The organism is Pantoea sp. SJZ147, from assembly GCF_007828605.1.
Taxonomy (GTDB): domain Bacteria; phylum Pseudomonadota; class Gammaproteobacteria; order Enterobacterales; family Enterobacteriaceae; genus Pantoea; species Pantoea allii.
Genome location: NZ_VIVB01000002.1, coordinates 1 through 115343 on the forward strand (window position 1 = coordinate 1; position 115343 = coordinate 115343).

Below are 115343 nucleotides of genomic sequence, written 5' to 3' on the forward strand. Positions count from 1 at the left end.
GACAGCTCAACGAAAGGCCGAGAAAAACGCTAGACTATGAATCACCCGCAGAGCGGTTTAGCCAGTGTGTTGCATCCATCGGTTGAACTCACAGCTCATAGCGGACCTTCAGCTCAGTCAGCCTGTCCGCTTAGCGCCACAAGCGGACATTGCTAATTTCAAACTGTGTATGATGCGTGGAAAGCAGATTGAAATGCTTTTTATCAAAAGCAGCCGGAAATAATTTACCCGCGCTTTTGGGCCGTATGCAGGGCTGCATTAATTTTACGGCGCAGCAACGACACGTCATCCCTTAAGTAAGCAAGGGCTTCATAAGACATACCAATGTCCTTTATGACTGCTCCGGATATCCCGCTGGCCTGTTTTCTGAAATCGTCTCCCTGACTGGTCAGCGTGATGATGACCCGCCTTTCATCTTTTTCAGCATCCCGCCGGCGGACAATAAAACCAGCCTGCTCCAGGCGCCTGAGAAGCTGACTGAGCGTGCCGGAGTCGAGCTGTACGCGCTGAGCCACCTCTGAAACGGTAATCCCGTCCTTTTCCCAAAGTGCAAGCATCACCAGATATTGCGGATAGGTCAGCCCGAGCTGCCTTAGTAGGGGTTGATAAAGCCGCGTCATGGCAAGAGACGTTGCATAGAGTTCAAAACACAACTGCTCATCAAGCAGTACCACACCACCGGGACTCTCTGAATCGAGCGCTGAATTTTCCATGATTTTTCCTGCCGTTACCTCATTCCGGATGCCCGTTAACGTGTTCCGTCATGGATACCCGTACTGTCTTACATGACAGTATACCTGCCTGCACAACAGGAGGATAAGGGGGGGTTGCTTTTTAAATTGGCAATTAAGTAGTGCACTATATATATCTGTGTAATTTTTTTGCAAACAACCTAATGAACTGGAAAGGCTGTGCCGATAGTTAGACGACATAACATCACATCAGGAAATCATAAAAATGAAAATATCCGTCAGGCTGGCCACCGGTTTTGGGCTGTTGATTCTGTTATTTGTCCTCTGCACTGCCATCTCTCTCCACGCCCTGCACAGCGCCCGTGACGGGATGGAGGATGCGCTTAACGTCAAAATGAAGAAATACCAGCTGATACTTGACATGCGCGGCAACGTGCGGGACATGGCTATCGCAGCGCGTAACCTCGCCCTCCTGAATGAAACAAAGGCGATGGAGCCTGAGTGGAGGCGGCTGGAGACACAAAAAAACCAGTACATGAGTAACCGGGAAGCCCTTGCCACTATGATGCGGCAGGATTCAACGCCGGCGGGCAGGGTTGTTTTTGAGAAAATAACCGCTAACGATGAACAGGTGATGGCAGGTCTTGAGACAGCCGGACAGTTTGGCCTGAACAATCAGCCGGAGCAGGCAACCTCCTACCTGATGAACACGGTGCGCCCCATCCAGCGAAGCCTTCTGGACAGCCTTAACGAAATGACCGTTATTCAGATGAACAACACCCGCCAGGTCGTTCAGCAAAACAGCGAAAACACAGACCGGGCCTCCTTTATTCTGGTCGTTCTTGCCACGCTTTCTGTCGTGTTTTCCGTCGCTACCGGTTTTATTATTACCCGCATTCTGATGAGACAGTTGGGTGGCGAACCCGCGCAGGCTCAGGTACTGGCGGCCGCCATAGCGGCGGGTGACCTCACCTCTGAGGTGAGGTTACGCAGCAATGACAGGAACAGCCTGCTGGCGTCCTTAGGCGAGATGCAGTCGAAATTACGGCAGCTGGTTACTGAGATTAAAAACTCCTCCGGAAGCGTAGCGCTGGCCGCCGACGAGATTGCACAGGGCAATACTGAGCTGTCTTCCCGTACCGAACAGCAGGCAGCGGCGCTTCAGGAAACCGCAGCCAGCATGGAGCAACTCACCGCCACCGTAAAAAGCAATACCGCCGGAGCGCAGCAGACAGCCTACTCAGCCAGGGAAACTGCGAGTCTGGCACGCACCGGTGAGACTGACGTCAGGATGATGTCCGAGACCATGAATGAAATTTCTGTAAGTGCTTCCAAAATCGGTGATATTACCGGCGTCATCGAGGGTATTGCGTTTCAGACCAATATTCTTGCCCTGAACGCAGCTGTAGAGGCGGCACGGGCAGGCGAGCAGGGTCGGGGCTTCGCCGTAGTGGCCGGAGAAGTTCGCATCCTGGCTCAGCGCAGTGCGACGGCGGCGAAAGAGATTAAAACACTTATTGCGCAGGCTGTGGAGCAGGTCGGAAAAGGCGTCACCGTTGCCGGCGGCACGGGTGAAAGCATTCTTAAAATCGTCGCCATGGTTGGCGAACTGGCTGGCGCCATGGATGAAATAGCGCTGGCATCGTCGGAGCAGATGCAGGGAATATCTCAGGTCAGTATTGCGGTCAGCCAGATGGACGGCGTGACACAGAATAACGCCGCACTGGTTGAAGAGTCCTCCTCCGCGTCTCAGTCTCTTTCTGAGCAGGCTCATTCGCTTCGTGCACTGGTTGAGGCATTCAGGGTATGAGTGACATCATAAAGAGCATTCCTGTCAGTTCAGCGCTTCCCCGCTGCGGGAAGCACGACCCAGCCTCGGGTCGCTGAAACTCTGAGTTCCGTCTTTACTGATCTATGTACGAGTAATCACCTGAGTGCTGGCCGCCGGCGCTCAGGGAGCATGTCAGTCATACACTTCACGTTGTTCGCTCTTTAAGTCCGTTCACTTACGTTAAGATTCTTTGCATGAGCGCCCTCACTGCTGAAATATGTACGGGAAAGTCAGCGCTCGTGGGAGAGTTGGGCCTATGCAGATGTCCGGAGCAAGTCATTCACAGGATGAATGACAAAAACTGAGGGCTGTGCAGGTCATTCATGGCTTTCGCAGGCCCTGATGCAGGTGAAAAAGAAAAGTACTTTCAGGATAAAAAAAGGGGCCAGGGGGCCCCGTAAAATCAGAATGAATTTGCTTTGTTATTTTAAGACCGACCTTCTCATTTTCCATGGTGCTGGCTTGTTTTAATTTATCGGCAGAGGCCCCCCGTTCTTTAATGCATTGAATCACGGCGGCACCTTTTGAATCAGCGTATGCATTCATGCTGCCGTTTTCACAGGTAAAGGCCTTTTTCCAAAGCCGTCGGAACATGCGTCAGTCAAAAGATGGACCTGATTACTGTTACTTGCCCGCCATGCGGGTTTTTTTTGAGAGTTTCACAGAGGCAGCAGAGTCTTGCGCTGACTGATTAATCAACCAGAAAACGAGACAAGTTGGGAATTAATCACCTTTTATTTCAGTGATATGTCACTTTTTAGTTTTACTGGCTAATTTATGCTGCTTTCCTGCCGATATTTGTTCTGACAGTTTGCTTTAACTTCATTCCTTATTAACCTGTAAGATGCCATCTGTGGCAGGAAACTCCAATGACGATTACACAGCGCTTGTTGCTTACCTTTTCCCTCCTTTCTGCCGCTCTGTGCGCGATGGTCATCGTGGCTGTTATGGTGGCCAACGGGTTTCAGTCCCGCTTCCAGTATGTTCAGGAAAACACGCTCCCCTCCGTGCTTGATATCGGCAGAATGGTTGACGGAAGCAATTCGCTCATCATATGGCTCTACCGGCACCAGAGCGCAACAGACCCGCGCCGACAGGCTGAAGTGGAAAAGGAAATTGATGGTGTTATCGGACAAATTAAAACCCTCAACCAGTATTACCTGAACAACGACGTCTCAGATGAGCAGGATCGGCAGATGACGGATGCCGCGTTTGCCACCATTAAAAAAATTGACGCCACTCTTCCTGCTTTTCTGGCAGGGTCACGCGCACAGAATGACGCCGTGTCTCTCGGTGCACTTCAGGGAAATGACGGCATCGGCGCGGCGGCCCGTGAGCTGATCGCCGGCTATCAGAAACAACTGAAGCTGAATGTGGATATCGGTAGCGCGCTGCGTAAAGAGAATGATCGCACGTACAGGACCACCCTGTGGGGACTGACAGGGGGCTCTGCACTGGCCATAATTATCCTCGGCTTTTTTACACTGAAAACGATTTTTGCCATCCGTCGACAGCTGAACGGCATGCGCAAGACCATGGAAACCGCCAGCGAACGGCTTGACCTGACGCTGAGGGTGGACGCATCGCGCCGGGATGAAATCGGCATGACAGCGAAAGCCTTTAACCATCTGATTGAAAATGTCTCTGCCTCCCTGACAAAGGTTGAAGCCTCTGCACAGTCAGTCAGCTCAGCATCAGCTCAGATTTCAGCCGGAAATGAGGACCTGTCCTCTCGGACGGAAGAACAGGCAGCCTCGCTGGAGCAGACAGCAGCCAGCATGTCGGAACTCAGTGAGACAGTGCGTCAGACCGCAGAAAACACGCGGCTGGCCAGCCAGCTGGCTAAGAACGCACAGGAAATTTCAGAAGACAGTGCCGGCCGTGTCCGCCGGCTGCTGGCCACCATGGGCGATATCAGGGGAAGCTCCGCAAAAATAACGGATATTATTGCGCTTATCGAAGGAATTGCGTTTCAGACCAATATCCTTGCCCTTAACGCCGCTGTTGAGGCCGCACGAGCCGGCGAGCAGGGCCGTGGCTTTGCCGTGGTCGCCGGCGAGGTCCGTAACCTCGCCCAGCGTTCATCGTCTTCTGCCCGTGAAATCAAGACGCTGATTGAATCGTCTATGGGATTTGTTGAAGCCGGCTCTGACCAGGCAGAAGGTGTGGGTAACAATATGACGCGCATGAACGATGCCGTTAGGCAGGTTACCGATCTGGTCGATGAAATTTCTGTAGCTGCCAGCGAACAGTCACAGGGTATCGGGCAGGTTCACCAGGCCGTTAATCAGATGGACGACGTTACACAACAGAACGCCGCGCTGGTTGAGCAGGCCTCCGCGGCGTCACGCTCGCTTATGGAGCAGGCCGCTTCCCTGAACGAGCTGGTGAATACCTTTACGCTGGTTTCCACGCCAGCCACTGCGACACCCACCCATGCTCAGATGAAGAGTCCGTTAAAAGCCTTACGCCCTGCGATGTCTGGTGCGACACAGGGGGATCACAACTGGCAAAGTTTCTGACATTTAATTTTGTCGGATGACTGCGGTAACTTCAGAGCGGCCGGGCTCAGTGACTTCCCCTCTGACGGCATACCTTATCCGTATTGAGGGGTATGCTGCATTTACTGAGCGTTTAAAAGACAAAACTGTCTGGTTACTCACGAAACCCCAGGGGCAGTGTCTGATTTGTGCAGGATGCGGCCCCTTACCATTTTTCCTGAATCCGGACCTGATACTCAAAAAAATATATAAATTCTGCAAAAATGATGCGAGATGCCTACTTATCATCCAGCCCTTTAAGATTAAAATGCGGGTGCTTACCAGCCAGTAACAGAAGAAGTTCATATTCTCCCTGGCTCAGCGATGCCGGTTTTTTTGGCCTCCTTCAACGGCCAGACGCGCAGACTGATCTCAAATCGCTCTGCGGCGAATGCCTGCGCCATTCCCGCACTGATTCTCAGCTCACGAACATCATTTTTGACGGTTACAGGACTTCTCAGGAGTTTCTTTAGCAAAACAGTTCCCCTTAATATTGGTATGGAAGGGCCACAGGAACCTGTCGACCTGCCCTGTAAATATAATTCCCTTCTCATTAGCTGGCAGATTATCCACTAAAAAGACGGGAAGAGGTGAGTATGTGAAGAGAAAAGCGACCATTTCAGTCATCTAATTGGCGAGTTGAACGCACTACTGACTGGTATATTTTGAAAATATATACAGTCAGGATTATTGCCATGTTTCAAAAAAAAATTCACCTCAGGATGCTGCTGACATCACTTACTGCAGGAGGCATTATCTTCACGTGCTTCCTGCTTATGGGGGCACTCTTTCTTTTCCAGAAAAACAGCATTGAAGAAAGCCTGATTGAGAGCAACATTGCTTACGCTCAAAAGCTTGCTGACACAACCGACCGCTACCTCAGGACTGCCCAGCAGGAGCTGGCCTGGAGCGCGTCTCAGATAAAGACGCTGAATGATGTTGTCCACCTGGCGGGTGAAAGCGACAGACTCAGACTTCAGTCCGGCTTTTTTAATACAGTAGTTGTGGTAAACCGGGACGCTGTTATTGCCGCCACGTCACCCGAAAGCATGAAACTTGTGGGTGTCAAGCTGAAATCGGTTGCCAGCCGTAAGTCTATTGATACCAGGAAGCCCTTCATATCGCCACCTTTCACCTCGGCAACAGGCAATTACGTTATTTTCATCTCTCATCCACTTTTTGGCCCGGAGGGCAGTTATCTCGGTTATATCGGGGGAACAATTTATCTTAAAAAGCAGAGCATGCTGAGCGATATTCTGAGTCAGCATTTCCTGGGCAGAGATGCGGTGGTCAGTGTTGTCAGCAACGAAGGGCTGATTATTTTCAACCACGACCCGTCAAAAACCGGCGAGAAAATGGTTCTCCCCGCCGCAGTGCAAAAACGCCTGGCAGAGACGCAAAACGGGCGGTTCAGTACAGAGAGCGATGGCCGTAAGCTACTTGTAGGCTATGCCAATCTTCGCTCAACCGGCTGGAATATTTTCATGGCAGGAACCTCTGAGACGGTCAGTGCCATTCTTATGCAATCCGTACGTAATACCGTCTGGTTCATTATTGGTATCATCGCACTGACCTCGGGTGTCATGGCACTGCTTGCCGGACGTATTGCGTTGCCTCTGGAAAGACTCGCAGCAATCGTGCGTGAAGGGGGCAGTAACGCTACCGCCGAGTCGGTACGCGGTGTAAAGGCATGGTATTACGAAGCGGACTGCCTGACGGAAGCCGTGCGGGATCACCGGACGGCTGTCTCAGGGCAGATGGCCGTCATCAGTGATGAAGCGATGACCGACCCTCTCACGGGCTTATATAACCGCCGTGGCTTTAATGTAATGGCTGAAAGAGTAAAGGACGGCACGACACACTGCGTCATCGTGATTGATATCGACCATTTTAAAAACATCAACGACGCATTCGGTCATGACGCAGGTGATGTTGCTTTGGTCAGTCTGGCCGCATTACTCAGACAGGCCTGCAGGCCTGCTGACATGGTCAGCCGGTTTGGAGGGGAAGAGTTCATTCTGCTTCTGCCGCAGACGTCTCTTTCGGACGGTGTAGCGACGGCCGAGCGTATAAGGATGACAGTCAGCACCGCTCACTTCACAGGCGTGGGTACAATGACCATTTCAGCAGGTGTTGCCGTTTACCAAGGCCCGGATGGCGCGCGAGAGGCTGGCCTGCGCCATGCTGATGAGGCACTGTACGAGGCCAAACGTGACGGGCGAAACCGCGTCGCGGCTAATAACGCAGGAGCAGTTATCGTACCTTTCACTATACAGGGATAGGTTGTCGTCCGGTTTAAGCGGCTATATTCGTACTTAACCGGACCTTTACTGAATGAAGACATACCGGTTTACGCTCACAGCCGGTATGGTGTTCAGACTGCCGCAAACGTGTTTTTGTCTGGCGAAGCGGCGGCTGACCTTAAGTGATATTACCTCTCAACTGCGCCGCGCAGCCTCCAGGTCAGCCACTGCTCAAGCTCGGGTTCGGCAAGAGGCCGTGAATAAAAGAACCCCTGAGCCTGATCGCAACCGTACAGGGTCAGAGCCGCGACAGTTTCCTCGTTCTCAACCCCTTCAGCCAGCACCTCATAATTCAGTTCCTTGAGCATGCTGATGATGCTGCGTGTAATAATGCGTGACGCTGTGTCAGAAGAAAGCCCGGTAATGAGTGAGCGGTCGAGCTTGATAACGTCCAGCGGAATACGCCGGAGGTAGTTAATATTGCTGTGACCGGTGCCAAAATCATCCAGTGAAATGACGAAACCTTTTAGCCTGAGCGCCTCAAGTGCCTTTATCGCAGCGTGATTTTCGACTATCTGTTCGGTCTCCAGACATTCAATTCCCAGCAGTGCGGCAGGAAGTTCTTCCCGCGTCATTTTTTCTGCCAGATCACGGGCAAAATACGGGCGAGCCAGGTCCTGACCGCTCACGTTAAACGAGACAGGCAGCTGGACGGGACTGTTACGCAACCGCACGAGGCGCATAATCACCCGATCGACCACCCAGTCGGTGAGGACGCTGAGTAAATCAGTCTGCTCAGCAAGGGGAAGGAACTCTGCCTGTGAGAGCGCGCCGAACGTAGGATGATGCCAGCGTATGAGTGCCTCAAGCCCGACAGGGATGCCGCGTTTAAGGCAGATTTTAGGCTGATAGACAAGATAAAGCCCCCGGTTATTACGCAGCGCTGAGGCAAGATCGTTCAGCAGTGTAAAATCACGTGTGCGGCGCCCGTCAGACGCTTCACTGAAGCGCCTCCAGGCAATATTGTCTCCGACAGCCTCATGCAGTGCGCTGAAAGACCGTCGAAGCACTTCCTGCGAAGGCAATTCATCCGCCAAAAAATCCACCTCACCGGCGCGAATGGTCAGTGCTATGCTCAGTCCCTCACCGATATCAGCATGAACGCCCTCCAGTCTGTCCACTACCCAGGACGCACTCAGTATGCTGTCGGCACGGGTAAGGAGAGCGAACCGCCCCGTGGCCACCGTGTAAATCGTATCCGTGGGTGCCGGCCTCAGCCGCAGTGGCAGGAGCGTGGCTACGTCTTTAAGCAGGCTTTCCACTGGCTCCATGCCCATTGAACGAGCCAGCTCGTAAGCATGTGACAAGTCGATGCAGTCAATCAGTATAAGACGTCGTGGTGTTCTGTCCTCCGAGGCTTTCAGGTACTGAAGGTCACGCATGAGGCGCTGGCGGTTTGGCAGGGAGGTAACAGGATCGGCGAAGCTTGCAGCATGCCAGGCCTCCAGAAACGACATAACCAGCGCAGCCAGGAGCCTGAGCATGGTGACCTGCTCACCACCAAAATCATGTGGTGCAGTATCGGTCACGCAGAGGGTCCCCAGGATAATGCCCTCACTGTTCTTTAATGGCGTGCCCGCATAAAAACGAATGTATGGGGCACCTGTGATGAGGGGATGGGTTCTGAACCGTTCATCGTTAAGCGTGTCAGGAACAACCATTGCCGTATCGCCGTCGACAACATGACGACAAAGCGAGTCAGCACGTGAGGATTCTTTAAGGTTAAAATTTCGTGCTGCACTGACGTACTGTTTCTCATCATCCAGAACGGAAATAAAACTGCCCGGTATACCGAGTGCCTGACTGGCCAGCCGCACAAATTTTTGCAGAACATCATCCCGGCTTTCATCAGGCCTGCGCAGGATCGCGATCGCGTGGTGACGGCGTTCTTCGTCGGCGCTGAGGTTGGTAAGCATGTGTGACAGTCCCCCGCACCGCCCTGGAGCAGGCGCGAAAAAAGAAATTGAAAAGATGCAAAAGCATCTTCCTCAAAAAATAAACTTATATGATAAATACTGTTTTCTCGCACTTAAGCGCCATTAATATTTTAAATTAATTTCAAGTGTCGCTTAAGAAAACATACCAGCCGACAATAAATTTATAGTATATAAACCATAATTCCACTAATTAATCTATAAATCAGATTTAATATTTGTGTTAATTCTCAGCATTGAGTATATCGTAAATAACAGTTACCCTTTCCCACATATTTCTTCAGTCAGGGCTTTAAGCACTTAAAGAACGGCACGTGCTCAACGCCTCTCGAACCCTCCGACGTTCAGTGTAAAGATAACAGCCTCAGAGTACCCGCCATTCAGTGTCCGGTCTTGTGTATCACCGTTCAGGTGCATATCTGAAACCGGTGACTTTATTCAGTCAGGATTGCCTGTACAAAGCCCATGAATCTGCACAGAAGCGCGCATCAGGCACGCTCATTCGGGTCGCCTCACTCCGGATGCTATAATTAAAAAACATTTGCTTCCCGGAGGCGTCATGGGTTCCGAAGAGGATACCAGTAAAAAAGCGCTTGAACTGATTGGCTGTATTGTTCCCAGACTTCTCAGTAAAAAATCGGGCGCGCCAAAAGAAGATGTCATACGTGCGCTGCGACGGATCGGCCAGAAAACCTGTGACTGGCGTGTCCGTGAAGGCTGCAAAAAGGCAGTACAGATGCTGAACAAAAGAGTGCACTGAGGATGAGCTGCAGAATACGGAGGCACACGAACCTGTGCTGTACACAGTGTATCAGTACCCGATGCTATTCCAGGTCAGAACCAATGAGGAAGAGCGATGTTCTTTTTCGCTGCCACTGCCGCCATCCGCCTTAGCCCGGTCTGCCAGAGGATCAGGCTGTCTGGCGACGCGCCTTTCAGACCCGCCAGCGCGGCGAAAAAATCGTTTCCGCGCTGATACCATCATCAAGCCGCGATATTCACATTTCATTTCTTACAGTCAGCAGTCAGACTTCCTTTTTTTGTTTCTTAACGGCCCCGGCCCTGCGCGCGCTTGCTTTTGCTCTGGCGTATTTAATGACTGTTACCCATCTGATATCACTACAACCGTTTAAATGTGACTGAAGAGATAAACGCAGCTGGCCCCAGTTAAGTATTTGTAAATCAGGTTTTGTACGGTTGATATGCCCCAACGCGTTTAGGGCGAGAGTGACCCTGCACTTTGCTGCACTCAGGTCTCCGTCAGACTGACAGACGCCAGCTATCCGCCTGATTTCTTTTGCGCAATTTTCGACTGCTTCATTGAGGTTCAAAAAAACTTCTCCGGGTTGACTATCCTTGTGCACAGGGCAGGAGGCCTGACAGGCCCATTTCTGGGTTCTCTCCCCGAAGACAGGCTGCTGCGACAAGAGCCGATGACGCTGGGAAAAGGGCGTAAACAGGCTGAACTGATATCTGGATCAGATTTGTTTAGTCCTGATAATCACACTGCGTAACTGTGCTTTCGTACTGATAATGACCCGGCCAAAAATTTACACGGTTACCTGACTACTCATTTCTGAAACTGTCTCCGTTTTACTGCCGTCCAGATCGCTATCGTGAATAAACGCAGTGCCTCAATTTCTCACGATATAAAGAAGAACGGGTCATTTTGGCCATCTAAAAATTGAAAAAATTTTATAACCTCAATCTTCGGGACGCAATATTATGTTATTTGCTTCATTCACAGGCCTATGCTCCCCCCCATACCCGGATCTTCACGCGTTTGACTCAGTAAGCGGGCATATCTTTGCCAGCCTGCTTTGTTTGTCTTCGTTCAGGTCAACTGACTTCACCTGCAATCCTGCGAACCCTTTTGTTCACCGGCGCGGGCCGCCCCCACTGCAGGATTAAGCACAAATGAGTAACATACTCATCACTCCTCCCTGTATGAGGAAATATTGCATGCGGGCTGCTCATTACCGTTATCAAATTTTACCCTGAAAACTCTCAGGATAAGTCTGTTTTTATATATTCAGCCGGACCTGTAGCTATACTCAAAAATTGGACAAAACAGACTGGCGGCACGAAGCGACAGCATCAGTCGGTCCGACGGACCTTTTACAGCCAGGTAATGAGGAACATAATATGTTGAGACATAACGCGAAAGGGATAGACATTATCACCGGTGAAGCCCTGCTGTCCCTTCTGAGGGAGGAGGCGCCGGTCAGCAACGAATCACTGGCAGCACGCCTGCAACTTTTTCTGTGTAATGAAGAAGATGCTCACAGGAAACAGGCAATACTCGATGCACTCAGGACACTGAGCACTTTGTCGGGTTATCATCACTCGTCTGATAAAGATGCTGATATTACTAATAAACAGGAACTGATTTTCCACTTCTCTGGCATGAGGCATTAATATCAGCCCGGTAAAACCGCCTGTGTGGCGGTTTTACCGGGCTGATAAAGGCCAGTGCGCAAATTTTTTGCATCCTTTATACTCTGCCAGCTAACCATTGTGGGCTTAACAGATGTACTATGCTCACATTCTCCCAAACTTACCCTCAAACATGAGAACAAATGCGCGGTCATTTATCCAAGCGAGATCCCCTGAGTTCAATTGCGCATCTTCTGGATGCTGAAGTAGACCCCTCATATCAAAGAGTGTTAGGTCAAATAGTCAGTGAAATTCTCAGATCAGGTAACAAAATAAATAAAACAACAATTTGCATTAAAATAGTGCAAAAATCGGAGCTTGCAGCCGATGATGATGATGAGAAGCAACAGTGTTACCGTGAGATTTTAAAATTGCTTTTTATTCCCGCAAAGTCTGATCAGGATGGATGATCCCCATTCTGAATCATCTACATACAATGACCCACCTCCTCCCGGGCGTGGTAAGCAAAGTATACACGGTGGTTATTGTTATCTGATATTAAACATTTCATTCACCCCGGGCAGCTTTTGGGACATGCTGGCATTGGCGCCAGCAAATAGCATTACAGAGATGACAGTCGGCTTCTGAATAAGTGCCGCACCGCCATTGTCAAACAGCACTCCCATCGCTGAGCAAGACTTCACAAACACGGCCGGAATAACACTGACCTGCTCCCAATTGATTCACACCGAATGATGTTATCAATATCCGCAGCTCGCTTATAGCGGGGGGGCGGGAGCCAGGAGATGTCAGGGGAAAACAGGATGACGTGCAGACGCAGAAGCGAAAATATTCTGACGTGGCACTAATGTCCGGAAAAACAGGGCCGATAATCCAGTTATCCCCACACCAGGGACACCTGAGAGAGCCACCGCATTGCTCTGCCCCGTTTTACGGGGCTTTTTTTTGCTCTTTGTGAGTTTTCTGGCCAAGCTTAAGGTGTGCCGTTCCTGCTGGTTCCGGCACATAATTTAGAAATAATTATGAACGTGACCCGATTGTTCAGCCCGCCCAGAAAGATGGCGGGTTTTTTCATGGCATGCGTGGCCTGGGTTGTTATGTTTAATTTGGCAAAATTTGCCTGCCTCATCATTTCGACGTCCGCTTTTCGCTGTGAGTTCAATGGGTCGATGCAACGCTATCCTTAATCAAGGGGAACGTTGTCATGAAACGAAGAACTCGGATTAACTACACGCCAGAGCAGAAGGCAATTATCTGGGACAGATACAAGCAAGGTGATTCTCTACATGATATCGCCAGAATGTTCGACAGATATCATTCTTCCATTATGCCCACTATCCACCAGACAGGCGGCTAACGTCCTCCCGTGCGAAAACGGCACCGGTTAGCGCTTTCGCCTGATGAAAGAGAGGAGATATCCAGAGTACTGGTAGCAAAACTCAGCATCAGGGACATCGCCGCCAAATTATCAAGAGCGCCCTCAACGATTAGCCGCGAGGTCAGGAGGCACGGTGGTGCAAAATAATACCGTGCAGCAAAAGCCGATGCGACTGCGTGGGAAAATGCGCTGAGACCAAAACCTTGCAAGCTAACTGAAAGCCCCGCATTGTGTAAAATCATTGCAGAGAAGATGCATCAGGACTGGGCGCCGGAACAGATCGCCGGCTCGCTGAAACGCTGTTATCCGGATAATCAGGAAATGCATGTGTCACACGAAACGATTTATAAAACGCTTTTTATACAAACCCGGGGAGCATTAAAAAAAGAGCTGCAGCAATGCCTCAGAAGCGGAAGAGCAGTGCGTAGATCCAGAACGTCATCGCTTAAAGGGAAAGGATTAGGGTCAATCCCGAACACGATACCTGTCAGCGAAAGGCCACCAGAGGCGGCTGACAGAGCCATTCCTGGTCACTGGGAAGGTGACCTGATTCAGGGCTCGAAAAACTCCTGTATCATCACCCTCGTAGAACGCCATTCCCGTTTTGTTATGCTGGCGAAGATCAGAGACAACAGGACCATAACGGTTATATCTGCACTCATCAGACAAGCCCGGGAATTACCTGCTGAGCTTTATAAAACATTAACTTGGGATCGTGGCGCTGAAATGACCAGCCACACACGATTTACTATAGCGACAGACATTCAGATTTACTTCTGCGAGCCTCAATCTCCCTGGCAACGTGGCTCAAATGAAAATACGAACAGATTGCTCAGACAATATTTTCCAAAAGGAACTGACTTATCGGTTCACAGCCAGCAAAGACTAAACAGTGTTGCCAGACAGCTCAACGAAAGGCCGAGAAAAACGCCAGACTATGAATCACCCGCAGAACGTTTCAATAAGTGTGTTGCGTCCATCAGTTGAACTCACAGCTCATAGCGGACCTTCAGCTCAGTCAGCCTGTCCGCTTTGTGCCAGAAGCGGACGTCATGAACGTTATAATGTGTTAACAATCAGTTTTTGCGCTCAGGCTACAGTAATCTGTTATTCCGTAATGATTATCTTTTCAGGTAATACTCACCCGCAAGATATCCCGTTACCGCTATAAAAGTTACTGCAGCTCCGAGTAATGTACTGCCGGGCGGTAATTCACTAAAGAAGATCCAAACCCATAGCGGTCCCAGCACTATGTCAGTCTGTGCAATCAGGCTTGCCTCAGCGGGGTCAACATACCGGCTTCCTGCCATGAAAAGCAGATAGCTCATACTCTGAGTGGCCAGCGCAAAAGCAAGCAACCACAGCAGGTCATGTAAACCAGGAAACGGAAGGTCTGGCGGCATCATTGCAAAACAGAAGACACCACAGATGGCGCATGCAAGAGCTGTGACAGCCGGCAGGTTCATTTCCGGCCACTTCCCCGACAACACTATGCTGGCGGCAAACCCGGCCGTCATCAAGAGAGCCAGTGCGTTGCCTGCCATATTGCCTTTCCCTGAGGCAGAAGCGGCCATGACAATAACTCCCACAAGGCTGACGCCCGCAGAGATAAGGGCGCGCTTTGTTATTTTCTTCTTCTGTATCAGCCAGCTCAGCCCCATAGCAAAAAAAGGAATGGTGGCGTAAACGGTCATCACACCTGCGACGCTGGTGAGTTTAAGTGCCGCTACGTAGCAGAACATGGAAACTGCCATAACAACCGCTGTTATTAAGCCTTTCAAGCCTACATTTCGGCGGAATGAAAAGTGGTGTAAATGCCCGCTCCACGCGAGCAGAACAGTCAGCGACATTAAAGCAAACAGTGAGCGCCATGCGACCATAGCCCATGTGTTCATATCTAGCATTCTCACGAAAAATCCCGCTGAGCTCCACAGGATGGCCGAGAGGCACACCATAATCAGCCCCAGTGTGTGTCTGCTCACTTTCATGAAGTGTGGCATCTTTTGTACCTGCCTATTATAGTCTTATAAAAAAGTAGAACGGTCTAATTATTATGGCTAGAAATGATACACGCAAACGGCTTTTGAATGCTGGTATACGGGTTTTCATGAGAGAGGGTTATGAAGGCGGGGGGATAACAACGATTCTGAGTGAGGCAGGAATGCCTAAAGGTTCTTTTTATAATCTTTTCCCGAGTAAAGAAGAATTTGCTTGTGCAACGCTTGACGCTTATATCGAGACGTTTCAACAACTGCGGAATGATACGCTGCTGAACAATACCCTGATTCCTCGCGTGCGCCTGATGAACTGGCTTAACCGGCACAGGGAATATATTGAGCGTGAACCTGATTCAGCAGGTTGCCTGGCCGGTATTATTGGACAGACGATTTCGGGAAACAGTGGAAAAATCCGGCAAAAAGTGTCGGCATTTTTTTCCTTCTGGGAGAGCGATCTGCTTAACGTATTTAATGACGCTCAGCATGCACAAACCCTTTCGCCGGTAATGTCACCAGAAAGTGCTGCAAAGCTTGTAATCAACAGTTATGAAGGTGTAATGATACGTATACGTGTAGAAGGAAGCACGTATCCTTACGACTTTCTGACGCAGACGTTGCCAGATATGATTTTTTGCAAAACCGCAACCGCTTCTTGATAAACACCATGCAAAGGAAAGTCCGCTTTTCGCTCATAGCGGACCTCCAGCTCAGTCAGCATTTCCGCTTTGTGCCATAAGCAGACAGTGACCGGTCGGGGAAATAACAGGCCTGCAGGACAGCTGGAGAGTGCGGTCGTCAGGGAGGTGGCGTTTCGCCCGGTTCTGGAGGGCAGCACGTTTTTGCAGACGGAGGAGCGCCGCAGGCTTGTCAGAATGCTGGCAGATAACAGTCCGCTTTCACAGTCCGTTACCGGGGCATGGTGGCTGATGCCTGCGCAGGCGATGCTTGAGCGTGTGCAGGACTGCCCGGCCGCATGGAACGGTGTGTATTCGTCACCGGGGGGATTTGGCGACCTCAGTCTTGGCGTGGCAGTCCGGGCGGTCAGGCTCGTCAGGGGAATGATGCTGCCGCCCGGCGCCACACCTGAAGAGCAGTCGGCACAGGCCCCGGGCTGGGTCTGCGCGGTATTCTGGGCAGGCCTGTTTCATCATCTGCCCTGGCTGACGCAGGTGGAAGGCGCGACGCAGTCCGGAAAAATCTGGTACCGGTGACTGACATTGATCCGCTGGCAGCGGGCATGGCCAATATCCAGTTGTCACTCTGCGGCATACCCGGTGAAGTTGTTATCGGGAATGCATTATGTAACGAACGGCGACGGGTTTTGCTGACGCCTGTGCATTACAGGGAAGGATGGTCAGCACGTTTGACCGCTCAGCCCGAAAGCAAGACTGACGCGGCAGCATAAAATGGACTGACTTATATATGAATGACCGAAATCGAAGAAAATGACGATTAATGAACATGGTAGGCTGAGTAACCGGCCTTTTTTATTTTTGCTCCCCCCACGTTTATTAATGTCTGCCATGAGATAGAGTTACCTGACGCTGAAGGCAATACTTTACAAAATTGAGAAATGAGTAATATAAAAATTTACATTCCAAAAATTGTTAAAGAAAGTAACCAGAGTGACGATAACGGTAAAACGTAATGTGCAAGCTTCCACTTCAGGGATTTAGCATGGCCGTTATTAACACGGATATACTGCCACTAGTTACGCAGGTTGACTTGGCAATGTCACAGTCCTCGCGGCGCATGGCTATTAAGTGCCTGTATTTTGGTCTGTACACATTGACGGTGCGGGCGATGAAACCATCCACAACCACCCACCTCCAACCTTGAAGTCCTGATCTTCGCAGCAAGTAACATACATGACGATTCGGGCGCAGAATATCTACGACTCAGCCTCAGGCATCAACTCGATTCAGGCTGAAGTTAACAAGCGCCTGCATGAAACCGACCGCCTGAACTAAAAGACCGATCGGCCTAAGAGCCGCCTAATAGCTGAATGACCGCCGCAGTTGCGGCATCTTTATTTCTAATAACGGAGCTATTTTTCCTATGCTACTGCTTATGAAATTTCTTCATCCTTACCTGTTATTTTGCAATTTGGCCGCTTGGGGGCTTGCACAGAATATTGAGGGCCTTGGGCTATTTAGCTACATAAATGACTTCCCAATGCGTGTCGGAAACCAGGTGATTTATCCTTTAAATTTCGACCCAACACATGGTGTAAATGTGCTATGTGGGGCGCTTTTCTTTATATTGATACCTGTTTCACTGCTGAACATTCGCGCTGGATTTTACCTGAACAGACGGGCGGGCTGGATTAGTTTGTGCATATGGGTAATACCCGGTGTAATAAGTCTGCTTGGCTATGTTCCAGACTTCCATAATTTTGGACCTGATAAATTTGAGTATGGGGCTGGCTTTACTGGCAGTTGGCCATCAGCGGCAGCAAATCTGATCATCTTCCTGATTGCTGGTTGGTCAACCATTATGCTATTTGGTGCATTATGGACGAGAGATAAATTCAAAAATGTCTATGATCATTTTTGGTACGTTTTGGGCTTAATCGCAGCTTTGTATTTCGTTGTTGACAGCGGTTTGCCTTCGTATAAAGAAGACCTTTCAGAATCCAGCGATCGCATAACCTCTATCATGCAATTTTATCGTAATGGTGAGCAGAACCTTGAAGCCCTTTGCAAAGATCCGGCAGTAGTAAATCGGACTCCGGATTTATGCAGTCTTACCTCAGAGATGAAATGGGGATTTCAGGATAGCCTCTTTTCAAAGGAAATAATAAGAGCTAGAGCCGACCTGCCAGACTGGGTCAAAAGCGTTGCAAGTAATCCTTCTCTTAAAAAGCAGATCGATACATTCAACGTCATTGCTTGCTCATCTGGCCAGATTAGGGGTAACTGCCAAGTCATTCCTTTTGAGATGTCGCTTGGCGAGGATGGTTACAGAAATTCTGTTGCTTTTCTCCCTCCACCTTATGCACAGGCACTCCAGCGACTGCATAAATCCATGCAAAAGGCCGACGAACATGTTCAGGAAATCGAAAAGGGTCATAACGCGCGCTATTTCGTGTTCCTTCTGCTGGCATTTACAGCAGGAGGTAAGCTTGCCAACGCCTCAAGATCTATGGTCAAAAATGATACGGTTCGCCCTTCTTCGTGGCTTTTAATAATCATCAGGTTTGTCATTATGAAAGTACTGTGGACCTGCCGGATGCTTGTAATGAAAATTATCAGGCCACTTATTAAACTATTTTTCTGTCTGTTGCACGGCAAAAAGAGAGTAGATAATTAAAAAAACAGGCAGAGGAATCAGCTACTGAACAAGGCTAACAGGGTTAAAGTAAGAATTTTAACCAATAGCTCGACACAAGACCGCTCAGCGGTCTTGTGTTCTTTGTAGTATTGAATCAGTTCCCTGCTTTAAAAGTTTATCATTTATTATTTAGTAAATTAAAAACAGATTTTGCTCCTCTCCCAGCTCTAACAGTTTTCTTTACAGTAGTCCCTCAAAATCAGACACTACGTGCAGATAAGCGCCGCGAAGGCATATAGCTTGCGAATATTCAGGATAATTTAGGGCGGTGAGTCTTGGTGCAGATCACCCAAAGAGGCTTAACGTGCCTCTGCTTAATCAATTCAGCTTTCTCCCGAATCCCATTGAACATTTCTGACGTATCATCTACGTATACACCGTGCGGAATTAGTGTTTCACATTCTAGTGACCTGCTCCCTATAAATGAATACGCGGCTTCACTAGCAAATTTTCATCTCCTGTCGGATAACTGCGAACGTCCGTTCCTCGCTCATAGCAGACCTCGCCATCCACATATTTCCGCTCTGTGCCAAGAGAGGACATGTGCACACCGTGAACCTAAAAAAACGCCTGAAGCAGGCCTTCAGGCGTCAGGTCCTGTCTGGATTTCAGTTGGTGTCTCGATTTGCTTTTATCAGAACTGTTCCCCGTACTGATTCTGCCCAACAGTCGCGGCTGTTTGCGTTTTTTTCATGGCAAGTACAGAAATCACTTCTGGGCGAGTCTGTTTCCGCTTCATAACTGATGGCTTTCCTGAGGCACTATTGACGTAAAAAAAAGGATATTCATAACTTTTTTCAGCATTTGAATATCCTGCCATCTGAATCATGACTTCAGCGACATCTCGGATTCGCCGATTTTAAATGAATCAACGACACGATTCAGATTCACCGTTTCATCCTCAACAAGCGTTACCGCTGATGAGGTCTCTTCAGCCAGCGCCGAGTTTTTTTGAGTGACAGTGTCAAGTTCAGAAATAGCAATATTAATTTGCTCAAGCCCCTTGCTCTGTTCATCCGTGGCGGTTCTGATGTTGTTCATCACTTCATGTATCTCCAGTACTGATTCATAAACGCCGGAAATTGAATCCTGAGCGACATCAGACAGCCTTGCACCTTCTTCAATTTCCGTCACTGAATCGGTAAGAAGAACGCTGATTTCCTTCGCTGATGATGAGCTTTTTTGCGCAAGATTTCTGACTTCTCCGGCAACGACAGCGAATCCTTTTCCGTGCTCGCCCGCTCTGGCTGCCTCAACAGCCGCATTCAGTGCCAGAATATTGGTCTGAAAAGCAATGCTTTCAATAATGCCGGTAATATCGCTAATTTTTGACGATTTTTCCTGCATCGTTTTCAACCGGTCTGACAGTGACAGGACTACTGATTTACCCTGCTCAGACGTTGTTTTGGTGTGGTTAATCAGCTCAGATACATCAGCAGAGTTTTGCGCGTTATTTTTTACCGCCACAGTAATTTCCTCCATACTGGATGCTGTCTGAACAATTGACGCTGCCTGCTGTTCTGTGCGGGCTGAAAGTTCGTTGTTGCCGGTACTTACCTCATTGATACCCTTGACAATATTGATCGCCCCCTCCTTTATCTCGGAAATTACCCTGATAAGGCCTGACTGCATCTCGCTGAGTTTACCGAACAATGCCCCCATTTCAGTTTTGGGGTGGAATTCTGTTTTCACCTCACTGGTGAGGTCGCCTGACTGAATACGTTCCAGTTGCGCATACACTTGTGACAGGGGGTTGATGAGCACGTTTTTAAACACCCTGATGAGTCCGAATATGAAAATGAGATTGAAAATTATCGTTCCATAGAAAAATAAGGTCACGGTAGTATAAGTCTCGCTGCTTTTCGCGGAAATATGGGCGCTGATATCTGCCAGCCTGCTTCGCCATGCATCGTAATCGCTCTGCATTTTTTCCTTATAGGGGCCGGCATTTATTGAGAACATAAGGTTTACGTCCTTCTTATAGCCATTCTTTAACGACTGCTGCAAAATAGATGAATATGCCTCAAAGCTTTCCTGGAGGGATTTTTGTATATCTACTGGCATTCCCTCTAAATCAGCCAGTTGCTGATAGCTGGAAAAATCTTTTCTGGATTGACTCAGGACTTTTTCTCCGTGGGCAATAAAATAATTTACTTTTTCACTGCCCGGACCATCTTTGATTAACCACAGAGCAATACGGTTAGTGTCTGCTCTCACCTCATTTAACTGCGTCCAGATGTCGCTCATAAGCCGTACTTTTTTACCTACCACGTCAGCACTTATGAAATTATCTCTGTCAGACCTCAAATAGTTAAGAAATATCACTCCCACGCAAAGCTGAACAGCAATGATGAATATGCCACTGGCGAGAAACACTCTTGAAAGCTTAACTTTTCTGATGATAGACATTTTAATCTCCTCTGAAAGATTAAATCTCTATCGGCAGTTTTACCGGTAACATTAGTTTTTTAGACGGTATAGATTCGATATCAATTTGAAAAGAGTTTAATTAAAAGACAAAACCTTCCGTTGTAAATTTAAAATTGTTGGTTTTTTGTTGAAAATGCGGAATTATTTGCCATTCAGACAGGATAAAGCTTTAAAAATTTAGGTTTTTACAATAACTCTAGTCTATAAATAATAATAAATTCATTAAAATGTAATGAAAGTTATCATCTGCCATAGATTACTACTTCTCATTTAAGTTGCATTTGGAATTTATTTTTTCAGAATCTATCTTCTACTGACAATCAAAATATGTATTTGCATGTCTGTCTGTAAACAGAGATTTACTCTGGAAAATTAACAGAGTGTATCCGACTGCCCTGGAAGAAATCAGGAACAACTGCGAAAGTCCGTTATCCGCTGTGAGTTCAACCGATGGATGCAACACACAAGCAGAAGCGGACAAAGCCTTACATCGCGATATGGTGGTGTATGTTGAGAAGTAAGCGAAAGTAATGCCCTCAGATAAGAAGGACTGTCATATCGATTTAAATACTGCGCATTTAAAGCTTGAACCCTCGAATGACTCAAACTACAAGGGCCTGAAGGCAATGGAAAACGATTACGGCATAATGCGGTATATCAGCGAAGGTATTCGTCGCGATCCAGCGTTGGAGACAGGATTGCCAAATCATCATGTGCCATTTTCCAGGTAACCGTAGACGGCTCTGGCCACGCGCGAGCCAAGAGCGTCCCGATCCTGTTCGCCGCGTTCTCCGGCAGCGTCCACCATACCTTTGATGATCGCCAACACGTCCTGAGCAGCTAAATCAGGATCAGACTGTTGCGGGAGATCGGTTCGCGCCAGGATGGACAACAGGATCAAGTGCAGCCGACATGTGACACGCCGGGTATCTTCATCGAAGGGCAGTCGTGCCTCTTCCAGATCCAACAGCCGGGCCAGGGCCGGTCGGCGCAGTTGATGGTTCACTGCTGACGCGATCACACCCTGCAATGCCTTTCGACCGTTCGCATCAGCGACTATAGCCTCACACTCGGCGATTAGCTGCGATGTCTCTCGGACGATCAAGGCCCCGATCAGCGACTCCTTACCGGGAAAATACTGATAGAGCGATCCGATGCTGACGCCAGCCAACCCGGCGACTGCATTAGTCGTGAGCGCGCCGAGTCCATCCTGTTCCAGAATGCGAGCCGTTGCCTCAATGATCGCCCGCACCGTCTCGGCGGAACGGCCCTGGCGTGGCATTTTCCGGGGGCGCGCGCGCTGCGAAGTCGTCATCTGTTTCATGTACTGAATGCGAGTAGCCAAATATGAGGTTATGCTCGCATAATATGTCCTGCACATGACTATACAAGGACACATGATGACCCATTCACAATTGCCATTCGAACCGACCGTAACCGTCTTCATGCTGGTCAAAACCTCGCCTGAATGGCTCGGGTTCACCGTCGATCGCCGCTTCAAGCTTCTGGCAGAGCATTTCACTCCGGTTCTCAGGAAGCACGCGGCGAACGTCTCGCTGCGTTTTTTCGACGTGGAGTTCTATTCCACCCGTGTCACCGACATCTGGATGTGGGACGCAGCGGATCATCATTCCTACCAGTTATTGGTGGAAGACCTGCGTGAAACGGCCTTCTGGGATCGCTATTTTGAGATTGTGGAGATTCTGACCGGCGTGGAAAACGCCTATGCCAAAAACTACGATCGTCCGGTTATTACCGTCTGACTGCAAGAGGGGGCGGGGATATCCGGAACAACGATGCGCTGGCAGAGATGCTGGGCCTGACGGGAACGCCGGGCATTATCGTCATGCCGGTGGAAAATGCCACGGAAGCAAACACCACGGGGCTGCCGGGCGTTGTCAGCGAAGCGGTGATGCAGCAGGCCATACAAAAAACCTAAGGGGATTAATTACTTATAGTCCTGACCGTTTGCTTTTCGCTTACCAGCTATCCTCCATAAAATGTCCGCTTTGTGCCAGAAGCGGACGTTGATAAGGTAAATTTTTATACTTAAAGGGGAAAGGCTCCCTTAGTAAAAAGAAAAGGCTAGGCGATGAGGATGAGTTCCTGACTTAAAATTTGAACTAAACCCACACCCTGATCCAGTGCGCATGTCAGCTTTACAAGATTACTGAGCATAACGTCATAAACCGCCTCCCCGATATCTCTCAAAAGTATCAAATTGAACCGATTATTTGCCCGCCCCATACAAAAAGCTCACTTTTTAATCTGAAATGTAATGTGCAATTGATCACATCTGCAAAAATTAGCCAACAAAGCAGTTGGTATTTTGTTGATCTAAAGAACCGTAAGGAGCTAGATTGGTCGCGTTGCATGTTAAAAATCTGTAATAACCATTACCTCGGGTAATCCCTATTTCTTACTCTTCCGGATGCACACCAGATCCGGATATAAACGTAGAGACAGACGATGGTCAACATCACTGAAACCAAAGATAAAGCCGCAGAAAAAGGCACCGAGAATCAACCGGGCTGGGTTAAAACCTGGTGGAAACTCATGGACTTCGATATTGGCATTATTCCTTTGCCTGTCTATATCGTAATGGTCATCCTGATGGTTAGCTTTACCGCGATTAACGGGATTACTAAAGAGTTAGCGATGGTTATCGCTATCGCGGCAACGTTCGCATTCACCCTGGGAGAGATAGGCAACCGCCTGCCTCTGCTGAGAAATATTGGTGGCGGAGCCGTACTGGTTACTTTCGTGCCTTCACTTTTGGGCTTCCTTGGCTGGATTCCTCAGCCAATGACCGATAGCGTCGGTGAGTTCTTCAAAACCAGTAAGATTTTAAACCTCTTTATTGCAGCAGTGATTGTGGGTTCTATCCTCAGCATGGATCGCTCTCTGCTGATTAAAGGGTTCCTTAAAATCTTCGCCCCGCTTGCGGTCGGTTCGATTTGCGCCGGTTTGGTAGGTACGGGCGTGGGCGTTTTGATGGGCATTGATATTCATGAAGCCTTTTTCTATATCGTTGTCCCCATCATGGCAGGTGGCGTAGGTGAAGGTGCGATTCCGCTGACCATCGGTTATTCACAAATTCTCGGACACGAACAGGGTGAAATGCTGGCGAAAGTTATGCCAGCCATTATGGTGGGCAACCTCACGGCGGTGATTCTTGCTGGTTTGCTGGCAAACATGGGAAAACGCCTGCCTCACCTGAGTGGTAACGGCGTATTGCAGCCGGGCGCTGAAGATCTGTTGGGTAATAAACAAAAAACAGAAAAAGCATGTGATATCCGCGCGGTTGCAGCCGCAGGTATCGTCGCTGTTATGCTCTATCTGATCGGCGTGCTAATGCATGACCTGCTGAAATGGCCAGCGCCGGTGGTGATGCTTTTCCTGGCCGTGTTGTTGATGCTGTGTCACCTGATTTCGCCACGTATCCAGGCGGGTTCAGCAGTGGTGTATAAGTTTGCGCTGACTGCAATGGCCTTCCCGATTTTGTTCACCTTCAGCCTGGTATTAACGCCGTGGGAAAGTCTGATTGCAGGCTTCGCACCCGCAAACCTGCTAACCATTGTATCAACCGTTGTGACCATGGTGGCAGGCGGCTTCTTCACCGCTCGCTTCGTTAATCTTTATCCAATCGAAGCCGCGATTGTTACCAGCACTCACAGTGGCATGGGCGGTGCCGGTGATATTGCAATCCTGACGGCAAGTAATCGCATGCGCCTGATGCCCTTTGCTCAGATTGCTACCCGCATCGGTGGCGGCATCACCGTCGCTCTGGCGTTAATTATGATGCACCTGATGTACTGATAAAACGAATTGGCAAAGTAATGATGAAAACCCGGGCTTACCGTCCGGGTTTTTTTATTTAGGCTGTTTCTCGCGGGATGCGTCTGACAGGTGCATACGCATGTAATCTGATGCTGCTTCCTGTGCTCCTTCAAGCAGCAGGCCGATCAGAACAAGGTGCTCCTTACAGCGACGTAGTGCTTGCTCTCGATCTACGGCTTTGGTGTATTCCATTAAACGGCGGATGCGGTTTAAACGGCGCAGGGAATCCAGAATAAACATGTTGCCAGAGCACGCTGCAATCGCTTCATGAAGACGGGTGTTTGCATCAAAAATTTGGGCAGGCGTTACGGAGAAAATTGCCCCATTACACAACCAAAGCTGCTCTTCCTGACATTGGAGAATACTCGCTTCATCAAGTTTGAAAGTGGGTTCGAGGATGCCAGCAGGCTCAATGATTTTCCTGAAACGGTAGCTCTCATTATAAGCCCCGCCAGACGACATTGATTCTGCGAAAATCCAGCCATGCCCGGGCAGGCGCTCAACCCACCCTTCGTGGTGAATGCGCAATAAGATGTCACTCAGCAAACTACGCGTTACGCCGTAGCGGCGCATCATTTCATTCTCAGTGACTTTCTTAGGTAACTCCCCGTTCAGTCTGTCATTCGCAATTCTGAAATAGATCTCATCCGCGTTGCTTTTTACTGGCTCAGTAAACGGCGAACATGACAGCGCGCCTTCTGCAACGACATAGCCACCTTCCGGATGCCGGCTTATCAGCTCTTTATCAGCCATTTTCGCCAAAGCAGTTCTCACCGGTGAACGCGAAACACGCAGGTGCTCTGCCAGCGCGCGTTCCGGCAAACGGGAACCCACCGGCAGTGATTGATTATTAATGTACTGAATAATGCTCTGAACCAATTGCGTTGACAGCGTCTGGGGCATAACCGCTCACCCTTTAAATAACGAATACATCACTTTAACCCGAGTGGATGAAATCAGTAAATTTGTTACAACTGCTCAATTGTGATCGCTATAACAAAAAATTGCCATAACATTTGTTTCACACCTGACTTGTGGTATTTTGACTTAACAAGATACCAAGTAGGGTGAGCCATGTCAGCGCAAAAGTCAGCATCAGATTTGCAGGATAAAATTTATGGTGCCTGCGACTGTCACGTACATCTGTTTATGCCCGACATTTTTTCCTACTCAAATGACCGGCGCTACACACCTGCTTCTGCCACGCTTATTGATCTCGCCGCCCACAATGAAATGCTGGGCGTTACGCACACTGTGCTGGTGCAGCCGAGCTGCTATGGCACAGACAATCGGGCAGTCTGTCACGGCCTCACTGTTTTAGGTGCGGAGCATGCCCGGGGCGTTGTGGTGATCGATGTTGATCACATTACAGATGAAGAGCTTCGTGCACTTCACCTGAAAGGCGTGCGGGGCATTCGTCTTAACCTCTCTGTATCTGGCCAGGGTGATATCGCACGTATCCGTGCAGAGATGAATCGTGCCGCTGAACGCATTGGTCCGATCGGCTGGCATATGCAGATTTTCGCCAGTCCGACGCAGCTGGCCCTGCTTCTACCGCTAATCCGGGACAGCAACGTGCCGATTGTGCTGGATCACTTTGCAGGTGGCGCCGCGCTGGCTCCGCAGATCGCTGAATTACTTGAGCGCCCTGATATATGGATCAAGCTTTCGGCACCGAGTCGTGTGTCTGGCGTTCCAGAGTATGCCGACCTGGCTCCGGTGGTCACCCGATTCGCAGACGTTGCGCCTGACCGCCTGATTTGGGCCTCCGACTGGCCGCATACCGGTGGTCATGGCCGCCGCAGCAGCTCGATTGAAGACATTGAACCTTTTGCTGCCATTGACGATCGGCAGGACCTCCACCGCCTGGCCAAGTGGATCGATAACGGCGAACTATTCCGCCGTATTCTGACTACCAACGCATACACACTCTACGATTTCTGAAACTTAAGAGAAGGCTGAATCATGATTGTTACCGTTAACCCTGCCACGGGTCGCACGATTGCTGAGTACCCGCTTCACTCCTCTGCTGATGTTGAGAAACGAATTGCAGATGCGCATCACGTCCAGAAATCCTGGGGGAAAAAGCCCGTTTCCGAGCGCGCAGCCCTGCTCATTAACGTAGCTGAGGTGCTTCGTCGCAATAAGTCTCGCTATGCAGCCACCATCACAGAAGAGATGGGTAAGCCGATTGCTGAAGCTGAGGCGGAGATTGAGAAGTGTGCTGTCACTTGCGAGTTTTATGCAGAAAGCGCAGGAAAGTATTTAGGCGACACGCACGTAGCGAGCAACGCCACCGATAGCCGCATCGTTTACGATCCACTTGGTGTTGTACTGGCCATCATGCCGTGGAACTACCCGTTCTGGCAGTTCGTTCGCTTCGCTGCACCTGCACTGGCTGCAGGTAACGGCGCATTACTTAAACATGCTAACAACGTCGCAGCCTGTGCTATTCAGCTTGAAGAGCTTTTCCGCGAAGCCGGTACGCCTGAAGGCCTGGTGTCTACGCTGCTGATCAATGCTTCAGATGTTGCAGCTGTTTTAGCAGATGATCGCGTGGCAGCCGTCACGCTCACCGGCTCAACTGAGGTCGGTAAAATTGTGGCGTCACAGGCAGCCAGCCTGATGAAGAAACAGGTTCTGGAGCTGGGCGGCTCCGATCCTTTCCTGGTGCTCGCTGATGCCGATGTTGAACTGGCGGCAAAAATGGCGGTTAAAGCGCGCTTCTCAAATACCGGGCAAAGCTGCATCTCTTCCAAACGCTTCATTGTTGATGCCTCGGTTGCGGACAAATTCGTTGCCTTGTTTGTTGGGGGCGTGAAAAAACTCAAAACCGGTAACCCAACCGACCGCGACAATACGATTGGGCCAATGGCGCGCGCTAATCTGCGCGACGCCCTGCATGCTCAGGTTGAGCGCAGCGTTCAGGAAGGCGCAAAACTGGTTATCGGCGGTCAGGCAGTAGACAGCGATGGCTATTACTACCTGCCGACCGTGCTGGATAACGTCACGCCACAGATGACCGCGGCAATCGAAGAGACATTCGGTCCGGTGGCTGCGGTTATTCGCGTGCAGTCTGAAGACGAAGCCATTGCGGTTGCTAATAACACCGAGTTTGGCCTTGGTGCTGCCGTGTGGACTGGCGATGTAGAGAATGGGTACCGCGTAGCACGCAGCATTGAAGCTGGCGCGGTGTTTGTAAACGGTCTGGTTGCGTCTGATGCCCGCCTGCCATTTGGCGGCATTAAGCAGTCTGGTTATGGACGAGAGCTTGGTGAGCTGGGTATTCGTGAGTTTACCAACGTCAAAACCCTTTGGATCGGCCCAGCGAAGTAAAGAAGGAGTGTAGGCATGATTAAAACCGAATCGAATTCATATCTGCTGCATCCGGTTGATATTAAAAAACACGATCGCGGGGGCGGTGCCAGCACCACACCTCTGGTGACTGCAGGTATGGGGGCCAGCAACTTCATCACTGGCTACACCGAATTTGCGGGTGGCGCAAAAATCCCTTTCCATTTTCACAATTGTGAAGAGAGCGTGTTGCTGATTGAGGGCAATGCCATCTTCGATATTGATGGCAGGGAGTTTCCAATTAAACCACAGGATGTGACCTTCATCCCTGCAGGCGTTCCTCACCGGTTCAGAAATGCCTCTGAAACCGAGCCGATGAAAATCATGTGGGTTTACGGTTCCCGGGATGCTAATCGCACGCTGGTCGAAACCGGCGAAACGCGGCCAATTGCGGCAGAGCACATCAGTTAATTTTTACAGATTAAGTTAAGGAAAAAGTCATGAAATTTCTCGTTCTGCCGGGTGACGGTATTGGTCCTGAAATCATCGAATCAGCCGTCGCTGTTTTGAAGGAAATTGATAAAAAACACGGTCTGGGTATTGAGTACGACTACCAGGATATCGGTTTCGCCAGCCTGGAAAAATATGGCACAACGCTGCGTCCTGAGCTGCTGGAGAGCGCACGTAGTTATGAAGGTATTCTGCTGGGCACTATTTCACACGCTGATTATCCGAAACCAGAGAAAGGCGGAATCAACGTCTCTGGCGCATTCCGTGTAGGCCTGGATCTTTACGCCAACGTGCGCCCGGCCCGCACCCGTCCGTACATCACCAGCAATCTGCGTGAAGGTAAAACGATGGATCTGGTGATCATGCGTGAAGCAACAGAAGGCTTCTACCCGGACCGCAACATGTCTCGCGGCTGGGGCGAAGTGATGCCAAGCCCGGATATGGCCCTATCTACGCGTAAAATTACCCGTCACTGCTCGGAGCGTATCGCCCGTCGTGCATTCGAGCTGGCCGCCAAGCGTCGTAAAAAAGTAACCGCTATTCATAAAGCGAACAGCTTCCACATGACGGATGGCCTGTTCCTTGAAGCCGTTCATACCGTGGCTAAAGAGTTCCCTGACGTTCAGCTCGACGATCTGTTAGTTGATGCCTCTACTGCACACCTGGTACGCAACCCGGAGCGCTTTGATGTAATGGTTGCAGAGAACTTTTATGGCGACATTCTTTCAGACCTCGCGAGTGAGCTGTCAGGAAGTCTGGGCCTGGCCGGCTCAGTGATGGCGGGCGATAACCAGTGCTGCGCACAGGCGCAACACGGTTCAGCACCTGATATTCAGAATCAGGATAAAGCCAACCCAACCTCCATGATTTTGTCCGTCGCCATGCTGCTGGAGTGGATCGGTGAGAAAAAAGAGCTGCCAGTCTGGAGTGAGGCGGGCGCGACTATTCACAACGCCATTGAAAAAGTGCTGGCTGAGCCCGCACACCGCACCGTTGATCTGGGCGGCAGCACCGGTACCAAAGCTTACACCACTGCGGTAATCGAGCAGATCCGCAGCCTGTAACTGAGTGTCAGGATGAGGGCAACGGACAGGGACGTCCATCTATCCAACCCAGACAGATGAGACACTAACATGCCTGAGATTGTGGTTTATGCGGTAGAAGGACGTTCTGCCGAGCAAAAAAGAACGCTGATGGTGAAGATCACTGAAGCCGTGGTTGAATCCTTCGGCGTTGATAAAGACCGCGTAGTGGTCTCTTTGATTGAAACCAAAGCAGCGGATAAAACACGTGGCGGTGTGCTTTACAGCGAACGTAAAAAATAACATTGAAAACGCGGGCATTACGGCCCGCATTTACTGAGGAATTAAAATGATTCATGTTCTGGCCATTATTACGGCGAAACCAGGATTACGCGCTGAAATTATTAAGCATATTCAAGAGAACATTCCGTCTGTTCAGGCTGAAAAGGGATGCATTGAATATCGCCCGGTCACAGATTTATCACCGGATGCCGAAAATGGCTTTGGCCCCGATACCGTGGTAATCGTGGAAAAATGGCAAGATGAAGCCTGCTTCAAAAACCATGCCGCCGCTCCGAATATGAAACGTTATGCGGAAAATGTGAAGGAATTCATCCAGAAGCGCGATGTCCGTATTCTGAAAGATGTCTGATTGGATTTTTAATTAATTCGCAGACCAGTCAGCTTTACTGATGACGGTATGCCTACGCACTTTGAACCTTAAACTCGCTATTATCAGGAGCCTGAAGATGACAACTCTTTCTCGTATAAACCAGCAGTTAGCGAATTATGGTATTACCACCTCTGCTGAGATTATTTATAATCCTGATTACGCCACCCTGTTTACCGAAGAAACGTTGCCTGAATTAACAGGTTTTGAAAAAGGTAGGGTAACCAGCACTGGTGCCGTGGCGGTAGATACCGGGGAGTTCACCGGACGATCGCCTAAAGACAAATATATTGTCAGAGATGACACCACGCGCGACAGCGTCTGGTGGTCCGATCAAGGCAAAGGTAAAAACGATAACCACCCCTTGTCTCAGGAGATCTGGGATCACCTTAAATCCCTGGTTTGCCAGCAGTTGTCCGATAAACGCCTGTTCATTGTAGATGCCTGGTGCGGCGCGAATGCGGATACGCGCCTGGCAGTGCGTTTTGTCACTGAAGTGGCATGGCAGGCTCACTTTGTTAAAAACATGTTCATTGCGCCTGAGGCTGCTGAACTTGAAACCTTTACACCTGACTTCGTGGTAATGAACGGTACTAAGTGCACCAATCCTGACTGGCAGGCCCAGGGACTCAACTCTGAGAACTTTATTGCCTTCAACCTGACGGAAAAAATCCAGCTTATCGGCGGTACCTGGTACGGTGGCGAGATGAAAAAGGGGATGTTCTCAGTGATGAACTACCTGCTGCCACAGCAGGGAATTGCCTCCATGCACTGCTCTGCTAACGTGGGCAAAGAGGGCGATGTTGCGCTGTTCTTTGGTCTTTCTGGCACAGGTAAAACCACGCTTTCAACTGATCCTGTCCGTCAGTTGATCGGTGATGATGAACATGGCTGGGATGACGATGGCGTCTTCAACTTTGAGGGCGGCTGCTACGCTAAAACCATCAATCTCAACCCGCAGGCGGAGCCTGAAATCTTCCAGGCGATACGTCGCGATGCGCTGCTGGAGAATGTGGCAGTAAACGCTGAAGGCGTTATCGATTTCAACGATGCTTCGAAAACAGAGAATACGCGCGTTACCTACCCCATCTGGCACATTGAAAATATCGTTAAGCCGGTTTCGAAAGCAGGCCATGCCAGCAAAGTTATCTTTCTGACTGCTGATGCATATGGCGTGCTGCCTCCGGTCTCTGTACTGACTGACGAACAGGCGCAGTATCACTTCCTTTCAGGATTTACGGCTAAGCTGTCGGGCACCGAGCGTGGTGTAACGGAGCCAACTCCGACTTTCTCCGCCTGTTTCGGCGCAGCATTCCTCAGCCTGCATCCCGTTCGTTATGCCGAAGTGCTGGTTAAGCGTATGCAGGCATCGGGCGCGAAAGCATACCTGGTAAACACTGGCTGGAATGGCCAGGGCAAACGTATCTCTATTAAAGATACCCGTGCCATCATTAACGCCATTCTGCACGACGAGGTTGATCAGGCCGTGACTTTCAACCTGCCGATTTTCAATCTGGCAGTACCGCGTGGCCTGAATGTCATTGAGTACGACATTTTAGATCCGCGCGCATCCTGGGAGAGTGAAGAGCAGTGGCGGGATAAGGCGCTTTTCCTCACAGATAAGTTCACCACCAACTTTGAGAAGTTCACCGATACCGCTGAAGGGCGTGCCCTTGCAGCCATCGGACCTATGAAAAAATAAAAATATAATTTTCTTGCCCTTTACCTACTACGAAGGAGATACACATGTTTTCACGTCGTTCTCTGCTAAAAACGTTGCCGCTGGTCGGTGTGGCTGCCGGCATCAATGCAAAGTTAAGTTGGGCTGCTGCTATCTCATCAGATAACTTTGCGAGCAAGCTGACATTCATTCCACCAAAGGGCAGCTGCGACTGCCATGTACACGTTTTTGATCCTGAGCACTTTCCGTTTGCTGAAGCGCGCGTTTACACGCCCGATCACGCGCCAATCAGTGACCTGCAACGCCATCTGAAAGAGCTGCATATGGATCGGGTGGTACTGATTCAGCCAAGCCCGTACGGCACCGATAACCGCTGCATGCTGAACGCAATTAAGGTGCTTGGTCAGAAGAATGCGCGCGGCGTGGCCGTGGTCGACGATGAAATTACATCTGAAGAGTTGCATAAGCTGGATCAACAGGGCGTGCGTGGACTACGTCTGAATATGGAAGCGCGTGCTGGGGGCAAACTAAGCGCCGAAGAGAGCGGCAACTATCTGAAGAAAATGGCAGATAAAATCAGTGCTCTTAACTGGCACCTGCAGATCTACACCAATCTTCATGAAATTGCCGATTTAAGTAAAATCATCAGCCAGCTTCCGGTGCCTGTTGTCATTGATCACCTGGGTAAACTTAAAGCTGAAGAGGGCATCCAGCAGCCCGGTTTCAATGAACTGCTCACGTTACTCGATTCCGGAAAGGTTTACGTCAAACTGTCAGCGCTCTACCGCGTGACGAAAGATACGACATGGCAAAACGTCCGACCATTTGTTGAGGCGCTGGTCGCCCATAAACCTGAACGTTTGATCTGGGCATCTGACTGGCCGCATACCATGCCCGCACCGGGTAAGAAGCGTACAAAGGAAGGGATAGAGTATTTCTACCCGATCGATGACATTTCAATACTGAATGCGTTTGGCGAATGGCTGCCCACGGAAAAACTACGCACTGAGATATTTGTTAACAACCCAACCCGGCTTTACTGGGCGAAATAGTTTTCACATGGCGGTTTGCCGTAACGCTGTGTATTACGTCACCCGGCATCCGTGATGCCGGTTTTTTAAGGTTCCAGGCATAGTGACAATCGCAAGTCTAACCAGCCATGTGGTACACCAAATTTCCCTGTCTCTTCCGCTGTTCATACTTATCGTTGCAGGTTATGGGCTTGGCCGCTTTTCGGGCTGGCCGGCAACCGTAAACGAGGGGTTAAACCGCTTCTGTTTTAACGTTGTGCTACCGTGCATGCTGTTTAACGTCATGAGCGGTTTTTATAAAACTCCGTCCGTTGATCCCCGGCTGCTGATCGCGTTTTTTGGCAGCTGCTTCGTTGTTTATGCGCTTGGCCGGGTAATCGCCAGGCGTGTATTTAACCTCGACCCGGTATCGTCATCCGTTTTTGCGTTAGGTGGCATCTTTTCAAACAACACCATGCTGGGTATACCGCTGGCCACGATTTTACTGGGGCCAGCCTCACTGCCCTCCGTCGCGCTGGTGTTGATCTTCAACAGTCTGATTTTGTGGACCTTGGTCACGGTATCGGTTGAGTGGGCCCGAAACGGCAATATTTCACCACGTGGAGTGATCAACACGCTGGTCAGCGTTTTTAAAAATCCCATCATTATCGGCATTGTGGCTGGTTCAGCCTGGAGCCTGTTACACCGACCCTTGCCTGAAGCCATTGGTAAGCCGGTTGAAATGGTTTCGGATATGGCCGCACCACTCTCCCTGCTGGCGCTGGGAATGAGCTTATCTCGCTATAGCATTCGCGAAGGGCTGAGAGAAAGCTATGCAATTTGTCTGTTAAAACTTCTTATACAGCCTCTGGTCATTGCCTTGATTGCGTTCGCCACGGGCCTTCCTGCAGCCGAAACAAAAGTCGTGGTATTGCTGGGTTCAATGGCATTAGGGGTGAATGTTTACTTGATGGCGCAAAAATTTGGCGTGATGCAGGGTGCATCGGCAACCAGCACACTCTTCAGTACAGCTATCTCAGCATTCACAACGCCCTTGCTGATGATGTTGATCACCCGATTCTATCCCTGTAACTAACAGCAGAACGAAGCTCAGTATGATGCTGGACTCTGTGAAAATCAGGACGTCATTACGCTTCGCAATACATCATGCAACCTGGAGGTGGCTCAATTAAAGCAAGATACCCGGCAGGCAGATGTCAATATTGCGGTTACCCGGCAAAGTCACAGCCCGAAAGGTTTTGAATGTCTGCTTTTGCTCATAACTGCCCTTGCCTGCGAACAACCTCACTAGCCGCTATGTGCCAGAAGCGGACGTTGCTAATCCCCTGACACATGCCAAACAGTTTGCAGTGCAGCTTATTTCTGTTCCTCATGTAAAAAGAGCATTAACTGAAAGATGTCAATTAACTTCCTCATGTATATCTACATCCACACATAGTCATCAGGAAAAGGGATGAATGAAGATGCTGAGAGGTAAAAGAGCTGTTATTACCGGTGGTGGCGGGGGATTTGGCCAGGCGTTGTGCGTGTGGCTGGCACGAGAGGGCGTCGAGGTGGATTTTTGTGCACGGCGGTCTGAAGATATTCAAAAAACCTGCAGCATCATCACTGCTGAAAGCGGCGTTGCAAAAGGGTATATTTGTGATTTAACCCGGCCTGAATCCCTTTCTCAGTTTTCTTCACAGCTGTTAATTTCAGACAAGCCTATAGACATTTTAATCCTGAATGCTGCTCAGTGGTTGTCAGGGAGATTAGACGATCAGCCCGACACAGAAATTATCAATACCGTTAGTTCAGGTCTGACAGGTTCGATTCTACTGACTCAGGCTCTGCTGCCCGGGTTAAGACGTTCAGACAATGCTGATATCGTCTCAATTATATCTTCATGTGGGATCCCGAATTTTACGGATTCAATTGCGCATCCTGTTTTTTTCGCCAGCAAACATGGGCTTAGCGGGTTTATCACCAAACTGTCACAGCAGTTGTCCGAAGAAAACATACGTGTGACCGGGTTGTATCCACCGGATTTCGAACTTACAGGATTAGATACGCTTGTCGACAGTGAATTCAGAATGGGGGAACGTCTGATGAATGGGCGCTCAGTCTGGGAAACAATTCGTTTTGTGCTGACTCAGCCACGTAGTTGTCATATAAGCAGTATCTACTTTCAAGGTCCAACTCGCGAAGACCTGGGATAAGAGTGGCTAAAAGCCAATAGAGTTAAACAAACATTCATACTTCCGCTCTTCGCTCATAGCGGACTTCAGCTCAGTTAGCTTGTCCGCTTCGTTCCAACAGCGGACATTGCTAATTATTAAGATAATTTTGCATTGTTCCAGACAATTTCTCTGGAAAAAGCAATGAATGCCCTCATGCCGTGACTCATGTAGCGATGCTTTGGATAGTAAAGACAAAGGCCTGGATAAGGAGGCGTCCACTCATGTAACACTTGAACAAGTTGCCCAGAAGCTAGTGATGGTCCTGCGGCCCATTTAGTGACATATCCCAGACCATAACCCCCGATCGCAGCGGTAAGAATAAGACGAGAATTATCCAGGGTAAGACCACCTTTGGTCTCTACTATGATCGATTCCCCACGTAATTCAAACTCCCAACGATAAGGAATCGCAGAGGTAATTCTTAGCTGTATGCATCTGTGTTGGGAGAGGTCTGATGGCGATAAAAGAGGGGGGAACTTTTCCAGATAGCTGGGAGCTCCAACCACTATATGCTGCTGCTCAAGACCAATTGGCACAGATACCATATCAATGGGGACAAGCTCCGCGGTACGTATTCCGCAGTCAAAGCCGCCTTCAGCAATGTCAATAAGCTGCTTCTCACAGACGATCTCTACTTGCATTTCAGGATAGGCGTGCAAGAAGTCCAGCACTAATGGTTTCAAAACCTGTTCTGCAGCGGTGAGATCTGCATTGATTCTCAGCAGCCCTGTCGGGCTAGTGGCAAAGTCACCAATATCTTGAATAGTATCTGCAATACTAAGCAAAACTGGAGAAAGACGACTAAAAAGAATCTGACCGGCATCCGTTAGAGAAACATACCGGGTTGTGCGATGAAATAACTGCACCTTTAAGCGGGTCTCAAGACTTGCTACTGAATGACTGATTGCGGAAGAACTCAATCCGGACTTACGTGCAGCAACACGGAATCCTCCAAACTGAGCCACGGCCAAAAATGCAGCAAGCTCTGCTGGTTGGAGTGCGGATACTGTCCTGAATAACTCACTAATCTGTGCATTTTTATCCATATTTTAAGGACATTAGGTAAATTATATATTGGATGCAAGTAAAATCTACCAGGAGAGAAATAATGTCGATCCGAACACCTTTCACATTTTCTAACAATGCAGCTGAGGTTATTAAAAATGTAGACTTGACCGGTAAAACAATGATTGTTACTGGTGGAGCTAGCGGAATAGGCATAGAAACCGTCCGGGCACTGGCATCGGCCGGTGCCTCGGTCACTATCGCAGCCCGGCGTTATGATGCTGCAGAAAAAGTTGCCAGCATATTACGCCTAGAAACTCGCAACCCCAATATAGATGTTCGTCCACTTGATATAAGTGATTTGTGCTCAATACAGCGGTTTGTCAAAGAATGGAAGTGGCCTGTCCATGCTTTAATTAATAATGCTGGCATCATGGCGTTGCCAGAACTACAACGATCACCGCAACTTTATGAGATGCAATTTGCCACTAATTATCTTGGTCATTTCGCTCTTACATGCGGACTTCATAAACATCTGGCAAAAGCGCAAGGAGCTCGTGTGATAAATGTCAGTTCTGCTGGTAGTCTTTTTGGCCCGGTATTTTGGGACGACCCGCACTTCCGCTTTATACCTTATGACCCTTTACTTGCATATGCCCAATCCAAAACGGCATGTATCCTGATGACCGTTGGCATTGCACAACGATGGACTGATGATGGCATTACTTCTAATGCTCTCAACCCCGGAGCGATAGCCACTAATTTACAACGTCACACTGGTGGACTGAAAACACCTGAAAACCAGCGCAAAACTCCTGCACAGGGTGCATCTACATCAGTTCTTCTCGCAGCTTCGCCCCTGCTTGAGGGGGTAACGGGACGGTACTTTGAGAATTGTAATGAAGCACCATTGCTGACAGAACGTCCGACAGGTATGTTGTATGGTGTGGCTTGCTATGCGTTGGACCAGTCGAATGCAATTCGCTTATGGGCTCTTGCCAAAAATCTGATCGGACCAAATCAAAGTGCTTAGATACCTTTTTTCCAATAACTGAATATCTATAGGTATACCAAGCTTGGTTCTCCGCTTCTCGCTCATAGCGGACATTAAAGCACCAATAATTTCTGTAGATTTTCTGACCTGCCCCCAGAATTAGATACAACCTTCAGTTAGTAATGTCGGTTTGTTTACCTTCACATTCTCCATTTCGCCACCGTGCTGCAAACTCTGATGGCGTCTGATAATTCAGTGCTGAATGTGGACGACACTCGTTATAATCCTGCCGCCAGTCATTAATGATTTTCCGGGCGTGAAGAACATCGCTGAACCAGTGTTCATTCAGACATTCATCGCGAAAGCGTCCGTTAAAACTCTCAATAAATCCGTTCTGTGTCGGCTTGCCGGGCTGGATAAGCCGCAGCTCCACGCCATGCTCAAAGGCCCATTGATCCAGTGCGCGGCAGGTGAACTCCGGCCCCTGGTCAGTTCTTATCGTCGCCGGATAGCCCCGAAACAGTGCAATGCTGTCCAGAATACGCGTGACCTGAACGCCTGAAATCCCGAATGCGATGGTAATTGTCAGACACTCCTTCGTGAAGTCGTCCACACAGGTCAGGCACTTGATCCTGCGACCGGTGGCCAGCGCGTCCATGACGAAATCCATCGACCAGGTCAGGTTGGGCGCCGCCGGGCGGAGCAGCGGCAGACGTTCTGTTGCCAGCCCTTTACGACGACGTCTGCGTTTTACGCTCAGCCCGTTCAGATGATAAAGGCGGTACACGCGCCTGTGATTAACATGAAGGCCTTCACGGCGCAGTAACTGCCAGATGCGACGGTAGCCAAAACGCCTGCGCTCCAGTGCCAGCTCAGTGATGCGCCCTGATAAATGCGCATCAGCCGCCGGGCGCTGAGCCTCATAGCGGCAGGTCGACAGAGACAAACCTGTAAGCCTGCAGGCACGACGTTGCGACAGACCGGTCGCATCACACATAAACTCAACGGCTTCCCGCTTCTGGTCTGTCGTCAGTACTTTCGCCCCAGAGCCACCTGAAGTGCCTCCTTATCCAGCATGGCTTCGGCAAGCAGCTTCCTGAGTCTGGCGTTCTCCTCTTCAAGAGATTTAAGCCGCTTCACCTCAGGAACTTCCATGCCACCAAACTTCTTGCGCCAGGTGTAAAAGGTGGCGTCGGAAATGGCGTGCTTGCGGCAGAGCTCACGGGCAGAAACTCCGGCTTCCGCTTCGCGAAGAATACTGATGATCTGTTCGTCGGAAAAACGCTTCTTCATGGGGATGTCCTCATGTGGCTTATGAAGACATTACTAACATCGCGGTGTGTTAATCAACGGGGAGCAGGTCATGAGACAGAAACCACCTTCCTAGCCCTTAAATGTCACTAAGCTTGAATTGTAATTTCTGTCTTATCCGAAAAAAAAGCCTAGGGAAGATATTTTAGAATCTCGACTTTTTAGAATTAACACATATTTATCATAACCTTAATCAGCTTCACCGCGTGCCGCCGCATGAATCTGACTGAAAAGACGTTTCGTCCAGGCATCAGTGACGTGCTTCGGATCGGATGAAATGTACGTTGATACAACAAAGCTCCCGGCTTTGTTGCCGGTGGCACCCGTGCCTTTGAGCGTCCGGCGAACCTCAATCGTCAGCCTGTCATTTCCCGCCCAGTTTCTGGACATGCGGTAATAGTTGCCGGGCTCTGCCGACCAGCTGGTGCCTTCTGAAATGGCCGAGGCTGACCAGCCCGCATTCCCCTGGCCGCTGTTGTGCGCGGCGGCCACATCCCCGTCAGAAACGAAGCCAAACTTTTTTTTCAGGCGCATCGCCACCGTCTCGGCCGGTATGAGAACCGGACCGTAAGCATCGCTGACCTGATTGCGTTTTTCCGGTGTGGTCTGGTCTTTTACATCTGAAGGCATCTGACGGCCGTCATTCAGCCAGCCAGACTGGCCGATACCGTTTATGAAGCTGCTGCAGCCTGTAAGCGTGGTCGCCAGCACAATGGCAGACAGATTTAAGGCTTTTTTTGACATGCTATTCTCCGGTTAACAGGCGGGCTGTACCCGGCAGCCCACGTTGTTCATCATCAGAAAGTGAAAGAAAGCTGCGCGGCAGCGCCATAGCTGCGGTCTGTGCCGGCCATGCCGGTCAGGTCGAGATGCACGACGTTGAAGGGTGAAATCCCCACACCGGCGGTAAACATGCTGCGATCGCTGTTACGCATGTCTGCGCGGTAACCGGCACGCAGCTGCGCCCAGTTCCAGGCGTTCAGCTCGGCACCCACGCCGGCATAATGTGCTTTTTCATCCGACGCAAAACCGCTGGCCGGTGTCAGGTCAACGTCTGTGGCCAGCGTGACAACACCGTTGCTCCACGCCGTGCCGGCCGTCGCCTGCGGGCGGATCTGGAACGTGTCAGTGATGCCGTTGATTTCACGCGTACTGATGTTACGCGTCACAAGGTTCTGTCCGGTCAGTCCGACGGTCCACTCTGGCGTCAGCTGAGCCGCAAAGCCGACGTCGACGTTTGCGCCGCTTTCGGAACGCTTCCAGTCGCCGCTGCGAAAATCTGACGCGCTGTAGTTACCGACGGAAACGTTGTAGTTCCACGTATCCACGCGCTGGACCTTTGGCGTGATACCGACAGAAACAGGCGTGTCGCCCAGGGTAAACTGATGCGCTGCGGCGATACCGTATTCCGTGACCAGTGCGGCAACGCCCTGCGCCCGTGAAGTCATCTGATCAATGTCCGTCCGGGTCGGCGAGAAAATGCCGCTCTGTGCCGCATCGAGATACGCCAGGTCACGCTGTGTGATATCGGTGTGGACCTTCGCCTGTCCCCAGCCTTTGGCCACAAAGGCGAAAGGGAGGGTGTCTTTGGGAATGGCAATTACAGCAGATAGCCCGGCACTGGCATGCCCGCTGTCGCCGTCCACGTCCTGCAGGGCCTGTTTCAGCGCGGCCGCCTGTCGTGAACTGTTGCCGGTGCCCGCTGAATCGCGGAAGTCGTCAAAGGTGCTTTTTACCCTGTCCAGTCCGTCACGCAGGTTATCCGGATCGCTGATTTGTGCCCCCACGCCCGGCAGAATGAGCCCGACGTCGTCACTGGCATCGTGGCGGGTCATCAGCGCGGGGTTGGCAAGCGCAGCAGCCAGATAACCGGAAGAGGCCACGCCGGTTCCCCCCATGGCGTCGTTACGCGCTTCGGTCCAGGTTGATGCGGCATTCACTGACGGCACGGCTGAAGCCAGTAATGCCAGGATAATGCTGCGGGTTAACAGTTTTGCTTTCATCACTTATTTCCTTATTCTTGTTTTTGGCAAAGGGGTTTCCCAGATGCTGACGCACCAGTTAAATAAGCAGGCCTGGTTTTTGTTATTTAAATACGGTTAACCGAAGCTCATGACTTCTTTCAGATAGTCTTCCCATTCAGGCGTAATATGAAATGCCGGGTTTAGGAAAGATATCCGTTCCTCCTCACTCCACATTAAACTTTGTCCTGTTCTGAGCTTACCCATAATACTTTCATCAGTGACGGATGAGACCGAAAACGGTAACTCAGAGCCCTCTTTCAGACTGTCAAATAACCTGCCCGGTAATTTGCAAAAAGAAATTTGAGCAACCCTTCCTTTTAACCGCAGTAATTCACAGAAAGAGAGAAAAGCGTTTGTTTCTGATTCATTGTTGACCGCAAGAGGGACCACGCCGGTTAAATAATTACTTTCAAGGGACACGCCATTGATATATTTATCCCGTGTCGCTGTGATTACCATCTCGTGGCTGATATTAAAAGCTGGGTGCCCCGTGTCATGCTGACGTCTGTAAAAACGTAAGGAGTTAATCACTGTATCTTTGTGAGGCAGAAGGCATTCAGCTGCCTGCCAGAAGTCACGCAGTTCTATGGTCTGAACCGGAAGAGTGTCTTCTCCGGCGAGCCAGCCGGACTGAACACCGAACCATGACGCAAGCTGTTCCAGCACCGGCAGGGTCAGATGGTCGAGTGTACGCTCCCGGTTCTCCAGCACGCTCATGCCGATGTTCAGCTCAGAGAGCAGTGTGGCCACCTGCGGCACATCAAGGCCGTGGCGGTTCATCAGGTGCCAGAAACGCTCATAAACGCGGTTTACCGTGGCTTTGCGGGGCGCTGTGGTTTCTGTCATGACGCCCTCAACAATCACATTGACCAGCTCTGAAACGGAGATGCCGAGCTTGTGTGATACCTGATTCACAAATTCCCGTGATGCCGGCCGAAAACGAATGGTCACTGGCGGACTTACGGTTTTCTTCCCTTCCGCAAACTGCTCAAGCAACTGCCTCTGCTCATCGGTCTGCTCTAAGGCGACGCGGGACAGGATTTCTGTCAGGTTCATGCGTTTCATAAAGGCCCTGGTGTTGGCTGAATGAGAAAATATTTTGTTAATCTTTTCAGTATTCGGTGTGAATACAGTACCTGGCAAAACCGCGTGTTGTATAACGCGATATTTCGATCGTTCAGATCTAATACATGTGTGTAATCAGTGTGAACATTGCCTTCGTGATTTAACACCCGAAATTATTTTTTCGGTTCAGAAGTTTTTTTCAGCAGCATCACCGGCCACCGGGTCCGGGACGGACAGCGCCAGTGCCACTGCCGGAAGAGAATTTCCAGCTGCATCAGCGCGCGGGCTGAATCCCGGAAAGGGACGCTGGTCAGCCTGCTGCGGTAAGACCAGCCCCGCACCTTCAGGTATGTCCTGAGCCTGGCCGCACGGGCAGGCGTTAACAGATGTGAAGCAACCACAACGGTTTTTCCCCCGGCTAAGGCGGCTTCAGTTGACTCAAACACCCCCGACCAGAACCAGCTCACGCGCTCAGGCGTGAGCCCGACGGTTGGCTGCCAGGGAGACAGATGAACGGTGATGCGTTTTCTGCTGCTCAGCATGCAGGGCTTCCTGAGCAGCTGACGGGTCAGCCAGTCGAGTGGTCTGAGCAGAAACGGAGAGAGTGCCGTAAGCAGCCACATAAAAAAGAATGCGTCACGGCCAGATGAAATAAAAAGGCTGATGCTGCCGGACAGAGTCAGCCACAGCAGAAGGTATAGCGCTACCAGACGTTGCTGCATGAGTGTGTTCAGTTTAATTAAGGGAAGGTTTTGCAAGAAAAGCACGGGACGTTAAAACCGTCCGCCGTGAATCCTGAATCCGTTCCTGAAAATTAACGCAAGCAGAATTTCTCTCTGCGCTGAATCCAGGTTTAACGTTGCAAATGTCGCCCCGTCTCTTAGCGTTACTTCATTTCAGATAAAGAGCGGGTGTCGATGGAACGGGTGATGAAGTGGCTGACGGGGCGGGGAAACAACAGGCATTCAGGGCAGCCGGCGGGTACGGTCGTCAGAGAGGTGGCGTTTCGCCCGGTTATGGAGGGCAGCATGCTCATCCAGACGGAGGAGCGCCGCAGGCTTGTCAGAATGCTGGCGGATAACAGCCCGCTTTCACAGTCCGTTACCGGGGAATGGTGGCTGATGCCTGCGCAGACGATGCTTGAGCGTGTGCAGGATTGCCCGGCCGCATGGAAGGGTGCCTATTCGTCACCGGGGGGATTTGGTGACCTGAGCCTCGGCGTGGCCGTCCGGGCGGTCAGGCTCGTCAGGGGAATGATGCTGCCGCCTGGCGCCAGACCTGAAGAGCAGTCGGCACAGGCACCGGGCTGGGTCTGCGCGGTATTCTGGGCAGGCCTGTTTCATCATCTGCCCTGGCTGACGCAGGTGGAAGGCGCGACGCAGTCCGGAAAAATCTGGTATCCGGGGCTGCACAAGCCGGACAGCCCGTGGCGGGTCCGGCCTGCAAATGCAAAGAATGCCCGGGCTCAGGCCCTGACAGGTCAGTACATGGCGGCAAAGCTGCTGCCGGAGACCGGCATGCTCTGGCTTCACCAGTGGCCGGAAGCGTCACGCTGTCTTCTTCAGTTTCTGTCGGGTCAGCGTGCCGGTGCCGGAGTGCTTTACAGCATCATCATGCAGGCGCGGGAGGGGGCTGCTCTGGAAACAGGTGGTCTTTCAGATATTACTGGCACGCCTTCTGTAAACCAGGCACCGGAAATGCAACATGCTGATAATTCCCCAAAATTAGCAGATAACGCACCTGTCCTTTTGTCGAGTCACATCATTTCAGCAAATGTTTCAGAGCCAATTGAAAGCGAAGCGGCAACGTATACTGCCTCACAGGCAGCCGGAGAGCAGACCGCTCCCGGAACAGAAGAAACTGAGTTACCGGTACTGAGCTCCGCGCTGCAGTCTGCAATCGGCGGGCGCGAAGCGACTGAGTATGGTTCAGACGATGAAAATGAAAAGGAAGATTCAGAAATTAAACAGGGAGTGGATTTACTTTCCTTACTGGACCTGATGGCTAAAGGGGAAGCCCCCGTTTTATCTGCCGGACAAACTGCTGAGTTAACGAAGCAGGAGCAAACGGAAGACGGTAAGCCGGCGGGCGACAGTGAACCCTCTGAGGGCACCGTTTTTCTGGACTGGCTGCGGGAGAGCGTGGAGTCAGGAAAAGTTACCGTTAATGAGTCCGACAGTCTTCTGCATGTACTGTCCGGTTTTATTTTTATGGTATCGCCCGATGTGTTTTTCCGGTTTATTTCCTCGCAGCCAGATAATAAATACGAAAAAAACCAGCTGCAGAAAAACTTTGAATCACTGGGCCTTCATCACTCACGAAATGGTAAGGGTCTTTACTCCTACCATAAATATGACTCGCCTGATAAAAGCGGTCAGTTCACCAAACTGTCGGGCTACATGATTAAGTCTGACATTATTTTAAAGAAAGGAAGCTGTCTTTCAGACAGCAAATGGCTCTTTCCCAAAAAAGAGTAATTACAGGGTTAATAAAATACGAGGTTACCATGTCTGAAAAAACGACCTTCGATGACATTCTGAACGACTATTTTTTCAGTAAGGTTCTCCGTCCAGCCAGTGAATGGAGCTACAGAAAGGTTGTAAAAACTTTCACAGAATTCAGTGAAGGTAAAATATTGCCTGAAAGTATATGTCGCCTTGATGTTCTTAAATGGCGACGTCACGTTTTGAACGAAAAAAACTGCAGTAAACGGACTTGGAATAATAAAGTTGCACATATGAGAGCGCTGTTTAACCACGCTATAACGCACTCTCTCGTTACTGCCCGGGACAATCCGTTCAATGGCGTGGTCGTTAAGCCAGACCGTAAACGAAAGAAAACGCTTACCCGGGAACAAATGAAGAAAATTGATCTCGTAATGCATCGAAAAATTGAACAGGAGCAGATCGGTATTCATGATCCCCGGCCGAACGCGCTTGAACCCGCATGGTTCTGGATGACAGTGATTGAAACGTTAAAGTTTACGGGCATGCGTCAAAACCAGCTGCTGCATATAAGGCTGTGCGATGTGGATCTGAAACAGGGTGTTATTGAGCTGAGACCTGAAGGCTCAAAAAATCATCGTGAACACCGGGTGCCTGTCACGGACAAGCTGAGGCCTCGCCTTGAAGATCTGTACCGTCAGGCTAAACAAATGGGCGCAAGGCCGAAGGATCAACTGTTTAATATCAACCGTTTCAGTCGTTTAAAAAAGAAAACCGTCATAGGCGGTAACATGGATCATCCCCCAATGCGGGCGTTTTTCAGGCGGCTTTCACGCGAGTGTCAATGTGATATCAGCCCGCACCGTTTCAGGCATACCATCGCTACAGACCTGATGAAAACACCGGAACGCAGCCTGAATGACGTGAAAATGTTGCTGGGGCATTCAAGTGTTGCGGTCACTCTGGAATATGTTGAAGCGAATATGGATCATCTTCGAAGAAATCTGGAAAGCGCATTTATGCTCTAAGCCTAAGTCAAATTTCTAACGGCTTGATATCAGAGGAGGAAAAATTAGCGCTGTTTCATTTACAGATCGTTGACACAAACCTTGTGAAAAGGTAAAAACCTGTAATTGAAATACTCGGGATGTGAGAAATCCGGATGATGTTACAGCATCATCCGGATTCTTAATCCCATAATCTTCAAGTGTAGAACGAATGCGACTCATCCTGCACGATGACGAAAAGGGATCTCTGTCTTGCCCGTTAAGGATCTCATCTCTTAACGAACAGGCTCTGAAGAGTGGTGCCCGAACCCGGAATCGAACCAGGGACACGGGGATTTTCAATCCCCTGCTCTACCGACTGAGCTATTCGGGCAACGGGGCGCATTAAACCGTAAAGGCCGCAGGCCGTCAACGGCTTTGATAAAAAAACCACGTAAAACGTGACTGATTGCCTGAATTTCAGTCAAAGACGCAAAAACTCAGGCCAGCGCGCCGTTTTTGCGGCAGAGAGCGATGCTCAATACGTCTTCCGCCAGGCGTTTAGCCACATCAACGTCCTGCACATTACGTTTAACCAGCAGTTTGCTCAGGCAGCCTTCGAGGATCAGCTCCATTTGATCGGCAACCATACTGGGGTTATCCAGGCCAAGCGAGGTTAAGATGCTATGCGTAAATTGCCATGAGGCGCGCTTCTGCTTTTCTGCCAGTTGATGAATGGGCTGGTCGGGCTGAGGATAAAAACTGCAGGCGGCGATAAACAGGCAGCCTGGAAAGCGGCCCTTGCTGACCTGCTCGTTTAATCCTTCATAGCGTGCCATCAGCTTCTGGTCCGGGCGCAGGGCGTCATTCTGCAAAATGTCATGACGCCACTGTGCAATCTGCTGGGCGTGAAACTGCAATGCATCGTAGAGCAGCGCGTCACGATCGGGCCAGAATTGCTCAAGCTGCGTCAGGCTGAGCTGCATATCATCGGCCAGGATTTTCAGCGATGACGTGGCCGCCAGACCATTTTGCTCAAGTACGTTTAATGCATGGTCGAGTATCTGTTCACGTTGCAAATCGTTTTCCTCTGGTATTCAGGCCTGTTTTGATCAACAGACTGGGTCCTGGTTCCAGTTTTGTTTACTCACGCAATTTCTGCAAATGCGCACGAAAATCATCTGCCTTCAGGAAGCCGGTGATACGCGATCCCGGGATCTCTTTTCCTTGCGCATCAAAGAACAGAATCGTGGGTAACCCTAGCACGTTCAGGTGCTGCAACAGCGCATTATCGGTGGTTGTGTTCGCCGTGACGTTAGCCTGCAACAGCTGCACATTGTTCAGACTGTCACGAACCGCGCTGTCGCTAAAGGTGTATTTCTCAAACTCTTTACAGGCCACGCACCAGTCCGCATAGAGATCCACCATGGTGATGCGCCCCTGGGCTTGCTGCAGGGCCTGGTCTACCTGTTCAACGGTTTGAACAGACTGAAAGGGAAGGTGTGCGATGTTTTGCTGCGGCGCGCCGCTGCCGAAAGCCCAGTCCTGCAACGGGCGGGCGCTGATCAGCGCGGCGGCCAGCATAATAATTTGTACCACGCGCCATTTACCGCCGCTGGCGCGTAAGCTGGCACTGAATGCCCACGCAAAGAACGCCACGCCCAGCAGGCTCCACAAACGCATGCCCCACAGATCGCCGAGTATCCGCTCCAACAGGAAGATCGGCAGCGCGAGAATGACAAAGCCAAACCCTTCTTTGATGGTCTGCATCCAGGGGCCGCTTTTGGGGAGGAAGCGATTACCAAACAGCGTCACGGCGATCAGCGGTAATCCCATACCGACAGCATACAGCCACAGGGTGCCAGCACCGGCCAGTAGATTACCGCTCTGGGCGATATACAGCAGAATGGCGCTGAGTGGCGCGGTGGTGCAGGGCGAACAGATTAAGCCTGCCAGCGCGCCCATCAGGAAAACGCCCGGCAGTGAGCCGCCCTGCTGACGGTTGCTCCACAGTGTCAGGCGGGTTTGTACGCTGGCGGGGAGCTGTAGCGAGAAAAGGCCAAACATCGACAGGGCTAACAGAATAAACAGTACCGATAAGCTGATAAGCACATAAGGATGCTGTAAGGCCGCCTGAAAACGCAGGCCAGCCGCCGCCACGATCACACCCAGCACGGTATAAGTGAGTGCCATCCCCTGCACATAGACCATGGCCAGTGCAAACAGCCTGCCCAGCGAATAGTGACGCTTACCGCCAAGGATGATGCCAGAGATCAGTGGATACATCGGCAATACGCACGGCGTAAAGGCAACGCCGATACCAATCAGCAGCGCCCACAGGGGTGAAAAGGGCAAAGGACTACTGGCGCTTACAGACTTAACGGCTGGCGCACTGGCGGTGGCAGCTACCGGCGAAAGGGGAATGCTGCGGGTTTCGGGTGGATAACAGAAGCCTGCGGCGGCACAGCCTTGATAAGTCACGCTGAGGGTCGCCCCTTGCGCCGCCTGCTGCAGCATGACGGGCACGCTCAGATCCTGGGGATAAATCTCGCTTTTGCCAAAAAATTCGTCTTCATGCGGCTGGCCCACGGGCAGGGCTAAGGGCGCAATGCGGGCATCATGGGGGACGACCTTGATTTGCTGGCGATAAAGGTAATAGCCCTCTTTGACTTTCCAGTGCAGATTAAGATGCGAGTCGTGCTGATCGAAATCAAAGGCAAAAGCCTGATCAACGGGCAGAAAGCGGCTGGTGGTTTTTGGGGCAAACAGGTCAGCCTGCGCCTGCAGGCAGATAAACAGCGCCAGGACCAGGGTGATTAAGCGAGAGATGCGTGCAGCCATGACAAGTATTCACTGTCTCCATGTTGAACCGGCAGTACCAGCAGCTCTGGTACATCGTAAGGATGCGCGTGCTTGAGCAGGTCGATCAGGGCCTGCTGATGCGCAGTGTCGCATTTGAGTAACATCTGAACTTCGCTGGTCTGCTCCAGTTGGCCCTGCCAGATGTAACAGGAGGTCGCACCGGGTAAGAGGGTGACACAGGCGGCTAACCTGGCCTGAAGCGCCAGGGTTGCCAACTGTTGCGCACAGGCCTGATCCGGGGCAGTACAGAGGATGACTACGGCGTTCATCATGAGGAATCTCCTGGAAATAACGCCGATAGTAGCACGTTCACCGCGCCGCTGTGATTACAGCAATAGCCCACCAAAGATAAAGCCACACATGACGGACAAGGTGATAGCCAGCACGCCCGGAATAATAAAGGCATGATTGAACACAAACTTACCGATTCGGGTCGAACCGGTATCATCCATCTCGACAGCGGCTAACAGCGTGGGATAGGTGGGTAAGACAAACAGCGCAGAAACGGCGGCAAAAGAGGCGATAGCCGTCAGCGGTGTCACGCCAAGCGCTAACGCGGCGGGCAGCAGGGCTTTTGCGGTGGCCGCCTGCGAATAGAGCAGCATGGAAGAGAAGAACAGCACCAGCGCCAGCATCCATGGGTAGGTTTTTAGCGTGTCGCCCGCCAGCATTTGAATATCTGTCAGATGGGCTTTCACAAAGGTATCGCCCAGCCAGGCTACGCCCATCACACAGATACAGGCACTCATGCCGGACTTGAAGGTGCTGGCGCTGAGGATAGCACCGGTATCAATTTTGCAGGTCAGACTGATCAGCGTAGCAATGGTGAGCATAAACACGACGATCGCCTCATTGCGCGGCAGCGGCGGGTTAGCGATCAGGTGGACGCTTTCGCTGGTGGCGGTGGCGTAAATCACCACGGCGGCAATACCGACCAGAAAGAGCAGGACCGATTTTTTGGCCCCGGGCTTAGCCTGATAAACCGTGGCACCGCGCAGCGTCACTTCGCCTTTAGCCAGTCGCGCCTGATAGACCTCATCATCTTTCAGCTCTTTACCCAGGAAGTTGGTCACCAGGGCGGCAAGAAACAGCCCAACCATGGTGGCCGGAATGGCAATCGCCAGCAGCATGATATAGCTCACCCCGCGCGGTTCCAGCAGCGTGGCAAAGAACACCACCGCAGCGGAAATGGGGGAGGCGGTAATCGCGACCTGAGAGGCGACAACCGCAATTGATAAAGGCCGGGAAGGGCGGACGCCTTGTTCTTTCGCCACTTCGGCAATGACGGGTAAGGTGGAGAATGCAGTGTGACCGGTGCCAGCCAGCAGCGTCATCATATAGGTCACCAGTGGCGCAAGAAAAGTGACATAACGGGGATGACGGCGCAGTAACCGCTCGGCAAGGCTGACCAGATAATCCATCCCGCCCGCCACCTGCATGGCTGCAATCGCGGCGATGACGGCCATGATAATTTCGATCACATCAAAGGGGATAACCCCCGGCTTCATACCAAAACCCAGCGTCAGGATCAGCACGCCCATGCCGCCGGCAAACCCAATGCCGATACCGCCAAGGCGCGCGCCCAGCCAAATCGCCAGCAAGACGATAAACAGCTCAACCAAGAACATGTGCCACTCCCGAAATTGTGATGAGTCGACGAGCAAACTCATCCTTTTAACAAACAAAAAGGCACATCGTTTTGATTACGATGTGCCTTTTACATCAGTAAGTGCAATTAAGCCTTATTGTTCGTTTTCATCGGTATAACGTTTGGCTTTGTAAACCGGATACATCAGGTTCTGCACGGAGAAAATATCGTCCAGCTCGCTTTCGGTAAGCAAGCCGCGCTCCAGAACCACCTCGCGCACGCTTTTACCGGTTTCGGCGCAAATTTTGCCGACGATGTCGCCATTATGGTGACCAATGTACGGGTTCAGGTAGGTGACAATACCAATGGAGTTAAACACGTAGGCTTCACAGACCGCTTTGTTGGCCGTGATGCCGTTGATGCATTTTTCCAGCAGGTTGTAACAGGCGTTGGTCAGGATGCTGACCGATTCAAACAGCGCCTGGCCAATCACCGGCTCCATCACGTTAAGCTGCAGCTGGCCGGCTTCGGAGGCCATCGTGACCGTTGTATCGTTGCCGATCACTTTAAAGCACACCTGGTTCACCACCTCAGGCACGACCGGATTCACTTTGGCAGGCATGATAGAGGAACCGGCCTGCAGCTCCGGGAGGTTGATTTCATTGAGTCCGGCGCGCGGGCCAGAAGAGAGCAGGCGCAGGTCATTACAGATTTTAGAGAGTTTTACCGCCAGGCGCTTCAGGGACGAGTGCACCATAACGTAGGCACCGCAGTCGGAGGTAGCCTCTATCAGATCTTCCGCTGGCACCACCGCCAGGTTACTGACCTCTGCCAGTTTCTGCACGGCTAACTGTTGGTAGCCATCTGGCGTATTCAGGCGTGTACCGATGGCGGTCGCCCCCAGGTTAACCTCCAGAAGCAGCTCGCCGGTACGCAAAATGCTCTTGGTCTCTTCATTGAGCAGCACGCTAAAGGCGTGGAATTCCTGGCCGAGCGTCATAGGAACGGCATCCTGTAACTGCGTTCGGCCCATTTTTAAGATGGTCTGGAATTCGTCAGCTTTACGCTGGAAGCCCTTGGCTAACTGACTGATGCCGTCGAGCAGTTTCAACAGGGAGCTGTAAACCGCGATGCGAAAGCCGGTCGGGTAAGCATCATTGGTAGACTGACATTTATTAACGTGATCGTTTGGATTCAGGTACTGGTATTCGCCTTTCTGATGCCCCATTAGCTCCAGGCCAATATTCGCCAGCACCTCATTGGTATTCATATTCACCGAGGTGCCCGCACCGCCCTGATACACATCGACCGGAAACTGGTCCATGCAGCGACCTTTGTCCAGCACTTCATCGCAGGCCTGAATAATGATGTTGGCGATATCCCGCGGCAGGGTTTGTAGCTCTTTGTTAGCCATTGCCGCCGCTTTTTTCACCATCACCATGCCGCGAACAAACTCAGGAATATCGCTGATTTTGCTGTTGCTGATGTAAAAGTTCTCAATCGCACGCAAAGTATGAACGCCATAATAAGCATCCGCCGGAACTTCGCGCATGCCTAACAGGTCTTCTTCGATACGAATGTTGTTCGCCATGATAACCTTCTTGTTGTCACTGCTAACCATCGCAGATGATGTGTTTGTTTTGTGGGGAAGCGCCAGAACCGCTATTTTATCCGTATTCAGGCGGGTGAGCACGATCCTATTCTGACCCAGCCCAAAAGCGCGAACAGAGATCACCTTACTGGCATCGTTACGTTAACAATATGTGAAATCGCTCACAAATTTAACCCTGAAGCAAAAATTTGCCTGATGTGGTTGAAATGGGCGGCCTTAATGACCATCTCTGTATCTTGTCATCATGAATTTACACGCTGCCGGGCGATCAACCGGGCAGCCTGACTCACAGGAGAATCCGGTGCGCTGGTTACCGTTAGTGATCTTTTTCGTACTGGCCTGGATTGAGATCTCGCTTTTCATTCAGGTTGCACACGTCCTCGGCGTGCTGCTCACTATGCTGCTGGTGGTTTTCACCTCATGCATTGGCGTGTCTTTGGTTAAAAACCAGGGCATGAAAAACTTTATGCTGATGCAGGAGAAGCTGGCGCGTAACGAAAGCCCGGCGCAGGAAATGGTGAAAAGCGTTTCGCTGATCATTGCCGGTTTCCTGCTGCTGCTGCCAGGTTTCTTTACCGACCTGCTGGGCTTGCTGCTGTTACTGCCGCCGGTGCAGAAACACCTGACGTTAAAATTGATGCCGCATCTGCGCGTCTGGCGTGGACCCGGCGCAGGCCCGGACAGTGGTTACACGATGGACGGCGAGTTCGAACGCAAAGACAGCGATCGTCTTGAACATCATGACGATCCTAAAGATCGTTAATCTCTGCCTCTCAGGCGCGACCTCAGGTCGCGCTTTTTGTTTGTCTTTTAGCCAGTTCGCCTGGTTTGTCTAAAAAGTCGCCAGTTGTGCCATCAGACTAAAAAAATTTGTGGGTTGCCCCCTTGAAAGTGTCAGGTCGCGGCCCTATCTCTCTGGTCACGAGGCCGGAAGCCACACAGCCCGGTATTCAACCCAAAAATGAATGATTGGACTTCTCAAAGGAGAGCTATCAAATGAAAATTCGTCCATTACACGATCGTGTCATCGTGAAGCGTAAAGAAGTTGAAGCTAAGTCAGCGGGTGGCATTGTGCTGACCGGTTCTGCAGCAGGCAAATCCACTCGTGGTGAAGTTCTGGCTGTGGGCAAAGGCCGTATCCTTGAAAGTGGCGAAGTGAAGCCGCTGGACGTACAAGTTGGTGACGTAGTGATCTTCAGCGAAGGCTACGGTGCCAAAACTGAAAAAATCGACAACGAAGAAGTCCTGATCATCTCTGAAAGCGACATTCTGGCGATTGTTGAAGCGTAAGTTTTACGCGTAATTCACTGAACGAAACGAATTTAAGGGAAATTTGAAATGGCAGCTAAAGACGTAAAATTCGGTAATGACGCACGCGTAAAAATGTTGCGTGGCGTGAACGTACTGGCAGATGCAGTAAAAGTTACCCTGGGCCCGAAAGGCCGTAACGTGGTTCTGGATAAATCTTTTGGTGCACCGACCATCACTAAAGATGGTGTCTCTGTTGCGCGTGAAATCGAGCTGGAAGACAAGTTCGAAAACATGGGCGCACAGATGGTGAAAGAAGTGGCCTCTAAAGCGAACGACGCTGCGGGCGACGGTACCACCACTGCAACCGTTCTGGCGCAGTCCATCATCACCGAAGGCCTGAAAGCCGTTGCGGCGGGCATGAACCCGATGGATCTGAAGCGCGGTATCGACCAGGCGGTTATCGCTGCGGTTGAAGAACTGAAAAAACTGTCTGTGCCTTGCTCAGACTCTAAAGCCATTGCTCAGGTTGGTACCATCTCTGCGAACTCCGATGAAACCGTGGGTACACTGATTGCTCAGGCAATGGAAAAAGTGGGCAAAGAAGGCGTTATCACCGTTGAAGAAGGCACCGGTCTGCAAGACGAGCTGGACGTGGTTGAAGGTATGCAGTTCGATCGCGGCTACCTGTCTCCTTACTTCATCAACAAGCCAGAGACGGGCGCAATTGAGCTGGAATCACCGTTCATCCTGCTGGCTGACAAGAAAATTTCTAACATCCGTGAAATGCTGCCAGTGCTGGAAGCCGTTGCGAAAGCCGGTAAACCTCTGCTGATCATCGCGGAAGACGTCGAAGGCGAAGCGCTGGCGACCCTGGTGGTTAACACCATGCGCGGTATCGTGAAAGTGGCTGCGGTTAAAGCGCCTGGCTTCGGCGACCGTCGTAAAGCCATGCTGCAGGATATCGCTATCCTGACCGGTGGTACCGTTATCTCTGAAGAGATCGGTATGGAACTGGAGAAAGCAGCCCTGGAAGATCTGGGTCAGGCGAAGCGTGTGGTGATCAACAAAGACACCACCACCATCATTGATGGCGTAGGTGAAGAGGCTACTATTCAGGGCCGCGTAACCCAGATTCGTCAGCAGATCGAAGAAGCCACGTCTGACTACGACAAAGAAAAACTGCAGGAGCGCGTCGCGAAACTGGCAGGCGGTGTTGCCGTACTGAAAGTGGGCGCAGCAACTGAAGTTGAAATGAAAGAGAAAAAAGCCCGCGTTGAAGATGCCCTGCACGCAACCCGTGCTGCGGTAGAAGAAGGTGTGGTTGCGGGTGGTGGTGTGGCGCTGGTTCGCGTTGCAGCACTGCTGACCGAGCTGCGTGGTCAGAACGAAGACCAGAACGTGGGTATCAAAGTTGCGCTGCGCGCAATGGAGTCACCACTGCGTCAAATCGTATCTAACGCCGGCGAAGAGCCTTCTGTTGTAGCAAACAACGTGAAAGCAGGCGACGGTAACTACGGTTATAACGCGCAGACTGAAGAATACGGCAACATGATCGACTTCGGTATTCTGGACCCAACCAAAGTGACTCGCTCTGCTCTGCAGTACGCGGCGTCGGTTGCTGGCCTGATGATCACCACCGAATGTATGGTCACTGACCTGCCGAAAGGCGATGCACCAGACTTAGGTGCAGGCGCTGGCGGTATGGGTGGCATGGGCGGTATGGGCGGCATGATGTAATTGCCCTGACGCTTGCGTCATAAGAACCCCCGATCGGAAACGGTCGGGGGTTTTTCTTTTGCTGAGGAAAAGGTATAAGTAGTGGCGCAACGGTGACGTTGGCACGGATTAGGGCAATGAATGTTCAGAAAAAATGCGTGTTTTTCTGCTACGCTGCCATCCGACACTGATGATAATAAATGGGGATTATAATGCGTATTAACCTCTTGCTCGGTCTTACGGCTGGTGCGTTATTGCTTACAGGCTGCAGCAGCTCTACCGACCTGACTTCTGCTGGTCAGCGCGTCACCTTTACCGACCAGCAACCTGGCAAACAATGTCAGCTTCTGGGTAGCCTGACCGGCTCGCAAAGTAACTGGTTAAGCGGAGCCGGTGGTGAAACCAGCGCACTGCGTGGTGCAGCTAACGACCTGCGTAACCGTGCAGCAGAGATGGGCGGCAATGTCATTTATGGTGCGACCAGCCCGACACAAAATCTGCTGTCAGCCTTTGCGCCACTCGACAGCAAAATGACTGGCCAGGTTTATAAGTGCCCTAACTGATTGTCCGCTGAATAAGCAGAGTTTTTTGAGACGACCGGCCTGCGAGCCGGTCGTTTTTTTATGGCTGATGTGTTGTCGCCGTATTGATGGCCTGTGAGGTGCCAGCGGATGCCGGACGCGTGGTCTGTCCGGGCGGCCATGAGCATGCATGATTGACCGCCCAGGCGACCGCGTTTTTATTCCTGACGAAGCTGTAAATCCAGCGGCGTTTTGCTCGGCTCGCCGCCGATTTCTCGTGCCAGCTTAGGCACCAGATAACCGGAGACTAAGGGCAACAGGCCGCGCATCAGCGCGCGGGCTTCCTCATCGGAAACATAGAAATGTGCCGCGCCCTGCACCTTGTCCAGCACATGCAGGTAGTAGGGCAGAATGCCGGCATTGAACAGCGCATTGCTCAGCGCCGCCAGGGTTTGCGCCTCATCATTCACGCCGCGCAGCAGCACGCTCTGATTAAGCAGCGTAACGCCAGCACCTTTCAGGCGCAGCATGGCATCGCAGAGTGCCTCATCAATCTCACGGGCGTGGTTGATATGGGTTACCATCAATACCTGAAGCCGCGTCTCAGCCAGTATCTGACACAGCGTTGCCGTGATGCGGTCCGGAATCACCACCGGCAGTCGGCTGTGAATACGTAGCCGTTTCAGATGCGGGATAGCGGCCAGCGCGTCAATGAGCCAGGCCAGCTCATGATCTTTTGCCATTAAGGGATCGCCGCCGGAAAAGATAATCTCATCCAGTTCCGGATGAGCGGCAATATAATCCAGCGCGGCCTGCCAGTTACGCTTGTTGCCCTGATTATCCTGGTAAGGAAAATGACGGCGAAAGCAGTAACGGCAGTTCACGGCGCAGCCGCCTTTGACCAACAGCAAGGCACGATTGTTATATTTGTGCAGTAATCCCGGCACCACGCTATTTTGTTCATCGAGTGGATCGGTGCTATAACCTGGCGCGTCGATAAACTCCTGACGGCTGGTCAGTACCTGTAGCAGGAGCGGGTCCCGTGCATCGCCTTTTTTCATCCGCTGGATAAAGGCGCGCGGCACGCGCAGCGCAAAAAGTCGGCGTGCGTCACTGCCAGCAGCCAGATCCAGATGATGGTCGAGCGCTAAAAGTTGCAGTAATTCATGAGGATCAGTGACAACATCAGCAAGTTGCTGCAACCAATCTTCTCTGGAAGGGGAATTTAGGGTTACAATGTGTGCCATTTTTTTGGCTATTACCAGTTAATATCTACAGAGGGCCTTTATGGCGACTTATCTTAGCAACGATTTCCGTCCCGGTCTTAAAATCATGTTCGAAGGCGAACCTTATGCCATCGAATCAAGCGAGTTCGTTAAGCCGGGTAAAGGTCAGGCGTTTGCACGTGTAAAAATGCGTCGTCTGCTGACCGGTTCACGCGTTGAAAAAACCTTCAAATCAACGGATTCTGCCGAAGGCGCAGACGTGAAGGATATGACGCTGCAGTATTCTTACAACGACGGTGATTTCTACTACTTCATGCACCCTGAAAGCTTTGAGCAGTATCAGGTTGAAGCAAAAGTGCTGGACGAAGTACAGAAGTGGTTGCAGGACAACGCGGAGTGTATCGTAACCTTATGGAACGATAAACCGATTGCGGTTCAGCCACCAAACTTTGTTGAGGCAGAAGTCATTGAAACCGACCCAGGCCTGAAAGGTGATACCGCAGGTACTGGCGGCAAGCCAGCGACACTGTCAACGGGTGCAGTCATTAAAGTGCCATTGTTCGTGCAGATTGGTGAGGTGGTGAAAGTTGACACCCGCTCTGGCGAATACGTGTCACGCGTAAAATAAACATGAAAGGCGCATTCTCTGATGCGCCTTTTTCTTGAGTGAGTTCACCATGAAAAAACGGGCAAAACTTATCGCGTTGGCGTTGCTTGTCACTTCTGGACTAAGCGCCTGTAACACCTTCCACGGTTTTGGCGAAGATGTTTCTCACTTGGGCGGCGCTATCTCTCGCGCGGCTAAATAACTTATCCACGTTTCCTTTTTCCGCAGCTCAGGCTCGCGGCGTTGCGTAATCAGTCTATGCTTTAAAAGCTGTACTTATAATGCAATCAAAAAGGATATGGATATGTTAAAGAAAAGTATTGTTGCGATTTTCTCTGTGATGATGTTCTCTGCACTGCTTTCTGGCTGCAACACCACGCGCGGCGTTGGCGAAGACGTTGAAGCGGGCGGCCACGCGATTCAGCGCAGTGCGCAGTAAATAAAAAAACCGGTACGAACCTTTTCGTACCGGCTTTCTTTTATCCCTGCTTAACCCAAATCAACTCATCAACCGGGAAACCGGCCTGGCGTGCCTGCTGCACAAGCTTTTGTTTCACGCCGTCATCCAACTGCGGCATCCGTGACAGAATCCACAGATAGTGGCGGTTAGGGCCGCATACCAGCGCATATCGGTAGTCGGAATCCAGCGCTATCACGTTGTAGCCACCGTAAAATGGACCAAAGAACGACACCTTCAGCGCCGCACGCTGCTTGTCGCCAGTAAAGTAAGCTTTGCCTACGCTTTCCTGCCAACGCTGTTTTTTGACGTTATAGCCGCGATTAACAACTTTCAGACCGCCATCCTCACGCGGGCTGTAATTTGCTGTGACCTGTTCCAGGCCGCGTTCAAAGCCATGATCCAGCCGGGCGATCTCGTACCACTGACCGAGGTAACGCTGGCTGTCGAAGTTTTCAATGACGGTAACGTTTTTCGGCGGGGTAGTTGAGCAGGCAACAGACAGAAATGCACTTACGCTGGCGACCAATGTTTTCCATGGAGACATAAAAAGATTCCTTTGTGATTTAGCCTGTTAATTATAGAACCCCCGCCGTTTCCTGGACAGGTTTGCGCCACGATTGTTTGCCACCCACATTGCGAGTAGACTTCCCTCCCTTATTTGTATCTGGAGTCATCACCATGAGTGAAACGGCAAGCTGGCAACCTGGCGCTTCCATTGCCAATTTAATTAAACGCGCAGCCATCATTGCTGAAGTACGTCGTTTCTTCGCCGATCGTGGCGTACTGGAAGTCGATACGCCAGCGATGAGTCAGGCCACAATCACTGACATCCATCTGGTGCCCTTCCAGACGCGCTTTGTCGGGCCTGGCATGTCCGAAGGCCGCGACCTCTGGCTGATGACCAGCCCGGAATACCACATGAAACGCCTGCTGGCTGCCGGAAGTGGCCCCATCTATCAAATGGGCCGCAGCTTCCGCAATGAAGAGGCCGGACGGTATCACAACCCTGAGTTCACCATGCTGGAGTGGTATCGCCCCCACTATGATATGTACCGGTTGATGAATGAAGTTGATGATCTGCTGCAGCAGGTGCTGGAGTGTGACAGCGCAGAGTCGCTCTCTTATCAGCAGGCCTTTATTCGCCACCTTGAGCTGGACCCGCTTTCCGCTGACAAAGCGCAGCTGCGCGACGCAGCGGAAAAACTGGGTGAGGGCGAGCTGGCGAGCCGGGAAGACGATCGCGATACCTTGCTGATGCTGCTGTTTATGCTGGGCGTTGAACCCAAAATTGGCCAGGACAAGCCGTGCTTTATCTATCACTTTCCGGCCAGCCAGGCGGCATTAGCGGAGATCAGCACCGAAGACCATCGGGTGGCTGAACGCTTTGAGGTTTACTACAAAGGTATTGAGCTGGCGAATGGTTTCCGTGAACTCACCGACAGCCGTGAACAGCGTCAGCGCTTTGAACAGGATAACCGTCGGCGCGCGGCGCGCGGTCTGCCGCAACATCCGATTGATACCTACCTGCTGGCCGCGCTGGAACACGGTATGCCGGCCAGTTCGGGCGTCGCTCTGGGTGTGGATCGTTTGATCATGCTGGCACTGAACGCAGAATCGCTGTCTGAGGTGATCGCGTTTCCGGTGGACCGCTGCTAAGTCTTGCCGCCCCAGCCCTGAAAACCGGCGCAGCTGAAAAGCCGCGCCGCGCAGGCAGAACACCAGGAGGGCCTGGATTGCCCTTCACCGCATTGCGCCGGGCGCCGGCTTACCTGACCTACTGACTGTTATCGGGAAACTCCAGAATCGTTACCGGCAGCGTCAGCTTCTTGTCATTGCGCAGCACCTGGACATCAACTACCGATCCGGGGCGAATTTCAGCAACCTGGTCCATGGTTTCCTGTGCCGATATAGCCGGTTTACCGTCTACGCTCAGCAGCACATCATTTGCCTGAATACCGGCTTTCTCAGCAGGCCCGCCGGGGGTAACCACGCTGACGATAATGCCCTGAACCCGATCAAGGCTGTTGCCCTGACCGTGTAACGGCGGCACCTCTCGGGCGGTGATCCCGATATAGCCGCGTATCACCCGACCATCACGGATCAGCTTATCCATGATTTTGGACGCCAGCGGCGTGGGAATAGCAAAACCGATCCCCTCTGGCGTTTCGCCATCGCTGCTTTTATCGAACGTCAGGGTGTTAATGCCCATAAGTTCGCCCAGGGAGTTGATCAGCGCACCGCCTGAATTCCCCTGATTGATGGAGGCATCGGTTTGCAGGAAGTTCTGGCGGCCTGAAGAGCTAAGCCCAACACGGCCTGTCGCACTGATAATGCCTTGGGTAACCGTTTGTCCCAGGTTGTAGGGGTTGCCGATAGCCATCACCACATCGCCAATATGCGCGACGCGTTTGGGATTAATGGGGATAACCGGCAGATTAGAGGCGGTAATTTTCAACACGGCCAAATCGGTCATGGCATCTGAACCGACCAGGGTGGCTTCAAAAAAACGGCCATCCTGTAGGGCGACGATAATCTGATCGGCATTGTTGATGACGTGCTTGTTGGTCAGGATGTAGCCCTTGGCATTCATAATCACGCCCGAACCCAGCGTGGTGATACCGCGGTTGTTGTTCCCATGTGCGCTGCGGTTGTAAACGTTCACAACGGCAGGCACGGCACGCCTCACCCCTTGATTAAAGCCAAAGGGCGTTTCGTCGTTACTGTCATTTTGACTATACAGGGCAGCACTGCCCAAACGCAGTGCGGGCAGCGCCACGAGCAAGATGCCCGCAACAATCAGTCCCAACACCACTGAACGCAAGAGTTTAAGAAACATGGTGTTAAATCACGTCAGGGGAGAACGCTGGGGAGAATAACATGAGAGCGGCGGACACACACGCGCTTGTGTCCGCCGTAATGCGTGGTTTATCTCAATAACAGATAGATACTTTCTTCACCGCGTACCACATTCAGTGCCATCACCGGTGGTTTGGCTTCCAGCACCTTGCGCATTTCGGCAATGTTCTGAACCCGCGTGCGGTTGACACCAATGATAACGTCATCTTTTTGCAGACCAACCTGCTCGGCAGGCGTCCCTTTTTCGATGGCATCAATTTTCACGCCTTTATCGCCGGTCTTGGTCTGACCGTCGCTCAGCGTTGCGCCTTGCAGTGCCGGAGAAAGCAGCTGTGCGCTGGCTGTCGTCTGGGCACTTTGTTCAAGGGTGACATCGACGCTCACCGGTTTCCCTTCACGCAACAGGCCAAGCTTAACTTTCTCGCCCGGTGCCGTTGTGCCGATTTTCACCCGCAGTTCTGCGAAGCTGGTGATCGGTTTGTCGTTGACCGAAACGATGATATCGCCTGACTTGATACCGGCTTTTTGAGCAGCAGACTGCGGCAGCACTTCAGAGACGAATGCGCCACGCTGAGCGTCCACGTTAAACGCCTTGGCGATATCTGCGGTCATCTCAGTGCCTTTAATCCCCAACTGACCCCGTTTCACTTCGCCGTACTTAATCAGCTGCTGTGCCAGGTTCATTGCCATATCGCTGGGAATAGCAAAGCCAATGCCGATATTGCCGCCGCTGGAGGCCAGAATGGCGGTATTAATGCCGATCAGCTCGCCGTTCAGGTTAACCAGTGCGCCACCCGAGTTACCCCGGTTGATGGCGGCGTCGGTCTGAATAAAGTTTTCCAGCCCTTCGAGATTCAGGCCACTGCGGCCCAGCGCTGAGATAATCCCTGAGGTTGCCGTCTGACCCAGGCCAAAGGGATTACCAATGGCAACGGCAAAGTCGCCGACTTTGAGTTGATCAGAATCGGCCACTTTTATCTGTGTCAGGTTTTTCGCGCCCTGAATCTGAATCAGGGCAATATCGGTCTGCTCATCGTGACCAATGAGTTTGGCATCATATTCACTGCCGTCGCCGAGCTGAACGTTGATTTTGTCAGCACCATTGACCACGTGATTGTTGGTCAGAACGTAGCCCTTGGCGGCATCGATGATGACACCGGAACCAAGTCCCTCAAAGGGTTGAGGCTGGGCTGGTCCGCCGCCAGGCAACTGGCCGAAGAAGCGTTTCAGCGGCTCGGGGATATCCTGAGCCTGGGCCTGGGAATCAGACTGCGTGCCTTCAACATGCACACTGACCACCGCAGGTAACACTTTTTCCAGCATTGGGGCCAGGCTCGGCAGGGGCTGGCTCTGAATCTGTGCGGGCAGCGTCGCCATCGCGCCGGGCGCAGCGGCAAGACTCATTCCAATACTCAAGGCTAATGCGCTTAACAGTCGTGCTTGTTTTTTCATTGCTACAACGCTCTCGCTGCAAAAAGTGGGGGGAATAAATCAATGAGACAGCCGTTTGTGGCCGGGGTTCGCAAAAACAGCGGGCACAGCGTGGCTGTGCCCGATAAGCTTAGTCGCGGACGGCGCGTTCACCACGCAGTAAACCGGAGGCGCCTTCAGAATAATCACGCGGCATCTGCACCGGTGCCTGATCGTTATCGGCTTCTGCTTCGGTCAGTTGCCATGCAAAGGGATTTTTATCCCCAGGCATATTGGGCAGCAGATCGTTGGAACCTTTCGCCATATGCTGATAGAGCTGACGATAATCGCGCGCCATGTTATCCAGCAGCTCTGCACTTTGCGCAAAGTGATTGGTCAGCTCCTGGCGATAATCTGCCAGCTCGGCCTTGGTCTTATCCAGTTCATACTGCATGCTGCGCTGCTCACGCAGCTTCCGGTTGCCAAAACGCATTGCCACTGCGCCGACAATAATACCTACCACTAAACCAATTAGCCCGTATTCCCAGGTCATAATGACTCCCGTGTTATTTCCGTTGTTCCGTAGGGCGTTGCACCACTTAATAGTAGTCACTATACCCGTTAATCTTATGGATGTGGAACTCTGGAGCGCCATGCCTTAGTGTAGAGCGGCCTTTTTTTCGACAAACGACGTTTGAATAAGACAAAATTCAGGGACACTGAGAGAACCATGCAAACCTCATCTCCGCTTGCCCGCTACGAGCAGGCGCTATCACAGGGCGATTTCAAGCCCGACGATGTACAACGTGAAGCGATTACCCGCTTAGATGCTATCCAGCAAGGGCTGATCGCGCGTCAGCATAACACCGAACCCGCCTCATCAGGGTTGTTAGGTCGTCTGTCGAAGCTGGTACGAAAAGAGACGTCACACGCCAAAGCGCCCGTTCGTGGCTTGTATATGTGGGGCGGCGTTGGCCGCGGGAAAACCTGGGTAATGGATCTGTTTTTTCAGTCTATTCCTGGCGACCGCAAACTGCGTTTGCACTTCCACCGCTTTATGCTGCGTGTGCATGAAGAACTAACAGAACTGCAGGGGCACAGCGATCCGCTACTCATCATTGCCGACCGCTTCAAGGCTGAAACCGATATTCTCTGTTTTGACGAGTTTTTTGTTTCTGACATCACTGACGCCATGTTGCTGGGTACGCTGATGGAAGCGCTGTTTGCGCGCGGCATCAGCCTGGTTGCGACCTCGAATATTCCGCCTGATAACCTGTACAAAAACGGCTTGCAGCGTGCACGCTTCCTGCCTGCCATTGAGCAGATTAAGCAACACTGTGAGGTGATGAACGTCGATGCGGGCATTGATTACCGTCTGCGTACGCTGACGTCAGCACATTTATGGAAGTTCCCTCTGGCACCTGACACGTACGCTGAGATGGATCGCTTGTTTCAGGCGCTGTCAGGCGAAAAACGCGGTGAAGCGCCGGTGCTGGAAATCAACCATCGTAAAATGGCAACGATGGGCGTAGCGGAAGGGGTGATTGCCATTGATTTCAAAACGCTGTGCGGAGAAGGGCGCAGCCAGCATGATTACATTGAGCTATCGCGCCGCTTTCACAGCGTCCTGCTGTTTGATGTGCCGGTGATGATCTACAAAACGGAAGATCAGGCGCGGCGTTTTCTGGCGCTGGTCGACGAGTTTTATGAGCGCCATGTCAAACTGGTCGTGGCGGCAGAAACCTCGCTGTTTGAAATTTATCAGGGCTCACGCCTGAAATTTGAATATCAGCGCTGTTTGTCGCGTCTGCAGGAAATGCAGAGCGAGGAGTACCTGCGGCTGGCGCATTTACCCTAAGATTACGCGTAATAAATGAAAATAGGGTTCGATTTTTGTAATCGACTTCTCTATAATCTTGCGACCCCACGTTACAGCACAGGATTTTTTTCCCAAATCCTCTGCGTTCCGGTAACGCTATCCGAAGGGGTGGCTTGCTGGTCAAAATGGTCGTGTGAGCCTCATTCGTTTACTTAAGCGTTTGGGATTTCACCAACGTGTAACTTAATTTGGGTAAGCTTTTCGATGAAAACTTTTACAGCTAAACCAGAAACCGTCCAACGTGACTGGTATGTTGTTGACGCAACTGGCAAAACCTTGGGTCGCCTGGCGACTGAACTGGCGCGCCGTCTGCGTGGTAAACATAAAGCGGAATACACTCCGCACGTTGATACTGGTGATTACATCATCGTTCTGAACGCTGAAAAAGTTGCTGTAACCGGCAACAAGCGTACTGACAAGATCTACTATCACCACACCGGCCACATCGGTGGTATCAAACAGGCGACCTTTGAAGAGATGATTGCTCGCCGTCCTGAGCGTGTGATTGAGATCGCGGTTAAAGGCATGCTGCCGAAGGGCCCGCTGGGTCGTGCTATGTATCGTAAACTGAAAGTTTACGCAGGCAACGAGCACACCCATGCGGCACAGCAACCGCAAGTTCTTGACATTTAATCGGGATTAAAGGCAATGGCTGAAACTCAAAACTACGGCACTGGTCGCCGCAAAAGCTCTACCGCTCGCGTATTTATTAAGCCGGGTAGCGGTAACATCGTTATTAACCAACGTTCTCTGGAACAGTACTTCGGTCGCGAAACTGCCCGCATGGTAGTTCGTCAGCCGCTTGAGCTGCTGGACCTGGTTGGTAAATTCGATCTGTTCGTCACCGTTAAAGGTGGCGGTATCTCTGGTCAGGCAGGTGCGATCCGTCATGGTATCACCCGCGCTCTGATGGAGTATGATGAGTCACTGCGTGGCGAACTGCGTAAAGCAGGCTTCGTTACCCGTGATGCTCGTCAGGTTGAACGTAAGAAAGTCGGTCTGCGTAAAGCACGTCGTCGTCCTCAGTTCTCCAAACGTTAATTGTTGCTGCTTCGGCAGACACAGTTGGCAAAAAACCCGCTTCGGCGGGTTTTTTATTTTATGCATCAGGTCGCCCTGTCGCATAAAACCACAATACTGTTCGCATTTTGCCCGCAAAAATGCATTCCCCCACCCACAAGCTGCCTAAAATCTGGTAAACTCTGTGTCACTTTGCGCCCGCAAGCTGGCGCGTTATGCGCCTGGCATTTGTCGGGGGTGGTTAGCGCGAATTGCGAGCGAGTTCTATGAGCAGGTGAGTCGCCGTGTGGTTGGCTATTCGCAGTAACTTTTTGTGAACAAACTGGGAGGTTTTCATGGCTGTCGCTGCCAACAAACGTTCGGTAATGACGCTGTTTTCTGGTCCTACTGACATTTTTAGCCATCAGGTACGTATTGTGCTTGCCGAGAAAGGTGTCAGCGTAGAGATCGAGCAGGTCGAAATGGATAACCTGCCGCAGGATCTGATTGACCTCAATCCGTACCGCACCGTGCCGACGCTGGTAGATCGCGAACTGACGCTGTACGAATCACGCATCATCATGGAATATCTGGATGAGCGTTTTCCACACCCACCGTTGATGCCTGTTTACCCCGTCGCGCGTGGCGAAAGCCGTTTGATGATGCACCGTATCGAACAAGACTGGTACAGCCTGATGAGAAAGGTTGAGAACAGCAGTGGTCAGGAAGCTGAAGCGGCGCGTAAGCAGCTGCGTGAAGAGTTACTGGCGATTGCCCCTCTGTTTGGACGGACGCCATTCTTTATGAGCGACGAGTTCAGCCTGGTTGACTGCTATCTGGCACCGCTGCTGTGGCGTTTACCGTCAATGGGTATCGATCTGCTCGGTTCAGGCTCCAAAGAGCTGAAAGGCTATATGAACCGCGTATTTGAGCGTGACTCCTTCCTTGCTTCACTGACTGAAGCTGAACGTGAAATGCGCCTGCAAGCCCGGGGCTGATTTATGGAAATGTCACAACTCACAGCCCGTCGGCCTTATTTACTGCGTGCTTTCTATGACTGGTTACTGGATAACCAGCTCACACCGCATTTGGTCGTCGACATCAATCTGCCTGGTGTTCAGGTACCACTGGAATATGCACGTGATGGTCAGATTGTATTGAACATTGCGCCGCGTGCCGTCGGTAATCTTGACCTGGGTAACGATGAGGTTTCGTTTAACGCACGTTTTGGTGGCGTTCCGCGTCAGGTGAACGTCCCGATGGCGGCTATACTCGCTATCTACGCGCGTGAAAACGGTGCAGGCACGATGTTTGAACCTGAACCGGCCTACGAAGGCGGGACGCAGGAATTCCCAGAGAATCAGGAAGAAACGGTGATGTCAGTCATTGACGGCGACCGCCCTGATGATGCCAGCGATGATGATCATTCACCTGATGACGATCCGCCGCCACGTGGTGGCCGTCCCGCACTGCGTGTGGTGAAATAACACAGCATGCCCGTCACCTCGACGGGTATTTTTTTGCCTGCCAGATAGCGCGTTTTTGCCTGCCAGAGAGCAGGCATAAAAAAATCCGGGAACACAGGTTACCCGGATTTTTGCTTTCTGCGGCAGGGATTAATAAACGTCGCGCAGGTAGCGTTTCTCTTTCTTCAGCTGATCGATGTAGTCGGCCGCTCGCTCGCTGGACAGCCCGCCAAACTGGCGCACGATTTCATACAGCGCGCTATCGACATCTTTCGCCATGCGTGATGCATCGCCACAGACGTAGAAGTAGCCCCCTTCCTGTAGCCAGGCATAGAGCTCTGCGCCCTGTTCCAGCATCCGGTTCTGCACGTAGATTTTCTTGTCCTGATCGCGCGAGAAGGCCAGATCAAGACGCGTGAGCAAACCGCTCTCCTGCCAGGCTGTGAGCTCTTCGCGATAAATGAAGTCGTGCTCCTGATGCTGATCGCCAAAGAACAGCCAGTTCTTGCCCTGGGCACCTGTCACCTGACGCTCCTGCAAAAACGCACGGAACGGCGCGATGCCCGTACCCGGTCCCACCATAATCAGCGGGGCATTGCCGTTGGCGGGCACACGGAAGGCTTTGTTAGGCGAAATAAAGATCGCGGGCTTTTCACCACGGCGCACGCGCTCTGCCAGGTAGGTTGAGCACACACCGCTACGGTTACGGCCACCGCTGTGATAGCGCACAGAGGCAATGGTCAGGTGCACCTGATTAGGATGCGCTTTTGAGCTGGATGAAATGGAGTAGGCACGGTGCTGCAACGGGCGCAGCAGGGCAACAAACTCTGTCACGCTCAGGCTACGCGTTAGCTCAAGCTGCAGCAGATCCAGCGTATCTTTGCCCCACAGCCAGACGCCCAGGGCATCTTTATCATCATGCTGAAGGACATGGCGCAGCTCCTGGTTGGTGGTATTTTGTCCTACCCACTCAATCAGCTTGCGTGATGGCTCAGAAATTTCAAACTGGTAGGTCAGCAGGTCGCCCAGACTTCGGTCGAAACCCGGCACCGGCGTCTGATAATCGGCGTTCAGCTGCGTAAGCAGCAGGTTAACCAGCGACGGTTCGTTGACCGGAATCACGCCAAGCGCGTCACCGGCTTCATACTTGAGACCGCTGTCGCTAAGATCAAACTCGAAGTGGCGAATGTCCTTAGCTGACTGTTCGCTCGACAGGCGCTTGTTGGTGATCAGGGCAGCCGCATAGGGGTTGGATTTGTTGCTGCCAGGAATGACGGGTGCTTCCGGGGCGCTCTCCAGCACCGTGCCGCTGCTGCCTGCGCTGCTGGCAAACTGTGGCATCGTGCTGTTCAGCCATTCATTCGACGGCTCTTCGTAATCAATATCGCAGTCGATACGGTCGACAACGCGTTTTGCACCAAGCTGTTCCAGACGCATATCCAGGAACTTACCTGCCTGGCAGAATCCGTCATAACCGGTATCGCCAATGGCCAGCACGGCGAAGTGCATCTGCTCCAGGCGCGGCGCAGTGCTGGCTGAAATCGCGTCCCAAAACAGCTGGGCGTTGTCGGGCATTTCACCTTCGCCATAGGTTGAGGTGACAATCAGCACGTGGCGCATGGTGGCGAACACGTCGAGATCCACATCGCCTAATGCCTGAACGACGGGCACCAGACCTTTGGCTCGTGCTGATTTCGCCGCTGACTGGGCCAGCGCCTCAGCATTGCCGGTCTGAGAACCATAAAGGATGTGCAGTTGGGTGGTGGCGGCAGCACTGCTGCCCGCCGCTGGCTGCTGTTTATCTTCCAGCACCAACAAACGGGAGTGCAGGCCAGCCAGAAAGCCCGCCAGCCAGTATTTCTGGTCACCATTAAAAGGTGCATCTTCAGGAATATATGGAATTTTCATGGATACCTTTACTCAATCCCGCTCTTGACCGTCATACGTCGCCGTGTCGATGGCAGTCGGTTCCTGCGCGCTCAGCAGCTTGCTGCTGAGCGGATAAGGTTGCCGCTGCGCCCGGTACGACGAATAAATCCGGGTAATCATGATTAAACACAGTTCTGTTCACTGACTCTGCTGTCAGGCCAGTTTACCCACCGCTGCTGCAATTTCAGGTAACGCCGCACGTGCAAACAACTCTTCAAAATCAGGCAGGCGACCGAGGATTTCACGGTTGCAGGCATCCTGATACATGATCCAGCCATAGGTGGCCAGGCTGTCCATCGAGCGGATGTTACGTTGCGTCAGTGCCGCTTTATAATCGGACATGCGTTTTGAACCGATCAGGCTGGCCAACTCGCTGTCACTGTAGTTTTCAATGGCTGCTCGCGCATGGCGTTGCAGTTTACTGATCAGAGAAAAGTCTTCTGTCATCAGCAAATTGCGGACGGCTTTCTCCACGGCAGGGGCCTCAACTGAGGTGCCTTTCGGTAACTTACCTAATGCCAGCTGCTGCGCAAAGCTCAGTACGGTGTAGTTGTTGAGCAAAACAAACATTTCCTGCGTATCGGTCGCCCCGTAGGCTGGTACCGCACCGTCAGCAATGGTTTTGCCTTCACGCCAGGCGGCTTTGAATTTGGCTACCTGATGGGCAGCCAGCGCCGTCGACAGTTCTTCCAGCAAATCCTTACGGGATTTCGCCTTCAGAATTTCACCGCCGTCCTGATAAAGCAGCAGAGAACGTGGCATCACGTAAACAAAGTGCTGACACTCGGTTTCCCAGTGTTCCAGCAGCCAGGCGGCACGCGGAGACTGCGTGGCCGCAAGGTGCCAGTTCAGCATGGTCCAGACCGCCTGCTTATGGATCTGCGCCAGCTCATCCTGGTCGGCAATGGAGCCAAACAGGACAGAATCGCCTGCCGCATGGTTGGCCAGTGAGCCATAGGGATCGTACTGGTAAGCAAAACCGCCGCTCATGCCGTTACCGAAGCCTTTACCAAAAGTGCCCAGGTTTAACACTGCGCCGTTGGTCATATATTCGCAGCAAAAGTCACCGACGCCTTCCACCACGGCAGTTGCACCGGAGTTACGTACCGCGAAACGGTCGCCCGCCTGGCCCTGAACGAACAGACGGCCGCCGGTTGCGCCAAACAGGGCGAAGTTACCGATCAGGACGTTGCCATCGCTGTCCTGTGCGCCGCCACCGGGTGATAACACCACCAGTTCGCCGCCGCACTGGCCTTTACCGACGCCATCGTTACAGGTGCCACGATGTTTCATCACCATGCCGTCATTGCAGAATGCACCAAAGGACTGACCTGCTGAGCCTGTTGTGGTGATGTTTACCGTTTCAGGTGCCAGGTAGCGACGACCGCGATCGTCCTGCAGCACGGCAGGCATCGCCTGGATCTGTGCCGCCGTCAGGGTGTGATTCAGCATGCGCTCAATATCGATAGCTAACTGACCGCCCACGCTTTTATTGCGGTTGTTAAGCACGACCTCGTGGCCCAACTGCAGCGTTGTTTTGCCCTGTTCCACCAGCTGCTGGCTGAGCTCTTCAACCCAGATGTCATCCAGCTCAAAATCTTTTTCCAGGTAAACCGGCTTGTCGATTTTCAGTTCTGGCACCACGGTGAGCATCGCGCGCAGATCCAGCTTGCCCACTTCCAGCGGGTGATCCATCAGGTGGAGCAGATCGGCGCGACCACGCGCTTCACGCAGGGAGCGCAGGCCCATCCGCGCCAGAATCTCACGCACTTCGTGTGCGACGTTCAGGAAATACTGTGCGAGCTGACGTGGATCGCCATCAAACGCTTCGGCGTTCGTGGTTAACCCTGCCGGGCATTTGACGTTACAGTTTTTCGCCATCACGCATTTCAGCATCATCAGCGCAGTGGTACCAAACTCAAAGCTGTCGCCGCCCAGCAGCGCGGATTTCACTACATCGCTGCCGGTTTGCTGTGCGCCGGAGCAGCGCAGCAGCACTTTGTCGCGCAGACCGTTTGCACACAGCGCCTGATGGACTTCGGCGATGCCGATTTCCGCTACGCGCCCGGTATATTTCAGGCTGGTCACCGAGGCCGCGCCTGTGCCGCCGGTGTTACCGGCAACGTTAATCACGTCAGCACCGGCTTTTGCCACGCCGACGGCAATGGTGCCAATTCCCTCGGAGGACACCAGCTTCACAATGACGCGTACGCGGGCCGCTTTACAGTCGTGAATCAGCTGCGCCAGATCTTCAATTGAGTAAGTATCATGGTGCGGCGGGGGAGAAACCAGCTCAACGCCCGGCGTGCCGCCACGCGCTGCTGCGATCTCCACGGTCACTTTGGCCGCTGGAAGCTGGCCGCCTTCGCCGGGCTTCGCACCCTGGCCGATTTTGATCTCCAGCTCTTCCAGCATCGGATCGGCAAGGTAAGCCGCCCAGACACCGAAGCGGCCAGAGGCCAGCTGTTTGATGCGTGAGGCACGAATGGTGCCGTGACGCGAGTAGTGTTCGCCGCCTTCACCGCAGTTGCTCATGCCGCCAACCATATTGGTGCCGTGCGCGACCGCTTCATGCGCCGGAGCCACCAGCGCGCCGTGGCTCATTGCGCCAGAGGCGAATGTGCGGGTGATTTCACACGCGGGTTGAATATCGCTCAGCGGCAGCGACGGCAGCGCGGTAAAGATACGTGACAGATAGTCTGCCGCTTTGCCGCTGGCGGTCACTTTCAGGCCACCGGCGACCACCTCAGCCGTTTCAATTTCGTCATTAAAGCGGGCTTTCAGCGCACGAGACAGGTTAAGCAGGCGCTCGCTCTCCGGCTTCAGCCCGACAATCGCATCGGTCAGACGCAACATAAAGGCGTTCTGGCTGCCTTCAATGGCATCACATACCAGACCGCGCGTGGCAAAGCCATTGTTGGTCAGCGAGTAGCGACCCAGCTTACGCCGGAATTCGGCTTCACTGTCGATGTGGGTCAGGTCCGCCGGGAAGGCCAGGATATCGCGCAGCGCAGCGGGACGGCGCTTGCGCTCTTCATACATCAGGCTGGAGAACTGACGATAATCGGCCGTAATGGCAAAATTATTCATCACGTCATCCGGGATGCGCTCAAAGCTGCTGTCTTTGAATGTCTCTGGCTTGATGCCAAAGGCATTGTCCAGACGGGCCAGCGTCATCAGGCGAATAAAGTTATCCTCTTCACGCGCTTTGTCCGCGAAGCGAATCGGTTCTTCAGTCATATCAATAAAGGTGCGTACGGCAATGGTGCCGTAAGAGTGGCCCGCGCCTTCTGCACGCTCTTTAAACAGCCCCAGCAGTGGCACTTCGGATTCGCCCTGAATTTTCAGTGCGCTTTGATGCCAGTCCACCGCCATCTGCGCGATAGTGGCAAAGCCTGCGCCGCCGACGGGCGTTTTGATATTGGGGTAATACTTTCTCAGGACCGGATCGTCCGTATTCAGGAAGTTAGGCTCAAAGAATTCACCGCTACTGTAGCTCTCTACGGTACACAGGCCGACTTTGCCCATGGTTTTCATCAGAGCTTTTTCAGCGGCTTTGGCGTAGCGTTTAAAGGCTTTATTGCCTTCCTCGCCTTCACCAAATTTTTCCTCAGCGCGCATTTGCACGCCAAGCGGATAAACGGCCGATGCGCCAAAGCCCAGCGTGGCAGCAATATGATGGGAAGAGATAATCTGCCCACTCTCTACCACCAGTGAAACGTCAAGACGTAAGCCTTCCTGCACCAGACGCTGGTTAACCGCAGAGATAACCAGCAGCATTGGCAGGGCCGCTTGCGTGGAGGAGATATGGCGATCGGTCAGTACCGCGATGCCGCCCTGTGAACGGGCAAAATCCACCACCTGCTGGGCCAGATCGTCAATCGCTTTTTCCAGCGCACTGGCGTTGGCCGTGCGGCTGAGCAGGTCTTTGCCGATTACCGGTTCATACAGCATGTCAAAGCGGGCATAAGGCGCGACGTTCTGTTCACGCAGCTGTAGCATGTCCAGATGGGTCAGAATCGGCGTAGGCACGATGATCTGGCGGCCTTTACTGCGTCCCAGATGCGGTTTCGCCCCCAGGGCTACGCGCAGCGTCATGCCGTCTGCTTCACGAATGGAGTCCAGCGGCGGGTTGGTCACCTGGGCAAAGCGCTGTGAGAAATAGTGCGCCATGCCGCCTTCATGATCGGACAGGCCGTTGATGGCGTTGCCGTAACCCATCGCCGAGATTTTCTCTGCGCCGGTGTTCAGCATGGGGTCCATCATGAACTTGAAGCTTTCCTGGTTGTAGTAGTAAGCCACGAAGCGCTGATAGGTTTTCAGATCGCCGCGATAGCGCAGGGGAGAGCCCTGTTGTTCCGCGGGAATGACCGGCAACTCTTGCAAATCGACACGCGATTTGCTGACCAATGCGGCATAGTCTTTTTCTGCAGCCAGTTTTTCCAGCGCCTCATGCGTGGTGTAACTGCGCTTTTCGCGATGATCAAAATAGAGCATCCCGCCAGCTTCGATACGACCACGGCGCAGCACGCTTTCAGGTGGGAACGCGATCTGGCCCGCTTCAGACATGGCACCAATATACTCCGCCGTTTCAACCGAACGCAGTGGACGCAGCCCCAGGCGATCAAGACGTGCACCAATCACTTCGCCGTTACCAAAGATGAGCGCGGCAGGGCCATCGTTTTTCTCTTCGTACAGCGAAAAATACTCCAGCATGTCGCGGACGGCAGGGGAGAGCGCGGTATCGTTTTCCCAGGCCGGGGGCATCATGGAAACCACGGCGGTGATCAGATCCAGATCGTCTTCCATCAACCGGCTGTGAATACTCTGGTCCAGGCGCGAACTGTCAGACTGACCTTTTGGTCGTACAATCGTTTTGCCACGGGCAGAGGCCAGCGCGGATTCGGCGATACGGTTTTTACGGTCGGTATTCAGCTCACCGTTATGGGCCATCAACCGGAAAGGTTGCGCCATGGTGGTGTGCGGATCGGTATTGGTTGAGAAGCGAGTGTGGAAAAACAGTCCGCGTACCTGATGATCGGGATCGGTCAGATCCTTGAAGTAAGGAATCACTTCATTCGAGTTCAGGCGGGCTTTAAAGACTTGTGTGCGGGATGACAGCGACAGCGGATATAACCCGCCGAACTCGCTTTGGGTAAAGGCCTGCGCCTCAATAGTCAACAGTGCGCGATAGATCTGTTTTTCAAAATCACTTTGGTCACTGATGTCCTGAGGTGCGGCAAAAATCCACTGCACAATAGGAAGCTGAAACTGCACGGCAGCCGGACGTGTCACACTGTTATCCAGCGGCATTTCGCGTTTCATGATAACCGGCAGGTTAAAACGGCTTAACGTCTCTTCTACCAAACGTTCGGCATTGGCGCGCAGTTCAACGTCTTTAGGAACGAAAAAGTTACCGACGCCAAAGCGACCGGCTTCCAGCGCCTGACCGGTAATTTTACGGAAGAAATGCAGTGAAAGATCGACGTTAACGCCTGCGCCATCGCCAACGCCCTCAGCAGACATGCCACCGCGGTGCGGCACCGTGCAGAGCGCGCTGTGCGCCATACGCAGAATTTCATGGGTCTGCTCGCCGTCCTTACGGGTAATGAAACCTACACCACAGCTGTCACTTCCTGCTGCTGGGTTGTATAAGCCATAGGAATCAGGTTTTTTACTGGACATTGAGGGTCTCCTTAAACTGCTCTAGACATTACCTGCATTGTTTCAGGCACTGAGTTCAACTACACAATCTTCCCAGCGCAAATTCTTTCATTTCCGCGCCTGACAGCCTGCGCGGTTGGGTTTTGCGCACTTTTCAGCGTCAGGAGGAGATGCCCCTTGATGCGTAGTGCGTGTTTTTTCCGTTCTCGAAAGGAGATGACTCAAACCATGTGGACGTCATGTTGCATAGATATGCCGTGACGCGTGCCCATCATGAAAGCTTTCAGCGGAATTCCAACTTATCGGGAAAGCGAATCGAGGTCAAATAGCGAGTCTGACACAGTTTAATCTCGCTTTTATTTCGTTAACCGAATGAAATTATTATGTTTTTATGTCTAAAATGTGTCAGTTTTTCACTAAGGTGCAGGGGATGAAATGTGAACTGTATCACTGTGCTGTAGGCGTGAAATCACTTAAGTATGCTGGAGACGAGGTGCTAAACAGCATCAAATGCTGCTGCAGGCAGTGGAAGCGCAGGATGTATCTGTTTTTCTTATAGCAGCAAATTTGAATGAATAAGGGCGGCATGATTAGCAAAATTAATTACGGTAGGTTGCTTAAAACTACGATTTATATGAATGAGTATGCATAAAAAGCAGGAAATCGCGGCAAAGGGACGTTGCCAGGCGAAAAAAGACGAGCAGATAAGGCGCGCCTTTTTGACAGGCGGCCGTACAGATTCATTGAGTTAGCACAATTAGTCAAGGGTTTTAGCGTTAAGGTCATGAACGTCGGCGAAGCAACCGACTTTTGCACCATTAAAGTGCGTTAGCGCTGCGATCTCACCGGATGCATTGCGACGATCGCGAAGTAAATACGCTATCATGTGCCTGTTCTCATCCAGGGAGTGTTTATGAAACAGATTCGCCTGTTGGCGCAATATTATGTTGATTTGATGGTTAAGCTTGGCCTGGTACGTTTCTCGCTGTTACTGGCGTCGGCGCTGGTCGTGCTGGCCATGATTGTTCAGATGGCCGTGACCATGGTGCTGCGTGGTCATGTTGAAAGTATCGATATGGTCCGATCGGTCTTTTTTGGTCTGCTCATCACCCCTTGGGCGGTCTACTTTCTTTCTGTCGTCGTGGATCAACTGGAAGAGTCACGCCAGCGCCTGGCACGGCTGGTGGATAAGCTGGAAGAGATGCGTACGCGCGATCTTGAACTGAACCAGCAGATGAAAGAGACCATTTCCCAGCTCAATCAGGAAATCACCGACCGTAAAAAAGCCGAAGAGGCACGTGAGCAGGTGATGGCGAAGCTGCGCGAAGAGGTCGCTCGTCGCGAACAGGCGCAAATCGAACTGGAGCAACAGTCCTCCTTTCTGCGCTCTTTCCTGGATGCGTCACCGGACCTGGTCTTTTATCGCAACATCGACAAACAGTTCTCAGGCTGTAACCGCGCCATGGAACTGTTAACCGGCAAAAGCGAAAAACAGCTGATTGGGCTTACGCCACGCGACATCTATGACAATGACACGGCCACCAAAGTCCTTGAAACCGATGAAAAGGTCTTCCGGCATAACGTGTCACTCACCTATGAACAGTGGTTGCAGTATCCCGATGGGCGTAAAGCCTGTTTTGAGATCCGTAAAGTACCTTATTACGATCGGGTAGGTAAGCGGAGTGGGCTGATGGGCTTCGGACGCGATATAACCGAGCGTAAACGCTACCAGGACGCGTTGGAGAGCGCCAGCAGGGAGAAGACCACCTTTATCTCAACGATCAGCCACGAGCTTCGTACGCCGCTTAACGGCATTGTCGGCCTGAGTCGTATTTTGCTGGATACCGATCTGAATCAGGAGCAGCTCAAGTACCTTAAAACCATTCACGTCTCTGCGATTACCCTGGGCAATATTTTCAATGACGTGATTGAAGTCGATAAGATCGAACGTCGTAAGGTCCAGCTGGATAACCAGCCGGTCGATTTCACCAGTTTCCTTGCCGATCTGGAAAACCTCTCAGGCTTACTGGCCCAGCCGAAAGGGCTGAAGTTTGTGATGGCACCGCAGTTACCGCTGCCGCATAAAATCTCTACCGATGGCACGCGCCTGCGACAGATTTTGTGGAACCTGATTGGCAACGCCGTGAAATTCACCCAGCAGGGAGAGATTTTCGTGCGTGTGGCCTACGAGCAGGATGAAACGCTGCGCTTTGAGGTACAGGATTCCGGGCAGGGGATTCGTCAGGAAGAGCAGGATAAAATTTTTGCTATGTACTATCAGGTCACCGACCAGCATGGCGGCAAGCCGGCGACCGGAACCGGTATCGGCCTGGCGGTTTCACGCCGTCTGGCGCAGGCCATGGGCGGGGATATCAGCGTAAGCAGCGCACCGGGGCAGGGCTCCTGCTTTACGGTGGTGATAAAAGCTCCGCGCATCGCAGAGGAAGTGGAAGATGAGGGCGTGGACGATACGCTGCCGCTGCCGGCCTTACATGTGCTGCTGGTGGAAGATATCGAGCTGAATGTGATCGTGGCCCGCTCGGTGCTGGAAAAACTTGGGTGCAGCGTAGAGGTGGCCATGACCGGGAAGGCGGCGCTGGAGATGTTCGATCCGCTGGAGTTCGATCTGGTGCTGTTAGATATCCAACTGCCGGACATGACCGGAATGGACGTTTCACGCGCCCTGCGCCAGCAACATCCTGATGCAAACCTGCCACCGTTAGTCGCCTTAACGGCCAACGTGCTGAAAGATAAAAAAGAGTATTTTGATGCGGGCATGGACGATGTGCTCAGTAAACCGCTTGCCGTACCGGCGTTAACGGCCATTATCAAAAAGTTTTGGGACTATCAGCCTGAAAGTGATGGCCTGCCCGTGACGGCGGCGAGCGCCAGTCAATCCGATGCATTACTGGATATCCCGATGCTTGAGCAATACCTTGAGCTGGTGGGGCCGAATCTGATCACGCAAAGTCTGACCATGTTTGAACAGATGATGCCGGGTTACCTGGATGTACTGGATTCTAATCTGATGGCGCGCGACCAAAAAGGCATTGCTGAAGAGGGGCACAAGATCAAAGGCGCAGCGGGATCGGTGGGTCTGCAGCACCTTCAGCAGGTGGCAAAGCAAATTCAAAGCCCTGAGTTACCGGCCTGGTGGGACAATGTGGGCGAATGGGTTGAAGAGCTTAAGCGTGAATGGCGACACGATGTGCAAGTACTGCGCGAGTGGGTGGCTGAAAAACAGCGGTAGTACAAAAAAATGACCCCAGCCGAGGCCGGGGTGCGCTAATACTGCGCCAACACCAGGGAAAAAGACGCTGCTGCTATGCTTAATGTTTTCAATGCAACAGCGGGGTATTGGTTAACACTTGCAACACCTTAGCAAATTCAAATTACCTTGTGACAAGATTCATTAAAATTTGTGATGTTGAACCGCGTTTAAATACAGGAAACATTAATTCGACAACATAGTCAAGCAAGGAATCAATTAAACAGTCACATTGGTTATTTTTTAATCAAAACTTCTGTTTTTTGTACGGGCTTAACCCAAATTTGTTAACAAAACCTGTGTTGCGCGCTGTAACCAAAATTTTCCACCGTTGTTCTGGATTAAAATAGATATAAACTTATGATAATAAAGAATAATGAAGAAATTCGTTCCCGCGGACCCAAAACGTTTCGGAAAACCTGATCTTCCCGCACCATTAAAAGGTTTTACCGATAGAAAACGCTTTATAGTTCGGTGAAAACATAGGGTTAAAACACCGTCTTGTAACAGTTAAAACACGAAACATGACGACTGAAAGAACATTTTGTCTCCAGCTAATGGAAACAGTTTGCTGCTCCAACAGAATTATACATAAGTTATATGAAACATTGAGGCGAGGTATTGTCACAAAATGGTATCATCTTTCTGAAAAAGTAGAGCGCACGACAGAGAGGATGGAACCGATTCCTTCTCTGCGGAAGTAATTGAACTCATTCAAACTATTGTTGCATTCTCAATGCATTTTCATTCTCTTGTTATAAACATTGCACATTGTCACCCCGTCTTTTTCGGTAAAGATTTTTATTGCGGGTGGTGATTACGCCTGAAATTAATTAACACAAAAAAAATTTGAGACGATCGTATGAGTAAGCATAAAGGGAATCTGTGGCGGCGTATTAAGCCGCTGGTGATGCGCATTGTATTGATTTGGGTGGGACTGTGGCTGGCGGGCATTTTACTCTTTTCGTTTGCACCGGTGCCATTTTCTGCGGTGATGGCGGAGCGCCAAATAGGTGCCTGGTTTAGGGGCGATTTTGGCTACGTATCCCATTCCGACTGGGTAGGCCGAGAGGAAATCTCGCCCTGGATGAAACTGGCCGTTATTGCTTCAGAAGATCAAAACTTCCCCAACCATTGGGGCTTTGACGTGGCAGCCATCCAGTCCGTTCTGGACGACAGTGATAGCCGGATGCGCGGTGCATCAACCCTGTCGCAGCAAACGGCAAAAAACCTGTTTTTATGGGATGGACGTAGTTGGATTCGTAAAGGGCTGGAAGCGGGATTAACCGTTGGGCTGGAAACGGTGTGGACCAAACGCCGGATCTTAACGGTCTACCTGAATATCGCGGAGTTTGGCAAAGGCACTTTTGGGGTAGAGGCTGCGTCACGCCGCTTCTTTAATAAGCCCGCCAGCCGTTTAACCATGTCAGAAGCGGCATTGCTGGCTGCGGTCTTACCGAATCCACTGCGCTTTCGCGCAGACGCGCCGTCAGGCTATGTTCGTCAACGCCAGCAGTGGATTTTGCGTCAGATGCGTCAGTTAGGTGGAGAAGGCTTTCTGCAGCGCAATCACCTGAACTGACGTTAGTCTTCGTCGAATCCGGCTTCGAATAGCTCAATGACAGCGGCCAGCGCTTCGGTTTCCTGCGGGCCGCTGGCCTCTATCTCAATATGACCGCCTTTGGCGGAGTCCAGCATCAGTAACGCAATAACGCTGCTGGCTTCCGCCTCGGTACCGGTCTCATTGCGTAACAGCACTTCTGCATCGAAACTCTGTACCAGTTCAAACAGCTTCATGGCGGGGCGCGCGTGCATGCCCAGCTTATTTCTGATTTCAACAGTTTGCTTAACGGTCATGATTTACGTTTTTCCAGCGTGCGATGACGAGACTGTACATTTTTACCGCGTGAGCGAAAATAGTCAGCCAGCTGCTCTGCGATATAAACCGAACGGTGCTTACCGCCGGTACAACCGATCGCCACGGTGAGGTAGCTGCGGTTATTGGTCTCCAGCATGGGAAGCCAGAGTTCCAGATAGCTACGCGTCTGATAAATGAAGTTATGGACTTCGGTGTGACGATCGAGGAACGCGGCGACAGGCCGATCCAGGCCCGTCATCGGACGTAGCTTGGGGTCCCAGTGTGGGTTAGGCAAAAAGCGCACGTCAAAGACGTAATCGGCATCGATGGGAATACCATGTTTGAAGCCAAACGACTCAAACACCATCGTCAGCTCACGCTCGCGTTTACCCAGCAAGCGGGTACGCAGCATTTCAGCCAGCTCATGTACCGACATTTCTGAGGTATCAATAATCAGATCGGCACGCGAACGCAGAGGCTCAAGCAGGTCACTTTCTTCATCAATCGCGCTTTCCAGCGACAGATTCTTGCTGGATAACGGATGCAGGCGGCGCGTATCACTGTAACGACGGATCAGCGTGTTGCGATCGGCATCAAGAAACAGCAGCTGCGGTGAAAATGCCGAAGGCAGATTGTTGAGCGCTGTTTCAAAAATCTCAGGAGATTCAGGCATATTACGCACATCAATACTGACCGCCGCAGAGATATTGCGCTCGACCAGTGACTCTGCTAACTGTGGCAACAGTACCACTGGCAGGTTATCAACGCAGTAAAAACCCATGTCTTCCAGCGCGCGGAGCGCCACTGACTTTCCTGAGCCTGACCGACCGCTGACGATCATCAGCACCATGACCTTCTCTCCCGTTTTAAATCCGGTTCAAACCGGTAAATCACGCGCTTTATTGCTCTGTTGGTTCTTCGGTAATAATCGCATACAGCTCTTCATCGCTCTGCGCGGCACGCAGGCGGCGGCAAACCGTTTTATCCGCCAGCCGTTTTGCCACTAACGACAGCGTATGTAGATGGGTTTTACACTGGTCAGCCGGAACCAGCAGCGCAAAAAGGAGATCGACGGGCTGGTTATCCACGGCATCGAAAGCAATGGGTTGCTCCAGGCTGATAAAAACGCCTACGGCCCGTAAGGTATCCTCCTCCAGCTTGCCATGCGGAATGGCAATACCGTTACCGATACCGGTGCTCCCCATACGCTCACGCGTAAGAATCGCTTCAAACAACGTTTGATGCGGCAGGTTGAGCTGCTTAGCGGCCAGTTCGCTGATAATCTCAAGCGCCCGTTTTTTGCTTTGGCAGTGTACGCTACTGCGGGTGCAGTCTGGCGAAAGCACTGTGCTCAATTCCAGTGTTAAATCATTGTTCATTATCGTTTCACTTGCGAGTTCACATAGCCATCGAATCAATACGCAGATATCACGTAGCGAGTGAATGGCGCTGGCATAGATGACAAAACGGGGCGGTTAATCCGCCCCATCCTTTCAGCTCTGCGCGCCGGGCGCGCCTGCCAGCGTGAAGGTTAGTGTTTTTTTAGCTTGTCTTTATATTTGGTCAGTTGACGGGCCAACTTGTCAATCAATCCGTCAATCGCCGCATACATATCTTCCGCTTCAGAGGTCGCGTGCAGCTCGCCACCATTGACGTGCAGGGTCGCATCGGCGATTTGCGTCACCTTTTCCACTTTCAGGACAACATACACCTGATTAATATGATCAAAGTAATGTTCCAGTTTGGCAAATTTTGTCGTCAGGAACGCCCGCAAGGGGTCGGTGATTTCAACGTTTTGCCCGGTAAGGTTCAGCTGCATAGGTCTTCCTTCTCATTTCTGTCAAACCAGTTGTTTACGCTGATTTGAAGGCGGTATGGACAAAGACTCGCGATATTTAGCGACGGTTCGACGTGCCACTATTATCCCTTGATCAGATAACATGGAGGTCAGTTTACTGTCACTCAAGGGCTTGGCGGGGTTTTCCGCCGAGATTAATTTTTTCACCAGCGCACGAATAGCGGTAGATGACGCTTCTCCGCCACCTTCAGTATTAACATGGCTGGAGAAAAAATACTTCAGTTCAAAAATGCCACGCGGGCTGTGAAGGTATTTTTGTGTGGTAACGCGGGAAATGGTCGATTCATGCATATCGACAGCCTGGGCAATATCGGCCAGCACCATGGGACGCATAAATTCCTCTCCCTGCTCAAAAAAGGCCTGCTGCTGCTCAACAATACAGCGGGAGACTTTTAATAATGTCTCGTTACGGCTTTCAAGGCTTTTAATCAGCCAGCGGGCTTCCTGCAAGTTGCTGCGGATAAACTGACTGTCGCTGTCGTTACGTCCGGCACCGCCCATGGCGGCGTACTGCTGGTTAATCTTCAGTCGCGGGAGACTGTCGGTGTTGAGCTCAACCGTCCAGCGCGTCGCGACTTTGCGTACCAGCACATCAGGAATAACGTATTCCGGTTCGCCGGTGTTAATCGACTGCCCCGGACGTGGATCGAGCGACTGAATCAGCAGCATCGCCTCTTTCAGCACGTCTTCTTTCAGACGCGTCACGCGCATCAGGCTGCGGAAGTCATGATTAGCAAGAAGATCAAGATGGCTGCTGACGATCAACCGGGCTTCCGCCAGCATAGGCGTTTCGGGCGCGTACTGCGACAGCTGCACCAGCAGGCAGTCACGTAAATCGCGCGCGCCAACGCCGACCGGATCAAAACGCTGAATGCGCTTCAACACGGCTTCAACCTCATCCATTTCCAGCTCATCGTTACCGATACTGTCAAGAATGTCTTCAAGCGAAACGGTAAGGTAACCCGTGTCATCGATGGCATCGACGATGGATGTGGCAATGGCACGATCGTTATCGCTAAAAGGCGTTAACTCCACCTGCCACATCAGGTAGTCCTGAAGAGACTGCGTGGTTTCACCCTGGTAAATCGGCAGTTCATCATCCTGATAATCGGTACCGGTTCCTGAGGGCGTGCCTGCGGTGTAAATCTCATCCCAGGTCGCGTCAAGCGGCAACTCTTCGGGCATATCCTTCTGTTCCAGCGCTTCACGGGTGTCCAGTCCCGCTTCGCCTTCCTGATACTCTTTTGCGTCTATTTCTTCGTGCTGTTCGGTTTGCTCAAGCAGGGGATTACTTTCCAACGCCAGCTGTAACTCTTGCTGAAGTTCAAGCGTAGAAAGCTGCAGCAGACGAATCGCCTGCTGCAGCTGTGGGGTCATTGCCAGTTGTTGGCTGAGCCTGAGTTGCAAACCTTGCTTCATAGACAGGATGGATATTCCCGGGTAAACATCAGTATTAACGACACCTTATCAGAGTCTGAACTCTTCACCCAAATAAACCCGTTTAACTTGCTCATCTGCAAGGACTTCGCTCGGCGTACCGTGTGCAATCAGGTTGCCCTGACTGACGATATAAGCGCGTTCACACACCGCCAGCGTTTCACGCACGTTATGGTCGGTAATCAGCACGCCAAGGCCACTGTCACGCAGGTGTTCAATGATCTTTTTAATGTCGATAACGGAAATGGGGTCAACCCCGGCAAACGGCTCATCCAGCAGGATAAATTTCGGATTAGCCGCCAGCGCACGCGCGATCTCAACACGACGGCGTTCACCGCCCGACAGCGATTGCCCCATATTGTCGCGCAGATGCGCAATATGAAACTCTTCCATTAGCTCGTTAGCCCGGTCTTGTCGCTGCTCTTCGGTTAAGTCGTCGCGGATTTGCAGCACCGCCATCAGGTTGTCGTACACGCTCAGGCGACGGAAGATAGAGGCTTCCTGCGGCAGATAGCCGATGCCGCGACGTGCACGCGCATGGAGCGGCAGAATACTGATGTCTTCGTCATCGATGATGATGCGTCCCGCATCACGCGGAACAATGCCTACCACCATGTAAAAGGTGGTGGTTTTACCGGCGCCGTTGGGGCCCAGCAGACCGACGATTTCACCGGATTTTACCTGCAGACTCACGTCTTCAACCACGCGACGGCCTTTATATGCCTTCGCCAGGTTTTCTGCGATTAATGTGGCCATAGTGATCAGTTACTCTTTTTTTCGCTGTTGGTTGACGCGGGCTTATCCTGCAACTGCGAAGGCACCAGCACGGTCGTCACGCGATTGCTCTGGCCCTGGCTGTAAGCCTGCATTTTTTGCTCTTTGACCAGATAGGTGATGCGGTCGCCTTTGATGTTGCTGTCCAGCTGTTGAATATACGCATTGCCGGTCAGCTCAACAAAGTCATTGGCCAGCTCATAATGCAGCTTGGACGCGTGCCCCTGAACCGGTTTGCCATTGTCCTGCATCTGGTAAAAGGTCGCAGGGTTACCGTAAGCATCAACAATAGTTTTCTTACTGTCGCCGCCCGGACGCGTCACCACGACTTTATCAGCGGTAATTTTAATCGAACCTTGGGTGACAATGACGTTACCGGTGAAGGTCGCCACGTTGCCTTGCAGATCCAGAGCCTGGTTTGCAGAGTCGATATTGACGGGTTTGTCCGAGTCACCGGTCAGCGCCAGAGCAGGCACGCTGGTTGCAAGCAGCAGGCTGGCCAGTAAAAACTTAATGCTGTTTTTGTTCATTTTGAATTTCATAAGAAGTTTTGACCTTTTCGATTAACTCGGCGTTCTTTGTCCGTAAATTACCGCGCATTCTCATACCGGTAGAGTTAAAACTGCGACCATATAACGTCACCTGATCGTCAGACGCGACGTCCTGAGTGACAAGATTGACCTGAGCATTGTCCGTTTTAATGCGCTCAAGCTCAGAATCCGGAGCCAGAGCATTCAACTCGACATGGCCATAAAGATACAGCATACGGTCTTTGGTAAGCTTTGCTTTATCTGCGCGTATCGTCCAGGTAGGCATTTTATTTTCGTCATAGGTGGTCATGACGGGATTATCGAACCAGCTTATTCCGCTGTCTTCAAAATAGGTCACTTTGTCCGATATCAGTTTGTAAGCCAGTCCGCCCTGCGGGTTATAGACCACAGAGTGCGAATTGGCACTGGTGTAGGTTGGCGTTTGATTATTATTCGCTACCGGCGCGCTGCTGTCGCTATCCCGGTTAGTGAAATTCCAGCCAATAAGCACCAGCGCAATCAAGGCCAGACCTAACGTTATCCAACGCCTGCTTTTACTCATACTGATTGCCCTTTGGCATCCTCGAATTTATTTTGCGCCATTAAGATGAGGTCGCACAGTTCCCGAACCGCACCGCGCCCACCGGCTATCCGCGTGACGTAACGCGCGCGCGCCAGCAGTAGCGGATGTGCATCCGCGACTGCCACGCTCAACCCAACTTTTGCCATCACTGGCCAGTCAATCAGATCGTCGCCAATATAGGCCACCTGATCGTCAGAGAGCGACAGTGTATCCAGAAGTTCGCCGTAGGCCAAAAGCTTATCGGATTGCCCCTGATAAAGGTGGCGAATGCCGAGTGTTTTGCAGCGATCTTCCAGCAGTTTGGCCGTGCGGCCGGTAATGATAGCCACTTCGACGTCCGAGGTCAGCAGGCAACGCACGCCATAACCGTCGCGCACGTTAAAGGTTTTAAGCTCTTCGCCGCTGTTCCCCATATAAATCAGGCCATCCGACATGACGCCATCGACGTCGCAAATCAGCAGGCGAATTTTACTGGCGCGCGCCATGACATCGCTACTGACCGGGCCGTAACACGTTTCTAAAGTGGCATTTTCCGACTGCATTGTTTCTTCCTGTTTATACGACGCCAGCGCGCAGCATGTCATGCATATGTACCACACCCAGCAAACGGTCGTCATCGGCCACCAGCAGGGAGGTAATGTTTTTGGTTTGCATCAAATTCAGTGCATCCACCGCCAGTACATTGGGCCGTACGCGGATCCCGCCACGGGTCATCACTTCAGCGATGGTGGCGTTTTGAAAATCAATGCCCATATCGAAGATGCGGCGCAGGTCACCATCGGTAAAGATGCCTTCTATCTTCATCAGATCATCCACAATCACCGTCAGACCGAGATTCTTACGGGTGATTTCCAGCAGGGCATCCCGCAGTGATGCATCGCGTGTGACGTGAGGTAATTCATCCCCGCTGTGCATAATATCGCTAACGTGTAGCAGCAGCTTACGGCCCAGTGCACCACCCGGATGGGACAGCGCAAAGTCCTCTGGCGTGAAGCCACGCGCCTCCAGCAGGGAAACGGCCAGGGCATCGCCCATGACTAAGGTTGCCGTCGTGCTGGTGGTCGGTGCCAGGCCCAGCGGGCAGGCTTCCTGTGGCACTTTGACACACAGGTGAATATCCGCAGCACGGGCCATCGCGCTTTCAGGGCGGCTTGTCATACAGATTAACTTTATTTTCTGGCGTTTCATCACCGGAATCAACGCCAGAATCTCACTGGATTCACCACTGTTCGAAATCGCGATGACGATGTCGTCTTTACCGACCATGCCAAGGTCGCCGTGGCTGGCTTCAGCGGGATGCACAAAGAACGCTGGCGTGCCGGTGCTGGCAAAGGTTGCCGCCATTTTTTTACCGATATGGCCCGATTTGCCCATGCCCATGACCACGACTTTTCCCCGACAGGCATAAATCAGTCTGCAGGCGTCCGTGAATGCCTCGTTGATATATTGATCAAGCTGTTCAAGGCCTTCGCGCTCGATGCGCAATACCGTTTTACCGGCTTTCTGGAAATCAAAATCTACCGTTGGTTGCTGATATGACATGGTGAATCTGTCCTTTTTAGCCGTCTATAAACGCAGGCTGTAGCCACAGCAGCGTTACCCAGACGAAGAAACCACAGAGTAAAAGCGTGCCTGCCGTACGGCCAACCCGGCGGCGACGCAGCAAACAAAGCATGGCGAACAGCACGCTTACACCAAGCATTATCCAGTAATCGCGTGCAAAAGCGTGATAGTCTACGCTGCCGGGATGAATCAGTGCCGGCAGGCCCAAAACGATGGCCAGATTATAAATGTTGGCGCCAATCAGGTTGCCGATAGCAATATCATCTTCACCTTTCAGCGCGCCTGCGATAACCGTTGCCAGCTCCGGCAAACTGGTACCTACGGCGATAAGCGTCAGCCCCATCACCAGCTCGCTGACGCCAAAGTAATCGGCAAATACGGTCGCGTTATCGATCACCATGTGCGTCGACATGGGCAGAATAATCAGCGCCACGGCCAGCCAGAGAAAAGCGACGGTATTTCCGCTCTCTTCACGCGGCAGTTCAGCTAATTGTTCACGCGTTAACGTATCGTTATTATCCTTTTCTGCTTTCCGCGCGATGCGGATCGTCACTATCAAATAAATCGCGGCAATAGCAATCAGTGCAATACCGTCCAGACGACTAAGATAGTTATCGAATAACATGATGCCGCTCAGTAATGAGACCAACACCATCAGCGGCAGTTCACGACGTATTAAATTGGAATGGATGCTCAGGGGATGCAACAACGCTGCACCGCCGAGAATCAAAAGAATATTGGTGATGTTCGAGCCAAGCGCGGTGCCCACCGCCAGATCCATCTGTCCCAACTGCGCAGCAGAGAAGGAGAGAATGATCTCCGGGAGCGAGGTGCCGATACTGACGACGGTCATGCCGATGATCAACGGCGGGATGCCAAAGGATCGACAAAGTATTGCAGCACTAAACACCAGACGATCGGCACCATAAGCCAGTAAAAGCAGACCGATAATCAGCAGTGCGGTAGCGACGAACATGAAAAATCCTTGCTTAAAACCCCTGTTGGCTTGCCTTCAGGTTCTTTGTGACAAAACAGGCGCTGATTTTGACCGTCTGATCGACAAAAGTAAATTTTATGACCGTTTTCGCCAAATCTTTGCATTAAGTTTCTGTAAAGCTATCGTGCGTTTAACCTTAACAGGCTACCATCGTACCCTATTGTTTACGCCCGATCCGTAATAGAGGTGATAATGATCCAACAAAAAACGAACCTGGTTGAGGTTCGTGGCGTGAGTTTTTCACGTGGCGATCGCAAAATTTTCGACGATATTTCGCTGACGGTACCAAAAGGTAAAGTGACGGCGATTATGGGACCGTCGGGGATCGGGAAAACGACGTTGCTACGCTTAATTGGCGGGCAACTGCAGCCTGACAGTGGTGAGATCTGGTTTCGGGATGAGAACATTCCGACATTGTCGCGCACAAAGTTGTACGAAGCGCGTAAAAAGATGAGCATGCTGTTTCAGTCAGGTGCGCTATTTACCGACCTGACAGTGTACGAAAATGTGGCCTGGCCGCTACGCGAACATACCCGGTTACCCGCGCCGATCCTACACAGCACCGTGTTGATGAAGCTTGAAGCGGTAGGGCTGCGTGGCGCAGCACAGCTAAAACCGGCGGAGCTGTCTGGCGGAATGGCGCGACGTGTCGCGCTGGCACGCGCGATTGCGCTTGAGCCAGAGCTGATCATGTTTGATGAGCCGTTTGTCGGGCAGGACCCTATTACCATGGGCGTGCTGGTTAAGCTGATTGATGAACTGAATCATGCGCTGGGCCTCACCTGTATTGTGGTATCACATGATGTGCCTGAAGTATTAAGTATTGCCGATTACGCTTACATCGTGGCGGGACAAAAAATTATTGCACAGGGTACGACGCCAGACTTGCGTGCTGACAACGATCCCCGCGTGCGTCAGTTTATCGATGGCATCGCGGATGGACCCGTCCCGTTTCGTTTTCCGGCGGGTGACTATTTGGCCGACTTAACCGGTTCAGGGAGAATCTAAGCTGATGTTGTTAAAAGCACTGGCGTCGTTGGGACGCCGGGGAATAGGAACCTGTGCCAGCTTTGGGCGCGCCGGTTTAATGCTTTTTCATGCGCTGGTGGGTAAGCCTGCGTTCCGCAAACATTTTCCGCTGCTGATCAAACAGCTTTACAGCATCGGCGTACTGTCTCTGGTGATCATTGTGGTCTCCGGCCTGTTTATTGGCATGGTGCTGGGGTTGCAGGGCTATCTGGTGTTAACCACCTATGGCGCAGAAACCAGTCTGGGCATGTTGGTGGCGCTGTCGCTGCTACGTGAACTGGGGCCGGTTGTGACGGCGCTGCTGTTTGCGGGACGGGCAGGATCGGCATTAACGGCAGAGATTGGACTGATGAAAGCGACCGAACAGCTTTCCAGTATGGAAATGATGGCGGTCGATCCGCTGCGCCGTGTCGTCTCGCCACGCTTTTGGGCGGGCTTTATCAGTATGCCGCTGCTGGCGTTAATTTTTACCGCCGTAGGGATTACCGGCGGTGCGCTGGTTGGCGTGAGCTGGAAAGGCATTGATCCCGGCTTCTTCTGGTCGGCCATGCAAAACGCCGTCGATTTTCGTAGCGACGTGGTCAACTGCATTATTAAAAGCGCTGTGTTTGCCGTTACTGTCACCTGGATTGCGTTGTTTAATGGTTATGATGCGATCCCGACCTCTGAAGGTATTAGCCGCGCCACGACGCGCACCGTGGTGCATGCATCACTGGCGGTGCTCGGTTTAGATTTTGTGCTGACAGCACTGATGTTTGGGAATTGATGCGATGCAAAGCAAAAAAAGCGAAATTTGGGTTGGCGTGTTTATGATCATGGCACTGATTGCCGTGCTGTTTCTCTGCCTGCGCGTGGCAGATCTCAAATCTCTGGGGACGGAACCAACCTGGAAACTGTATGCCACCTTCGATAACATCGGCGGCCTGAAAGCCAGTTCGCCGGTGAAAATCGGTGGTGTGGTGATTGGCCGTGTAACGGATATTGATCTTGAACCTAAAACGTTACTGCCGCGCGTTACGATGGCGATCAGTGACAAATACGCCAACCAGATCCCGGATACCAGCTCGCTGGCGATCCGTACTCAGGGTTTACTGGGCGAGCAATTCCTGTCGTTAAATATCGGCTTTGACGATCCCGAACTGGGGTCGTCAATGTTGAACGATGGCGGCACGATACGTGATACCAAGTCGGCGATGGTGCTGGAGGATTTGATTGGCCAGTTCCTGTATAAAAGCGGCGACAACAAAGGCAACAAGCAAACCAGTGACAGTAAGGATGCGCAGGGCGGCGACGTGGCCGCACCGGCAGCAGCAGCTCAACCTTAAATAGAGGGATAACATGATGTTTAAACGTTTTCTGATGATTGCCATGCTGGTGGTCGCGCCACTGGCTGCGACTGCGGCCGATCAAAGTAATCCTTATAAACTGATGAATGAAGCGGCAAACAAGACGTTTACCCGCCTGAAGAATGAGCAGCCGAAAATCAAGCAGGACCCTAACTATCTGCGTGAGATCGTCCGTCAGGAGCTGCTGCCTTATGTGCAAATCAAGTATGCCGGCGCGTTAGTGCTGGGCCGTTTCTACCGAGATGCCACACCGGCGCAGCGTGAAGCCTACTTTAAGGCGTTTGGTGACTATCTGGCGCAGGCTTATGGCCAGGCGCTGGCGCTTTATCACGGCCAGACTTATCAGATTGAACCTGAGAAGCCGATTGGCAATACGAATATCCTCGCTATCCGCGTAACCATTATCGATCCTCAGGGCCGTCCGCCTGTGCGTCTGGATTTCCAGTGGCGTAAAAACAGCCAGACCGGCAACTGGCAGGCTTTTGATATGATCGCGGAAGGCGTGAGCATGATCACCACCAAACAGAATGAGTGGGGCGATCTGTTACGTACTAAAGGGATTGATGCGCTGACTGCCCAGTTGGAATCTTCCGCGAAACAGCCTATCACCCTGGATCAAAACAAATAATGCAGGCATCACTGCACTGGTCCCGCGAGGCAAATACGCTGCGGCTGGAAGGCGAGCTGGACCATGACACGCTGCTGAGCCTGTGGGAGCAGCGTGAAACGCTGGTTAAGGCGGTCGAATTGATCGATGTCTCCGCCCTGGAAAGGGTGGATTCATCGGGGCTTGCGTTGCTGGTGCATCTGCGGGAGATTGCCTCGCAACAGGGAGGCACGCTGCGCTTTGTTGGCATTGGCGACAAACTGCAGTCATTGATCACCCTTTACAACCTGCAACAAATTATTGTTTCTGCGGATTAAAGCGCCTGAATTCGCCTTTCGCGCAAAAGCCCCGGTCCTGTACAGGGGCTTTTGCGTATTTAAGAATCAGGCACTTTCCTCTACTATGTCAGCCTTATTATTATTAAGTGAAGTTAAGAGCGATGGAAAACAGTGAGATTCAGGCCGTGCTGATGGCAGCGCTGCCCTTAGAAGAAGTTCATGTCATCAGCAATGATGGCAGCCATTTTCAGGTGATCGCCGTGGGCGAGTTGTTTGGTGAGTTAAGCCGCGTTAAGAAGCAGCAGGCTGTGTATGCGCCGCTGATGGAATTTATAGCGGACAACCGCATTCACGCGGTCTCCATCAAAACTTACACGCCTGCTGAGTGGGCACGTGACCGTAAACTTAACGGTTTTTGATTCCCTCCGGGGCCGCTCGATCTGAGCGTGACCGTTTACTAGCCAGTTAATTGAGAACCGTGTTAATGGATAAATTTCGTGTGCAAGGCCCCACCCGCTTAAGTGGTGAAGTGACCATTTCCGGCGCGAAGAACGCCGCTCTGCCCATTCTGTTTGCTGCTTTACTGGCTGAAGAGCCGGTCGAGATCACGAATGTGCCAAAGCTGCGTGATATCGACACGACCATGAAGCTGTTGACACAGCTGGGTGCCAAAGTTGAGCGCAACGGTTCTGTACACGTCGATGCCAGCGGCGTAGACGTTTTTTGCGCGCCTTATGAACTGGTAAGAACCATGCGCGCTTCAATCTGGGCGCTGGGTCCGCTGGTGGCGCGTTTTGGTCAGGGCGAAGTGTCACTGCCTGGCGGCTGCGCCATCGGCGCGCGTCCGGTTGACCTGCACATTACGGGCCTGGAGCAGTTAGGTGCAGAGATTAAGCTGGAAGAAGGTTATGTCAAAGCCTCTGTTAATGGCCGCCTGAAAGGCGCGCTGATCGTGATGGATAAAGTCAGCGTGGGCGCGACCGTTACCATCATGAGCGCAGCGACGCTGGCGACCGGCACCACCGTGATTGAGAATGCGGCACGTGAACCTGAAATTGTGGATACGGCTAACTTCCTGAACACGCTGGGTGCAAAAATCAGTGGCGCAGGTACCGATAAAATTACCATCGAGGGCGTTGAGCGCCTGGGTGGCGGCGTTTATCGCGTGCTGCCAGACCGCATTGAAACCGGCACCTTCCTGGTCGCGGCAGCGATTTCCGGTGGCAAGGTTATGTGTCGTAACGCCCAGCCCGATACGCTGGATGCGGTGCTCGCTAAGCTGCGCGATGCTGGTGCAGACATTGAAACCGGTGAAGACTGGATCAGCCTGGATATGCACGGCAAACGCCCTAAAGCGGTCAACGTGCGTACGGCTCCCCATCCGGGTTTCCCGACCGATATGCAGGCGCAGTTTACGTTGCTGAATCTGGTGGCCGAAGGGACGGGACTTATCACCGAAACCATTTTCGAAAACCGCTTTATGCACATTCCTGAGCTGATTCGTATGGGCGGGCACGCAGAAATTGAGAGCAATACCGCAATCTGTCATGGTGTGGAAACCTTATCAGGGGCACAAGTCATGGCTACGGATCTTCGCGCCTCAGCCAGCCTGGTGCTGGCAGGTTGTATTGCGGAAGGCACTACGCTGGTCGATCGCATTTACCACATTGACCGCGGCTATGAGCACATTGAAGATAAGCTGAAAGCGATGGGCGCGAATATCGAGCGCATCAGCGGCGAATAAGAATAAGTTTGCTGCTTCACGCGGATAAAACCAGCCTTGAAACACGGCTGGTTTTTTTTCATCCTCAGATCGCGTTACGTTAGTTATTGGCTTCGTTATCTGTCGATCGCACACGTTTTTTGCGATCCAGCAAACAATGGGTTTCAGGATCGTAATAACGGCTTGGCCATATCTCGGACGGATGGACATTGATCGCATCGGCAATCAGCCATTCGCCTTTAGGCCAGGGGCGCGAAAGCGCGTTGGCCAGGGTTGATGAGCTTAGTCCTGACTGACGTGAAAGCGCCGCAAGTGTGGTACCGCGTTTACGAAGCGCGGCAATAATATCGGCAGGATGCCAGTCCTCAGTCCTGTTCTGCATAACCTTTTTCTCCTTGTCCTTGTCAGTAAGTCACACGCGAGTGGTGATAACTTATTTAAATACTATCTGGAAATTTATGGGTTTTTATATCAGAGAATTTCCATAAGATTCCAGTAATATTTAGGCAAGCAGACAGAACTGAGCGGCCTGACGCAAAAGGCGCGTAACGCATGCAAGGGCGGAGAAAGGGGGAGAACAACGGAGCCAGGGCGGCTCCGTCAGGGATCAGAAATCGCGTTGTACCGACATGTGCGCCAGAGACTCCAGGGCCGAGCGCCACGGCGTTTCTGGCAGAATCTGCAAGGCTTCAATGGCTTTATCGGCCTCCTGTTCAGCACGCTTACGCGTCCATTCCAGTGAGCCACACTGATTCATGGCTTCCAGAACCGGTGCCAGTAAATGGCGGCCATTACCCTGTTCAATAGCATCACGGATCATTTTCGACTGCTCAGGCGATCCATTGTTCATCGCATGAAGCAGGGGCAGGGTGGGTTTACCTTCGCTGAGATCGTCGCCGGTATTTTTCCCCAGGGTTTCCCCGTCCGCGCTGTAATCCAGTAAATCATCAATTAACTGGAAAGCTGTTCCCAGATAGCGCCCATAATCCTGCAGCGCCTTTTCCTGCGCCGGCGTTGCCTCCGCTAAAATTGCCGATGCCTGAGAGGCCGCTTCAAATAAGCGCGCGGTTTTACTGTAGATCACCCGCATATAGCTCTCTTCCGTGATGTCAGGATCGTTGACGTTCATCAGCTGGAGCACTTCACCTTCAGCAATGACGTTCACCGCTTCAGACATCAGCGCCAGGATGCGCAGCGAACCCATGCTGGTCATCATCTGGAAGGCGCGAGTATAGATAAAATCACCAACCAGCACGCTGGCTGCATTGCCAAATGCAGCGTTCGCGGTGGCCTTGCCACGGCGCATATCGGATTCATCCACGACATCGTCATGCAGAAGCGTGGCGGTGTGGATAAATTCGATCAGCGCCGCATTGGTGACGTGTAGATCGCCCTGATAGCCCATGGCGCGCGCTGACAGCACGGCAATCATGGGACGGATGCGTTTACCGCCACCACTGATGATGTAATAGCCCAGCTGGTTGATGAGCGAGACATCTGAATTCAGCTGGTCGAGTATGGTCTGGTTAACGGCAGCCATGTCCTGTGCGGTTAATTCGTTAATCTGTTCTAAGTTCATTCGTCTTTTCAGCTATGACTCGTTTCTCTGCCATGGTAAGCGGTTTTACCCAGCCAGCGTTCAGTAATCTGTTACTGATTGTACTTGAATTTTCAGGTTGAGAAACGTTTGCATTGAGCCTGTGTTTTTTTTCTGCAAGAGTGTGCAAAGTGCTCTTGTCTTCTGTTGGAGTTTTGCGTAGAATTCGCGCCCTATTGTGAATATTTAGCGCGCCGCCTGATGAACTGAAAGGCAAGCGCAGAAGCGGAGTTTTATATGTACGCGGTTTTCCAAAGTGGTGGTAAACAACACCGAGTAAGCGAAGGTCAGACCGTTCGCCTGGAAAAGCTGGACATCGCAACCGGTGAAACCATCGAGTTTGACCAGGTTCTGATGATTGCAAATGGCGAAGACGTGAAAATCGGCGCGCCACTGGTTTCAGGCGGTGTGATCAAGGCAGAAGTTGTTGCTCATGGTCGTGGCGAGAAAATTAAGATCGTTAAGTTTCGTCGTCGTAAGCACTACCGTAAGCAAGCAGGCCATCGCCAGTGGTTCACTGATGTGAAAATCACTGGTATCACGGCGTAAGAGGAGATCTGACAAATGGCACATAAAAAGGCTGGTGGTTCGACTCGAAATGGTCGTGACTCCAATGCAAAACGTCTGGGTGTAAAACGTTTCGGTGGCGAATCTGTCCTGGCAGGTAGCATCATCGTTCGTCAGCGCGGAACCAAATTCCACGCGGGTAACAATGTAGGCTGTGGTCGTGACCACACTCTGTTTGCTACTACAGACGGCAAAGTAAAATTCGAAGTTAAAGGTCCGAACAACCGTAAATATATCAGCATCGTTGCTGAGTAAGGTTGTCGTGACGCAGACGTTTCACGTCTGAACGCACGAATTGAAGGCCCCGCAACTCTTGCGGGGCTTTTTACATTCTGCGACCCATTGCCCGACAGGCGACATTGCCTGAAAGATTGCTGTACACTTTATGTACACGCTGGCGTAAGCCAGTTTTGATTTATCCGCCGCTGGTCACGCAGAAGACCCTGGCGGACCCGTCTGCAGCGTATTGCAGACGATTGTGTGACGGAGAAAGAAAATGAAGTTTGTTGATGAAGCGACAATTTTGGTCGTCGCAGGTGATGGCGGTAATGGTTGTGTCAGTTTCCGCCGCGAAAAATATATCCCGAGGGGCGGCCCGGACGGTGGTGATGGTGGTGATGGTGGCGACGTATTTTTGGTTGCTGACGAAAACCTCAACACGCTGATCGATTATCGTTTCGAAAAATCTTTCCGCGCTGAGCGTGGGCAGAATGGTCAGAGTCGTGACTGTACCGGTAAGCGTGGTAAAGATATCACCGTTAAAGTACCGGTAGGCACCCGCGTTATCGACCAGGGAACTGGCGAAACACTTGGCGATATGACGCGTCACCAGCAGACGTTGATGGTAGCCAAAGGTGGCTGGCATGGTCTGGGAAATACCCGTTTTAAATCCTCGGTTAACCGCAGTCCGCGTCAAAAAACGATGGGCACGCCCGGTGAGAAACGCGATCTGCAGCTGGAGCTGATGCTGCTGGCTGATGTGGGCATGTTGGGTTTACCTAATGCCGGTAAATCGACCTTTATTCGTGCCGTTTCTGCTGCCAAGCCAAAAGTGGCGGACTATCCCTTTACCACCCTGGTGCCAAGCCTTGGCGTCGTGCGTATGGATAGCGAGCAGAGCTTTGTTATCGCAGATATCCCAGGCCTGATTGAAGGCGCGGCCGAAGGCGCAGGTTTAGGCATTCGCTTCCTGAAGCACCTCGAACGCTGCCGCGTCCTGCTGCACCTGATCGATATTGCTCCCATCGACGAGAGCGATCCGGTTGAAAACGCCCGTATTATTCTGGGTGAGCTGGAAAAATACAGCGATAAGCTGTTTAACAAACCGCGCTGGCTGGTGTTTAACAAAGTCGATCTCATCGACGACGAAGAAGCCCAGGCACGCGCAAAAGCCATTGCCGAGGCGCTGGGTTGGGAAGATAAATACTATCTTATCTCTGCCGCCAGCCGTCAGGGCGTCACTGACCTGTGCTGGGATGTGATGAGCTTTATCAACGCCAACCCGAAAGAAGCTGACGTTGAAGAAAAACAGCCGGAGAAAGTGGAGTTCATGTGGGATGATTACCACAAAGAAGCCATTGAAACGGCAACGGTTGAAGAAGACGAAGAGTGGGATGACGACTGGGATGAGGATGACGACGAAGGCGTCGAAATCATCTACCAGCGCTAAACCTCTTATAACTGCCCCCTTTCCGCCGGAACGGGGGCAGATTTATTTCAGCACTCCGCCAGCACCGCCCGCGTAAATCCTGCGCTACAGCCTAATCGATCCTGTTCGTTATGAATCCCAATCTGCCACGACGGACTGCGTTTACCCACATGCAAATGACGCGCAGCCGACCGCCTGAAACGGCGCGCTGATGGCTGGTATTCACTTCCCACGCTCGCCACGCGGCTACCTTCCTCGACTGCAAGATAACCTGCCACAGAAGCCCGGGTTGCGGCTAACCTCATCGAGGCTCCGCCATGCAGTTGGTCAACGGGTTGCCGTGTCCGGCAGCGAAAAAAACCTGTCTTTACTCACTTATTAACTTAAATAATATTAATGGTCTTTCGGCGCGCGTCTGGCGCGGATTGGCGACTGGACGAGTGCTACTCCGTGAAGGTAAAACAGAGCGAGGGCATAATGTGACCACAACGCCACCTGGAGATGGCAGGGCTACCAATAGCCCGAACGGGTCGGGATGCACCAGGCATGTACGCGTAAACACCCAGTGTCAATCGACAATAAAAAACGCAGCGGATGAATTGTCCGCTGCGTTTTATCAGTATGAATCAGTAATTCTTATTAATATCGCGATAAAGTCGGCTTTCAAAACGCACCAGTGGAATACGGCGCGTGCGCTGATCTTCTGGCGGAACCGCGTAACCCGACAGGAACTGCACGAACGCCACACGCGCCCCGCTGGAAGTGGTGATAAAGCCTGCGAGGTTGTAAACACCTTGCAGCGAACCGGTTTTTGCCGACACTTTGCCATCCAGTCCTGCTTCATGCAGGCCGCCACGGTACTGCAGTGTGCCATCGTGTCCGGCCAGCGGCAGCATCGAAATATAGTCCAGTTTGCTGTCGTTCTGTGCAATATATTGCAGGACCTGCATCATGGTGGCGGGGGAGATCAGATCGTGGCGTGACAGGCCCGAACCATCCACCTGGATGCTGTTACCTAAATCAATATTGGCCTTTTCACGCAGGACGCGACGAACCGCGTCTGATCCCGCACGGAAGGTGCCGGGCACGTTGAAGTAATGGTGGCCGATAGTACGAAAAACCGTGTCGGCAATCATATTATCGGACTTCTTCAACATGGTGTGCAGCAGCGTATGCAGCGGGGCCGACTGCGTAGAAGCCAGCACCGTACCCGGCTCGGTCACCTGCGTCTGGCGCAACAGATGGCCGCTGTAATCAATACCAGCAGAACGCAATTCAGCTTTCAGGATCTCGCCTGCCCAGGCTGCGCCATCCTGAACCGCAAAGGCCAAAGGAAGCGGATCGCTGCGCTGACGCATACAGCCGGTTAAGGTGTAGCGGTTCAACTCTCCCGGCACGACGTCCAGCTCGCAGTATTGCCCTTCGCCACTGTTGCGCCCAATCGTGCGTACCTGGCTCAGCATGTGCGCCGGGTAATAGGATGCAATGCGGATAAAGGCATTTTCGCCTGCCTTCTCAGCACTGTAGAGCGAAACCGAGAAGCAGTTTTTATCCACAATGGCTGCGGCAGGTGGTGCACTAAAGCACTGGGTCATGTCGTTCCACGGCCAGCCCGGTGCGGCGTCATGGCTGGCAAACACCGAGGTATCAATGACCAGATTACCTTTGATGTGCGTGATGCCTTGTTTTTTTAACGCCGCGACCATATTACGCAGATCCTGGCGGCCCAGCGTCGGGTCGCCAGCAAACCGGGCAACTAAATCACCATTAAGCGTGCCATCGACCAGCGCGCCTTTGGTTTCAAAGGTCGTTTGAAAACGGTAATCACCGCCCAGTTCCAGTAAAGCCGCCAGGGCGGTAATCACTTTCATGGTACTGGCGGGAAGTGCCATCTGTTTCCCGTGGTAATCAATAATTGGCGTTGATGCGCCCACTTTTTGCACCAGCAAAGCCAGATTGGCACCATCTGGCAGATACTGCATGTATTCATCAACTGGCGCTGCTTGTGCCTGCAGCATAAAAGCACAGGTTAATCCGGTAACAAGTCGTGAAAATCGCATAATCTCGCGGTAACTGACAGGTGAAGGCGACAATACTACGTCCCAGGACGGTGGAAAGTAAACGATGACCCGCAGGGAACTCTGGGTTAAAATACGTATCAAATTGCAAAACCTTTTCTGGCCTGGAACACTTTCCGGGTCAGTATTCTTTTATTTGCAAAACGAGGTCTTGCGCCGCAGAACGCTTTTTTCTGCAGTCACCGGTCAGGATGCACCGTGAAACAGGAATGATGACGAGGAGCTAAAATGAACCAGATTCCGATGACGTTAAGAGGCGCTGAAAGGCTGCGCGAAGAGCTGCATGAGCTGAAAACGGTGAAGCGCCCGCGCATTATTGCCTCCATCGCGGAGGCCCGCGAGCACGGCGATTTGAAAGAGAACGCCGAATACCATGCTGCGCGTGAAGAACAGGGGTTCTGTGAGGGACGCATTCAGGAGATTGAAGCCAAACTCTCCAATGCACAGGTGATTGATGTGACTCAGATGCCGAAAACCGGCCGCGTGATTTTTGGCGCAACGGTTAGCATCCTGAATGTGGACACCGATGAAGCCTTTACTTATCGCATCGTGGGTGATGATGAGGCAGACTTTAAACAAAATCTGATTTCTGTTAACTCGCCGATGGCACGTGGTCTGGTGGGTAAAGAAGCCGATGACGTTGTGATTATCAAAACGCCAGGCGGTGATGTTGAGTACGAAATCCTGAAGGTGGAATACATCTGACAGGGTGCAACTGTCTGAAAAGGGTTGCCGTACAATGTAAAGAAAGGAAAAAGGCCGCGCTGCGGCCTTTTATCCCATGTAAGAGCATGGCACTTTCTTTGCCCACTTAACGTGGCAGAGAAATCTTGCTCTCTTTAGCGGGGCGATACAGCACCAGCATTTTGCCAATAACCTGAACGTTGCTGGCACGGGTCTCACGTACAATGGCTTCAACGATCAACTGCCTGGTTTCACGTTCTTCAGCGGCAATTTTCACCTTGATCAATTCGTGATGTTCCAGCGCTTGTTCAATCTCAGCCAGGACACCTTCGGTCAGGCCATTGCCTCCGAGCATGACAACTGGCTTGAGCGGATGGGCGAGGCCTTTGAGGTGCTGTTTTTGTTTGGTACTTAGATTCATCGTATTATTTACTTACTCGGGGATTGAAAACGGTTCATTCTACCGCCATCTCGGGTATATCGCCAAATCGACGCAGCCTATCGCGTGCAGATTTATCGCTACGATGACGATTTAGTTGGAAATTTTATGACCGGTAAAAAGCGTTCAGCCAGCTCCAGCCGCTGGCTACAGGAACACTTTAGCGATAAATACGTGCTCCAGGCACAGAAAAAAGGGTTGCGTTCGCGCGCCTGGTTTAAACTTGATGAAATACAGCAGGGTGACAAGCTTTTCAAACCCGGTATGACCGTGGTAGATCTGGGTGCTGCACCCGGTGGCTGGTCACAATATGTGGTACAGCAAATAGGGACCAAAGGCCGCGTTATTGCTTGTGATATTCTGCCGATGGACCCTATTGTTGGTGTCGATTTCCTTCAAGGTGATTTTCGTGAAGAATCGGTGATCAAAGCGTTACTTGAACGTGTGGGCGATCAAAAAGTCCAGGTCGTCATGTCTGATATGGCACCGAATATGAGTGGTACACCTGCCGTAGATATTCCCCGGTCGATGTATTTGGTGGAGCTGGCGTTGGAGATGTGTCGTGACATTTTGGCTCCCGGCGGTAGTTTTGTAGTGAAAGTGTTCCAGGGAGATGGCTTTGATGAATACCTGCGGGAAATTCGCTCCCTGTTTACGAAAGTGAAAATACGTAAGCCTGACGCTTCACGTTCACGTTCACGTGAAGTTTATATTGTGGCGACTGGGCTTAAACTGTAACCAACGTAATGGATAACCCGGCATTCCTGCTGCGATTCCATGTGCGAAGGATCTATAGTACCCTACGCTATCTGTTAACACCGTTGTAATATGAGGTTAATCCCTTGAGTGACATGGCGAAAAACCTGATTCTCTGGCTAGTCATCGCGGTCGTGCTGATGTCGGTCTTCCAGAGCTTTGGGCCCAGCGAGTCGAATGGCCGTAGGGTTGATTATTCAACCTTCCTGTCGGAAGTGAACCAGGATCAGGTCCGCGAGGCACGTATTAACGGGCGTGAAATTAACGTTATCAAAAAAGACAGCAATAAATACACCACTTACATTCCTGTCAATGACCCCAAGTTACTCGATAACCTGTTGACCAAGAACGTGAAAGTGGTTGGTGAACCACCGGAAGAACCCAGTCTGCTGGCGTCTATCTTCATCTCATGGTTCCCAATGTTACTGCTGATTGGTGTGTGGATTTTCTTCATGCGTCAAATGCAGGGCGGCGGTGGCAAAGGCGCAATGTCCTTTGGTAAAAGCAAAGCCCGCATGCTGACGGAGGATCAGATTAAAACCACTTTTGCTGACGTTGCAGGCTGTGACGAAGCGAAAGAGGAAGTCAGCGAGCTGGTTGAATACCTGCGTGAGCCGAGCCGTTTCCAGAAGCTGGGTGGTAAAATCCCTAAAGGCGTGCTGATGGTTGGCCCGCCGGGTACCGGTAAAACTTTGCTGGCGAAAGCCATTGCGGGTGAAGCGAAAGTGCCCTTCTTTACCATTTCGGGCTCTGACTTTGTTGAAATGTTCGTCGGTGTGGGTGCATCTCGTGTGCGCGACATGTTTGAACAGGCGAAGAAAGCCGCACCCTGCATTATCTTTATCGATGAAATCGATGCTGTCGGTCGTCAGCGTGGCGCCGGTTTAGGTGGCGGTCACGATGAACGTGAGCAGACCCTGAACCAGATGCTGGTTGAGATGGATGGTTTTGAAGGTAACGAAGGCATCATTGTTATTGCCGCAACCAACCGTCCAGACGTTCTTGACCCTGCGCTGCTGCGTCCGGGCCGCTTTGACCGTCAGGTTGTGGTTGGCTTGCCAGACGTTCGTGGTCGTGAGCAGATTTTGAAAGTGCACATGCGCCGTGTGCCGTTAGCAACTGATATCGACGCGGCAATCATCGCTCGCGGTACGCCGGGCTTCTCAGGTGCCGATCTGGCTAACCTGGTCAACGAAGCGGCGCTGTTCGCTGCGCGCAGCAACAAACGTGTAGTGTCGATGGTTGAGTTTGAAAAAGCCAAAGACAAGATCATGATGGGTGCAGAGCGTCGTTCCATGGTGATGACGGAAGCGCAGAAAGAGTCCACGGCTTATCACGAAGCCGGTCACGCCATTATTGGTCGCCTGGTGCCGGAACACGATCCGGTACACAAAGTGACGATTATCCCGCGTGGTCGTGCGTTAGGTGTGACCTTCTTCCTGCCTGAAGGCGACGCAATTAGCGCCAGCCGTCAGAAACTGGAAAGCCAGATTTCAACGCTGTACGGCGGTCGTCTGGCAGAAGAGATTATCTACGGTGTAGAGCATGTCTCAACGGGCGCATCGAACGACATCAAAGTGGCGACCAATCTGGCACGTAACATGGTGACCCAGTGGGGCTTCTCTGAAAAACTGGGTCCATTGCTGTACGCAGAAGAAGAGGGTGAGGTTTTCCTTGGTCGCTCCGTGGCGAAAGCCAAACATATGTCCGATGAAACCGCCCGTATTATCGACCAGGAAGTGAAACATCTGATCGATACTAACTATCAGCGTGCGCGTCATATCCTGGGTGAAAATCTGGACATCCTTCATGCGATGAAAGACGCGCTGATGAAGTATGAAACCATTGATGCACCGCAGATCGACGACCTGATGGCACGCCGGGAAGTGCGTCCGCCAGCGGGCTGGGAAGATCCCGGCAGCAGCAATTCTGACAGTAATGGCACGCCAAAGGCACCGCGTCCGGTCGATGAACCGCGTACGCCAAACCCAGGCAACACCATGTCAGAACAGTTAGACAAATAAGACGCCACGTCTTTTAATAAAACCCCGGCTGGTCCGGGGTTTTTTACATCTATACATTGCGCCACAAGGAGTTTTTCACCATGAAATTGTTCGCCCGTGATTCCCATCTCGATTTGTCATTTCCACATGTGATGGGCATTCTGAATGTCACGCCGGACTCTTTTTCCGATGGTGGTAAACATAACGCGCTGGTCGACGCGCTCACGCATACCAATGAAATGGTCAATGCCGGCGCAACCATTATTGACGTCGGTGGCGAATCCACGCGTCCCGGCGCGGATGAGGTCAGTGTTGACGAGGAGCTTGAGCGGGTGATCCCGGTGGTCGAAGCGATCGCTCAACGTTTTGAAGTGTGGATTTCGGTCGACACGTCTAAGGCTGAGGTCATCACGGAAGCCGCCAGAGTGGGCGCTCACATTATCAATGATGTTCGCTCTTTATCCGAGCCGGGGGCGCTGGCCGCCGCCGCCGCGACAGGCTTGCCTGTGTGCCTGATGCACATGAAGGGCGAGCCACGAACCATGCAGCAGGCACCGGCTTATCAGAATATCGTCAACGACGTGGATGCGTTCTTCGTCGAGCAACTGGCCCGCTGCGAGGCGGCCGGAATAAAAAAAGAGAATCTGCTGCTCGACCCGGGCTTCGGATTCGGTAAGAATCTCAGCCACAATTATGAGCTGTTGGCCCGTCTCAGCGATTTCCACCATTTTGGTCGGCCATTGCTGGTTGGTATGTCGCGTAAGTCGATGATTGGTCAACTGCTGAACGTGGGGCCAGGTCAGCGTCTGACCGGCAGCCTTGCCTGTGCAGTTATTGCCGCCATGCAGGGGGCACACATTATTCGCGTTCACGATGTGAAAGAAACGGTCGAAGCGATGCGCGTGGTCGAAGCGACACAAAGAGCTAAAGGATGACAGAGCATGAGTAATCGTAAATATTTTGGTACAGATGGGATTCGCGGCAAAGTGGGTGAGTCACCTATCACCCCTGATTTTGTTCTGAAACTTGGTTGGGCCGCAGGGAAAGTTCTGGCACGCCACGGTTCGAAAAAAATTATTATAGGTAAAGATACGCGTATTTCGGGCTATATGCTGGAATCTGCGCTGGAAGCTGGCCTGGCTGCGGCAGGCTTATCTGCTGCGTTTACCGGCCCGATGCCGACGCCTGCCATTGCCTATCTGACCCGAACGTTCCGTGCCGAAGCCGGTATCGTGATTTCAGCCTCTCATAATCCGTTTGATGATAACGGCATTAAGTTCTTCTCTGCCGAAGGCACCAAGTTGCCTGACGATGTGGAAGAAGCGATTGAGCTGGAAATGGAAAAGCCGCTGACCTGTGTTGAATCAGCCCTGCTGGGCCGCGCCAGTCGTATCGTGGATGCCGCCGGACGTTACATTGAATTTTGTAAAGGCACCTTCCCCAGCGAGCTCAGCCTGAATGGCCTGAAAATTGTGGTGGACTGCGCTAACGGCGCAACCTATCACATCGCACCTAACGTACTGCGTGAACTTGGCGCAACGGTGATTGCGATCGGTGTGCAGCCTGACGGCATGAACATCAATAAAGCGTGTGGCGCGACCGATCTGAAAATGCTGCAACAGCGTGTACTGGCTGAGAAAGCAGACATTGGTCTGGCTTACGATGGTGACGGCGATCGCATTATGATGGTTGACCATCTCGGCGAGAAAGTGGATGGCGATCAGATTCTGTATATCATTGCCCGCGAAGGTCTGCGCCAGGGGCAGTTGCGCGGCGGTGTCGTGGGAACGCTGATGAGCAACATGGGGCTGGAACTGGCCCTGAAGCAGCTGGGCATTCCCTTTGTGCGTGCCAAAGTGGGCGACCGCTATGTGCTCGAAAAACTCCAGGAAAAAGGCTGGCGGCTGGGCGCTGAAAACTCAGGCCACGTGATTCTGCTGGATAAAATCGCCACCGGCGACGGCATTGTGGCAAGTTTGCAAGTGCTCACTGCTATGGTACGTAATCATATGAGCCTGCATGACCTGTGCACCGGAATGAAGATGCTGCCTCAGGTGCTGGTCAATGTGCGCTTTGCCGGTGAGCACGATCCCCTGGAAAGCGATGCCGTAAAAGCGGTAGCGCAGGACGTAGAAAAAGCGCTGGCTGGAAAAGGGCGCGTACTGCTGCGTAAATCCGGTACCGAACCTTTAATCCGCGTGATGGTAGAAGGCGAGGATGCCGCCCAGGTGACGGCACTGGCTAACCAGATTGCCGATGCGGTCAAAGCCGTCTGACGCGCGTGACAGGCAGGCGCAGCAGCCTGTTCCTGCCTGTAAAATCATCGCACTGGCGCTTTTTTCTGCAATCAGCCTGTGACAGCTAAATTGCACTTGCAGAGGTATGCGCCATTGGTTAGTATTCACACCCGCTTCTGATGGGTGATGAACACACTCCCCGTCATATTGGTTGAAGCTTTAACTGTGCGGATTACGCGCAAGGAAACAGGTTGATTATGTACGAAGCTCTGTTAGTTGTTTTCCTTATTGTAGCAATTGGCCTTGTGGGTCTTATTATGCTGCAGCAAGGCAAAGGCGCTGATATGGGAGCATCATTTGGTGCAGGCGCGTCTGGCACGCTGTTTGGTTCAAACGGGTCGGGTAACTTTATGACTCGCATGACCGCAGTTCTGGCTACGCTGTTTTTCGTCATCAGCTTGATTCTGGGTAACCTGAACAGCAATAAGATCTCCAAAGGAAGCGAGTGGGAAAACCTCACTGCGCCAGCTCAGTCTCAACAGCAGACTCAGCCAGCTAAACCGGCTACGCCGGGCAATGATATCCCGCACTAATAGCAGTAAAATAGCGTCAAACTAAAGCGGCAGAACAGCGTCGCAGTCAGTGCAGTACCGAGGTGGTGAAATTGGTAGACACGCTACCTTGAGGTGGTAGTGCTCGAAAGGGCTTACGGGTTCAAGTCCCGTCCTCGGTACCAAATCTTAGTATTACTTGCATTTTATGCATGTTCGGCGTAATATTCGCCACGTTTTCGGACGCGGGGTGGAGCAGCCTGGTAGCTCGTCGGGCTCATAACCCGAAGGTCGTCGGTTCAAATCCGGCCCCCGCAACCACTTTCCCTTAGAGTTCTTTTTCAAATATACTGTGTGCATCGACGGGCGCATAAGCAGCGAATTTTGAAAAAAATTCTTTTGGATGGGCGTCCGGGCCGCAATGCGGCATACAGGGTCCAGTGATAAAAAGCCCCGAATATTCGGGGTTTTTTGTTATTAGCGAATCGTAATACTGGGCTATAGGCCCTTTTTTTATGTCTTGGGGGTGGGCTTGTCCACATTAGAGCAAAAATTGACAGAGTTGGTATCTGCTCCGGTAGAAGCGCTCGGCTACGAACTGGTCGGAATTGAATTCGTTCGTGGTCGCACATCAACCCTGCGCATCTATATTGATAGTGAAGATGGCATCAATGTTGACGATTGCGCGGACGTCAGCCACCAGGTGAGTGCGGTGATGGATGTGGAAGATCCCATCACGGTGCCTTACCACCTTGAAGTGTCCTCACCGGGGCTCGATCGTCCTCTGTTCACTGCAGAACATTATGCACGCTTTACCGGCGATGAGGTGAGCCTGGTGCTGCGTATGGCCGTTCAAAACCGCCGTAAATGGCAGGGAATCATCAAGTCTGTTGAGGGTGAGATGATAACGGTAAACGTTGAGGGTAACGACGAGGTGTTCGCGCTGAGTAATATTCAGAAAGCGAACCTGGTCCCCCACTTTTAAAAGTCCGGATTGAGGCCAACCAGGATGAACAAAGAGATCTTAGCTGTTGTAGAAGCCGTTTCTAACGAAAAAGCCCTGCCGCGTGAGAAAATCTTCGAAGCGCTGGAGAGCGCGCTGGCGACTGCGACCAAGAAAAAGTACGAGCAGGAAATTGACGTACGCGTCAGCATCGACCGTAAAAGCGGCGACTTCGATACCTTCCGCCGTTGGGAGATCGTCGATCAGGTTACGCAGCCAACGCGCGAGATCACGCTGGATGCGGCTCGCTACGAAGACGAGTCTCTCAATCTGGGCGAATACGTAGAAGACCAGATTGAATCCGTAACGTTTGACCGTATCACGACCCAGACGGCGAAGCAGGTTATCGTACAAAAAGTACGTGAAGCCGAGCGTGCAATGGTGGTGGATCAGTTCCGCGAGCAGGAAGGCGAAATCATCACCGGTGTGGTGAAGAAAGTGAACCGTGACAACATCTCGCTGGACCTGGGCAACAATGCTGAAGCCGTGATCCTGCGTGAAGACATGCTGCCACGCGAAAACTTTCGCCCAGGCGACCGTATTCGCGGTGTACTGTATGCAGTACGTCCTGAAGCCCGTGGTGCGCAGCTGTTTGTGACGCGCTCTAAACCTGAAATGCTGATCGAACTGTTCCGCATTGAGGTGCCAGAAATTGGCGAAGAAGTGCTTGAAATTAAAGCCGCGGCCCGCGATCCGGGTTCACGTGCAAAAATTGCAGTAAAAACCAACGATAAGCGTATCGATCCGGTCGGTGCCTGCGTCGGCATGCGCGGTGCGCGTGTTCAGGCTGTGTCCAGTGAGCTGGGCGGCGAGCGTATCGATATCGTGCTGTGGGACGATAACCCAGCACAGTTTGTTATTAACGCCATGGCCCCGGCTGATGTGGCGTCAATCGTGGTTGATGAAGATAACCACACGATGGATATCGCTGTTGAGGCTGGCAATCTGGCCCAGGCGATCGGCCGTAATGGCCAAAACGTGCGTCTGGCTTCACAGCTGAGTGGCTGGGAGCTGAACGTGATGACCGTCGATGATCTGCAGGCTAAGCATCAGGCTGAAGCCCATGCAGCAATCGATATGTTCACGAAGCATCTCGACATCGACGAAGAGTTCGCCACCATTCTGGTGGAAGAGGGCTTCTCAACGTTGGAAGAAATGGCCTATGTGCCTATCAACGAGCTGTTGGAAATTGACGGCCTCGACGAAGAGACCATTGAAGCCCTACGTGAACGAGCAAAAAATGCGTTAACCACCCTGGCACTGGCAAAAGAAGAGAGCCTTGGTAATCAGGAACCCGCTGAAGACCTCTTGAATCTTGAGGGTCTGGATCGTGCACTGGCTTTCCGCCTGGCATCCAAAGGCGTTTGCACGCTGGAAGATCTCGCAGAGCAAGGTGTTGACGATCTGACGGATATTGAAGGGCTGACTGATGAGCAAGCTGGCGCGCTGATTATGGCCGCACGCAATATCTGCTGGTTCGGCGATGACGCGTAATAACAGGAAGGAACAGCATGACAGATGTAACCGTAAAATCGCTGGCAGCAGAAATTCAGACCTCGGTCGATCGCCTGGTACAGCAGTTTGCTGATGCGGGGATCCCAAAGTCTGAAAATGATGCGGTGACCCAGCACGAGAAAGAAACCTTACTGTCTCACCTGAAGCATGGTCAGGCCGGTTCAGGCAAACTGACATTGCAGCGCAAAACGCGTAGCACCTTGAATATTCCTGGCACCGGGGGTAAAAGTAAGTCGGTGCAAATCGAAGTCCGCAAAAAGCGTACGTACGTAAAAGGCGATGCAGAGTCTGAGCAAGCTCAGGCAGAAGCAGAAGCCGAGGCGCAGCGTGAAGCGGAAGAGCAGGCGCAACGCGAGGCCGCTGAACAAGCGCGTCGTGAAGCGGAACAGAAAGCGCAACGTGAAGCCGAAGAGAAAGCCAGGCGCGAAGCCGCTGAAAAGGCTAAGCGTGCAGCAGCGGAAAATGAGAAAGTGACTAATCAACCTACCGACGAAGTGACCAAGGCCGCGCAGTCCGATAAAGCACGTCGTGAAGCCGAAGCCGCCGAACTGAAGCGTAAAGCGGAAGAAGAAGCGCGCCGTAAGCTGGAAGAGGCTGCCCGCCTCGCTGCGGAAGAAGCCCGCCGTTTAGCCGTAGAAAAAGCGGCTGAATGGGAAAAGCCTGAAGAAGAGGACAAGGGCGACTATCACGTCACCACCTCTACGCATGCCCGCCAGGCCGAAGACGAGAACGATCGTCAGGTGGAAGCCGGCCGTGCCCGCACGCGCAGTGCAAAAGCCGCGCGTCCGGTTAAAAAAGGCAACAAACATTCAGAAGCCAAAACTGACCGTGAAGAAGCGCGTGCGCAGGTTCGCGGCGGTAAAGGCGGCAAGCATCGCAAACCAAGCGCACTGCAGCAGGGCTTTAACAAGCCAGCGCAGGCGGTTAACCGTGATGTCATCATTGGCGAAACCATCACCGTTGCCGAACTGGCTAACAAAATGGCCGTCAAAGGTTCACTGGTCATCAAAGCGATGATGAAGATGGGCGCTATGGCGACCATCAATCAGGTTATCGACCAGGAAACCGCACAGCTGGTTGCCGAAGAAATGGGCCACAAAGTGACCCTTCGTCGCGAAAACGAGCTGGAAGAAGCGGTAATGGACGATCGTGATACCGATGCCGCACAGGAATCTCGTGCGCCGGTCGTGACCATCATGGGCCACGTTGACCACGGTAAAACCTCGCTGCTGGACTATATCCGCTCCACCAAAATCGCCTCTGGCGAAGCGGGCGGTATTACGCAGCACATCGGTGCCTATCACGTCGAAACTGATAACGGCATGGTGACCTTCCTGGATACGCCGGGCCACGCCGCGTTTACCGCAATGCGTGCCCGTGGTGCGCAGGCAACGGATATCGTTATCCTGGTCGTGGCTGCGGACGATGGCGTTATGCCACAGACCGTTGAAGCTATTCAGCACGCCAAAGCGGCGAAAGTGCCGGTGGTGGTTGCAGTCAACAAGTGCGATAAGCCAGAAGCCGATCCGGATCGTGTTAAAAACGAGCTGACTCAGTACGGGATCATCCCGGAAGAGTGGGGCGGCGAAAACATGTTCGTTAACGTCTCTGCGAAAGCCGGTACCGGTATTGACGATCTGTTGAACGCTATCCTGCTGCAGGCAGAAGTGCTTGAGCTGACCGCTATCCGTGAAGGTATGGCGAGCGGTGTGGTCATTGAATCGTTCCTCGACAAAGGTCGTGGTCCGGTTGCTACCGTGCTGGTACGCGAAGGTACGTTGAACAAAGGCGACATCGTTCTGTGCGGCTTCGAATACGGCCGTGTCCGTGCGATGCGTGACGAACTGGGTCGTGAAGTAATGGAAGCGGGTCCGTCTATCCCGGTTGAGATCCTTGGCCTGTCAGGTGTACCGGCAGCGGGTGATGAAGCGACCGTGGTTCGTGACGAGAAGAAAGCACGTGAAGTGGCTTTGTATCGTCAGGGCAAATTCCGTGAAGTTAAGCTGGCTCGTCAGCAGAAATCTAAGCTGGAAAACATGTTTGCGAACATGACCGAAGGCGAAGTATCCGAACTGAACATCGTGCTCAAAGCGGACGTTCAGGGTTCTGTGGAAGCGATCTCCGACTCCCTGCTGAAACTCTCCACCGACGAAGTGAAGGTGAAGATTGTGGGTTCAGGCGTAGGTGGAATCACCGAAACCGACGCCACGCTGGCAGCAGCATCCAACGCCATCCTGCTGGGCTTCAACGTCCGTGCTGACGCCTCTGCGCGCCGCGTAGTTGATGCGGAAAGCCTGGATCTGCGTTACTACTCCGTCATCTATAACCTGATTGACGAAGTGAAAGCGGCGATGAGCGGTATGCTGGCACCAGAGTACAAACAGCAGATCATCGGTCTGGCTGAAGTGCGCGACGTGTTCAAATCACCGAAATTTGGTGCCGTGGCAGGTTGTATGGTGACGGAAGGTAACATCAAACGTCATAACCCAATCCGTGTACTGCGCGATAACGTGGTGATTTACGAAGGCGAACTGGAATCACTGCGTCGCTTTAAAGATGACGTCAACGAAGTGCGTAACGGCATGGAGTGTGGTATCGGCGTGAAGAACTATAATGACGTTCGTGTCGGCGATATGATCGAAGTCTTCGAAGTGATTGAAGTTAAACGCACCATCGCTTAAGTCCTGGCGTTGATGATGCAATTTGGGAGGCCGCTGGCCTCCCGAATTATTTGGGAGAAATAAAAAATGGCGAAAGAATTTGGCCGTCCGCAGCGTGTCTCGCAAGAGCTGCAAAAAGAGGTTGCCATGATCCTGCAGCGTGAGATTAAAGATCCACGTCTTGGCATGATGGTCACCGTTTCTGGCGTTGAGGTATCACGTGACCTCGCATACGCCAAAGTGTTTGTCACCTTCCTCAATGATAAAGATGAAGAAGCCGTACAAAATGGCCTGAAAGCGTTAAAAGAAGCCTCTGGTTATATCCGCACGCTGTTGGGTAAAGCCATGCGCCTGCGTATCGTGCCGGAGCTGACCTTCTTCTACGACAACTCGCTGGTTGAAGGCATGCGCATGTCAAACCTCGTCACCAACGTGGTGAAAAAAGACGTTGAGCGTCGTGGTCCTGAGTCCACGGACGATAACGAGGAGGCGTAATGAGTCGTCCTCGTCGTCGCGGTCGCGACGTCCATGGCGTGTTATTGCTGGATAAGCCACAAGGGATGTCATCCAATGATGTCCTGCAAAAGGTAAAGCGCATTTTTAACGCTAACCGTGCAGGACATACCGGGGCGCTCGATCCGCTGGCAACCGGCATGTTGCCTATCTGCCTGGGCGAAGCCACCAAATTTTCTCAGTATCTGCTGGACTCCGATAAGCGTTATCGCGTGATTGCCCGTCTGGGTGAGCGCACCGATACCTCGGATGCTGACGGTAACCTGGTGCAAACCCGTCCGGTGGACTTTACCCAGGCCGCGCTGGATACGGCGCTGGAGGGTTTTCGCGGTGATATCATGCAGGTGCCTTCGATGTTTTCTGCATTGAAACATCAGGGCAGAAAACTGTACGAATACGCGCGCGAAGGCATCACCATTGAGCGTGAGCCGCGTCCGATTACCGTTTATGACCTGCAGTTTATTCGCTGGCAGGGCGATGAGCTGGAACTGGAAATCCACTGTTCCAAAGGTACCTACATCCGCACCATTATTGACGATTTGGGCGAGAAGCTGGGCTGCGGTGCGCACGTCATCATGCTGCGCCGTATGCAGGTGGCACGCTATCCGTTTGAGAGAATGGTGACGCTGGAACAGTTGCAGGCGCTACAGCACAACGCTAACGAGACGGGTGAGGATCTGGCGCAGCATCTTGATCCGCTGCTTTTGCCAATGGACAGCCCCGCGTCAGATTTCCCGGCGGTAAACGTGTCCTCTGATGTGGCCGCATACTTTAAACAGGGCCAACCGGTTCACGCCAGTCAGGCACCGGCTCACGGCCTCGTGCGCGTCACCGAAGGTGAAGAGGGCAAATTTATCGGCATGGCAGAAATTGCCGAGGATGGCCGCATTGCTCCCCGACGTTTAGTGGTTGAGTATCAGAATTAAGTTGTGCGCTTTCCGCGTTGGGCATTTGCGTTGCCCTGAAGCGAAGAGTAGAATGGCGCGGCTTTAAAGCGGGATGCTGAATTAGAGATCGGCGCCCATACATTCATTTAACTGGAGTTTATTATGTCTCTAAGCGTAGAAGCTAAAGCAGAGATCGTTGCTAAATATGGTCGTGGTGCTAACGACAGCGGTTCAACCGAAGTTCAGGTTGCCCTGTTGACCGCGCAGATCAGCCATCTGCAGGGTCACTTCTCTGAGCACAAGAAAGACCACCACAGCCGCCGCGGTCTGCTGCGCATGGTATCTCAGCGTCGTAAGCTGCTGGACTACCTGAAGCGTAAAGACGTTGCACGCTACAGCAGCCTGATTGAAAGTCTCGGTCTGCGTCGCTAGTCTTAAAATCGGGTCGTCAGGGATGCCACTCACGTGTGCTAAAAACCCGACTGGCGATCAGATTTGTGCGAGTTTCATGAAAAGGGGGCCTTTATGGCCCCTTTTTTCGAGCAATGCGCAGCAATCCTGAGCAAACTCATGTATTGTTGTTGGGTGTGATCTTTGTTTGCAGAGGTTCGCGCGGCTAATGAGAGGCTTTTACCGCAGGGGCGGTTAAGGGTTGTCATTAGTCGCGAGGATGCAACGAGGATCGGTAATCAATGGCAGGCTCAATATAGCACTGCCCCGATGTTAAGGACTTTGATTTTGCTTAATCCGATCGTACGCAAATTCCAATATGGTCAACATACCGTCACGCTGGAAACCGGCATGATGGCTCGCCAGGCGACTGCCGCTGTTATGGTGAGCATGGACGATACCGCAGTATTTGTCACCGTGGTTGGTCAGAAAAAAGCCAAACCAGGCCAGGACTTTTTCCCACTGACCGTGAACTATCAGGAGCGTACTTACGCTGCTGGTCGTATCCCAGGCAGCTTCTTCCGTCGTGAAGGTCGTCCAAGCGAAGGCGAAACCCTGATTTCACGTCTGATCGACCGTCCTGTGCGTCCACTGTTCCCGGAAGGTTTCGTTAACGAAGTGCAGGTTATCGCCACGGTTGTGTCGGTAAACCCACAGGTTCACCCAGACATCGTTGCCATGATCGGTGCCTCTGCAGCGCTGGCGCTGTCAGGCCTTCCGTTCAACGGCCCAATCGGTGCAGCGCGCGTTGGTTATATCAATGACCAGTACGTACTGAACCCAACCGCGGATGAGCTGAAAACCTCACGTCTGGATCTGGTTGTTGCCGGTACGCAGAACGCCGTTCTGATGGTGGAATCTGAAGCAGAAATCCTGTCTGAAGAACAAATGTTGGGCGCAGTGGTGTTCGGCCACGATCAACAGCAGATTGTGATTGAAAACATCAATTCACTGGTCGCCGAAGCGGGCAAACCGCGTTGGGACTGGCAGCCAGAGCAGGCGAATACTGCACTGATTTCACGCGTTGCGGCGCTTGCCGAAACACGTATCAGCGATGCGTACCGTATCACTGACAAGCAAGAACGTTATGCTCAGGTTGGCGTCATTAAAGACGAAACCATTGCTGCGTTGCTGGCGGAAGATGAATCACTGGATGCGGCCGAAATCGGCGACATCGTTCACAGCCTGGAAAAGACGGTTGTCCGTACCCGCATTCTGAACGGCGAGCCACGTATCGATGGTCGTGAGAAAGACATGATCCGTGGTCTGGACGTGCGCACCGGCGTGCTGCCGCGTACTCACGGTTCAGCCCTGTTCACCCGTGGTGAAACGCAGGCGCTGGTTACTGCTACGCTGGGTACGACCCGCGATGCGCAGAATCTGGATGAGCTGATGGGCGAACGTACCGACAGCTTCCTGTTCCACTACAACTTCCCTCCGTACTCTGTCGGTGAGACCGGTATGGTAGGTTCGCCTAAGCGTCGTGAAATTGGTCACGGTCGTCTGGCGAAACGCGGCGTGCTGGCTGTGATGCCAAAAGCCGAAGATTTCCCGTATACCGTTCGCGTGGTTTCTGAAATCACCGAATCTAACGGTTCTTCTTCTATGGCCTCGGTCTGTGGTGCCTCTCTGGCGCTGATGGATGCAGGTGTGCCAATCAAGGCATCTGTTGCGGGTATCGCGATGGGCCTGGTAAAAGAAGACGACAAGTTTGTTGTCCTGTCCGACATCCTGGGTGACGAAGACCACCTGGGCGATATGGACTTTAAAGTCGCCGGTAGCCGTGAAGGTATCACCGCGCTGCAGATGGACATTAAAATCGAAGGCATCACCCGCGAAATCATGCAGGTTGCGCTGAACCAGGCCAAAGGTGCACGTCTGCATATTCTGGGCGTCATGGAGCAGGCTATCAGCACCCCGCGTCAGGAAATTTCTGAGTTCGCGCCACGTATTTACACCATCAAGATCAGCTCAGACAAGATCAAAGATGTGATTGGTAAAGGCGGTTCCGTGATCCGTGCGCTGACCGAAGAAACCGGTACAACCATCGAAATCGAAGATGACGGTACCGTGAAAATCGCAGCGACCGACGGTCTGAAAGCGAAAGAAGCTATTCGCCGTATCGAAGAAATCACCGCAGAAATCGAAGTGGGCCGTGTCTATAGCGGTAAAGTCACTCGCATCGTAGACTTCGGTGCCTTCGTCGCTATCGGCGGCGGTAAAGAAGGTCTGGTGCATATTTCTCAAATCGCAGACAAGCGTGTTGAGAAAGTGACTGACTATCTGCAGATGGGTCAGGAAGTGCCGGTTAAGGTGATGGAAGTCGATCGCCAGGGCCGTGTACGTCTGAGCATCAAAGAAGCGACAGAAACCAAGCCTGAAGCTGTTGCAGCTGAGAGCACACCTGACGCTGAATAAGTCTTTCCTGATTTGCCTCTCCTTGCCTGGCAGGGAGAGGCTTTTGTGTCATCGCGAGGGCGGGAATCCTTGTGCACAGCAGGCGGATAACAGGATGGTTGTCCCAATGTTTGTATTCGGGAGTGGGAAATGAAGCCTTTTTTGCGCTGGTGTTTTGTTGCGACAGCTTTGACGCTGGCAGGATGCAGCAACTCCAATTGGCGTAAGAACGAAGTTCTTGCAGTACCTTTACAGCCCACACTGCAACAGGAAGTGATTCTGGCTCGCATGGAACAAATTCTTGCCAGTCGAGCCCTTACCGATGATGAACGCGCACAGCTGTTATATGAGCGCGGAGTGTTGTATGATAGTTTGGGTCTTAGGGCATTAGCGCGGAACGATTTTTCGCAAGCGCTGTCTATAAGACCAGATATGCCAGAGGTGTTTAACTATCTTGGTATATACTTAACGCAGGCGGGCAACTTTGATGCCGCCTATGAAGCGTTTGATTCTGTACTTGAGCTTGATCCAACTTACAACTATGCGCATTTAAATCGTGGTATCGCCCTCTATTACGGCGGTCGATACAAGTTAGCGCAAGATGATCTGCTGGCGTTTTATCAAGACGATCCTAACGATCCTTTCCGCAGCTTGTGGCTCTACCTTGTCGAAAGCAAGATGGATGCAGACAAAGCGAAAGTGGCGCTCAAGCAGCGTTACGACAAAGCGGTCAAGGACCAATGGGGATGGAATATTGTCGAGTTCTACCTTGGCGACATCAGCGAAGCAACACTGATGGAACGTCTCAAGGCGGACGCAACGGATAACACCTCGCTCGCTGAACATCTCAGTGAAACCAACTTCTATTTAGGTAAGTATTACCTAAGTCTGGGGGAGAAGGACAACGCAGAAGCGTTGTTCAAACTGGCGGTCGCCAACAACGTTAATAACTTTGTTGAACACCGATACGCATTGTTGGAACTGGCGCAACTCGGCCAGGCACAAGACGATTTATCAGAATCTGACCAGCAATAGCTGACGAACTTTTTTGCCTGTAAAACCTGTCAAGTCATCATCTTCAGGGATGAAGGCTTTTCTGTTCGTCAAAACTTCTAATTTGAGCCGGTTCACACTTTTTGATGAAAATGACTGAAAGTTTTCACGACGAGTTATGTAGACTGGCCGCCGCAATCAACGAGGCACGTGTACTACATGACTGATATTCAAACCACTTTTGCTGACCTTGGCCTGAACGCCGAACTCCTTGAATCACTGAATGGCATGGGCTATGTAAAGCCATCCCCAATCCAGGCTGAGTGTATTCCTCACCTGCTGGCGGGCCGTGACGTGTTAGGTATGGCGCAGACCGGGAGTGGTAAAACCGCAGCGTTCTCGCTGCCGCTGTTACATAACATCGACCCAACTGTTAAAGCACCGCAAATTTTGGTGCTGGCACCGACCCGCGAACTGGCGGTGCAGGTTGCTGAAGCTGTTACCGAATTCTCTAAACATATGCGCGGTCTGAACGTGGTTGCCCTTTACGGCGGCCAGCGTTATGACGTGCAGCTGCGCGCACTGCGCCAGGGACCACAGGTTGTCGTGGGTACGCCAGGCCGCCTGCTGGACCACCTGAAACGTGGCACCTTAGATTTGTCTAACCTGCGTGGTCTGGTTCTGGACGAAGCAGATGAAATGTTACGCATGGGCTTCATCGAAGACGTTGAAACTATCATGGCGCAGATCCCAGAAGGTCATCAGACCGCACTGTTCTCTGCCACTATGCCAGAAGCGATTCGTCGTATTACCAAGCGTTTCATGAAAGATCCGCAGGAAGTTCGCATCCAGTCAAGTCTGACAACCCGCCCGGATATCAGCCAGAGCTACTGGACTGCCCACGGCCGTAAAACTGATGCGCTGGTTCGCTTCCTTGAAGCAGAAGACTTTGATGCGGCGATCATTTTCGTGCGTACTAAAAATGCAACGCTGGAAGTCGCTGAAGCGCTGGAGCGTAGCGGTTACAACAGTGCGGCACTGAATGGCGATATGAACCAGGCACTGCGTGAGCAGACGCTGGAGCGCCTGAAAGATGGTCGTCTGGATATCCTGATTGCTACCGACGTTGCGGCCCGTGGCCTGGACGTTGAGCGTATCAGCCTGGTTGTTAACTACGATATTCCGATGGACTCAGAATCATACGTTCACCGTATCGGCCGTACCGGTCGTGCAGGTCGTGCCGGTCGCGCACTGCTGTTCGTAGAGAACCGCGAGCGTCGTCTGCTGCGTAATATCGAACGCACCATGAAGCTGACTATTCCAGAAGTTGAGCTGCCAAATGCAGAACTGCTGGGTCAGCGTCGTCTGGCTAAGTTTGCTGCGAAAGTTCAGCAGCAACTGGAAAGCAGCGATCTGGAGCAGTACCGTGCGCTGCTGGCTAAGATGCAGCCTGAAGAAGAGCTGGATATCGAAACCCTGGCTGCGGCTCTGCTGAAAATGGCACAGGGTGAGCGTCCGCTGATCGTTCCTGCTGATG

General features: G+C 52.0%; 105 protein-coding genes, 3 tRNA genes and 6 pseudogenes (1 of these 114 running past the window's edge). 70 read left to right on the forward strand and 44 right to left on the reverse strand.

Annotation, left to right across the window (positions count from 1 at the left end):
• Positions 1-224: 224 nt before the first annotated feature.
• The gene (locus FBY13_RS02720; protein WP_145393414.1) at positions 225-713 is read right to left on the reverse strand and encodes a MarR family winged helix-turn-helix transcriptional regulator; all 489 of its coding nucleotides are present in this window, start codon (positions 711-713) and stop codon (positions 225-227) included.
• 244 nt (positions 714-957) lie between these two features.
• Here FBY13_RS02720 and FBY13_RS02725 point away from each other — a divergent pair, with 244 nt between their 5' ends.
• Positions 958-2502 carry a methyl-accepting chemotaxis protein gene (locus FBY13_RS02725; RefSeq protein ID WP_145393415.1) on the forward strand — a complete coding sequence of 515 codons (1545 nt, stop codon included), beginning with the start codon at positions 958-960 and terminating at the stop codon, positions 2500-2502.
• Between the two features lie 342 nt (positions 2503-2844).
• Here FBY13_RS02725 and FBY13_RS02730 read toward each other — a convergent pair whose 3' ends face one another.
• Positions 2845-3069, reverse strand: a complete 225-nt coding sequence (locus tag FBY13_RS02730) for a hypothetical protein (protein ID WP_186440779.1) — start codon at positions 3067-3069, stop codon at positions 2845-2847.
• Positions 3070-3392: 323 nt separating this feature from the next.
• Here FBY13_RS02730 and FBY13_RS02735 point away from each other — a divergent pair, with 323 nt between their 5' ends.
• Positions 3393-5045 carry a methyl-accepting chemotaxis protein gene (locus FBY13_RS02735; protein WP_145393417.1) on the forward strand — a complete coding sequence of 551 codons (1653 nt, stop codon included), beginning with the start codon at positions 3393-3395 and terminating at the stop codon, positions 5043-5045.
• A 256-nt stretch (positions 5046-5301) separates the two neighbouring features.
• Here FBY13_RS02735 and FBY13_RS23635 read toward each other — a convergent pair.
• Positions 5302-5539: pseudogene (locus FBY13_RS23635) on the reverse strand (hypothetical protein).
• Between the two features lie 219 nt (positions 5540-5758).
• On the opposite strand from FBY13_RS23635, the gene FBY13_RS02745 reads away from it, so the two are divergent.
• Positions 5759-7345 (forward strand): sensor domain-containing diguanylate cyclase, encoded by a 1587-nt coding sequence (locus FBY13_RS02745; RefSeq protein WP_145393418.1) that lies wholly within the window; start codon positions 5759-5761, stop codon positions 7343-7345.
• Between the two features lie 149 nt (positions 7346-7494).
• Here FBY13_RS02745 and FBY13_RS02750 read toward each other — a convergent pair whose 3' ends face one another.
• Positions 7495-9282, reverse strand: coding sequence for a GGDEF domain-containing phosphodiesterase (locus FBY13_RS02750; RefSeq protein ID WP_145393419.1), 1788 nt, complete (start codon positions 9280-9282; stop codon positions 7495-7497).
• Positions 9283-9859: 577 nt separating this feature from the next.
• On the opposite strand from FBY13_RS02750, the gene FBY13_RS02755 reads away from it, so the two are divergent.
• From FBY13_RS02755 to FBY13_RS02770, 4 genes and pseudogenes are all read left to right on the forward strand, one after another.
• On the forward strand, positions 9860-10060 hold the full coding sequence (locus FBY13_RS02755; RefSeq protein WP_145393420.1) for a hypothetical protein: 201 nt from the start codon (positions 9860-9862) through the stop codon (positions 10058-10060).
• A gap of 1385 nt (positions 10061-11445) precedes the next feature.
• A complete protein-coding gene (locus FBY13_RS02760) occupies positions 11446-11718 on the forward strand; it encodes a hypothetical protein (RefSeq protein ID WP_145393421.1) in 273 nt (90 codons plus the stop codon).
• A gap of 161 nt (positions 11719-11879) precedes the next feature.
• On the forward strand, positions 11880-12146 hold the full coding sequence (locus tag FBY13_RS02765) for a biofilm development regulator YmgB/AriR family protein (protein ID WP_145393422.1): 267 nt from the start codon (positions 11880-11882) through the stop codon (positions 12144-12146).
• Positions 12147-13063: 917 nt separating this feature from the next.
• Positions 13064-14062 (forward strand): annotated as a pseudogene (locus tag FBY13_RS02770) (IS30 family transposase).
• A 134-nt stretch (positions 14063-14196) separates the two neighbouring features.
• On the opposite strand, the gene FBY13_RS02775 reads toward FBY13_RS02770, so the two are convergent.
• Positions 14197-15075, reverse strand: coding sequence for a DMT family transporter (locus FBY13_RS02775; protein ID WP_145393423.1), 879 nt, complete (start codon positions 15073-15075; stop codon positions 14197-14199).
• Positions 15076-15128: 53 nt separating this feature from the next.
• Between FBY13_RS02775 and FBY13_RS02780 the strand changes: the two genes are divergently transcribed.
• The 4 genes and pseudogenes from FBY13_RS02780 to FBY13_RS02795 all read left to right on the forward strand — a co-directional run bounded on the left by FBY13_RS02780 (position 15129) and on the right by FBY13_RS02795 (position 18384).
• The gene (locus tag FBY13_RS02780) at positions 15129-15728 is read left to right on the forward strand and encodes a TetR/AcrR family transcriptional regulator (RefSeq protein WP_145393424.1); all 600 of its coding nucleotides are present in this window, start codon (positions 15129-15131) and stop codon (positions 15726-15728) included.
• Positions 15729-15944: 216 nt separating this feature from the next.
• Positions 15945-16277: pseudogene (locus FBY13_RS02785) on the forward strand (TraI domain-containing protein); the annotation flags it as partial.
• Positions 16274-16477 (forward strand): annotated as a pseudogene (locus tag FBY13_RS02790) (SAM-dependent DNA methyltransferase); the annotation flags it as partial. The pseudogenes FBY13_RS02785 and FBY13_RS02790, both read left to right, overlap by 4 nt.
• A 653-nt stretch (positions 16478-17130) precedes the next feature.
• Positions 17131-18384 carry a hypothetical protein gene (locus FBY13_RS02795; RefSeq protein ID WP_145393425.1) on the forward strand — a complete coding sequence of 418 codons (1254 nt, stop codon included), beginning with the start codon at positions 17131-17133 and terminating at the stop codon, positions 18382-18384.
• Positions 18385-19039: 655 nt separating this feature from the next.
• On the opposite strand, the gene FBY13_RS02800 is transcribed toward FBY13_RS02795, so the two are convergent.
• The 3 genes from FBY13_RS02800 to FBY13_RS02810 all read right to left on the reverse strand — a co-directional run bounded on the left by FBY13_RS02800 (position 19040) and on the right by FBY13_RS02810 (position 22150).
• Positions 19040-19234, reverse strand: coding sequence for a hypothetical protein (locus FBY13_RS02800; RefSeq protein WP_145393426.1), 195 nt, complete (start codon positions 19232-19234; stop codon positions 19040-19042).
• Complete coding sequence (locus FBY13_RS02805; RefSeq protein ID WP_145393427.1) at positions 19231-20814, reverse strand: methyl-accepting chemotaxis protein; 1584 nt, start codon at positions 20812-20814, stop codon at positions 19231-19233. Before FBY13_RS02805 ends, FBY13_RS02800 begins: the two co-directional genes overlap by 4 nt.
• Positions 20815-21544: 730 nt before the next feature.
• Complete coding sequence (locus FBY13_RS02810) at positions 21545-22150, reverse strand: TetR/AcrR family transcriptional regulator (RefSeq protein WP_222430263.1); 606 nt, start codon at positions 22148-22150, stop codon at positions 21545-21547.
• A gap of 85 nt (positions 22151-22235) precedes the next feature.
• Between FBY13_RS02810 and FBY13_RS02815 the strand changes: the two genes are divergently transcribed.
• From FBY13_RS02815 to FBY13_RS02825, 3 genes and pseudogenes are all read left to right on the forward strand, one after another.
• A complete protein-coding gene (locus FBY13_RS02815) occupies positions 22236-22598 on the forward strand; it encodes a darcynin family protein (RefSeq protein WP_145393428.1) in 363 nt (120 codons plus the stop codon).
• Between the two features lie 20 nt (positions 22599-22618).
• A pseudogene (locus tag FBY13_RS02820) lies at positions 22619-22774 on the forward strand (DsbA family protein); the annotation flags it as partial.
• A 530-nt stretch (positions 22775-23304) separates the two neighbouring features.
• Positions 23305-24654, forward strand: coding sequence for a 2-hydroxycarboxylate transporter family protein (locus FBY13_RS02825; protein WP_222430264.1), 1350 nt, complete (start codon positions 23305-23307; stop codon positions 24652-24654).
• 54 nt (positions 24655-24708) lie between these two features.
• On the opposite strand, the gene FBY13_RS02830 is transcribed toward FBY13_RS02825, so the two are convergent.
• A complete protein-coding gene (locus FBY13_RS02830) occupies positions 24709-25578 on the reverse strand; it encodes a GntR family transcriptional regulator (protein ID WP_145393429.1) in 870 nt (289 codons plus the stop codon).
• Between the two features lie 171 nt (positions 25579-25749).
• Between FBY13_RS02830 and FBY13_RS02835 the strand changes: the two genes are divergently transcribed.
• From FBY13_RS02835 to FBY13_RS02880, 10 genes are all read left to right on the forward strand, one after another.
• Positions 25750-26619 carry an amidohydrolase gene (locus FBY13_RS02835; protein WP_145393430.1) on the forward strand — a complete coding sequence of 290 codons (870 nt, stop codon included), beginning with the start codon at positions 25750-25752 and terminating at the stop codon, positions 26617-26619.
• Positions 26620-26640: 21 nt separating this feature from the next.
• On the forward strand, positions 26641-28011 hold the full coding sequence (locus tag FBY13_RS02840) for an NAD-dependent succinate-semialdehyde dehydrogenase (protein ID WP_145393431.1): 1371 nt from the start codon (positions 26641-26643) through the stop codon (positions 28009-28011).
• Positions 28012-28026: 15 nt separating this feature from the next.
• Complete coding sequence (locus FBY13_RS02845; RefSeq protein WP_145393432.1) at positions 28027-28440, forward strand: cupin domain-containing protein; 414 nt, start codon at positions 28027-28029, stop codon at positions 28438-28440.
• A gap of 29 nt (positions 28441-28469) precedes the next feature.
• Entirely contained in the window at positions 28470-29543 is a 1074-nt protein-coding gene (locus tag FBY13_RS02850; protein ID WP_145393433.1) for an isocitrate/isopropylmalate dehydrogenase family protein, read from the forward strand.
• 69 nt (positions 29544-29612) lie between these two features.
• Positions 29613-29804: a tautomerase family protein gene (locus FBY13_RS02855; RefSeq protein ID WP_145393434.1), complete on the forward strand. Its 192-nt coding sequence runs from the start codon at positions 29613-29615 to the stop codon at positions 29802-29804.
• A gap of 46 nt (positions 29805-29850) precedes the next feature.
• Positions 29851-30153, forward strand: coding sequence for a putative quinol monooxygenase (locus tag FBY13_RS02860; RefSeq protein WP_145393435.1), 303 nt, complete (start codon positions 29851-29853; stop codon positions 30151-30153).
• Between the two features lie 97 nt (positions 30154-30250).
• The gene (gene pckA / locus FBY13_RS02865; RefSeq protein WP_145393436.1) at positions 30251-31873 is read left to right on the forward strand and encodes a phosphoenolpyruvate carboxykinase (ATP); all 1623 of its coding nucleotides are present in this window, start codon (positions 30251-30253) and stop codon (positions 31871-31873) included.
• Positions 31874-31917: 44 nt separating this feature from the next.
• Positions 31918-32904, forward strand: a complete 987-nt coding sequence (locus FBY13_RS02870; protein WP_145393437.1) for an amidohydrolase — start codon at positions 31918-31920, stop codon at positions 32902-32904.
• Between the two features lie 88 nt (positions 32905-32992).
• Complete coding sequence (locus FBY13_RS02875; protein WP_145393658.1) at positions 32993-33958, forward strand: AEC family transporter; 966 nt, start codon at positions 32993-32995, stop codon at positions 33956-33958.
• Positions 33959-34346: 388 nt separating this feature from the next.
• Positions 34347-35081: an SDR family oxidoreductase gene (locus FBY13_RS02880; protein ID WP_145393659.1), complete on the forward strand. Its 735-nt coding sequence runs from the start codon at positions 34347-34349 to the stop codon at positions 35079-35081.
• 116 nt (positions 35082-35197) lie between these two features.
• Here the strand turns inward: FBY13_RS02880 and FBY13_RS02885 are convergent, their stop codons facing one another.
• Complete coding sequence (locus tag FBY13_RS02885) at positions 35198-36148, reverse strand: LysR family transcriptional regulator (protein ID WP_145393438.1); 951 nt, start codon at positions 36146-36148, stop codon at positions 35198-35200.
• Positions 36149-36210: 62 nt separating this feature from the next.
• Between FBY13_RS02885 and FBY13_RS02890 the strand changes: the two genes are divergently transcribed.
• On the forward strand, positions 36211-37140 hold the full coding sequence (locus FBY13_RS02890; RefSeq protein WP_222430265.1) for an SDR family NAD(P)-dependent oxidoreductase: 930 nt from the start codon (positions 36211-36213) through the stop codon (positions 37138-37140).
• A 133-nt stretch (positions 37141-37273) separates the two neighbouring features.
• Here FBY13_RS02890 and FBY13_RS02895 read toward each other — a convergent pair.
• From FBY13_RS02895 to FBY13_RS02915, 5 genes are all read right to left on the reverse strand, one after another.
• Positions 37274-38394 (reverse strand): IS3 family transposase gene (locus tag FBY13_RS02895; protein WP_145393439.1). Its coding sequence is split into 2 segments (ribosomal slippage): positions 37274-38136 and positions 38136-38394, totalling 1122 coding nucleotides; the frame shifts between segments, so codons are not numbered across the junction.
• 207 nt (positions 38395-38601) lie between these two features.
• Entirely contained in the window at positions 38602-39156 is a 555-nt protein-coding gene (locus tag FBY13_RS02900; RefSeq protein WP_145393440.1) for a lipoprotein, read from the reverse strand.
• Positions 39157-39209: 53 nt separating this feature from the next.
• Positions 39210-40415: a conjugal transfer protein TraF gene (locus tag FBY13_RS02905; RefSeq protein WP_186440780.1), complete on the reverse strand. Its 1206-nt coding sequence runs from the start codon at positions 40413-40415 to the stop codon at positions 39210-39212.
• Positions 40416-40511: 96 nt separating this feature from the next.
• Complete coding sequence (locus FBY13_RS02910; RefSeq protein WP_145393442.1) at positions 40512-41501, reverse strand: conjugal transfer protein TraE; 990 nt, start codon at positions 41499-41501, stop codon at positions 40512-40514.
• Positions 41502-41674: 173 nt separating this feature from the next.
• Entirely contained in the window at positions 41675-42043 is a 369-nt protein-coding gene (locus FBY13_RS02915) for a pili assembly chaperone (protein WP_255474410.1), read from the reverse strand.
• Positions 42044-42418: 375 nt separating this feature from the next.
• Here FBY13_RS02915 and FBY13_RS02920 point away from each other — a divergent pair, with 375 nt between their 5' ends.
• Together FBY13_RS02920 and FBY13_RS02925 are read left to right on the forward strand one after the other, a co-directional pair.
• Positions 42419-43978: a TraI domain-containing protein gene (locus FBY13_RS02920; RefSeq protein WP_145393661.1), complete on the forward strand. Its 1560-nt coding sequence runs from the start codon at positions 42419-42421 to the stop codon at positions 43976-43978.
• Between the two features lie 29 nt (positions 43979-44007).
• Positions 44008-44973: a site-specific integrase gene (locus FBY13_RS02925; RefSeq protein WP_145393444.1), complete on the forward strand. Its 966-nt coding sequence runs from the start codon at positions 44008-44010 to the stop codon at positions 44971-44973.
• A gap of 276 nt (positions 44974-45249) precedes the next feature.
• Here FBY13_RS02925 and FBY13_RS02930 read toward each other — a convergent pair.
• From FBY13_RS02930 to aspA, 6 genes are all read right to left on the reverse strand, one after another.
• Positions 45250-45325: transfer RNA gene (locus FBY13_RS02930), tRNA-Phe, on the reverse strand.
• Positions 45326-45431: 106 nt separating this feature from the next.
• Positions 45432-46010, reverse strand: a complete 579-nt coding sequence (locus tag FBY13_RS02935; protein ID WP_063878111.1) for a transcriptional regulator — start codon at positions 46008-46010, stop codon at positions 45432-45434.
• Positions 46011-46074: 64 nt separating this feature from the next.
• Complete coding sequence (locus FBY13_RS02940; protein WP_145393445.1) at positions 46075-47772, reverse strand: protein-disulfide reductase DsbD; 1698 nt, start codon at positions 47770-47772, stop codon at positions 46075-46077.
• Positions 47748-48062, reverse strand: a complete 315-nt coding sequence (gene cutA, locus FBY13_RS02945) for a divalent cation tolerance protein CutA (protein WP_063881082.1) — start codon at positions 48060-48062, stop codon at positions 47748-47750. Before cutA ends, FBY13_RS02940 begins: the two co-directional genes overlap by 25 nt.
• A gap of 57 nt (positions 48063-48119) precedes the next feature.
• Positions 48120-49421: an anaerobic C4-dicarboxylate transporter gene (locus FBY13_RS02950; protein WP_145393446.1), complete on the reverse strand. Its 1302-nt coding sequence runs from the start codon at positions 49419-49421 to the stop codon at positions 48120-48122.
• Positions 49422-49535: 114 nt separating this feature from the next.
• Positions 49536-50972, reverse strand: a complete 1437-nt coding sequence (aspA, locus tag FBY13_RS02955) for an aspartate ammonia-lyase (RefSeq protein ID WP_145393447.1) — start codon at positions 50970-50972, stop codon at positions 49536-49538.
• Between the two features lie 322 nt (positions 50973-51294).
• Here aspA and FBY13_RS02960 point away from each other — a divergent pair, with 322 nt between their 5' ends.
• From FBY13_RS02960 to FBY13_RS02975, 4 genes are all read left to right on the forward strand, one after another.
• The gene (locus tag FBY13_RS02960) at positions 51295-51756 is read left to right on the forward strand and encodes an FxsA family protein (RefSeq protein WP_096011453.1); all 462 of its coding nucleotides are present in this window, start codon (positions 51295-51297) and stop codon (positions 51754-51756) included.
• 233 nt (positions 51757-51989) lie between these two features.
• Positions 51990-52283 (forward strand): co-chaperone GroES, encoded by a 294-nt coding sequence (locus FBY13_RS02965; RefSeq protein WP_014606761.1) that lies wholly within the window; start codon positions 51990-51992, stop codon positions 52281-52283.
• Positions 52284-52331: 48 nt separating this feature from the next.
• Positions 52332-53981, forward strand: a complete 1650-nt coding sequence (gene groL / locus FBY13_RS02970; RefSeq protein WP_063878115.1) for a chaperonin GroEL — start codon at positions 52332-52334, stop codon at positions 53979-53981.
• A gap of 191 nt (positions 53982-54172) precedes the next feature.
• Entirely contained in the window at positions 54173-54523 is a 351-nt protein-coding gene (locus tag FBY13_RS02975; RefSeq protein ID WP_063878116.1) for a DUF4156 domain-containing protein, read from the forward strand.
• A 176-nt stretch (positions 54524-54699) separates the two neighbouring features.
• Here the strand turns inward: FBY13_RS02975 and epmB are convergent, their stop codons facing one another.
• A complete protein-coding gene (gene epmB, locus FBY13_RS02980) occupies positions 54700-55728 on the reverse strand; it encodes an EF-P beta-lysylation protein EpmB (protein WP_145393448.1) in 1029 nt (342 codons plus the stop codon).
• 40 nt (positions 55729-55768) lie between these two features.
• On the opposite strand from epmB, the gene efp reads away from it, so the two are divergent.
• From efp to FBY13_RS02995, 3 genes are all read left to right on the forward strand, one after another.
• Positions 55769-56335, forward strand: a complete 567-nt coding sequence (efp, locus tag FBY13_RS02985; protein ID WP_013024304.1) for an elongation factor P — start codon at positions 55769-55771, stop codon at positions 56333-56335.
• 49 nt (positions 56336-56384) lie between these two features.
• A complete protein-coding gene (locus tag FBY13_RS02990) occupies positions 56385-56516 on the forward strand; it encodes an entericidin A/B family lipoprotein (protein WP_074180990.1) in 132 nt (43 codons plus the stop codon).
• Positions 56517-56618: 102 nt separating this feature from the next.
• Complete coding sequence (locus FBY13_RS02995) at positions 56619-56753, forward strand: entericidin A/B family lipoprotein (RefSeq protein ID WP_014606758.1); 135 nt, start codon at positions 56619-56621, stop codon at positions 56751-56753.
• A 40-nt stretch (positions 56754-56793) separates the two neighbouring features.
• On the opposite strand, the gene FBY13_RS03000 is transcribed toward FBY13_RS02995, so the two are convergent.
• Positions 56794-57318, reverse strand: a complete 525-nt coding sequence (locus FBY13_RS03000; protein ID WP_145393449.1) for a lipocalin family protein — start codon at positions 57316-57318, stop codon at positions 56794-56796.
• Positions 57319-57452: 134 nt separating this feature from the next.
• Here FBY13_RS03000 and epmA point away from each other — a divergent pair, with 134 nt between their 5' ends.
• Positions 57453-58430: an elongation factor P--(R)-beta-lysine ligase gene (gene epmA, locus FBY13_RS03005; RefSeq protein ID WP_096011455.1), complete on the forward strand. Its 978-nt coding sequence runs from the start codon at positions 57453-57455 to the stop codon at positions 58428-58430.
• Positions 58431-58548: 118 nt separating this feature from the next.
• On the opposite strand, the gene degS is transcribed toward epmA, so the two are convergent.
• The 3 genes from degS to zapG all read right to left on the reverse strand — a co-directional run bounded on the left by degS (position 58549) and on the right by zapG (position 61593).
• A complete protein-coding gene (gene degS / locus FBY13_RS03010) occupies positions 58549-59610 on the reverse strand; it encodes an outer membrane-stress sensor serine endopeptidase DegS (protein ID WP_145393450.1) in 1062 nt (353 codons plus the stop codon).
• An 89-nt stretch (positions 59611-59699) separates the two neighbouring features.
• Positions 59700-61082 (reverse strand): serine endoprotease DegQ, encoded by a 1383-nt coding sequence (gene degQ, locus FBY13_RS03015; protein WP_063878121.1) that lies wholly within the window; start codon positions 61080-61082, stop codon positions 59700-59702.
• 109 nt (positions 61083-61191) lie between these two features.
• Positions 61192-61593, reverse strand: a complete 402-nt coding sequence (zapG, locus tag FBY13_RS03020; RefSeq protein WP_063878122.1) for a Z-ring associated protein ZapG — start codon at positions 61591-61593, stop codon at positions 61192-61194.
• Positions 61594-61770: 177 nt separating this feature from the next.
• Between zapG and zapE the strand changes: the two genes are divergently transcribed.
• The 5 genes from zapE to sspB all read left to right on the forward strand — a co-directional run bounded on the left by zapE (position 61771) and on the right by sspB (position 65405).
• Entirely contained in the window at positions 61771-62898 is a 1128-nt protein-coding gene (gene zapE, locus FBY13_RS03025; RefSeq protein WP_063878123.1) for a cell division protein ZapE, read from the forward strand.
• A gap of 225 nt (positions 62899-63123) precedes the next feature.
• Complete coding sequence (rplM, locus tag FBY13_RS03030) at positions 63124-63552, forward strand: 50S ribosomal protein L13 (RefSeq protein ID WP_063878124.1); 429 nt, start codon at positions 63124-63126, stop codon at positions 63550-63552.
• 15 nt (positions 63553-63567) lie between these two features.
• The gene (gene rpsI, locus FBY13_RS03035; protein WP_063878125.1) at positions 63568-63960 is read left to right on the forward strand and encodes a 30S ribosomal protein S9; all 393 of its coding nucleotides are present in this window, start codon (positions 63568-63570) and stop codon (positions 63958-63960) included.
• Between the two features lie 314 nt (positions 63961-64274).
• Positions 64275-64916, forward strand: coding sequence for a stringent starvation protein SspA (gene sspA / locus FBY13_RS03040; protein ID WP_013024313.1), 642 nt, complete (start codon positions 64275-64277; stop codon positions 64914-64916).
• A gap of 3 nt (positions 64917-64919) precedes the next feature.
• Positions 64920-65405: a ClpXP protease specificity-enhancing factor gene (gene sspB / locus FBY13_RS03045; protein ID WP_063878126.1), complete on the forward strand. Its 486-nt coding sequence runs from the start codon at positions 64920-64922 to the stop codon at positions 65403-65405.
• A 129-nt stretch (positions 65406-65534) separates the two neighbouring features.
• Here sspB and FBY13_RS03050 read toward each other — a convergent pair whose 3' ends face one another.
• Both FBY13_RS03050 and FBY13_RS03055 read right to left on the reverse strand, forming a co-directional pair.
• Positions 65535-67292 carry a sulfite reductase subunit alpha gene (locus FBY13_RS03050; protein ID WP_063878127.1) on the reverse strand — a complete coding sequence of 586 codons (1758 nt, stop codon included), beginning with the start codon at positions 67290-67292 and terminating at the stop codon, positions 65535-65537.
• Positions 67293-67466: 174 nt separating this feature from the next.
• On the reverse strand, positions 67467-72998 hold the full coding sequence (locus tag FBY13_RS03055) for a glutamate synthase-related protein (protein WP_145393451.1): 5532 nt from the start codon (positions 72996-72998) through the stop codon (positions 67467-67469).
• Positions 72999-73890: 892 nt separating this feature from the next.
• Between FBY13_RS03055 and arcB the strand changes: the two genes are divergently transcribed.
• Complete coding sequence (gene arcB, locus FBY13_RS03060; RefSeq protein WP_145393452.1) at positions 73891-76227, forward strand: aerobic respiration two-component sensor histidine kinase ArcB; 2337 nt, start codon at positions 73891-73893, stop codon at positions 76225-76227.
• Between the two features lie 880 nt (positions 76228-77107).
• Positions 77108-77827, forward strand: coding sequence for a monofunctional biosynthetic peptidoglycan transglycosylase (mtgA, locus tag FBY13_RS03065; RefSeq protein ID WP_109716702.1), 720 nt, complete (start codon positions 77108-77110; stop codon positions 77825-77827).
• A gap of 2 nt (positions 77828-77829) precedes the next feature.
• On the opposite strand, the gene npr is transcribed toward mtgA, so the two are convergent.
• The 11 genes from npr to FBY13_RS03120 all read right to left on the reverse strand — a co-directional run bounded on the left by npr (position 77830) and on the right by FBY13_RS03120 (position 85824).
• Complete coding sequence (npr, locus tag FBY13_RS03070) at positions 77830-78102, reverse strand: PTS phosphocarrier protein NPr (RefSeq protein WP_063878131.1); 273 nt, start codon at positions 78100-78102, stop codon at positions 77830-77832.
• Entirely contained in the window at positions 78099-78953 is an 855-nt protein-coding gene (rapZ, locus tag FBY13_RS03075) for an RNase adapter RapZ (RefSeq protein ID WP_063878132.1), read from the reverse strand. The genes npr and rapZ overlap by 4 nt, the downstream gene beginning before the upstream one ends.
• A 49-nt stretch (positions 78954-79002) precedes the next feature.
• Complete coding sequence (gene ptsN / locus FBY13_RS03080) at positions 79003-79482, reverse strand: PTS IIA-like nitrogen regulatory protein PtsN (protein ID WP_063878133.1); 480 nt, start codon at positions 79480-79482, stop codon at positions 79003-79005.
• Between the two features lie 152 nt (positions 79483-79634).
• On the reverse strand, positions 79635-79922 hold the full coding sequence (gene hpf, locus FBY13_RS03085) for a ribosome hibernation promoting factor (protein WP_063878134.1): 288 nt from the start codon (positions 79920-79922) through the stop codon (positions 79635-79637).
• A 21-nt stretch (positions 79923-79943) separates the two neighbouring features.
• Positions 79944-81380 carry an RNA polymerase factor sigma-54 gene (gene rpoN / locus FBY13_RS03090; RefSeq protein WP_096011459.1) on the reverse strand — a complete coding sequence of 479 codons (1437 nt, stop codon included), beginning with the start codon at positions 81378-81380 and terminating at the stop codon, positions 79944-79946.
• A 48-nt stretch (positions 81381-81428) separates the two neighbouring features.
• Positions 81429-82154, reverse strand: coding sequence for an LPS export ABC transporter ATP-binding protein (gene lptB, locus FBY13_RS03095; RefSeq protein WP_063878136.1), 726 nt, complete (start codon positions 82152-82154; stop codon positions 81429-81431).
• Positions 82155-82159: 5 nt separating this feature from the next.
• Positions 82160-82714 (reverse strand): lipopolysaccharide ABC transporter substrate-binding protein LptA, encoded by a 555-nt coding sequence (gene lptA, locus FBY13_RS03100; RefSeq protein ID WP_063878137.1) that lies wholly within the window; start codon positions 82712-82714, stop codon positions 82160-82162.
• Positions 82683-83264: an LPS export ABC transporter periplasmic protein LptC gene (lptC, locus tag FBY13_RS03105; RefSeq protein ID WP_063878138.1), complete on the reverse strand. Its 582-nt coding sequence runs from the start codon at positions 83262-83264 to the stop codon at positions 82683-82685. Before lptC ends, lptA begins: the two co-directional genes overlap by 32 nt.
• Positions 83261-83827, reverse strand: a complete 567-nt coding sequence (gene kdsC, locus FBY13_RS03110) for a 3-deoxy-manno-octulosonate-8-phosphatase KdsC (protein WP_063878139.1) — start codon at positions 83825-83827, stop codon at positions 83261-83263. Before kdsC ends, lptC begins: the two co-directional genes overlap by 4 nt.
• A gap of 13 nt (positions 83828-83840) precedes the next feature.
• Positions 83841-84827: an arabinose-5-phosphate isomerase KdsD gene (kdsD, locus tag FBY13_RS03115; protein ID WP_063878140.1), complete on the reverse strand. Its 987-nt coding sequence runs from the start codon at positions 84825-84827 to the stop codon at positions 83841-83843.
• A gap of 16 nt (positions 84828-84843) precedes the next feature.
• Positions 84844-85824, reverse strand: a complete 981-nt coding sequence (locus FBY13_RS03120; RefSeq protein ID WP_063878141.1) for a calcium/sodium antiporter — start codon at positions 85822-85824, stop codon at positions 84844-84846.
• A gap of 213 nt (positions 85825-86037) precedes the next feature.
• On the opposite strand from FBY13_RS03120, the gene mlaF reads away from it, so the two are divergent.
• The 7 genes from mlaF to murA all read left to right on the forward strand — a co-directional run bounded on the left by mlaF (position 86038) and on the right by murA (position 90849).
• Positions 86038-86853 carry a phospholipid ABC transporter ATP-binding protein MlaF gene (mlaF, locus tag FBY13_RS03125; protein ID WP_063878143.1) on the forward strand — a complete coding sequence of 272 codons (816 nt, stop codon included), beginning with the start codon at positions 86038-86040 and terminating at the stop codon, positions 86851-86853.
• A gap of 4 nt (positions 86854-86857) precedes the next feature.
• Positions 86858-87640 carry a lipid asymmetry maintenance ABC transporter permease subunit MlaE gene (gene mlaE / locus FBY13_RS03130; protein WP_013024331.1) on the forward strand — a complete coding sequence of 261 codons (783 nt, stop codon included), beginning with the start codon at positions 86858-86860 and terminating at the stop codon, positions 87638-87640.
• A 4-nt stretch (positions 87641-87644) separates the two neighbouring features.
• Complete coding sequence (gene mlaD / locus FBY13_RS03135) at positions 87645-88199, forward strand: outer membrane lipid asymmetry maintenance protein MlaD (RefSeq protein WP_063881084.1); 555 nt, start codon at positions 87645-87647, stop codon at positions 88197-88199.
• Between the two features lie 16 nt (positions 88200-88215).
• Positions 88216-88848, forward strand: a complete 633-nt coding sequence (gene mlaC, locus FBY13_RS03140) for a phospholipid-binding protein MlaC (RefSeq protein WP_063878144.1) — start codon at positions 88216-88218, stop codon at positions 88846-88848.
• Positions 88848-89144, forward strand: a complete 297-nt coding sequence (gene mlaB / locus FBY13_RS03145) for a lipid asymmetry maintenance protein MlaB (protein WP_063878145.1) — start codon at positions 88848-88850, stop codon at positions 89142-89144. The genes mlaC and mlaB overlap by 1 nt, the downstream gene beginning before the upstream one ends.
• Before the next feature lie 122 nt (positions 89145-89266).
• Positions 89267-89524: a BolA family iron metabolism protein IbaG gene (gene ibaG / locus FBY13_RS03150; RefSeq protein WP_063878146.1), complete on the forward strand. Its 258-nt coding sequence runs from the start codon at positions 89267-89269 to the stop codon at positions 89522-89524.
• Between the two features lie 65 nt (positions 89525-89589).
• A complete protein-coding gene (gene murA / locus FBY13_RS03155) occupies positions 89590-90849 on the forward strand; it encodes a UDP-N-acetylglucosamine 1-carboxyvinyltransferase (RefSeq protein ID WP_109716699.1) in 1260 nt (419 codons plus the stop codon).
• Positions 90850-90928: 79 nt separating this feature from the next.
• On the opposite strand, the gene FBY13_RS03160 is transcribed toward murA, so the two are convergent.
• Together FBY13_RS03160 and ispB are read right to left on the reverse strand one after the other, a co-directional pair.
• Positions 90929-91210: a helix-turn-helix transcriptional regulator gene (locus FBY13_RS03160; RefSeq protein WP_063878148.1), complete on the reverse strand. Its 282-nt coding sequence runs from the start codon at positions 91208-91210 to the stop codon at positions 90929-90931.
• Positions 91211-91435: 225 nt separating this feature from the next.
• A complete protein-coding gene (gene ispB, locus FBY13_RS03165) occupies positions 91436-92407 on the reverse strand; it encodes an octaprenyl diphosphate synthase (RefSeq protein WP_063878149.1) in 972 nt (323 codons plus the stop codon).
• Positions 92408-92662: 255 nt separating this feature from the next.
• Here ispB and rplU point away from each other — a divergent pair, with 255 nt between their 5' ends.
• From rplU to cgtA, 3 genes are all read left to right on the forward strand, one after another.
• Positions 92663-92974: a 50S ribosomal protein L21 gene (gene rplU / locus FBY13_RS03170; RefSeq protein ID WP_013024339.1), complete on the forward strand. Its 312-nt coding sequence runs from the start codon at positions 92663-92665 to the stop codon at positions 92972-92974.
• A 15-nt stretch (positions 92975-92989) separates the two neighbouring features.
• Complete coding sequence (gene rpmA, locus FBY13_RS03175) at positions 92990-93247, forward strand: 50S ribosomal protein L27 (RefSeq protein WP_063878150.1); 258 nt, start codon at positions 92990-92992, stop codon at positions 93245-93247.
• A 241-nt stretch (positions 93248-93488) separates the two neighbouring features.
• On the forward strand, positions 93489-94661 hold the full coding sequence (gene cgtA, locus FBY13_RS03180) for an Obg family GTPase CgtA (RefSeq protein ID WP_063878151.1): 1173 nt from the start codon (positions 93489-93491) through the stop codon (positions 94659-94661).
• A 47-nt stretch (positions 94662-94708) separates the two neighbouring features.
• Here cgtA and FBY13_RS03185 read toward each other — a convergent pair.
• Together FBY13_RS03185 and dacB are read right to left on the reverse strand one after the other, a co-directional pair.
• Positions 94709-94978 (reverse strand): annotated as a pseudogene (locus tag FBY13_RS03185) (hotdog fold thioesterase); the annotation flags it as partial.
• 288 nt (positions 94979-95266) lie between these two features.
• Positions 95267-96700 carry a serine-type D-Ala-D-Ala carboxypeptidase gene (gene dacB, locus FBY13_RS03190; protein WP_096011536.1) on the reverse strand — a complete coding sequence of 478 codons (1434 nt, stop codon included), beginning with the start codon at positions 96698-96700 and terminating at the stop codon, positions 95267-95269.
• Between the two features lie 246 nt (positions 96701-96946).
• On the opposite strand from dacB, the gene greA reads away from it, so the two are divergent.
• Positions 96947-97423 (forward strand): transcription elongation factor GreA, encoded by a 477-nt coding sequence (gene greA, locus FBY13_RS03195; RefSeq protein WP_063878152.1) that lies wholly within the window; start codon positions 96947-96949, stop codon positions 97421-97423.
• 106 nt (positions 97424-97529) lie between these two features.
• Here the strand turns inward: greA and yhbY are convergent, their stop codons facing one another.
• Entirely contained in the window at positions 97530-97823 is a 294-nt protein-coding gene (yhbY, locus tag FBY13_RS03200) for a ribosome assembly RNA-binding protein YhbY (protein ID WP_063878153.1), read from the reverse strand.
• 126 nt (positions 97824-97949) lie between these two features.
• On the opposite strand from yhbY, the gene rlmE reads away from it, so the two are divergent.
• The 17 genes from rlmE to FBY13_RS03285 form a co-directional block, all read left to right on the forward strand.
• Complete coding sequence (gene rlmE / locus FBY13_RS03205; protein WP_063881086.1) at positions 97950-98579, forward strand: 23S rRNA (uridine(2552)-2'-O)-methyltransferase RlmE; 630 nt, start codon at positions 97950-97952, stop codon at positions 98577-98579.
• 113 nt (positions 98580-98692) lie between these two features.
• On the forward strand, positions 98693-100621 hold the full coding sequence (gene ftsH / locus FBY13_RS03210; RefSeq protein ID WP_063878154.1) for an ATP-dependent zinc metalloprotease FtsH: 1929 nt from the start codon (positions 98693-98695) through the stop codon (positions 100619-100621).
• Positions 100622-100701: 80 nt separating this feature from the next.
• Complete coding sequence (gene folP, locus FBY13_RS03215; protein WP_063878155.1) at positions 100702-101535, forward strand: dihydropteroate synthase; 834 nt, start codon at positions 100702-100704, stop codon at positions 101533-101535.
• A 6-nt stretch (positions 101536-101541) separates the two neighbouring features.
• Complete coding sequence (glmM, locus tag FBY13_RS03220) at positions 101542-102876, forward strand: phosphoglucosamine mutase (protein WP_063878156.1); 1335 nt, start codon at positions 101542-101544, stop codon at positions 102874-102876.
• Positions 102877-103094: 218 nt separating this feature from the next.
• Positions 103095-103430 (forward strand): preprotein translocase subunit SecG, encoded by a 336-nt coding sequence (secG, locus tag FBY13_RS03225; protein ID WP_063878157.1) that lies wholly within the window; start codon positions 103095-103097, stop codon positions 103428-103430.
• A 56-nt stretch (positions 103431-103486) separates the two neighbouring features.
• Positions 103487-103573: transfer RNA gene (locus tag FBY13_RS03230), tRNA-Leu, on the forward strand.
• Positions 103574-103632: 59 nt separating this feature from the next.
• Positions 103633-103709, forward strand: a tRNA-Met gene (locus FBY13_RS03235).
• 211 nt (positions 103710-103920) lie between these two features.
• A complete protein-coding gene (rimP, locus tag FBY13_RS03240) occupies positions 103921-104373 on the forward strand; it encodes a ribosome maturation factor RimP (protein WP_006121761.1) in 453 nt (150 codons plus the stop codon).
• Positions 104374-104397: 24 nt separating this feature from the next.
• The gene (gene nusA / locus FBY13_RS03245; RefSeq protein WP_063878158.1) at positions 104398-105885 is read left to right on the forward strand and encodes a transcription termination factor NusA; all 1488 of its coding nucleotides are present in this window, start codon (positions 104398-104400) and stop codon (positions 105883-105885) included.
• Positions 105886-105902: 17 nt separating this feature from the next.
• Positions 105903-108587 carry a translation initiation factor IF-2 gene (gene infB, locus FBY13_RS03250; protein WP_063878159.1) on the forward strand — a complete coding sequence of 895 codons (2685 nt, stop codon included), beginning with the start codon at positions 105903-105905 and terminating at the stop codon, positions 108585-108587.
• A 66-nt stretch (positions 108588-108653) separates the two neighbouring features.
• Complete coding sequence (rbfA, locus tag FBY13_RS03255; RefSeq protein WP_063878160.1) at positions 108654-109061, forward strand: 30S ribosome-binding factor RbfA; 408 nt, start codon at positions 108654-108656, stop codon at positions 109059-109061.
• Positions 109061-110005, forward strand: a complete 945-nt coding sequence (gene truB, locus FBY13_RS03260; RefSeq protein WP_145393454.1) for a tRNA pseudouridine(55) synthase TruB — start codon at positions 109061-109063, stop codon at positions 110003-110005. Before rbfA ends, truB begins: the two co-directional genes overlap by 1 nt.
• Positions 110006-110128: 123 nt before the next feature.
• A complete protein-coding gene (gene rpsO, locus FBY13_RS03265; protein ID WP_006121766.1) occupies positions 110129-110398 on the forward strand; it encodes a 30S ribosomal protein S15 in 270 nt (89 codons plus the stop codon).
• Between the two features lie 306 nt (positions 110399-110704).
• Positions 110705-112834 carry a polyribonucleotide nucleotidyltransferase gene (pnp, locus tag FBY13_RS03270; protein WP_096011465.1) on the forward strand — a complete coding sequence of 710 codons (2130 nt, stop codon included), beginning with the start codon at positions 110705-110707 and terminating at the stop codon, positions 112832-112834.
• Positions 112835-112963: 129 nt separating this feature from the next.
• Positions 112964-113848, forward strand: coding sequence for a lipoprotein NlpI (gene nlpI, locus FBY13_RS03275; protein WP_063878163.1), 885 nt, complete (start codon positions 112964-112966; stop codon positions 113846-113848).
• A gap of 110 nt (positions 113849-113958) precedes the next feature.
• On the forward strand, positions 113959-114033 hold the full coding sequence (gene yrbN / locus FBY13_RS23870) for a protein YrbN (RefSeq protein WP_226374622.1): 75 nt from the start codon (positions 113959-113961) through the stop codon (positions 114031-114033).
• Positions 114026-115343 carry the 5' portion of a DEAD/DEAH family ATP-dependent RNA helicase gene (locus FBY13_RS03285; protein WP_063878164.1) on the forward strand. 587 nt of this gene lie beyond the right edge of the window, so the window shows 1318 of its 1905 coding nt (coding positions 1-1318); the start codon lies at positions 114026-114028; the stop codon falls past the right edge of the window. Before yrbN ends, FBY13_RS03285 begins: the two co-directional genes overlap by 8 nt.

Coding starts and splice junctions, on each gene's coding strand:
- rpmA (WP_063878150.1), top strand. CDS start 92,990: ATGGCACATAAAAAGGCTGGTGGTTCGACTCGAAATGGTCGTGACTCC.
- FBY13_RS02730 (WP_186440779.1), bottom strand. CDS start 3,069: ATGAATGCATACGCTGATTCAAAAGGTGCCGCCGTGATTCAATGCATT.
- FBY13_RS02900 (WP_145393440.1), bottom strand. CDS start 39,156: ATGTCAAAAAAAGCCTTAAATCTGTCTGCCATTGTGCTGGCGACCACG.
- npr (WP_063878131.1), bottom strand. CDS start 78,102: ATGACCGTTAAGCAAACTGTTGAAATCAGAAATAAGCTGGGCATGCAC.
- lptB (WP_063878136.1), bottom strand. CDS start 82,154: ATGGCCACATTAATCGCAGAAAACCTGGCGAAGGCATATAAAGGCCGT.
- FBY13_RS02975 (WP_063878116.1), top strand. CDS start 54,173: ATGCGTATTAACCTCTTGCTCGGTCTTACGGCTGGTGCGTTATTGCTT.
- cutA (WP_063881082.1), bottom strand. CDS start 48,062: ATGAACGCCGTAGTCATCCTCTGTACTGCCCCGGATCAGGCCTGTGCG.
- FBY13_RS02760 (WP_145393421.1), top strand. CDS start 11,446: ATGTTGAGACATAACGCGAAAGGGATAGACATTATCACCGGTGAAGCC.
- efp (WP_013024304.1), top strand. CDS start 55,769: ATGGCGACTTATCTTAGCAACGATTTCCGTCCCGGTCTTAAAATCATG.
- nlpI (WP_063878163.1), top strand. CDS start 112,964: ATGAAGCCTTTTTTGCGCTGGTGTTTTGTTGCGACAGCTTTGACGCTG.
- FBY13_RS03160 (WP_063878148.1), bottom strand. CDS start 91,210: ATGCAGAACAGGACTGAGGACTGGCATCCTGCCGATATTATTGCCGCG.
- lptA (WP_063878137.1), bottom strand. CDS start 82,714: ATGAAATTCAAAATGAACAAAAACAGCATTAAGTTTTTACTGGCCAGC.
- aspA (WP_145393447.1), bottom strand. CDS start 50,972: ATGGCGAACAACATTCGTATCGAAGAAGACCTGTTAGGCATGCGCGAA.
- mlaB (WP_063878145.1), top strand. CDS start 88,848: ATGCAGGCATCACTGCACTGGTCCCGCGAGGCAAATACGCTGCGGCTG.
- FBY13_RS02870 (WP_145393437.1), top strand. CDS start 31,918: ATGTTTTCACGTCGTTCTCTGCTAAAAACGTTGCCGCTGGTCGGTGTG.
- ptsN (WP_063878133.1), bottom strand. CDS start 79,482: ATGAACAATGATTTAACACTGGAATTGAGCACAGTGCTTTCGCCAGAC.
- degS (WP_145393450.1), bottom strand. CDS start 59,610: ATGTTTCTTAAACTCTTGCGTTCAGTGGTGTTGGGACTGATTGTTGCG.
- FBY13_RS02800 (WP_145393426.1), bottom strand. CDS start 19,234: ATGATTCAGATGGCAGGATATTCAAATGCTGAAAAAAGTTATGAATAT.
- rpoN (WP_096011459.1), bottom strand. CDS start 81,380: ATGAAGCAAGGTTTGCAACTCAGGCTCAGCCAACAACTGGCAATGACC.
- sspA (WP_013024313.1), top strand. CDS start 64,275: ATGGCTGTCGCTGCCAACAAACGTTCGGTAATGACGCTGTTTTCTGGT.
- folP (WP_063878155.1), top strand. CDS start 100,702: ATGAAATTGTTCGCCCGTGATTCCCATCTCGATTTGTCATTTCCACAT.
- FBY13_RS03120 (WP_063878141.1), bottom strand. CDS start 85,824: ATGTTCGTCGCTACCGCACTGCTGATTATCGGTCTGCTTTTACTGGCT.
- rpsO (WP_006121766.1), top strand. CDS start 110,129: ATGTCTCTAAGCGTAGAAGCTAAAGCAGAGATCGTTGCTAAATATGGT.
- rplU (WP_013024339.1), top strand. CDS start 92,663: ATGTACGCGGTTTTCCAAAGTGGTGGTAAACAACACCGAGTAAGCGAA.
- FBY13_RS02860 (WP_145393435.1), top strand. CDS start 29,851: ATGATTCATGTTCTGGCCATTATTACGGCGAAACCAGGATTACGCGCT.
- FBY13_RS03055 (WP_145393451.1), bottom strand. CDS start 72,998: ATGTCCAGTAAAAAACCTGATTCCTATGGCTTATACAACCCAGCAGCA.
- infB (WP_063878159.1), top strand. CDS start 105,903: ATGACAGATGTAACCGTAAAATCGCTGGCAGCAGAAATTCAGACCTCG.
- rpsI (WP_063878125.1), top strand. CDS start 63,568: ATGGCTGAAACTCAAAACTACGGCACTGGTCGCCGCAAAAGCTCTACC.
- FBY13_RS02830 (WP_145393429.1), bottom strand. CDS start 25,578: ATGCCCCAGACGCTGTCAACGCAATTGGTTCAGAGCATTATTCAGTAC.
- FBY13_RS02965 (WP_014606761.1), top strand. CDS start 51,990: ATGAAAATTCGTCCATTACACGATCGTGTCATCGTGAAGCGTAAAGAA.
- FBY13_RS02885 (WP_145393438.1), bottom strand. CDS start 36,148: ATGGATAAAAATGCACAGATTAGTGAGTTATTCAGGACAGTATCCGCA.
- FBY13_RS03000 (WP_145393449.1), bottom strand. CDS start 57,318: ATGTCTCCATGGAAAACATTGGTCGCCAGCGTAAGTGCATTTCTGTCT.
- FBY13_RS02850 (WP_145393433.1), top strand. CDS start 28,470: ATGAAATTTCTCGTTCTGCCGGGTGACGGTATTGGTCCTGAAATCATC.
- FBY13_RS02920 (WP_145393661.1), top strand. CDS start 42,419: ATGGAACGGGTGATGAAGTGGCTGACGGGGCGGGGAAACAACAGGCAT.
- FBY13_RS02755 (WP_145393420.1), top strand. CDS start 9,860: ATGGGTTCCGAAGAGGATACCAGTAAAAAAGCGCTTGAACTGATTGGC.
- epmA (WP_096011455.1), top strand. CDS start 57,453: ATGAGTGAAACGGCAAGCTGGCAACCTGGCGCTTCCATTGCCAATTTA.
- mtgA (WP_109716702.1), top strand. CDS start 77,108: ATGAGTAAGCATAAAGGGAATCTGTGGCGGCGTATTAAGCCGCTGGTG.
- FBY13_RS02725 (WP_145393415.1), top strand. CDS start 958: ATGAAAATATCCGTCAGGCTGGCCACCGGTTTTGGGCTGTTGATTCTG.
- FBY13_RS02915 (WP_255474410.1), bottom strand. CDS start 42,043: ATGCTGAGCAGCAGAAAACGCATCACCGTTCATCTGTCTCCCTGGCAG.
- FBY13_RS03050 (WP_063878127.1), bottom strand. CDS start 67,292: ATGAAAATTCCATATATTCCTGAAGATGCACCTTTTAATGGTGACCAG.
- rapZ (WP_063878132.1), bottom strand. CDS start 78,953: ATGGTGCTGATGATCGTCAGCGGTCGGTCAGGCTCAGGAAAGTCAGTG.
- kdsD (WP_063878140.1), bottom strand. CDS start 84,827: ATGTCATATCAGCAACCAACGGTAGATTTTGATTTCCAGAAAGCCGGT.
- FBY13_RS02855 (WP_145393434.1), top strand. CDS start 29,613: ATGCCTGAGATTGTGGTTTATGCGGTAGAAGGACGTTCTGCCGAGCAA.
- secG (WP_063878157.1), top strand. CDS start 103,095: ATGTACGAAGCTCTGTTAGTTGTTTTCCTTATTGTAGCAATTGGCCTT.
- groL (WP_063878115.1), top strand. CDS start 52,332: ATGGCAGCTAAAGACGTAAAATTCGGTAATGACGCACGCGTAAAAATG.
- FBY13_RS02750 (WP_145393419.1), bottom strand. CDS start 9,282: ATGCTTACCAACCTCAGCGCCGACGAAGAACGCCGTCACCACGCGATC.
- lptC (WP_063878138.1), bottom strand. CDS start 83,264: ATGAGTAAAAGCAGGCGTTGGATAACGTTAGGTCTGGCCTTGATTGCG.
- arcB (WP_145393452.1), top strand. CDS start 73,891: ATGAAACAGATTCGCCTGTTGGCGCAATATTATGTTGATTTGATGGTT.
- FBY13_RS02720 (WP_145393414.1), bottom strand. CDS start 713: ATGGAAAATTCAGCGCTCGATTCAGAGAGTCCCGGTGGTGTGGTACTG.
- FBY13_RS02995 (WP_014606758.1), top strand. CDS start 56,619: ATGTTAAAGAAAAGTATTGTTGCGATTTTCTCTGTGATGATGTTCTCT.
- FBY13_RS02910 (WP_145393442.1), bottom strand. CDS start 41,501: ATGAAACGCATGAACCTGACAGAAATCCTGTCCCGCGTCGCCTTAGAG.
- FBY13_RS02840 (WP_145393431.1), top strand. CDS start 26,641: ATGATTGTTACCGTTAACCCTGCCACGGGTCGCACGATTGCTGAGTAC.
- FBY13_RS02735 (WP_145393417.1), top strand. CDS start 3,393: ATGACGATTACACAGCGCTTGTTGCTTACCTTTTCCCTCCTTTCTGCC.
- zapG (WP_063878122.1), bottom strand. CDS start 61,593: ATGACCTGGGAATACGGGCTAATTGGTTTAGTGGTAGGTATTATTGTC.
- cgtA (WP_063878151.1), top strand. CDS start 93,489: ATGAAGTTTGTTGATGAAGCGACAATTTTGGTCGTCGCAGGTGATGGC.
- dacB (WP_096011536.1), bottom strand. CDS start 96,700: ATGCGATTTTCACGACTTGTTACCGGATTAACCTGTGCTTTTATGCTG.
- greA (WP_063878152.1), top strand. CDS start 96,947: ATGAACCAGATTCCGATGACGTTAAGAGGCGCTGAAAGGCTGCGCGAA.
- mlaD (WP_063881084.1), top strand. CDS start 87,645: ATGCAAAGCAAAAAAAGCGAAATTTGGGTTGGCGTGTTTATGATCATG.
- zapE (WP_063878123.1), top strand. CDS start 61,771: ATGCAAACCTCATCTCCGCTTGCCCGCTACGAGCAGGCGCTATCACAG.
- FBY13_RS02990 (WP_074180990.1), top strand. CDS start 56,385: ATGAAAAAACGGGCAAAACTTATCGCGTTGGCGTTGCTTGTCACTTCT.
- FBY13_RS02925 (WP_145393444.1), top strand. CDS start 44,008: ATGTCTGAAAAAACGACCTTCGATGACATTCTGAACGACTATTTTTTC.
- FBY13_RS02845 (WP_145393432.1), top strand. CDS start 28,027: ATGATTAAAACCGAATCGAATTCATATCTGCTGCATCCGGTTGATATT.
- mlaE (WP_013024331.1), top strand. CDS start 86,858: ATGTTGTTAAAAGCACTGGCGTCGTTGGGACGCCGGGGAATAGGAACC.
- rlmE (WP_063881086.1), top strand. CDS start 97,950: ATGACCGGTAAAAAGCGTTCAGCCAGCTCCAGCCGCTGGCTACAGGAA.
- kdsC (WP_063878139.1), bottom strand. CDS start 83,827: ATGCAGTCGGAAAATGCCACTTTAGAAACGTGTTACGGCCCGGTCAGT.
- mlaC (WP_063878144.1), top strand. CDS start 88,216: ATGTTTAAACGTTTTCTGATGATTGCCATGCTGGTGGTCGCGCCACTG.
- FBY13_RS02940 (WP_145393445.1), bottom strand. CDS start 47,772: ATGGCTGCACGCATCTCTCGCTTAATCACCCTGGTCCTGGCGCTGTTT.
- FBY13_RS02745 (WP_145393418.1), top strand. CDS start 5,759: ATGTTTCAAAAAAAAATTCACCTCAGGATGCTGCTGACATCACTTACT.
- FBY13_RS02805 (WP_145393427.1), bottom strand. CDS start 20,814: ATGTCTATCATCAGAAAAGTTAAGCTTTCAAGAGTGTTTCTCGCCAGT.
- sspB (WP_063878126.1), top strand. CDS start 64,920: ATGGAAATGTCACAACTCACAGCCCGTCGGCCTTATTTACTGCGTGCT.
- FBY13_RS02775 (WP_145393423.1), bottom strand. CDS start 15,075: ATGCCACACTTCATGAAAGTGAGCAGACACACACTGGGGCTGATTATG.
- FBY13_RS02810 (WP_222430263.1), bottom strand. CDS start 22,150: ATGACGACTTCGCAGCGCGCGCGCCCCCGGAAAATGCCACGCCAGGGC.
- FBY13_RS02780 (WP_145393424.1), top strand. CDS start 15,129: ATGGCTAGAAATGATACACGCAAACGGCTTTTGAATGCTGGTATACGG.
- ispB (WP_063878149.1), bottom strand. CDS start 92,407: ATGAACTTAGAACAGATTAACGAATTAACCGCACAGGACATGGCTGCC.
- epmB (WP_145393448.1), bottom strand. CDS start 55,728: ATGGCACACATTGTAACCCTAAATTCCCCTTCCAGAGAAGATTGGTTG.
- FBY13_RS02905 (WP_186440780.1), bottom strand. CDS start 40,415: ATGAAAGCAAAACTGTTAACCCGCAGCATTATCCTGGCATTACTGGCT.
- hpf (WP_063878134.1), bottom strand. CDS start 79,922: ATGCAGCTGAACCTTACCGGGCAAAACGTTGAAATCACCGACCCCTTG.
- FBY13_RS02795 (WP_145393425.1), top strand. CDS start 17,131: ATGCTACTGCTTATGAAATTTCTTCATCCTTACCTGTTATTTTGCAAT.
- truB (WP_145393454.1), top strand. CDS start 109,061: ATGAGTCGTCCTCGTCGTCGCGGTCGCGACGTCCATGGCGTGTTATTG.
- FBY13_RS02815 (WP_145393428.1), top strand. CDS start 22,236: ATGACCCATTCACAATTGCCATTCGAACCGACCGTAACCGTCTTCATG.
- FBY13_RS02765 (WP_145393422.1), top strand. CDS start 11,880: ATGCGCGGTCATTTATCCAAGCGAGATCCCCTGAGTTCAATTGCGCAT.
- FBY13_RS02835 (WP_145393430.1), top strand. CDS start 25,750: ATGTCAGCGCAAAAGTCAGCATCAGATTTGCAGGATAAAATTTATGGT.
- rplM (WP_063878124.1), top strand. CDS start 63,124: ATGAAAACTTTTACAGCTAAACCAGAAACCGTCCAACGTGACTGGTAT.
- FBY13_RS02950 (WP_145393446.1), bottom strand. CDS start 49,421: ATGTTCTTGGTTGAGCTGTTTATCGTCTTGCTGGCGATTTGGCTGGGC.
- ibaG (WP_063878146.1), top strand. CDS start 89,267: ATGGAAAACAGTGAGATTCAGGCCGTGCTGATGGCAGCGCTGCCCTTA.
- FBY13_RS02825 (WP_222430264.1), top strand. CDS start 23,305: ATGGTCAACATCACTGAAACCAAAGATAAAGCCGCAGAAAAAGGCACC.
- mlaF (WP_063878143.1), top strand. CDS start 86,038: ATGATCCAACAAAAAACGAACCTGGTTGAGGTTCGTGGCGTGAGTTTT.
- pckA (WP_145393436.1), top strand. CDS start 30,251: ATGACAACTCTTTCTCGTATAAACCAGCAGTTAGCGAATTATGGTATT.
- degQ (WP_063878121.1), bottom strand. CDS start 61,082: ATGAAAAAACAAGCACGACTGTTAAGCGCATTAGCCTTGAGTATTGGA.
- FBY13_RS02880 (WP_145393659.1), top strand. CDS start 34,347: ATGCTGAGAGGTAAAAGAGCTGTTATTACCGGTGGTGGCGGGGGATTT.
- ftsH (WP_063878154.1), top strand. CDS start 98,693: ATGGCGAAAAACCTGATTCTCTGGCTAGTCATCGCGGTCGTGCTGATG.
- FBY13_RS02890 (WP_222430265.1), top strand. CDS start 36,211: ATGTCGATCCGAACACCTTTCACATTTTCTAACAATGCAGCTGAGGTT.
- nusA (WP_063878158.1), top strand. CDS start 104,398: ATGAACAAAGAGATCTTAGCTGTTGTAGAAGCCGTTTCTAACGAAAAA.
- murA (WP_109716699.1), top strand. CDS start 89,590: ATGGATAAATTTCGTGTGCAAGGCCCCACCCGCTTAAGTGGTGAAGTG.
- glmM (WP_063878156.1), top strand. CDS start 101,542: ATGAGTAATCGTAAATATTTTGGTACAGATGGGATTCGCGGCAAAGTG.
- yhbY (WP_063878153.1), bottom strand. CDS start 97,823: ATGAATCTAAGTACCAAACAAAAACAGCACCTCAAAGGCCTCGCCCAT.
- rbfA (WP_063878160.1), top strand. CDS start 108,654: ATGGCGAAAGAATTTGGCCGTCCGCAGCGTGTCTCGCAAGAGCTGCAA.